Below are 115,343 nucleotides of genomic sequence, written 5' to 3' on the forward strand. Positions count from 1 at the left end.
CAAACTCTCATGTTCAATCCAAGCTTGTCATTCGACAAACTCATAAAAACCGACGTCTGCACATTTTGGTGGTTACCACAAACCAATCAATCAAACTCAAAGCCTAAACTTCAAGCCAACCAACCGGTCCGTCGTCTCCAGGATGCACAGACTTAAACGCCATAACGCCGCCCGCGCATCCCTTCCTACTTATCTACAATGTCAAAGAACTTAATCAATTCAAGGACCGAAGCCCCCTACCGCTCAGTCCGCGTCGCCCTAGTCTTCAGCGCCGCACCCCGTCGNTTTTTTAGGGAACTTTTCTCGAAATCGTTGAAAAACAACAACTTAACCTGCTCCCCAAATACCGGCCGACTGCAAGGAAAACATCATTTCACCGTAAGTTGAGAAGCATGTAAACCGGCACACCCCTGAGCATAAAACAGCCCATAACGCCTTCTGAAGGGTGCCTTGCACAAGATATCTTGGAAAAAGACCGGAATTGATGATTGTGAACCTTTATTTTACCGGACAACTTGATTATGCAGGATATTAGAATATGCCGATCAAGATGAGGAACAGGAAAACATGATCACGTTACGACATGGCCTATATGGTGTGGCACTGGCAGCTTCGCTGGTTTTAGGCGGATGCGAAAACCTATCCCAGATGGCGACTGGTTCCTCGGGCACGACTGCGACGAGCAGCCAGGGTGCAAAGGGCAGTGCATCGGTGCCGTCCTTTAATAAATTCACCGATATTCCCATGCCATCCAATTCAACACTGGATATGGATCGCAGCATCATCTTTGGCGCATCGGACGCCTGGACCGGCCGACTGGTCCTCAATTCCGGCGCATCAACCGCGCAAATGTATGACTTTTATGAGCGCGAAATGCCCAATTTCGGCTGGAGCAAGGTAACAGTGGTCCGCGCCGATGTCAGTGTGTTGGTATATGACCGGGAAAGCCGTGTTGCCACTATCAAACTGACCGGCGGATCTTTTGGCGGGTCTACGGTGGATATTACCGTGTCGCCGAAGGGCTGATCGGTCAATTCTCATCTCGGCACGAAAAAGGCTGCATTCCGGTTTATCGGAATGCAGCCTTTTATTTACGATAATCTTAAAAATCCGAATAATCAGCGGGTACCGAACAGACGATCCCCGGCATCACCCAGGCCCGGAACGATATAGGCCTTTTCATTAAGCTTTTCATCGAGGCCAGCGGTATAGACCGGCACATCGGGATGGGCTTCCTGGAATACACGCACACCTTCGGGGGCGGCAACCAGTGCCATAAAGCGAATGTCCTGGTCTTTGACCCCGTGCTTATTGAGCACATCAATCGCGGCAACGGCGGAATTGCCGGTGGCCAGCATCGGGTCAACCAGAATAAAGGTGCGCCCTTCGACTTCGGGCAATTTGACCAGATATTCAACAGGTAAATGGGTTTTCGGGTCCCGATACATACCAATATGACCGATACGGGCAGAAGGCATTAATTCAATCAAACCATCGGCCATGCCAAGACCTGCCCGCAGGATCGGCACCACCGCCAATTTACGCCCCTGAATAAGCGGGGCGTTCATTTTGCAAATCGGCGTTTCGATCTCTTCAAAACTGACCGGCAGTTCGCGGGTAATTTCATAGCCCATTAACAGGGCAATTTCGCGCAGAAGCTGACGAAACGTCTTGGTTGAAGTATCGACCTTGCGCATATGCGTCAGCTTATGCTGGATCAGCGGATGGTCAAGAATATGAAGATTGGGAAATTCGGTTTGAATACTCATGATGCTGCCAGCCATCCTCAATTACACTGCGCCGGAAAGTTTGGGAGTGACCTAACGGGTTTACCTTAATAAGGCAAGCCCCTGCCCCACCAAGATTGCAGAATGCCGCAGTTCCCCCCCAAAAAGCAAACGCCGATGTAAAAAACACCGGCGCCTGAGATTCAGGATCAAGATTGTCCTGCCCCTAACGGGCTAACGCATGGATCAATCGATTTTCTTGTCATTTGGTTCGGCGCGAACCGGGAAACCGTCAATCCCGGTATCCTTTTTCACCTTTTCCGCCCCCGAACGCGCCGAAGCCGCATCGGGATAGGCCCCAACACGGACATAATACCAAGCTGCGCCATTATTACCGCGTTCGACCACAGCAACCTCCAGGCCTTTTTTGCGCAATTCACCCGCACGCTGGCGGGCATTGGTATCGACTTTGAAGGCCCCGACCTGAATGGAATAGGGCATGTTCTTGCTGCCTGGCTCCCGATGCAGCGCAGCAGATGCAGCGGTTTCTGAAGCACCGCTTTTTTCTGCGACGGGTTTGGGTGGTTTGCTGTCTTTGCGGATTTCCGGTGCTGCTGGCTTGGAAGACGGGGTAACTGCCGGTGCCTTATCGCCATCCTCTAAAGATTTATCACTGCCGGCATCAGCATTATCTTTACCTTGGGCGGTTTCGGAAATCTCGGGAGCGTTTGGCGCATCTGACACCTCTGGCGGATTGGGTGCCATGACATTATCGGCAGAATCCGGCGTTACGGCTTCATCTTCAACCGTTTTTTTGGCAATCAAATCTCCAACCGGGTCGTTCCCCGCAGAGGTTTCAGCATCCGGCGCATCTGTCGCCGACATATCACCCGTACCAGCGGGAATATCGGTCGCATCGGTGGGATCAGTCACATCTGGCGCAGAGATATCAGACTGACGCGGGGTAATTTCGGTTTGCACACGCGGGGCCTTATTTTGCGCCAGCAATTCCATATCACCGTCAGTGGCGATGGAAGATGTATTTTGCGGGGCATCGGGCCCCATAAACAACCCGGCGCCAACCAGCATACCACCGAAAAACAAGACCAGGCCGAGCATGCAGGCCCCGGTAATAAGCCCTAATAATGTTTTACGATCCATGTCTGCGAATGTCCTGTTTGTGGTCGAAAAAGGGTGCGACGGTTGATCATCGCGCGTAACCGAAAACGAAGAACCCGACCGCGGCGATTGCCCTGGTCGCCCCTGCCCATAAAAAAAGGCCGGCAAAGGTGCCTTTGACGCACCTTGCTGGGAATCATCACTGGCATTTTTCGGGTCGTTATCGGCCAATTTAAGGCGCCCTGTTAAAAATAAACGGCAAATTGCGCACGAGAATGCACGCCAGCGTTATTTCTAACCGCAAGGCCGTTTAAAAAACACTTAAATGCCGACAATTTAACGGCAGATTGATCTGATATGGAAAAATGGCAAAAAATAAGGGCTGGCATTGAGCCCGGTTTTGTCCCGCACAAATACCGGATGCCAGCCCCTCAAGTGAGAGAGATCGACCTTCGGGGAGAGAGTCCCGAAGAAAAACTTCCGAATACGCCATGTCTTTCGGAAGCCGTATTGCCAACAGAAGTTCCGTTGGCCAGTGACAAAAACAGTCATAACGAAGCCTCTCACAAATTGCAAACGATTATCACACACATTCGCAATTATTTTTTCCGAAATCCCAGAAACTTCTTAATTCGGGGAAAAATCATTGTGAATAGAGACCTTTCCCAGATAACAAAACCGCCCCAAAAGCCTTCACAACCGCCATACTTCATTGCCTCCCGGAAAAACGACGCAAATTGCGTCAGAACTGTTGTCTTTATATTGAACCTCTGATTGGATTGTTGTCTTGCGCCTAAAAGAGCGCAACGGGAGGTCACACTCAATACAGACATAAAAATTCAGGTGACTTAGGAGGGTGTTGAATGAAGGGAGAAAAAGCCGTGAATACGGCTGTGGGAGCAAAGAGCGCAAGCATATTGACATTGCGCCGTATCCTTTTGGTAATCGGGCTTTTACTGACGGGAACTGTCACATGGATGCTGCTTTGGACAGGGGAAAGATACCGCGATTTTGCAGTAGAAACGCTAAACAGTTCGGTTAGCAGCACAGTGAACTTTTTTGTCAGATCGCGGATCATTAATGACTATGCGAACCGAATCATCCCCGTGATGAATGACTGGTCCCGAACGGTAAGACTGGTAAAGGCCCTACAGGAGAAAAATGTAGATAACACAAAAACCGAACTGAACTTTTTCTCGAATGCGAGCCAGGTTACACAGGGTGAGATTAACCTGATCCAGACCATTGCCTATGACAGCGATTTTAACAAAGTCGCGGCATCGGACGGCAGTAATGGTGAAAGCGCTATTGATGACCCTGCCCTATTTGACATGTTGAGATCGCGTGACAAAGGCGAAGCCCGCAAAACGGTTTCCTATATCTGGCAAATGAAAAACGGACGCCCGGTTTTTAGCATGATTTTACCGATTGGCGGCTTTCGGGCCGTGGGTTTTCTTGAAGTCGTGACAGATCCACTGCCTATCTTGCAGGGTATGGGCAATGTGCTTGGCGGGGATTTCCGCATCATCGGAAATGACGGCCAGCTATTGTTTGAAAGCCTGGAAGATGAAGCCGAAACCCAGAACGCCCCGTCGACAGATGCCACCACAGACATTTCAACAAATAACAAGAATACGTCGACCCGGCGGGCGTCCGTCGAGGTGGGTATCGATAACGGGCGTGGTGGGCAATGGGCTCAGGCTACCTTTACCCGGGATATCACCGATTTTTACAACCGGACTGACGAGCTTCGGACCCTGTCGATTGAACTGCTGGTGGGTGTTTTGGGCATTGGCTGGATTGTGGGCTGGTTATTGCTGAAATTTACCGTTTTTCACAATCTGCGCGGCTTTGCCCGTGCCATGACATCCATTGCCGATGGTGATACCGGCGTGCGCCTGCCCAAAGTCGGCAATGATGAAATTGGCGAAATGCGCAAGGCGCTGGTTCAGTTGCGCGAATCTGTTCGCCACGCCATGATTCTGCAAAATATGGTGGAGAACACCCCCACCATGACAGCACTTATATCCCCCGAGGGCAAACTGACCTACCTTAATGCCAGTGCAAAACGCTATCTGGGTGCGGCAGCAAGTGATGTTGCGGAAGATTTTCTGAAACTTGGGCCGGACTTCCTTGAAAAGCTCAGGAACCCGGAGAACCTTCCGTTTGAAGAAGTCCGCCAAAGTGAGAGTGATTATCTGGATATCCTGGCGGCCCCAGTGCGGGACAAAGACAACAAACTGGTTGGTACCATGCTGGCCTGGAGCAATGTTAGCGAACGCGAAGAAAGCCGCCTAGCCATGCAGGAACTGGTGGTGGAGGTGGAAAATGTCGCCCGATCAGTAACTGCACAATCGGAAATGCTGCTCGAACTGGCCAATAACCTGACAAATCAGTCAGAAGAAACCATTACACAATCAGGCACGGCGCTGGATGTTTCGCGTGATGCAGCATCAAACACGCAAAATGTTGCCACCGCCGTTGAGCAGCTTTCATCCTCGATTGCGGAAATCAACCGCCAGGCGGGGGATGCGAGCACTGTTACAGAGCGAGCACGATCAGAGGCGGAGGAATCACAGCGCAACATTGTGTCACTGGAAAATGCAAGTTCAGAGATCGGATCGATCATTGATCTGATTAACGATATTGCACATCGTACCAAACTTCTGTCGCTGAATGCCACCATCGAGGCGGAACGTGCGGGCGAACTTGGCAAGGGCTTTGCTGTTGTTGCAGAAGAGGTCAAATCACTTGCCGATCAGACGGCAAATGCCACTGGCAAAATTGGCGATCTGACCGGCGCAATCCAGACCGAAGTGCAAAAAGCAGCAAAATCGATCAGCACGGTGGGGGATGTGATTCACCAGGTTAATGACATTCAGAATACCATTACCAGTTCGGTCGAAGAGCAACGCCGCGCCACCAGTGAAATTTCGGACAATGTTCAGCGTATCGCCCAGGGGGCGGGAACGATGGATGAAATGATCCGGTTTGTGAATAGTGGCGCACAAAACACGGGTAAAACCGCCTATAACCTGAATAGTGCCAGTCACGAGCTTTCGCAAATGGCAAAAAACCTGTCAGATCGCATGGCGATTTTCAGTTCCAGAGTCAAAATCGGAAATTGATCTGACATATGCCCTGGTCAAAAAAGAAGCGGCGCCGTTATTAAGGTGCCGCTTCTTTCCGCTATTAGTCCAAGATCATCCCCTGCCCGCCATCACAGCAGGGACGAAGACTTATTCGGCAATGGATTTGCTGGCGATTTCATAGAGATCGCGCGAGAGATTTTCCTTGGCAAGAATACGCTTCAATTCGGCCTTCATCTTGCTGGCACGGTCGTCATCAAACTTGCGCCATTTACCCAACGGTGCGGCAAGGCGTGCCGCGACCTGCGGGTTCAGGTTATCAAGTTCCATCAAACGATCTGCATAGAAGGCATAGCCACTGCCATCGGCAGCATGGAAATTACGCTGGTTGGCCATTGCAAAGGTACCTACCAACGCGCGCACCTTGTTGGGATTGCGCATGGTGAAGGCCGGATGTTCCATCAGCTTTTTGATTTGTGCCAGTGTATCGGTCCGCGATGACATGGCCTGAAGCGAGAACCACTTATCAATAACAACCGTGTCATTGGCAAAGCGGCTTTCAAAATCGGCCAGGGCTTCGTCACGACCAGGATGATCCTGGTTATTCAGGACTGTCAGGGCCGCCATACGGTCTGTCATGTTGTCAGCGGTGCGATATTGCTCCAGTGCCAGATCAATAAACACCCCTTCCCCGGTTGCCGCCAAATAGGACAAGGCAACAGCACGCAAGGCCCGCTGGCCTGCCGACGCGGCATCGGGTGAATAGGCATCGTTTGACGCATTATGGCGATAGGCGGCCTCAAATTCATCCTGAAGGGCAATGGCAACCTTTTGGCGCAAGGCCTGGCGGACCTGATAAATGGCTTCCGGGTCGGCTGGTCGCAACTGCTCGGCCAACATGGATTCACCGGGCAGGATCATGGCCTGTGCGCGAAATGCCTTATCCAAATCATCATTGGTCAGGGTTGCCCGCAAGGCATCACAAAACGCATCGACATTACCCAGGGCAGTACCCGCATCGCCGGATTTATCATAGGCCCGCACGGCCGCAATCAATAGATCGGACGCATATTTCTGCCCTGCTTCCCAGCGGTTGAAGGCATCGGTGTCGTTGCCCATCAAAAAGGCAAGGTCATCATGCGACGGTATTGTGCCGACATTCACTGGGGCTGAAAAATCACGATTGAAGGATACCACCGGCTCTTCGGAGATGTCTTCAAACAGGAAGTCCTGTTTTGCCTGTGTCAGATCAACCGTTTCAACGTGCAATTCACGGCCATCGCGGGCCAAGAGACCAATTTTAACTGGCATTTGCAGGTCGGACTTCATCGCCTGCCCCGGTGTCGGTTCGGTTTTTTGCTCAATTGTCAGGCGGAAGACCTTTTTATCGGCATCGTAATTCCCTTCCCAGACAAGATTGGGTGTGCCAGCCTGCGAATACCACAAACGGAACTGGTCAAAATTAACGCCGTTGGCATCTTCCATTGCCCGGACAAAATCGTCACAGGTCACGGCCTGGCCATCATGGCGTTCAAAATACAGGTCAATGCCCTTGCGATAGCCTGCCGCCCCCAACAGGGTGTGCATCATGCGAATGACTTCCGCCCCCTTCTGGTAAACTGTGGCGGTATAGAAATTGTTGATTTCAATATAGCTGTCCGGCCGCACGGGATGGGCCAATGGCCCGCCATCTTCGGGGAACTGACCGGCACGCAGACGCTGAACATCATTGATACGTTGAACCGGGCGCGACCGTTCGTCAGATGAAAATTCCTGATCACGGAAAACGGTCAGCCCTTCCTTGAGCGAGAGCTGGAACCAGTCCCGACAGGTCACACGGTTGCCCGACCAGTTATGGAAATATTCATGCGCAACAATGGATTCGATCAGTTCATAATCGGTATCGGTTGCGGTATCGGATTTGGCGAGGATGTATTTGGCGTTGAAAACATTAAGGCTTTTGTTTTCCATTGCGCCCATATTAAAGTCCGACACGGCCACAATGTTAAACAGGTCCAGATCATATTCCAGACCATAAACATCTTCGTCCCACTTCATCGCGCGTTTAAGCGAATCCATTGCGTAGGCGCAGCGATCCTCGTTGCCATGTTCGACAAAAATGCGCAGGGCGACATCCCGGCCCGACATGGTTTTAAAGCTGTCTTCAACACAGGCCAAATCCCCCGCCACGAGAGCAAACAGGTAACAGGGTTTGGGGAACGGATCGTCCCAAACGGCCTGATGACGGCCATCTTCCAAATCGGTTGTCGAAACCAGATTGCCATTAGAGAGCAAGACCGGGCAGCTATCCTTGGGCGCATTAATGGTGACACGATAGGTCGCCATCACATCGGGACGGTCCATAAAATAGGTAATACGCCGGAAACCTTCGGCCTCGCACTGGGTGCAATAGGCACTTTGCGAAACATACAAACCTTCCAGGCGGGTATTGTTAACCGGCGAAATACGGGTTTCGATTTCAACCACAAACCGCTCAGAGGGGGCCTTAAAGCGTAAACCTGTGCCATCCACCTCGTAAGCATCCGCGCCCAGGGTAACGCCATCGACCTTCAGCGAAAGCAGTTTCATATCTTCGCCATCCAGGCTGACCATATCGCCTGCCCCGGTTCCACGTTCCGGATTCGCAACCAAAGACAGCCTCGAAGCAACGGTTGTCGCCTCTCGATCAAGGTCAAAAACAAGTTCGACGGTATCGATCAAGAATGCCGGTGCGGTATAATCTTCGCGGCGAATGACTTGGGGCTGTTCCGACATGAAATGGTCCTTTTCCTTGTTCTGTCGCACTTTTATGACAGTTCGCACGGTGTGGTGGCGGTTTGTAGAGAAGTACGAGATCGGCAATTTCTCCCCCACAAATAGCGCGGAATGCAGATAGCTACAAATGCAGAGTTTACGTGACGACATTTACACGGCATAATCATCAATGGTGGCGCGAGGGGGGCCGAAGTTTCACATTCGTGGGGCGAAGGTGTTCTTTGGTTTCCCTCACTTCCTTATCCGGCTTGCGCCCAAAAATAAAATCCCGCAGGACAGAAAGTGGCGCGCAAGCGCAATGAACCGATTGTGGGTTTCCCGCGATCCGGATTAACTTTACTGTTACAAGGGGAATAACGGCTAATGACAGCAGCTTTCCACGTATTAATTGCCGATGATCATCCTTTAATGCGTGGTGCATTATCACATGCCGTTCGTTCTGAACTCAGTAATATTACCCTTCATGAAGCTGGCAGCCTTGGCGACGCCATTGATGTGATCGAGACCTGCCACAGCCAGGGGCAGGATATCGACCTTGTCCTGCTGGACCTGCATATGCCGGGTATGAACGGCTTTACCGGATTATTCACCTTACGCGCCTCCTATCCTGATATTCCCGTTACCATTGTGTCTGCCAGCCAGGATTTGCCGGTTGTACGCCGCGCGATCGAATATGGGGCGGCGGCCTTTGTGCCCAAATCAGCCCCGGTTGATCAGATTGGTGATGCCATGCGCGCCGTGCTGGATGGCAATATGTGGATGCCGGACTGGGCGCGCGAAGCCATCGAAAATGCACCGGCAGAAACGGAAAACAGCGACATTGCCCAAAAAATCGGGCAACTGACCCCGCAACAGTTACGGGTTCTGAACATGCTGACCGAAGGGAAGCTCAACAAGCAAATCGCCTATGAACTTGATGTAACCGAAGCCACCATCAAGGCCCATGTTTCGGCGATTCTGCGCAAGCTCTCAGTGCATAGCCGCACGCAAGCCGTCATTGTCGCCCGCGAACTGCAAATTCAGGAACCCGCTGTCGAGGTTTGAAAAACAGGATGTATCAGAGACCTGTTCCATGTCTCGATGTCCCTATCCGCAAAAGGCCAATGTAATACTGATATGGGATGGTCCTGTTTATAGGATAAAATACAGGTCGTATTAAAAAGTCGATTGGCCCATGAACACCGAAAACATTGCCCTTTTACCCACGTCTCGACCGGGAACCGAGGCCGTTGCCGCCTGTTCGGCGCATCATTTTGCGCGCCACAGCCATGATGTCTACGGCATTGGCATGATTGACCGGGGTGGCCAAAAATCAGCCAGCGGACGGGGGATGGTCGAAGCAGGCCCCGGCACCATCATTACCGTTAATCCCGGTGAAATTCACGACGGAACACCAATTGCCGGTGAACCACGCCAATGGCGTATTGTCTATTTCCAGCCAGATATCATCAGGGCTGCCATCAATTCATTGTTTGACGGCACAGCCCCCGAACATGAATTTACCAGCCCGGTTTTTCAGCGCACCCATCTGGCGCAATACTTCAATGAAATATTCCACCACATTACCAGTCTGGATTCCGGTTATGATGAAACCAAATCCCGTATGGAATATGATGAGCTGTTGATCATGCTGGCCCGCGCAAGCCTGGAAAAAACACAGCAGCCCCATGAAAGCACGTTAATCGCGCCAGGCATCTTCAAAGCCAAACAGCAGATCGATGATGCCCCTGGCGCGCCCCTGCAACTTGATGATCTGGCACACACAAGTGGCCTGGGAAAATATCAACTGATCCGCAATTTCAGCCGTGCGACCGGATATACGCCGCATGCTTATCTTGTGCAGAGGCGCGCACTTTTGGCCCGCCAGCTTATTTTGCAAAAAACGCCCCTGGCGGAAGCCGCAATCACAGCAGGCTTTTCCGATCAAAGCCATATGACCCGGCAATTCATGCGTTTTTATGGCTACAGCCCGGGAAAACTGGCCAGATCCATTGGCAAAGGCTGATGAGACGGCATGCAATTTTCTTCAAGATTGAGCACTTTCTCACCGGCATAGTGACGGCACTTATTTAGCAATTGCGATCAGGAGCCATCATGTCGATCGAATTTTTCATCACATCGCTGATACTGGTTTTGTTACCGGGAACCGGCGTGATCTATACCCTTGGCACCGGCCTGACACGGGGCTGGAAGGCGGGCACATGGGCGGCACTGGGTTGCACATTTGGAATTGTCCCCGCCCTGATCGCAAGTGTTACCGGCCTTGCAGCCCTGCTACATACCAGCGCACTGATCTTCGAGGGATTGCGCTATCTTGGTGTGGCTTACTTGCTATATATGGCACTCATGATCTGGCGCGATCATTCAACAATGGATGTTGACGAAACCCAAATACAGAAAAGCCATGTCAAAATTGCGATAAATGGCTGCCTGATCAATATCCTCAATCCGAAACTGACATTGTTTTTTCTGGCATTTTTGCCCCAGTTCATTCCGGCAACGGCAACCGACGGCACTGCTCGCATGATCATGCTGGGCATCATTTTCATGATCATGACTTTTGTAGTGTTCACGGGGTATGGGCTGTTTGCAGCACTTGCCCGGCGCCATGTTTTGACACGGCCCCGGGTGATGTTGTGGCTAAGGCGCAGTATTGCCGGCATATTTGTCTTGCTGAGCGCAAAGCTGGCCTTTTCCAATCGCTAAGTCCGAAGCCTAAAAGCGATTGCGCGACACTAGCCAGAACAGCAGGACCCACGCCGCCCCCAATGTCCAGCCTGCCAGCACATCGGTCGGCCAGTGAACGCCAAGATAAAGGCGGCTTGAACCGATCAGAAGCGTCATGAACACGCCGACCGATACCACAAAAACGCGCACCCTTAGTCGCTTTTCCGTCCGGGCGACAAGGGTGCCCAATGTAAGATAGGTGATGGCCGATAACATCGCGTGTGCGCTGGGAAAACTCAGTGAATGCACCGGAACAAGATGCGGGACAATATCGGGCCGGGCGCGATCAAAGAGAATTTTGAGGGCTTCTTCAAACACGGCCCCAAGACCGATTGACGCAACCACCCAAAATGCCGCCCGGCGGTATCCCGCGACCAGCAAATAGGCTGTAACGATAAATGTTAACAATGCCAACACGGCAACACCACCCAAGGCGGTAATGTCGCGCACAACACCCAGCAACCACGCTGGCCCTATAGGCTGTGATAAATCATTTCCGTGGCGCATCAATAGCAAAATGGCTTTATCAAAGGCGCCACTTTCCTGCTCGAACACGTCTTCGGCAACTTTGCCAAATAACAACAAAAATCCGGCAATTGCTGTGATAACGGCCAGAACTTTTGGCTCGAACGGCGATTTCTGACGGATTTTATCAATGACGGAGCGGGACATTTCGCGCAAGGGCACACCTGTATGATTGCAAAACCACGATCACCGCAAAATGGCGATGTAACAGGTAACGTCGATAATGCAGCTTTGTGCCGAAATAAGGCAGAAAAGACCAATGGCCCCAACACAAATGCGTTACCAAAAGCAAGATTATGACGCGCGCATCAAAGACTTTGTCATCAATGCCCGCAGCTTTGCCGGTTTAAGGGGCTTGTTTAACAAACCAAATGACTGGGCGGATATTTTTTCGGCTGTTTCCGGGCTACGATCCGCCGTGATGATAATTCCCGGTGTTACAAAACCCAAGACATCGCGCAAATGACACAAAACATCCAGCCCGGTTTGCCCCGAACTTAAATGATAATCGGCCAGGATAATGTCGGGGACAAAAGCCGTCGTCTCCTGGGCGGTTGGCACCATCAGGGATTCGGCCTCGGCGCCAGAACGGGCGGTTGCCACCACACAATCCCAATTTTCCAGCATGGCACGCATTCCAGCCAGAATATCGGGTTCGTTATCGATGCACAAAACCCGCAATCCCCCCAATTCCCCCCCGAGCCGACGACGTGGAGCTGTGACAAGCGTTTCAGGGGCCGCAACCCCCAAAGGAACATCAACCGAAAACACTGTGCCACGCCCCGGCCGGGAGCGTACTGATACCTTATGATCAAGACGCCGGCCCAGGCGCTCCACAATGGCAAGCCCCAGCCCCAAGCCTTTGACATCAACGTTTTCCGGGCTTTCAAGGCGATGAAATTCACGGAAAATGACTTTAAGCTTATCTTCGGGGATGCCGGGGCCACTGTCCCATACCTCGATGCGCAAAACATCACCCCGCAAACGGCATCCCACCACCGTGCCGCCCTTGCGGGTATAGCGCAGGGCATTTGAAATGAAGTTCTGCAAAATACGGCGCAGCAACCGGCTGTCACTGCGTACCCAAATATCACGCGAAAGCACGCTAAACCGAAGACCCGCCTGTTCGGCAATTGGGGTAAATTCGGTTTTCAAGGCATCCAGAACTCTGGATACCGGGAAATCCTGCAAACTTGGCTGCATCGCCCCGGCATCAAGTTTACAAATATCCAGAAGCTCGTTCAAAAGCTCCTCGACCCCTTTGAGCGAAACATCCACCTTCCCCACCAGGTCTGCCGCATCATCGGGCAGGGACCGACCGCCCAGCGCAACGGTAAACAGCCGGGCGGCATTTAATGGCTGAAGCAGATCGTGGCTGGCGGCAGCAAAAAACCGGGTTTTGGTATCGTTGGCGGTTTCGGCCTGTTCCTTGGCAACGGAAAGTTCGCTATTTAAGGTCTCAAGGGCGCGGGTCCGGTCTATAACGCGCTGTTCCAGTCCCTCATTGGCCTCCTTTAGGGCCTGTTCTGCCTGGCGGCGTTCGGTAATGTCGTGGTAAATACAAAAATATCCCAAAACCTCGCCGGTTTCATCAAAATGCGGGATATAGGTGCCTTCGGCAAAGCGTTCCTCGGTGAAGCCTTCCATGGGTGGAAAATCGATTTCAAAACTTTGCCGATAGCCTTTCAAAACCTCGGCAATCATCGGGGCAAGGCGTTTATAGCGGGTTGCACCAACAGCCTCGGCAACACTCAACCCATGCGCAGCAGCACGGCGCAGGCCAAACATCCGTTCATAGGGGCGGTTGGTAAAGCGCAAACGCTGATTTTTATCGGCATAGGCAATCATGACCGGAATGTTATCGGTATAAATGCGAATGTTGCGTTCGCTTTCGCGCAGGGCATCCTCGGTACGGACACGGGCGGTAATATCGGCAATTGTGGCAACAAAGCCGCCATCGGGCATCGGGTTGGTGCGAATTTCCAGCACCATCCCGTCACTGCGTTTGCGTTCATAGGTGTGGGGCAAGCGGCGCATTTGCGGGGCCGCATTGCGCCCCAGCAATATATCAAGGTCCACCGCACGCGCCCCGGTATGACGGCAGGTTTCCACCAGTTGTGCTAACGGCATTGTCACCTGAATATCGGCAGCGGCAATTCCCAGCAAATCAATGAAACGATGGTTCCAGGTGGCCAGGCGCAAATCATGGTCAAACACGCCGACACCTTGCGAAATATTCTCCAGGGTATTGAGCAACAGGTCGCGATTGAACTTGATGGCTTCGGAGGCTTCATCCAGCAACTCCATCGCGTCACGCCGGGAAACCGCCCGATCCGGCAGCAAAAGCGCCATCACCACCCGCGAGGACGCAGCACCTACAGCACCACTCAGCAGATGTTCGGTAAAATTGCTGGCATCAATATCGGCCAGATCGCCACGACCGACATCGCCGCCCCGCCTTACCAGATAGGCGTCAAAGGCCCGTTCGGCCCATTGTGCGCCCAAAAACCGCGCGGCAAGTTTTTCAAGCTCGCCAATGGTGACGCGGCCAGGCCAAATGTCGGTTCGGGTTTGTGCAGGGCTGCGGCCGACATCGACAAACAACTGAGCCTGGCGACGTTGTGTAACCCCCTGAATGCCCATTGCAGAGCCGAGTAACAGCAATATGATATTCACGCAAAGGCTCCAGATCACCCCATGCGTCAAGGGTTCCAGATCCAGACCGAACAGGGCCTGAGGTCGTAAAAAGCCGATATTAAGCGGCCCGTTTGTCAAAATATCAGACGGCAGAAAGCCGCTTTGAACAAAGGATGGCATCAGCAAGGTATAGCACCACATGGCAAACCCGCCGATCAGCCCCCAACGCACCCCGGTTCGATTTATGGCCTTCACATACAAGGCCGCCAGCACCGCCGGGGCAAATTGTGCAACGGCGGCAAAAGACAGCAAACCAATATCAGCCAGCGCATATTTTTCGCTTAGAAACCGGTAAAAGCCATAGGCCAGGAACATCAGAACCAGTACCGCGATCCGGCGTATTTTCAAAACAAGCTGGCTGACATCGCCCGTGGCCTGATCACGCAGGCGCGGCAATCGCAGCAGTACCGGCATGATCAGGTCGTTACATACCATCGTCGAAACCGCGACACAGGACACAATCACCATACCGGTACTGGCCGATAACCCGCCGACAAAAGCCATAAGCGCCAGATTGTTTTGCCCACCCAGCAAAGGCAGGGTGAGAACAAATGTATCGGGATTTACCGCACCCTGCCCGCTAAACAGCAACAATCCTGCAACCGCAATCGGCACCACAAACAGGTTGATCGCCACCAGATAGGCAGGAAACAGCCAACGCGCCGTTTTAAGGTTTCGACTGTCATCATTTTCAACAAAGGTAACGTGAAACTGCCGTGGCAGGCAGATGATGGCAAACATACCAATCAGGGATGCCACAAAAAAATGCGGGGTCAGCCAGTTCTCTGTGGCAAACAGGGCGGTGATATCCGGATATTGACGCACCTTTTGCGCAAGATCGCCAACGCCTCCAAACAAACCGAACACCACAAACAGGCCAACCGCCAGAAACGCCAGCAGCTTGACCAGACTTTCAAAAGCAATAGCAAGAATAAGACCGTCATGATGTTCGGAGGCATGAATATAGCGCACGCCAAACAACACCCCGAAAACCGCCATCATGATGGTCACGTAAAAGGCGGTATCCTTGGTGAAGTTGGCTGCACTATGGCGCACAACGTCCTCGCCCACCGGCCCCAAAAGCACATCAAACGAGGTTGAAACTGCCTTAAGCTGAAGGGCGATATAGGCCAGGATACCGACCATCGCGATCACCGCGACAAGAGCAGCCAAGCTTTGGCTTTTGCCATAACGCGAGCCCAGAAAATCGGCAATCGAGGTAATGTTTTGTGCCCGGCATACCGTGGCAATTTTCACCATTACCGGATAGCCCGCCAGCATCATAACCACCGGCCCGATATAGATCGGCAAAAATGCAAACCCATGCAGGGCAGCCGTCCCCACCGAGCCAAAAAACGTCCAGCTTGTGCAGTAAACCGCCATCGAAAGGGCATAAATTACCGGCTTTAACCGGGAGGTGCGCCACAGGCGGGCATATTTATCGCCATAATGGGCAATGGCAAATAACAGGCCGATATAGGTCATCGCGACGATAAATATCAAACCACCCTGAAGCATCTTCCCCGCGCATTCCCTTTTTGCCTGCCATCATGGGCACGGCCCATTCAATCCCAGTTTGCACTATACCATGCCGGTATCATCGACTAAAACGACGGACATCAACCCTAAGACCAATTGTTAAGCACCAGGTGATTATGTCTTCGCAATATGCCTTTTTTGCCGGAATTTTACGTTTCGTCGCCAAGAAAACCGCCGCCGAAGACCCCGAAATTCGCGTCATGATGGGGCATTTGTCCGGCATTGCCGATGCGGTTGAAAAAACCGGCCGGTTTATGATCCTGCGGGAGAATTGCGAAAGCGCCGCCCGCGCCTTTGCCGGTGTGGCAAAGTTCCTTCAGGAACGCATCCTGCCCGAGGCCCTGGCCGACGGCAACAAAGGCGCGGTTGAACAGCTGAAATGGACCATCGAAACATCGCTGGCACTGGCGGCAGAACTGGTCAAACGCATTGCCCATGAGGACTATGCCGGGCAGGAAAGCTTTACTTTCGACCTGCCCCAGCCCCCCAGTGCGGCCAAACCTCACTAACCGGCAAAAGACAGCCACGCTGGCCTACATCCCATAACAAAAAAGGGCGACCCAAGCGGATCACCCTTTCTTTTTGTTTGTCTGTCAAATCCGCGTCAGGATTTAAGGATCAGGATTCCTCCCAAACCTTTGCACGCTGCATGAGGCAGGTCGCCTCGAATGCCTTGCCATAAGGTGCGGCAATTTTGGTAAACGCCATATAGGAATCGTAAATACGCTGATTGAGTTCTTTTTTCGCCGCGATTTCCTTCACCGCATCCATCGACTGTTTGGCCAGAGCCTTAATCACTTCGTCAGGGAAGTGGCGAATCTCGATATTCTTTTTCAGAACGGCCTGATAGGATTCGATATTATTATAAGTGAAATCTGCCAGGGTTTGTTCCGTATTCGCCTGGGCCGCAACCCGCACGATTTCCTGCAGATCTTCGGGCAGCGAATTGAACTTGTCCTTGTTGATAAAGACTTCAATGCCTGTACCCGGCTCGGCAAATGCCGGGGTGTAATAATATTTGGCAACCTGGGTCAGGCCAAAGGCATAATCGTTCCAGGGACCAACCCATTCGGCGGCATCAATCGCGCCTGACTGCAAAGCAGGCAGAATTTCGGCGGCAGGCAGCATGGTGACAATCGCACCCAAACGGCGCATCGCTTCGCCACCAATCCCGGCATAACGCATCTTGATACCCTTGATGTCATCAACGGTATTGATTTCCTTGTTAAACCAGCCACCGGCCTGCAGGCCGGTATTACCGGCGAGAAACGGCACAACGTTGAACTGCGAATACAGTTCTTCCCACAGGGCCTGACCGCCGCCAAAACGCATCCAGCCTGACAATTCCCAGCCGGTTAAGCCAAACGGAATAGTCGAAAAGAAGTTTACGGCATCATCCTTGCCTGCCCAGTAATACGGGGTCCCATGCGCCATTTCGGCCACACCCTGCTCGACCGCATCCATACATTCAAAGGCAGGAACAAGTTCGCCCGGGCCGTAAACCTTGATGTTCAGACGACCGCCCGACATTTTCTTGACACGTTCGGCGAATTTTTCGCCATTGGCACCCAGTCCGGGCGAACCCTTTGGCCAGGGCATAACCATGCGCCAGTTAAATGTATCATCGGCCTTGGCAATCGCAGGCGCGGCAAAGCCACCAGCAACTGCGCCAGCCGCAAGGCCCGCACCCTTAAGAAATTTACGACGTTCCATCACGAGCTCCAGTAGTCTTATTTTGATAATTTTTTGCGCAAAAACGACAAATCTATGCCATTCAATACGTTGCAAGGGGGCAGAGTCTTTGGTTTTGCCAATAGCAACAATGCGCGTTTTCGGGATGCAGGTATGCGTAAAACGCATGGGTTGCATTATTCGCAACGCAATATTGAACCTTAAATAGGTGTTTACCGTTACGTCTGTCTGCCTGCAACCAAGCACAACATCGCCGTCCCCTATTGCCGCCCTTCGCATATGCAATGCTGTTAAAACAAAACCGCCCTGTCGATGAACAGAGCGGTTTTGCACTTAAATGTCCCTTAAAGTCCTGATTTCCGCTGTGAAAATCAGAATCCCCAGACTTTTGCACGTTGCAGCAGACCGGTTGCCTCAAACTCCTTGCCGTAGCGCGCCGCTTTCTTCACAAAATCCATGTAAGAATCGTTGATCTTTCTGTTGAGATCACTTTTGTTTGCGATTTCTTCAACAGCGGCCTTGCTGGCATCGGCCAGCGCCATGATCACGTCATCCGGGAACTGACGCACCTCGACACCCTTGTCGATTAGCGGCTGATAGGATTCAATATTGTTAAAGGTGAAATCAGCCCAGGTGTTTTCGGCAATTGCCTGTGCTGCATAGCGGATAATGGCCTGCAAATCGGGGCTGAGGCTGTCGAATTTCTCCTTGGAAACAAAAATTTCCAAGCCCGGCCCGGGTTCATGGAAAGCCGGAACATAATAATATTTGGCAACCTGGTACAAACCAAAGGCAAGGTCATTCCACGGCCCGACCCATTCGGCTGCATCAATGGCACCGCTTTGCATGGCCGGCAGAATTTCACCGGGTGGCAGCATGGTGATATTGGCACCAATGCGGCGCATTGCCTCGCCACCCAAACCGGCGTAACGCATTTTTACGCCTTTAATGTCGTCGACCGAGTTGATTTCCTTGTTAAACCATCCACCGGCCTGCATGCCGGAGTTGCCAGCGTAAAACGGAACAACACCAAAATCAGCGTAAACCTGTTCCCAGAGCTGCTGACCGCCGCCAAAGCGCAGCCATGCCGTCAATTCCCACGCGGTCAGACCAAAAGGAATGGTCGTAAAAAAGTTCAGAGCCGGATTTTTACCCTGCCAATAATAAGGTGTGCCATGCGCCATTTCGACAACACCCTGCTCGACGGCATCCATGCACTCAAACGGCGGGACCAATTCACCCGCGCCATACACTGTGATGGAAAGGCGATTGTTGCTCATTTCCTTGACAATGGCGGCAAACTTCTCGGCGTTGGTACCAAGGCCCGGTGTACCTTTGGGCCACGGCATGACCATCCGCCATTTCAGGTTCTCTTGCGCTGAAGCAATGGACGGCGCAGCAGCCGTCGCGGCAAGCGCCCCTGCCCCCAAGCTGGCACCTTTTAGAAATTGACGACGTTTCATCTTAAACTTCCCCTAACCTGTTCTTATTTTAGCAATTTGTTTCAAAACGCTACACACGAAGGCTGGATTTTGGCGAATTTCGTCAACAAATACCACCTTTTTCAAATGCCCCTCAAAAACACAAAAAAGACCACTCCGCAACGTGCCAGAAGAAAGAATCACAAGCTGAAGATGCAAAATCCACCGGCGCACACGAGCTATCAAAGGTTTATATCAATTATCCTATTGTATAAATTTATAGATATTCTTTAAATGTTTTCAACTTTGAGGAAAGTATGAAAATATATGACGCAAAATCAAAACCATATCGATAATCATTGAATATATCTACATTCTTAAAAGATAAAAAATTCATCTTGACAATAGAACAAGAAGCACAAAACCACCTTGGAATTTCCTTTGAGCCCTGAATTCATACAATTCAAATCCAAAAAAAACGCCAGAACTCTACCAAAGTATAGTTAAAATTTACCCTCACAAAACCAACCTCACATTGTACGAATGTATGCCAGCCTGATCCGCAGGCATAACTGTTGCTAAAATGTGGGGTCCATAATGTCGGCAGAACTAGATCGTCGTATTGCATTCGTTGAGTTCAACGATAAAAAGCGCAGTTTTCTGCGGGAACTTTGGCCGGTAATTGAGAAAAACCTGCCAAGTATGCTTGATGATTTTTACAAGAAAGTTATGAGTCGCGCAGATCTTGCCAAAATTATTGGCGATCCCAGCCGCATCGAAGGATTGAAACGGGCCCAGACCAATCACTGGAGAACTCTTTTCAAAGGCGACTTTGACGATCACTATTATGAAGAAGTCCGCCGCATCGGCATGGCACACGAAAAAATCGGCCTCACGCCCGAAGCCTATGTATCAGGCTACAACTACATCCTGGGCATGATGACGTCACTTCTGTACCAAACCTTTCGCAAACGCCGTGAAGTTGGCGAGATGCTTGCTGCGGCTTCCTCCGCCGTCATCGTCGATATGGAACTTGCAATCACCATTTATTACGAAGAAACACGCAACACCTATAGCCGACGTCTCAATGTAATGTCGGATGACTTTCAGACCACCATCTCCAAGGTTGTTTCCTCGCTTGCCGGAAGTGCAAACGATATGTCAAACGCGGCTGAAGCCCTGGTCGACAGTGTTCAAAAAACCCGCACGCAAACCACTGATGCACAGGACGCTGCCAAGACATCAGCGGAAAATGCGTCAACCGTCGCCGGTGCAGCCGAAGAACTTGACGGGTCCATTCGCGAAATTTCATCCCAGGTCAGCCGTGCATCGAACATTTCACAGGATGTCGAAGGGGCGGTGAAATCAACCTCCGACACCATCAGCATTCTCGATGCGACAGCGCAGGAAATTGGCACGGTTGTTGACCTGATTGATAAAATCGCCAGCCAGACCAACCTTTTGGCCCTAAACGCAACGATCGAAGCCGCGCGTGCAGGTGATGCGGGCAAGGGTTTTGCCGTAGTAGCAAGCGAAGTTAAAAACCTTGCCAACCAGACAGCAAAGGCAACAGGCGACATTACCGCCCAGATCAACGCGGTGCAGGAAACCACACATCGTGCGGTTGATGCCATTCAGGGTGTTACCGGGCAAATCGCCAAAATTGTCGAAGCTGTTGCGGCCATTGCCGCAGCTGTCGAGCAGCAAGCCGCTGCAACCGGCGAAATCAGCAAAAACATCTACACCGTTTCGAGCGCCAACAAAAACGTCAATACCAGCCTTGATAGTGTTGGGGTGACAGCCGACCACACGGGATCGGTTGCAGGCGAAGTACTGTCGGTTTCGCGGGCCTTGCAAAGCCATGCCGACGCCCTGCAACAGGATGTGGACAGCTTCCTGCAACGACTTTCCGCAGGCTAAAACGCTTCTGCGTCCAGCCGACATATTTGCCTTACCCCAATATCAGCCCATACAGTTAATCCTGTATGGGCTTTTATTTCCGGTGCCGTACCAAACGCTATGCCAAAAACGAACATAGTGGTGCGAATTAAAGACAAACCGTTTTAGCGCAAATCATAAATCAGTGGCACCTGGAACGAAACGCGCGGCGCATCCATGTCATCGGGGAATGGCGGGAATCGCTTGATACGTTCAATCAGTTTTTCCGTTGCCCGATCCAGCAAACGATTGCCACTTCCTTCCACCAGTTTGATGGTCGACACCGTACCGTCACGTTCAATCACCAACATCACGGTATTTCGGCCCTCAATCCCGCGACGGCGGGCAGCAGACGGATATTCCTGGTACCGCATGATCGTTTGCACAACCGAGGACTGGTAATCAATAAATTTGGCCTGGCTAAGGGCCGCTCCGCCCCCGCTACCAGACGCGGCACTGGCCGCCTGACTATGGGTTTTGGTGCCCGTCGTCCCGTCAGACTTTTGCGCGTTAAACGCCGTTCCCTGTGTCGGCGGATTGGCCGCAACCGGCTTTGTCGGGCTTTTGGGTTTGACCGGCGCAGGCTTGGCTTTTGGCTCTACCTTTGGTTCAGGCTTCGGTTTAGGTTTAACCGGTGGCTTGGGTTTTACCTTGGGCGGAACAATTTTTGCCAATTCCGGTTTGGGTTCCGGCTTTATCTCCGGCTCCTTGACGGGTTCCGGTTCTGGTACCGGCTCAGGTTTCACTTCGACAACCGGTTCCGGTTCTGGCTCCGGCGCAACTTCGGGCTCAGGTTCTGGCTCTACTACCGGCTCAGGAACAATCTCGGGTTCTGGTTCTGGTTCGGGTTCCGCTACGGGTTCGGGTTCACTTTCAGGCTCGCTTGTTTCCGCCGGCTCCGGTTTGGCTTCTTCAATACCCTGACGGCTATCAACATCGGAGCTGGCACTTTCCTCGGGCTCGCTATCTTCGCCGCTGGTGGCCTGGCCAGCCCCCAGTGAAATGCTGACACTTTGCACAGCCCCCATGCCACCCCACCCGGATGGCTGCGGTGCCGGGGTTGCCAAGACAACCCCCCCTGCCAAAACCGCACCAGTCAGTGCCGTGGCAATAAGAAAGTCTGTTCGCTTCGACATCTGAATTCCGTTAATTCTGCGCTTCTACAGCCGTCATCAGCTGCACTTTATCCACATGCAGTTCCTGCAACCGCTTTAGCAAAGCCACGATCATCTGACCATCCGCATCCCGATCGGCGCGAATTTCGATCGGATGTTTCGCAAACCCTTCGGGCAGCAAACCGGATATATCACTTAACGGACCTCGCTTATCGTCAACCCCCAACTGCCCGGCTTTATCGACCCACAGAACAACCGTTTCATCGTCTCGCTCTGTGGCATCCGCACTTGAGGGCGGGTCAACATCAAACGGCCCCAATTTTTGCAAACTGCCCGCAATCATGAAAAAAATCAGCAGCAGGAAAACGATATTGATCAAGGGCAACATCGGCTCCTGGGCCATCGTGTCATCGGTGATTTGAATGCGACGTTTCATTCTTCAATCAAATCCACATTTTTGATGCCATCACGCCCCAACACATCCATCACATGCACCAGGCTTTGTAGCTTGGCACCGTTAACCGGCTGCAAATGCACAGGGGCACCTGCGTGATCGCGGGTAATGTGGGCTGCCAGCTTGTCCAGTGATATGCCCTCGCCATTCAGGGTAATCGCGCCATTACCATCAATGCGGACAATTGCGGGGCGCGTGTCGGATGCGCGGACGGATGATTTATCCTGAACCGTAACGGACATTTCATAACCGCGCCAATCCAGAAAGCTTGATGCCAGCATGAAAAACACCAGTAAGATAAACACCACGTCAATCAGCGGCGTCAGACCAATAACCGGCGACGAATTGCGATAACGGGAACGAAGCTGCATGGGTCTTATTCCGCTGCGTGACGCAGGCGGGTAATATTGGCTTCCGCATGGGCATCGCGACCGGAAAGTTCGGCACGATTAACAATCAGGGTACAGACTTCCTCGGTCACGGCAGCTGCGCGGTTCACAATACCCTGCATCCACATGTGAAGGGCCGTCGCAGGGATGGCAACCACCAGGCCAATGGCCGTTGTCAGCAAGGCAAGCCAGATACCACCTGAAAGAACAGACGGATCAATCCGGCTACCTGCTCCCTCCATTTGCTGGAAGGCATTGATCATGCCCATAACCGTGCCCAGCAGGCCCAGAAGCGGGCTTAGAACCGCAATGGCCGACATCAGGCGCAATCCACCATTCAGGCCGTCAATTTCCTTGTGTGCGCGCGATGCAATCAGATCCGAGGCCGATTCACGGCTTTCACCATTCCCAACCGGCAGCGACATGCCCAAGCGGCCAATCTCGGCCGCTGGGTGGCGGCGACGCTCCAGCAGGCTCAGTGCCTGTTGCTCGTCCCCGGCGACAAGGTGATGTTCCAGTTCTGGCACAAAACCATCGGCAAACAGACCTCGGCGAATAAAACCAACCATCTTGTAAAAGAACAGGACCAGACCAATCACGGCCATTGCCGCCAAAATCCAGCCCACTGCCCCTGCGCGGTCCACGAGGTCAAACACCGGCAAGGTCGCAATGGCGTCAGGTACCCAACCGGAATGGGCCACGGTTGTGCCTGTTTGCATCGCGCCATCCACCATATGGCCTGCACCAGCAGTACCATCGATCACCCCTTGAGCCGCCCCCTCGGCCGCTCCAGGGTCCATACCGGCGGCGGCCTGGGCGACGGCATCCGAGGTTCCGGCAACACTGGGCGTGGCAGATTGCGCACTGTCGGTGGCGGCGGGAACTATATTGTCTGGCATGGGACTTCCAATCCTGATCAAAACGTGCAATAGCAGCATTGCGCCTTCGCTATTGAAAATGATTTGCACTATTTACTGCAAATGATTCTGCGATGCAATCTTAACTATTGAAGTTCTTGATCGGACGCCGTTTTTTATCGTCCTACCCGTGCGAAAACAATGTAGTGACAGGCCCGCCCGCACCATTAATCCTGAACGAAAATTAAAGACAATGTGGAGCCTCACATCGCGCGCCGAGCGCCCCTCAGGCTTAATCGCGCACAGCAAATCGAATTATCATTGGCTGATCATGAAATCGGCAATATGCCTGCCTTGCAGCAGGGCGGGGATAGGGCAAAAAATAAACCCCCGAAACCATGTGGTTTCAGGGGTTTATTGGTGAGCCCGACAGGATTCGAACCTGTGGCCAACTGATTAAAAGTCAGTTGCTCTACCAACTGAGCTACGGGCCCAACGTCTCGGTGAGCGGCGTTTTATAGCGGGATTACCGATGGGTCAAGCCCTGATTTCGAGAAATTTTCACTTTGGCAAAATAACATTCGCTGACATCAGCTAAACCCATCTGAAACGGATGGAATTTGGGCAAAAATAAACCCCCGAAACCGGATGGTTTCAGGGGTTTATTGGTGAGCCCGACAGGATTCGAACCTGTGGCCAACTGATTAAAAGTCAGTTGCTCTACCAACTGAGCTACGGGCCCAACGTCTCGGTGAGCGGCGTTTTATAGCGGGATTACCGATGGGTCAAGCCCTGATTTCGAGAAATTTTCACTTTGGCAAAATAACATTCGCTGACATCAGCTAAACCCATCTGAAACGGATGGAATTTGGGCAAAAATAAACCCCCGAAACCGGATGGTTTCAGGGGTTTATTGGTGAGCCCGACAGGATTCGAACCTGTGGCCAACTGATTAAAAGTCAGTTGCTCTACCAACTGAGCTACGGGCCCTCAACGTGTTGACGGCGTTTTAAAGGCATGCCCCTACCCGGTCAACCATTGATTTGCCGATTTTGACAGTTTTTTCACAATATCCGAATTTTTCGCCCAAAAAGCAGAAAACCGCCCTAAAAAGAGCGGTTTCCGATTGAATTTGCACAAACAAATTCGCCTTTATTGTGCGTCAGCAGCAACCTGCATTTTCACAATATGATCGGGGTCTGCCACGCGGCCATTGGCCCAGGGCGCACCCTTTTTAATATTGTCGACATATTCCATGCCCGAAACCACCTGGCCCCAAATGGTATATTGACCATCAAGGTGCGGTGCATCCGCAAAACAGATAAAGAACTGCGAATCAGCACTGTTCGGGTCAGCCGCACGGGCCATTGAAACAGTACCGCGCACATGATGAGCATCGGAAAACTCGGCTGGCAACTTGGTGCCCGAGCCGCCGGTGCCATCCCCTTTGGGATCACCGGTCTGGGCCATAAAGCCATCAATCACGCGATGAAACACCAGCCCATCGTAAAAACCACTACGGACCAGTTCCTTGATTCGCGCAACCGTTTTTGGTGCCAGGTCAGGACGCATCTGAATGACGACACGGCCATCCTTCAGATCAAGATAAAGGGTGTTTTCTGGGTCAAGCGCAGCGGCATCCGTTGTTTGTGCCTGTGCCGCGCCGATTCCACCGTTCGACATTGTAAAGATTCCCAAAGCAATAATAACAAGAGAAAGAAACCGAAGCAGACGCATAGCCCTTGCAACCTATTCCTTTTCCTGTGCCAGTTTCTGCTGCAAAGCCTGCAACACAGGGGCTGGCACAAATTCGGTGACGGAACCACCCAACCGGGCGATTTCCTTAACAAAACGCGACGACACAAACTGCTGCTTGTCCGACGCCATCAAAAACACAGTCTCGATTTTGGGGGCCAAACGCGCATTCATCCCCGCCATCTGGAATTCATACTCAAAATCCGAAACGGCACGCAAACCACGAATGATTATGGAGGACTGATTTTCTGCAGCAAAGTGCATCAGAAGCGACCCAAAAGGCTTGACCTCGGTCCGGACGGCAACTTCGCCGCCCGCAGCCTTCAGGGATTCGCGGACCAGTTCACACCGTTCCTCGACCGAAAACATCGGCCCCTTGCCCGCATTGATCGCCACACCGACAATCAGATGATCCACAATGCGGGTTGCCCGGCGAATGATATCCATATGCCCCTGGGTCACAGGGTCAAAGGTTCCCGGATAAATTCCGATACGGTCAGGATCGACTGTTTTTTCCACCATCGTCCCTGATTCCGTTATTCCGTCACGGACGGATCGGTTTCACCCTCGTCGCCGTTGCCATCGTCCGGCGCATCCACTACTGCATCGTCTTCCGGCTTTGCAGCGGCTTCACCCGCACCTTCGACACCGTCTTCAGCCTCATCGTCATCCTCGGCACTGTCACCAAGATTGTTAAGGCGTTCAACAGCCACAACCTGTTCGTCTTCGGCCGTGCGGAACAGGGTCACACCCTGTGTCTTGCGACCGGCAATACGAATATCATGGGTCGGCATACGAATGACCTTGCCACCATTGGTGACCATCATCAACTCGTCGCCTTCTTCGATCACGAAGGAGGCCGCCACCAGACCGTTACGTTCAGACATATCGATATTGGCAAAGCCCTGCCCGCCACGACCGGTGACACGATATTCATAGGCCGAGGTCCGTTTGCCATAGCCGTTTTCGGTGACCGACAGAATAAGCTGATCCCCCGAAAGCAGTTCGTCATAACGTTCCTGGGTCAGAATCTCGAGCGGCAGGCCATCTTCGGCAAGAATTTCCTCACGGCGCAGTTTGGAGGCGATGGACAGATATTCGCTGCGTTCTTCCATCGTCGCATGAGAGCCCCACAGAACCGACATGGCGATAACCTCGTCACCATCGGCCAGGCGAATGCCCCGCACCCCCACCGAGTTACGGCCAGTAAAGACACGCACATCCGCCACCCGGAAACGAATACATTTGCCCTGACGGGTGGTCAGGAAAATGTCGTCATCATCCGTACAGGTCTGAACCGCAATCAGGCTATCGCCCCGGTCCTCTTCCAGCTTCATCGCAATCTTGCCGTTGGCTTTGACATTGACAAAGTCGGCAAGGCTGTTACGGCGGACATTACCCGTCGATGTCGCAAACATGATGTGCAGGTTTGGCCATTCTTCCTCGTCGGGAAGCGGCAGAACGGTGGTGATATGTTCACCCTCGGACAACGGCAAAAGGTTGACCAGGGCCTTGCCGCGCGATTGCGGCGTCCCCAGCGGCAGGCGCCACACCTTCATTTTATACACCATGCCCAGCGAGCTAAAGAACAGCACCGGCGTATGGGTATTGGCAACAAACAGCTTGGAGACAAAATCCTCGTCGCGGGTTGCCATGCCCGAACGGCCCTTGCCGCCGCGGCGCTGTGCACGATAGGTCGATAACGGCACACGCTGAATATAACCGGAATGCGAGACAGTAACGACCATGTCTTCGCGGGCAATCAGGTCTTCGATGTCATGCTCGAATTCGGCTTCAACGATTTCCGTCCGGCGCTCGTTGGCAAATTCGTTGCGCATTTCCGTCAATTCATCTTTCAGAATTGTCAGTTTACGCTCGCGCGAGGCCAGAATATCCAGGAAGTCCTTGATTTTCTCGCCCAATTCGGTCAATTCGGCGGCAATTTTGTCGCGTTCCAAACCGGTCAGGCGATGCAGACGCAGCTCCAGAATAGCACGGGCCTGCGCTTCGGACAGACGATAATTACCGTCATCCGACCCCACCTGCTGCGGATCGGCAATCAGCTCGATCAAGGGCACAATGTCGCCCGCAGGCCAACTTTTGGACATCAACTGTTCGCGGGCAATCGTCGGGTCGGCCGCATTGCGAATCAGACGAATGACTTCGTCAATATTGGCAACGGCAATCCCCAGACCCACCACCACATGGGCACGATCACGCGCCTTTTTCAGCAGGTGAATGGTCCGGCGCGTAATCACCTCTTCGCGGAACTCGACAAAGGCCTGAATGATTTCTTTCAGGTTCATCAGTTCCGGCTTGCCCCGGTTCAGGGCCAGCATGTTCACACCAAACGATGTTTGCAGGGCGGTAAAGCGGAAAAGCTGGTTGAGCACAACATCGGCAACGGCATCGCGCTTAAGCTCGATCACCATGCGCACACCGGAACGGTCCGATTCATCACGCAGGTCGGAAATACCCTCAAGCTTTTTATCGCGCACCAGATCCGCAATTTTTTCCAGCAAGGTCGCCTTGTTCACCTGATAGGGAACTTCGGTAACGATAATGGCTTCGCGATTGGCGCGGATTTCCTCGACATGGGTGCGGGCCCGCATCACAACCGAGCCACGGCCGGTTTTAAATGCCGAATGAATGCCCGAACGGCCCAAAATAAGCGCGCCGGTCGGAAAATCCGGCCCGCTGACATATTCCATCAGGCCTTCAACCGAAATATCGGGATTATCGATAACCGCCATGCAGCCATCAATCACTTCGCCCAAATTGTGGGGCGGAATGTTGGTGGCCATACCCACGGCAATACCACCGGCACCATTGACCAGCATATTGGGATAGCGCGCCGGCAGAACCGATGGTTCCTTGGTGGTTTCGTCATAGTTGGCGCGAAAATCGATGGTATCCTTATCGATATCATCAAGCAGATAATGCGCGGCCTTGGCCAGGCGGGCTTCGGTGTAACGCATGGCGGCAGCCTTGTCGCCATCCATCGAGCCAAAGTTCCCCTGCCCGTCAATTTGCGGCAGACGCATGGAAAAATGCTGCGCCATGCGGACCATGGCATCGTAGATCGCGCTATCGCCATGCGGGTGATATTTACCCATGACGTCACCAACGACACGCGCCGATTTACGGAAGGGCTTGTTCCAGTCAAAGCCGTTTTCGTGCATGGAATACAGAATACGACGATGAACAGGCTTCAGCCCGTCACGGACATCGGGCAGCGCGCGGCTGACAATCACGCTCATCGCGTAATCGAGATAGCTGCGGCGCATTTCGTTTTCGATGGATACCGGGAAAATATCGCGGCTGGCAGTGTTTGACACTTCGGAGGACAAAGGCCGTAACCTCTTAAACGCTTAATCAAAAAGGAATCAATGCAGCCCGCCCTGCTTTCGCATAACAAGCTATTGAGGGCGGAAAGTATCAGGTTTGACCGCCACAAACAACATATGACGGAGGCCCATTTCAGGCAAATCTCACAGGTTGTATATTGTCAGTTCTTTTTTACACTATCTGACGCAGCAGCAACAGCCCGGGCACGCGCGCCAAAGCGAATATTGGCAACCGCAATTCCGGCCAAAATAATAACCATCGCCATAAGGGTGCTGGGTGCCGGAACCTCGCCTAGCACAGCAAGGCTGACGACAATCCCCACCGCAGGCACCAGATAGTTATTAAAGGCCAAAAATCCTGCGCCGGTGCGGGCGACCATCACCAGCAACACAAACATGGCAAGCCCCGTTGGCACCGCGCCCAGATAGGCAATCGCCAGCGCGCCCTGCGCCGACCATGTCATGGTCCAGGGCTGATCAACCAGCAGGGCAACCGGCGAAATGGTCAGTGCGGCAAAGGTCAGGATCAAAGCCGCCGACCCGGCGCGGGGCTGATCACGCAAATGACGTGCGACCAGGGACGACACTGCGTAACACACCGCCGCTGTTAAAACCGCCAGTTGGTAGGGCAAGTCCCCACCCAAGCCCGACAGAGTTTCGGGGCCAACCAGCACCACAACCCCGCATGTTCCCAAAACAAGCCCCAGGGCCTTGCCAAAGGTCAGCTTTTCATCATGGGTGAAAAGATGCCCCAGGATCACCGTGGTTAACGGCACGACCGACATCAAGACAGCCGCCAGACCGGCGTTAATGCGGGTTTCGCCCATACTGATTAGAAAAAACGGAATGGCATTGCCCAAAAGACCACACATAAAGGCAGCCGCCCATGCCCGTCGCCCCTTGGGCAAGGCACCGCGTCGCAACAGCACAATGCCCCATAAGACAAAGGCTCCCAGCGTGATACGACCAGCCGCAACCACCAGCGACGAATAGGCGTGAACGCCCAGCTTGATAAAGGCAAAAGAGCTGCCCCACATCAGCGCCAGCAATATCAATAAAAAGTAATCAATCATTCCCGGACGTGACATGTTTCCCGCCTATTGTCGCCATAATTTCTGGTACATATGGCTTTGGTTTTCCCGTCAGTTTGGCGGGAACATCCTCAAGGTCTTTGCGTTAGCGATTATCTTGAGAAAGATCAACTAAATAGATGCCTCTTATGTGATACACAACTTCAAGTACGAGCATACCCTGCGGGTGAAATGTCATATCGCACCAGAAGGTTCGGAATAACCCTGGCAAATAATCAGGGACAGCGGCGCAAACGAGTTATTGATAATGATTTGCAATTGCGTTACGCTGCCTCCACGACAAAAAAACGAAGCGAGCAACAAGATGAGTTATGTCGATCACGAACTGAGCATTGACGAAATGTTGGCCGATCCGATCGTTCGGACATTAATGGCCTACGACCGAATCACTGAAAAAGACATTCGCAAAACGCTGGCTCGGGTCGCCTCTGCCCGCGAAACAAGTGCGCCACGACTCGCACGGCATCACCCAAAGCAGTCGCCCAAAAACTGGGCACAGCAGTCGGTTCATATCAACGCCCCCAAAACGGCGGCGTAACCAACGGCTCGTAACGCATTAAACATAAAACCAGATTTTACCTGTTGCGACCCTCGCCATCCCGGTTTGAAGGGTCGCAACTGCGTTTAACCCATTTTTTGTTTCAACTTCGCCGATATGGACGGGCTTTCTGACACGCTATTCAATCTGAAATTTTGATCTTTGGCCCCTCAATTCCGTCCAAGTAGCCTGCATCATCATCCCCAAAAACCAGCCCACAAAAGCGTCCCCCGGCGAAACTGGAATAATTTCAGCCAATTTGACGTCATTCAACGACAAATGCTGGCATCAACCCGCGATTTTGCTATACTGTTGGCATCATGACAGCGATTGGCAGTATACAAACCATACCAGGTAGCGGCGGTCGGCTTGGCGAAGTTATCGCCATGAACGGCCTTGCCAGCGCCAGCAAAGCGGGAGCCTCCAACGGGGGATCGTCTGCAGCTGCCTTCATGGAACGCCAAATGGCTGCGATATCGCTGGTCCCACTTGATACTCCAGCAAACAAATCTGCGTCTTCGTCCCCGACAAAGGGCCTGGGTGCAGCACCTGCTACCAATTCAGTGCGCGGCTCAGCCCCCGATCAAGCAGCAACGCCCGCCCTACCGGCATCACGCCCGGCAGCACCGATTTCTGCAGCATCGGTAACGGTTATACAGCAGGTTGACCCCAGAAGCCTTCCAGGTAGTGGCGGATCAACGGTGGAAATTAACCTGCCCGGCAGCACCAAAAACAAAGATGCCAGCACGAATGCAAAAACGTCCGCTTCGCCGGATGGTGCGCCCCACACCCTAAGCAGCGGCGCCCAGGACCATGTTCGTCGCCTGCAGGACCGCGATGCCGCCGTGCGCGCCGAAGAAAACAGCCACAAGGCCCTGGCCGGGGCCAATGCCGGCATGATCAGCTATGATTATTCAGTCGGCCCCGATGGGCGGCTTTATGCCACTGGCGGCCATGTATCAATCATGCCACTACAGGGTCTTGACGGCATTCAGGCGATTGCCAACCAGGCCGCGATTGGGCGTGCAGCTTCTGTTGGCACATCCACGGCCGATTTCGCCGCCCACAAAGGGGCGTCTGGCAATATCAGTCACATTCTCAGCCAGCAGCAACAGGCTGCCAGTCGTTCTTATAATCAGACAACGGCAATGATGTTCAGTCAGCAACAGCCGAAATCTGCCGGGCTGGTTGCTTAAACCCTTTTCCTTGTCTCCTGCCCCCCTGCCTCTACCCATCCACGAAAAAAGCGCCTGTCGAAATAGTACCGCCAGAGGCAGCTTACTCCGCGTAATGCCAGTAAACATCAAAGCCGGGGTTAAACACCGTGACCAGACCGTCTTTGGTGTTAATCTTGTCAGCGAAACTTGCCGGAACATCGCGCTTTTCCAGCGTGATTTTGGCGTCATTCACTGGCAAACCATAAAAGGCCGGACCATTCAGCGAGGCAAAGGCCTCCAGCTTATCAAGCGCGCTTTCTTCTTCAAAAACATGCGCCAGCAACTGGACTGTATTATTGGCTGTGAAAATACCGGCACAGCCGCACGCACTTTCTTTACGGTCATCGGTATGCGGGGCAGAATCGGTGCCCAAAAAGAACCGCGCATCGCCCGATGTGGCGGCTTCCCGCAATGCCAAACGATGCTTTTCCCGCTTTGCCACCGGCAGGCAATACATATGCGGGTGAATACCGCCCACCAGAATGGCATTGCGGTTAATAATAAGGTGATGGGTCGTAATCGTGGCCCCCACATTGGTGTCGTTCGACTTTACAAATTCAACACCGTCCTGGGTGGTGATGTGCTCCATAATCAACCGCAATTCCGGCAGGCGTTTGCGCAGCGGGGCCAGAATGCGGTCAATAAACACCGCTTCACGGTCGAAAATATCAATATCTGGGTCGGTGACCTCACCATGCACACACAGCGGAATACCCAGTGCTGCCATGCGTTCGAGCACCGGCATCGCCCTGTCAAAGTCGCGCACCCCGCTGGCGGAATTTGTCGTCGCCCCGGCGGGATACAGTTTTAAGGCGCTGATCACACCTTCCTTATAGGCGGCCTCCACATCGTCCGGGTCGGTCCCTTCGGTCAGATACAGGGTCATAAGCGGGCTAAAATCATGCTCTGCAGGAAGGGCAGCGACAATGCGATTGCGATAGGCAAGGGCATCGGCCTTGGTCAGAACCGGCGGCACCAGGTTGGGCATGATAATAGCACGAGCAAAATGGGCGCTGGTTTCGGGCAAAACAGCGCGCAGCATGTCGCCATCGCGCAAATGCAGGTGCCAGTCATCAGGGCGATGGATGGTAATGCGATTGGACGACATAAAAAACCTCCTCGGACAGGCAAATACAGGCGCAACCGGCGATGCCAGCATGCAATGCGTGGTTGCTCAGTACCAGATGACGTTTTTTTTGGGAATTATAAACATGAGCCAGCAGGCATTTTAACCGCCATATGCTGCAAAAGACAAAAGGCCAGGCTGTTAAGCCTGACCTTTTCACAATGGGGCGAGTGATGGGATTTGAACCCACGGCCCCCAGAGCCACAATCTGGTGCTCTAACCGACTGAGCTACACCCGCCATCATTTAGCGTTACCGCCATCGTGTGGCGCGGTTTTTATCGCCGCGGGCATGGTACGTCAAGCGGAGATTTCGACTTTTTTTCATATATTGTCCTCCCCTGCCCCTGAACCCGCCAATCACTGCGATTTTCCGATACCATTCATCACCTTTTTACCCCTACCAAGCCGAACCGAAGATTTTTCATTCGCATATTTCTCTTGCGTCAGGACAAAATGGGAACAATTAAATCAGCGCGATATCATGAATCCGGCACATTCTGATTTCACAATCAAATGCCGACCGAAAGAAGAAAACGGAGAATCCGATGAAGTGGGGCGTGATCAGCACAGCCAATATTGGAACGGCAAAAGTCATTCCGGCAATGCAGCAAAGCGACAAGCTGGAAATTCTGGCCATTGCTGGCCGCGACCTTGAAAAAACCCGCGAGGTCGCCGAAAATTTGCGCATTCCACGCGCCTATGGATCTTATGAAGAATTACTGGCCGATCCCTCGATCGAAGCTGTTTACAATCCACTGCCCAACCATTTGCATGTTGAATGGACCATCAAGGCACTGGAAGCCGGAAAACATGTTCTGTGTGAAAAACCAATTGGCTTGAACACCGAAGATGCCGAACGTCTGATTGAAGCGCGTGAGAAAAGCGGCAAACAGGTACTGGAAGCCTTTATGGTGCGCCACCACCCGCAATGGCAGCACGCCCGGGAACTGGTCAGCAGCGGACAAATTGGCGAACTCACCGCCATTCAAAGCATTTTCACCTATCACAACACCAATCCGGCCGATGTGCGCAATAAAAAGGACATTGGCGGCGGCGGATTGCTTGATATTGGCTGTTACTGCGTTATCGGCCCGCGCTATATCACCGGGCGCGACCCGGTGCGCGTTGTCTCGCTAATGGACAAAGACCCGAAATTTGGCACCGACCGCCTGGTGTCCGGTTTGCTGGATTTTGGCAGCGGCGTACAGGCAAGCTTTGTCTGCGGCACCCAGTCTGCCGCCGTACAGCGTGTGCATATCCTGGGTACAGAAGGCCGAATTGAAATTGTCATGCCCTATAACCCTGTACCGGAGAACCCGGCCGTCATTCGTGTTGGCACCCAAAAACAGCCCGGCTTTGACGAAGCACGCGAAATTTCCTTCCCGATTTGCAACCACTATACCCTGCAAGGTGAAAACGCGACGGCGATTTTCGAGGGCAGCATCACAGCCGATTATCCGATTGAGGATGCCATCCAAAATATGAAAATCCTCGACAGCATTGCCCGATCTGCCAGGACCGGAAGCTGGGAAATGGTTGACCACCAATAAGGCTCTCCACCCGCCGTCTTTGACGGAACGGGATCGGACCTTAAAGACGGACACAAAAAAGGACATCGCCCAGCACGCGATGTCCTTTTCTTTTGCCTGTCGTGCGCAGACCGGAACGATCAGGCGGCAAAAACCTTTTTCATCCGCTCAATCGCCTCTTCCATAATGGCTTCACGCTTGCAGAAGCAAAAACGAACAAAGTGGCGCACGTCACCCTGCTGATAAAAAGCTGACACCGGAATCGCGACAACCCCGACCTTTTCGATCAAATATTGGCAAAAGGCCTCGTCGTCGCCCTCAAACCCCAGCGGGCGGAAATCGCAGGTAATAAAGTATGTGCCCTGGGAATCGAGCACATCAAACCCCACCTCGCGCAATCCCTTCATCAGGTAATCGCGCTTGTTTTCCATAACGGCAGTAAAACCGTTAAAATAGCTGTCATCCTGATTAAGACCATAAGCCACGCCATATTGCAGGTTCGGTGCCGTTGTAAAAACCAGATATTGATGCGCCTTGGAAATCGGCTCCAATAATTTTGCACAGGCCGTGATATACCCCACCTTCCAGCCGGTCAGCGAAAAGGTTTTTCCCGCCGAGCCAATACGCACACAGCGATCCCGCATACCGGGAAAGGTCATCAGCGGACGATGCTTGCGACCGTCAAACACCAGATGTTCATAGACCTCGTCACACAGAGCATAGGCATCATGACGGGTCACAAGCTCTGCCAGGAACGCCAGTTCATCATCTGTAAAAACCTTGGAGCAGGGATTCATCGGCGAATTGATCAACACCAGCTTGGTTTTGTCCGAAAAGGCTGCGGCCAGTTCTTCACGGGGCAATTCCCAATGGGGCGGAGTAACCCGCACCAGCTTGGGAATACCGCCCGCCAGCTTCACAATCGGCAGGTAACTGTCATAAAGCGGCTCGATCAGGACAACCTCGTCCCCCGGTGCGACCAGCCCGAGAATGGCATTTGCCAGGGCCTCCGTCGCGCCTGCCGTCACCATGACTTCGCTATCAGCATCAATATCGAGATCATAAAACCGTTTATTATGGCGGGCTACGGCTTCACGCAGTTCGGGAATGCCCATCATCGACGGGTACTGGTTGGACATGTTCATTGTCGCATCGGCCGCTGCCTGGCGAATATCTGCCGGGCCGTCGGTATCGGGCGCGCCCTGCCCCAGATTGATGGCATTATGTTTGCGCGCCAGGCCACTCATGACCTCAAAAATCGTAATGCCGCCCGATGCAAACAGTGGATTGCCAATGAAATCCGACATCTTGAACCGTCCTTTTTATCTGATTCTGGTCTGTATGCGCCCCGGCTGACTTTCTGTTCAGCTTAAACGCATATCTCTGTTTATTCTTACGTTTCTGCCACGATGACACGCCAATGACCAGCGCCGCGCGCCATCACCGGCAATAAATCACCCCAGGCCCTTATCGCACACCCGCACAAATAGAATCGGCCTGACAAATACGGACGCATCTTTACGTGATTTGCACACGAAAATGACAATTCGGCGAGTGCAGGTTTTATAAATTTCGCGACGGCCTGCCACAACATCATAAAATTGCATATTATTTACGCAACCTGCACAAAATATAGCCACGTCGCCGTAAAAATTCTCGGTTAACCGATGGGTTTTACTAGGTTTTATTCATAAGACTCCCTAGAATATCGCCACTCGGCAGCGGGAGCTTAAAACTGGCACGCGCCGTGCTAACCATATTGACCGAGTTCATCGCAACTCTCGCAAAAAGCAGAGGGCGCTTAATGAAAAAGATTGAAGCCATCATCAAGCCATTCAAGCTTGACGAGGTTAAGGAGGCCCTTCAGGAGATCGGCCTTAAAGGGATTACCGTTACCGAAGCCAAGGGCTTTGGCCGTCAAAAAGGCCACACGGAACTTTACCGTGGCGCCGAATATGTGGTCGATTTCCTGCCGAAGGTGAAGCTTGAGATTGTTGTCGAAGACACGCTGGTCGAGCGTGCAATCGAGGCGATCCAGCAGGCCGCCCATACCGGTCGGATCGGCGATGGTAAAATTTTCGTATCCTCGCTTGAGGACGCGATCCGTATCCGTACCGGCGAACGGGGTAACGACGCGATCTGATCGGTCGTTTACGTCTTTATTCGCCATACGGTCACTAATTATTGAGTTTTAAAGGGTTGCATCATGTCTGACGCTGCTTCAGTACTTAATTTGATCAAAGAAAAAGGCATCCAGTTCGTGGATCTGCGTTTTACCGATTCCAAAGGTAAATGGCAGCACACCGCGCAGGACATCTGCTCGATCGATGAAGACGTCTTTACCGACGGCATCATGTTCGACGGTTCGTCAATCGCGGGCTGGAAAGAAATCAATGAATCCGACATGGTTCTGATGCCCGATCCCTCGACCGCCGTTGTTGACCCGTTCACCGCGCAGCCGACCCTGATCGTTGTTTGCGACGTTATCGAACCGGCCACCGGCCAGGGTTACGAACGTTGCCCGCGTTCGACCGCAAAACGCGCACTTGCCTACATGAAATCGGCTGGTATTGGCGACACCGCATATTTCGGCGCCGAACCCGAATTCTTCATGTTCGACGACGTCCGCTGGACCACCGCTGGCGAAGGCATGGGCTACCAGCTTGACTCCGAAGAAGGTCCGTATAACACCGGCACCGAATTCGAAGGCGGCAACCGTGGCCACCGCCCGGGTCCGAAGGGCGGTTACTTCCCGGTACAGCCGGTTGACTCGGCCAACGACATCCGTGCCGAAATGGTCAACTACATCAACGAAATGGGCGTGCGTTGCGAAAAGCACCACCATGAAGTTGCGCCGTCACAGCACGAACTGGGTATCGGTTTTGGCACCCTGATCGATCATGCAGACGCGATCCAGATCTACAAATATTGCATCCACATGGTTGCACACCAGTATGGCAAAACCGCAACCTTCATGCCAAAACCGGTTTGGGGCGATAACGGTTCTGGCATGCATGTGCACCAGTCGATCTGGAATGAAGGCAAGCCGCTGTTTGCTGGTAATGGTTATGCTGACCTGTCTGACACCGCCCTTTACTATATTGGCGGTATCATCAAGCATGCCAAGGCGCTGAACGCGTTTACCAACCCGACAACCAACAGCTACAAGCGTCTGGTTCCGGGTTTTGAAGCACCGGTTCTGCTGGCATATTCTGCCCGTAACCGTTCGGCTTCCTGCCGTATTCCCTACACCGCTTCGCCGAAGGGCAAGCGCGTTGAAATCCGCTTCCCCGATGCCCTTGCCAACCCGTATCTGGCATTCTCTGCCATGCTGATGGCTGGTCTTGACGGTATCGAAAACAAGATCCATCCGGGCGAAGCCATGGACAAGAACCTCTATGATCTTCCGCCGGAAGAACTCAAAGAAGTTCCGACCGTTTGCGCCTCCCTGCGTGAAGCACTGGCAAGCCTGGACAAGGACCGCGAGTTCCTGAAGAAGGGCGACGTGATGAGCGACGATTTGATCGATGCTTACATCGGTCTGAAAATGGAAGAAGTTATCCGTTTCGAACAGTCGCCGCACCCGGTCGAATTCGATATGTATTACAGCGGCTAATTGGTTCGCCAATTACCCCGTCTTTGGGAAACGCCCGGCATTTTGCCGGGCGTTTTCATTTTGCCGATCCATTCAGCACACCACAGAGTCAAAGCCCAATAGCGCACAACAGCCAAATGTCTCACCTGCCTGCTTATTCATCAGGCAACAAAAACCCCGCCTGCAGCCTTCTGCAAACGGGGTTGATATCGCAAGCCAAGGGCGGTTTAATCTCGGCTTGGCTGTTTATTCCTCGATCAAATCGGTATCCTTGGCGGCATCGTAAATGGCATAATTTCCTTTGCCTGCCAGTTTAACCTGATACATCGCCTTGTCGGCACGGCGAAGCTGTTCGTTCATGTCACAAAACCCGCCATCAAAAACCGAAATACCGATAGACGCCCCAATCGGGCACGGTTTGCCCTGCCAGACATAGGGTTCTGCAAGCGCCTTGAGAATTTCCTCGGCCATTTTTGCCATTTCCGGGCCACGACCCTTATTGACAAAAACCAGCGTGAATTCATCGCCGCCCAAACGGGCGATCTCGTCTGCCCGGCGCCCAACCCGCACCAGGCGGCGTGCAGTTTCCACCAGCACATAATCACCTGCCGCATGGCCCAGCGTATCGTTAACCTGCTTAAACCCGTCCAAATCCAGCAAAAACACGGCAGCCGGGGTTTCCGTACCGCGCAGCACGGATTCACAATGGTTCAGCTTCTGCATAAAGCGGGCACGGTTGGCAAGGCCGGTCAATTCATCATTGTTAGCCTTGTTCTGCAATTCGCGCGCCGCCATTTTTTGTTTGGTAATGTCAGCAACCCACCACAAAACGGCTTCACGCCCCTCAAAGGGAACAGGCTCTAACGATGTTTTGAGCCAGCGGGCCTCTTTTGCGCCCTGGGGGCGAATGCGCAATTCCACATCGTGCAACTCGCCCATTGCATCCATTTCAAACAGACTTTTTTCACGATAGCGTTCAGATAGCAAAATGCTGTCCGTTGCATCGGTCAGAAGCGTTTTTTTCATTGAATCCGGGGTATCGGCGTTTTTTGTCCCTTCCCCGTCAGCTTCTACTTTCAGGCCAAGCAGCTCGATGAAGGTGCGGTTAAAAAACAGGAACTTGCCGGTTTCCCGGTCCGAAATCCCGACCCCGATCGGTGCCTTTTGCAAAATATCGGTCAAGCGTGCGGCAGCACCAGCCACTTCCGCCTCGGCCTTTTTCAGCGATGTAATATCAATCAGCGAACCAATGGTGCCGCCAATGACGCCGCTGGGCGTTTTTAAGGTCGATGCCGCAAAAATAGCCGTCTTTTCAGTGCCGTCATGGTTTTCAAAGGTAATCTCTTCGCTGATGTTACCTTCGCTTGTCAAAAGGGGCTTTTCCTTTGACTGCATGGTTTTATCAAGCTGTGCTGGCGCAACATCAGCCGACTTGCGCCCCAGAACCGCGTCCAGCTTGCTGCCAATCAGTGCGGAAAAGGCGGTATTGCAACGATTGATAACACCTTCCAAGTTTTTCACATAAATCGGAATGGGCAAAACATCGATCAGATGCTGGATAAAGAACTTGTGATCGGTCAGCGCACGGGTCATGGCTTCGGCGCGCGTGATGTCACGCAACATCAAAACAGGCATCCCCGAAGGACCGTCAACCTTGCGCCAGGATACGCGCACGTCCCCGACACTAAAGCCGGGTAATTCCTGTTCGCCCTTCTTGCCGATTTGAGACAATGCCTTGCGGACCGCTTCAACCCCGTCGCTATCGACAAACGTTACCTCTCGCGACAGCAGGGCCAAAAACTGCTTTAATGCCGTTCCCGACTTAAGACCAACCGAGACCTTCGACAGCATATCAAGCGTAAGCTGGTTTGCATGCTGAATGGACAAATCGGATGCGGAAAGAAAAATGATGCCGTCACGCGCCAAGGCCGCCGTCGCAACAATATCAGAGCTGATCGCCAATGCACCTATACGCGCCGACTACCGGCGCTCCCCCTGGTTAATTCAAAGATAAATTTACAAACACATTTTGCCCGCACGGGATCACCGTTGGAAAGTATGCTGTCGTCTCTATAGCGCACGAAGCCGGGATGTAACCGGTCAACTGGCAGGCTTTTTGGCCGTCGGATTATCCGCCAGGTCGATATACCCCCGATCAACGCAATGTTCGAGTTCCTGGCTGGCAGCCTTCATTTCCTCGTATGCCTCGCGTAGCTGGCGCAATTTAAGTACTTCCGCCTCGGTTGGATGATTGGTTTTGCCATCCCCCGCCAGCTTGAAGGCATAGTGCAAATATTCGGCACGGGAACGGGCAACAGACACCATCAACGGCAAGATTTCTTCGACCGTAAGATCGGGAATGGCCGGGCTAATCACCTCATGGTTGATCTCCCGGATGACATGTTCAAGTGCCATACGAAAACGGCTTTTTGTGCGGCCAGCATCTTCGGTCATTTCGAGGTGCCCCCTATGGTTAACAACCTAGCAAACCATATTGTACATAAGGTTATATTAACGCATTCATTATCATCACAAAATGCCTAAAGCTGGCATTTTTTATGATATTTGCATGATTTAGGTATTCATCGTCATCTTAAACACCCCTGCCTCCACCAATTGCGGGCTTGATAGCAACCTTTTGTCCGGCTAGAGGTAAATCCATACAGATTTTCTCCTCGTCCCGCCGGGACGACATGCAAAGGAACAGACAAAATGCAAGCACGGGTAAAATGGCTGGATAAACTGACTTTCACGGGTACCAGCGGATCTGGTCATGGCGTTGTCATGGATGGGGATCGCGAAAATGGCTACGGCCCCAGCCCAATGGAAATGCTGCTGTTGGGGGTTGCCGGTTGTTCGTCAATTGACGTGGTTCACATCCTGCAAAAGGGACGTGAAAACGTACAGGATGTCGAAACCGACATCACTGCCGAACGCGCCGAAACCGATCCCAAGGTTTTCACCAAAATCCATCTGCATTTCAAAGTCCGTGGTGAAAACCTTAACGAAGCCAAAATTGAACGGGCGGTTCATCTTTCGGCTGAAAAATACTGCTCTGCTTCGATCATGCTGTCCAAGGCTGCGGAACTGACCCACAGCTGGGAATTGCTGGATTAAGCCGGTATTTGATACAGGGTGACCGGATGTTGAATGGCAACGGCAGCAACAAGAATGCCGTTGCCATTTTTTATGCCACCGCCATGTGATATGAAGAAATACCCTGCCCGATTGCAGTTACACCTGCGACAAAATGTTATCGCCACCACAGGATCCCGATCCATGCCGTTTCCAAGGTTTACTGCCCGTGCGCAAATTTGGTTTGTTCTGGCCGGTCTTTGCCTTGTTACCGCCTGCGATAAAGGGCCTGAACGTTACGAGGCCTCAGGACACGCCATTACCACGCCCCAACCTGGCACACCTTATGACAAATATGTCAGCGAAAGCCGGGACAAAGTACGTGCCGCCCTCTCGGACATCCGCTTTAAGCAGGAAAAGCAGCCTTTTGGCCCCTATTCGATCGAAGACGCTGTCGATATCCGTTCCCCCTATGCAATTAAGCCCGACAGTGCCGCCTGCAGCCAAAAAGGCAAAAATGTTGCCAATGGCCATGGTGTTGGCTTTTTGATGGTACATGGCCTGTCTGATGGCCCCTACCTGCTTCGAGATGTTGCGACCTCTCTGCATGAGGCGTTTCCCTGTGCGACTTTGCATGGCCTTTTGTTACCCGGACATGGCACAGTACCAGGCGACCTGCGCGACATAAGCCGCGATGACTGGCAAAATATGGTCACATACGGTTTTGAAAGTTTTGATGCCAATATTCGCCATATCATCCCGGTTGGTTATTCAATGGGCGCGGCACTGCTGGTTCGCGCAGCAGAAGACCATAGGAACGACCCGGAACTTTCCGGGATGGTATTGCTATCCCCCGGTTTCAAAGCCTATAGCGACCTTGCCTGGCTTAGCCCCTATATGCGCTATGTGATGCCTTGGGTGGAAAAGCACGGCGACCACGATGTTGCCAAATATGAAACGCTTGCCATGAATGCTGCGGCGGAATTTCAACTTCTTACTGTTCCGTTTAACGAATATACGCTGCCCCCGCTGACTGTCCCGGTTTTTATGGCCGTCACATCGGATGATCGCTCGGTACGCTCCGAGGTTGCCCTGCATTTCTTTTGTGGCAAGGTCGAATCAGATGACCGTTACATGATCTGGTATCAGGGCGAGGAAAAAGCTGTCGAAGACCGGATACAGCCAATTTGCGACGATGTTGATATTGTCAAATCAGCCAACCCGGACTACCGAACACTTAATATGGCCCATATCGCCCTGACAATGAGCCCCGATAACCCGCATTATGGCCTGACAGGCGATTTTCGCCGGTGCGACCATTACACCGAACCTGCCGATTATAAAGCCTGCAAGGCCGATAATAATGACGCCATCTATGGCGAAACCAACCTTGTGGAATCGGCGACACCCGGCACATTGCGGCGCGGAACCTTTAACCCCGATTTCGGACGCATGATGATAAAAATGACAGATTTCGTCCATAAGGCGCTGGAACATTGATCTTTTCCAATCGTTACCCCATCTAATCATTAACCTCTCAGCATTTAGGTTAACCCCCGCCCGATATCGCGGGTTTGCTTTACCCCCTTTCCTTTTCCTTTATGATGCCGCCAGGACGAGACCATTCGCATGCCATTTGAAATTCAGCATTGCCTGTCCTCGAACGGGACGAAACTGCGTTATGGCATTTCGTCGCCCAAAAACGCACGCGGCCATATTTTCATTCTTCAGGGCCGGGCCGAATTTATTGAACGTTACAGCGAAACCGCCCGCGACCTGGCAGCGCGGCAAATTGGCTGTGTGACCTTTGATTTTCGCGGGCAAGGTGGCTCGCTTCGCGAAACCCCGCTTTCAGAAATGGGCTATGTCGGCGATATCGCCCATTATGTCGAAGATGCCCATACCGTCGCCGATTATGTCAAGGCGCGTCATGACATTGATTTTCCGATGCTGATGACCCATTCAACGGGTGGTCTGGTCGGCATTAACCTGTTGCTTGCCGCACCAGAGAAGTTTTCATCGGCCTTGATGATCGCGCCTTTTTTTGGACTGGCAGGACCGGACTGGATGGTAAGCTTGGCCAAGATGGTCTCAAGCAGCCTGTGCAAGGCTGGCATGGATAAAAAATACCTGCCGGGTCAAAAGATGCTGTCGCCCCTGCAGCCCTTTAACCCCGATAACCTGCTAACCTCGGATCAGGGGCGCTATGAACGCAGCTTTGCGTTACTGCATAAACAGCCGGAACTGATTGTAGGTGGTGTATCGGCAGGCTGGCTGGATGCCTGCTTCCGTGCCCAGGCATTGCTGGATTTTCAACTGGCCGAAGCCTCAGGCAAGGCTGCACAGAAAAACGCCGCCTCCCTGCCGCCAACAACCATGATTATTTCCGGCAATGACCGGGTTGTCAGCAATGCTGCAACCAAACGCCTGTTTGCCCGGCATCCCGACGTATCACTTCACGAAGTGGCAAAGGCACGGCACGAAATCCTGCAGGAACGTGACGAATTGCGGAATCAGTTTTGGGATATCTTTGAAAAACACATAAAGCAGCATCATCCTGACTGGCAGGACGTTTCAACACCGCACACCCTACCTGAGACACAGGCGGCGGGCTGACGATACGTCAGTCCCGCCCGTAAAACCTGTCATCATTCACACTTTTTAAGAAGCAATGCCTTGGTCTCAGCATCGACATAGGCGGCGTGAATCGCCGTGCGGGTAATGCCGCGCAATTCATCCTCGCCAAAGCCAAAAAGGTCGCTGGCACGCTGATATTCATCGGCCAGGGTCGTATGGAAGAACGGTGGATCATCCGACCCCAGCGTCACCTTCACCCCGGCATCATAAAGCCTGCGCAAAGGGTGGCTTTGATAATCAGGATAAACCGAAAGGGCAATATTGGACCCGGGGCAAACCTCCAGCACAACGCCACGTTTTGCCAGTTCACTAACAAGTTTTTCATCTTCGATCGCGCGCACACCATGACCAATTCGGTCCACAGGCAAATGATCAATCGCATCCCACACACTTTCCGGGCCTAAAACCTCGCCAGCATGGGTGGTGCAGCCCAGACCGGCGTCTGCCGCCAATTTATAAGCCGGATAAAAATCCTTTTGGGTAAACAGGGTTTCATTGCCCCCCATACCAAAACCAACAACATGAGGGTGGGCACAGGCAACCGTCTGGCGGGCAACATCAACCGCCTGATCAGGCCCTAGATGGCGCACACAGGTCATGACGATACGGCCAATAATGCCACTTTGCTTATAGGCCCGGTCAATGCCATCCGCCACCGCCAGCAAATGATCGTCAAAGGACAGGCCCTGCATTGCAGCATGAGACGGCGAACAAAACAGTTCGACATATAACGCACCGATTTTTGCCTGTTCGACAAGATAATGGCAGGTCAGGTCGCTATAATCCTGGCGCGTGCGAATAACGCTGCTGGCATGATCATAACTATCAAGAAACTGTGGAAAATCGGCCCAAATATACCGGTCATTTTCGTCATAAAGGCCATCGTCAACGGCAAGACCATTACGTGCGGCAAACAACCGGACCAGATCAGGCGTCATCGCCCCTTCCAGATGCAAATGCAGTTCCGCCTTCGGAAGGGTCAATGTCATGGTGCCCTCATGGTTTGAATGACTGTTTTACTTCTTCACAGGTAATGGCTTTGCACCGGAAAATGAAGCCTGTTTTTACCCTATAACAAAAAACAGCCGCCCCGACATGGGAACGGCCGTTTTAAGACAGGCAAACTCTGTCAAAGCCATCAGGCAGCTTGTGTTTTATCATCACGGCCTGATTTGCCGACGGTCTCTTCCGGCCCGGCCAATTCGGCAAGAGGGCCGATATAGGGTTTAAATCGCTGCCATTTATCAACTGCTTCAGCATTGATTGGTCGGCGCACCTGCATCAGGCTGGCGGTACGGGCTGCCTGGCGGCTACGATAAAATTCAAGACACTCAGCCTGCCATTCCAGCCCGCAATGAGCCAGCAATTTCGGCGCGACCGTTTCCGGGTCACCCACCAGTTCTTCATAGGACAAATCAAAAATCTGCCCATCCGCATCAACCGCTGAAAAAGCCGCCATGATTTTTTCATAACCACGGTAATAATCCGCAAGATCCTGAAGGCTATCGGCAAAGCGCATGGGATTGGCAAAAGGCGTTGTATAAATTGAAAGCGTGGTTGCCAAAGGATGCCGCTGGCAATGAATGACCGGCGCATCGGGGAAGACACGGCGGATCTGCCCCAGTCGCAAAAAGTTTGCCGGTGTTTTGTTGGCAACCATTTTTGCGTTCGGGGCATAGCCCTTCATTGCGGCAAGGTATTTTTTGCGAATGGCACGCGCAGCCTTATCGTCAATGCGCTCCATTTGCGCCGAAATGGCACCCGGCCCCACAGTTTCGGTTACTGCACGGGCGAAATCACCTGCTTCACCCGCAGGATAAACATCGCTATGCGCGCCGATTATACGCTCTGTCAGCGTAGTGCCCGACCGCGGCATTCCGACAATGAAAATCGGCCTAGGTGCGGCCTTATCATCTTCAGCGGCAAGCTGTGCCGTAACATCCCTACGTTCAACAGCACGGACAGCATCCTGCCGGGTTAGGGCGATAATACGCTCAATCTCGGCTAGTTCCCGTTCACCATCATAGGCAACAGTCGAACGATGTGCCGCATGGCCCTTTTGGTACCATTCAAAGGCAGTATCAAATTGCTGTCGCACCTCGGCGGTGCGGGCAAGGGCAAAGGCCGCATTAAACCGGTGCTGCGGGTGTTGCTTTGTATCGGCGAACACCTCTTCCAGAAAGGGTATTGCATGATCTGGCATAACATGTGGCCGCAAAAACGACACGACCAGATAGGGCTGGGTATCAGTTTCCTTGTGATTTTCAATCAAATCAAGGCTATTACACACCGCCGGATCCACCTGACCACTTAAGGCCTGGGCTGAAATTTGCAAAAGGCGCAAGTACCTGTCATCTGGCCTGTCGGCCACCAGTTTGTCATACAACGACAGGCCTTTATCGGTCATTTCGACACGAATATAAAGCTGCGCAAGCGCCTTCTGGCTTTCATAATAGCGCGAAAAAGTCGCCGGGATGTTTTCCAGCAACTTAACTGCCCGCATGATTTCGGGTGAATAGGTTGGTGCTGCCGAAATATACTTGTCATGTTCAATAATGACATTTGCCAGATATTCAGCAAAAAGCGGCTCTTCCCGTTTTTGACGGTACTGTTTGTCTGCCAGCGCCATTACTGAATGATAGTCACCTGTTGCACGTGCGAAAACCAGCAGGTTTTGCAATACCATACCAATATGACGCCCCGTCGCGGGTACAATTGATAATAGCCTCGACAAACAGGGAAAAGCGCGGCGTGGCTGCGAACCCTGAAGTTCGGCGACGCTCGTCATCAAAAGCAGCTCCACCCCTTTGGGATGGGTTTTAAGCAGTTTAGCGCCAATGGCCGCTGCCCTGTCAAACTCTCGTGCCGCCATCGCTTCCTTCATTAAGGATAGCGATTCTTTTTTTTGCGTTTGCTTCATAACAATATCCCGAAGCATTTTTCAACCGTGGTGACATTTCCCCCGAAATTCCCCAGCGTTGCAATGACCTTAAGTCATTTATACCGCAATGCACAGTCTAAAAATATTTCAATGTCACAAATAATCCACAAAAAATAAATCCGGCTGTTAAAAGCCGGATTTATCAACGGATAATAGATAACAATCTTCAAGTCACTTTTTGTGGCCGTCGCCGCAACATGTTTTTGGACGCCAAAAGCGCCCCACCAACAATTAGCAAACACCCCCAGATAACCGCCGGACTGGCGGGCGCACGGCCAACGGCGATTAAAATCAGGGTTGATAACAACGGGGCAGCATAGGCCGACACGCCAAGCACCTGAATATCGCCATGTTTGGTGCCGTAATCCCAAACGAAAAATGCCACCCCAACCGGTCCGAGACCCAACCCGGCAATCGCAAGCCACTGTGTGGCATCGGGTGTCACCCAGGTTTCAAGCAAACCGTGCGTGATAAAACCCAATATCGCCGCCCCGGCACAAAACCCGCAAACGGCCTCGACCGGGACAGCGCGATAGCGACGGTTCAAAACCGAATAACCGGACCACAAAATTGAACATACCAATGCCGCGCCATAGCCAATGGCAAATGCGGGATCAAACCGAACCCCCTGCCCCTTGCTGACAAGCACCGCAGCCCCGCCCAAACCACATATGGCCCCGGCAATATGAAACCATCGCAACCTTTCACCCGGCAGCAGGGCAGAAAGCAAAACAATAAACAAAGGCCATAAATAGGCGATAAGGCTGGCATCAACAGCAGGTGCATTGGCCAGGGCGACAAAATAGAAAAAATGATACCCAAACAACCCGCCAACCGACAAAACCCACGCCCCTACCGGCTGCCGCAGCGCCCGAAAAGCCGACAGGCCCTTACGGGAAATCCACAGGCCACTAAAAATGGCGGCAATCGCAAAGCACAGGCTGACCAGTTGAAACGGCGGAATGGATTTTACCTGTGTGGTAAACAGGGCCAGCAAGGCCCACAACAAAACAGCAATCGTCCCAATCAGGGTTGCCCGGGTTTTAGACTCAAGCAAAGACATCGTCGTTTTCCATCAGATGCGTCACATATATGGCTGGGCATCCTAAAAGCAGGTTTAAGATGTGTCTTTGCTCAAACTCCTGTTTTACAGGGTTATCATGTGCCGCACACCCGGCATTGTTTGCGATATTGCGCAGGTGAAAGCCCAAAACGGCGCGAAAAGGCCCGTGAAAAGGCTGCCTGATCCTGGAAGCCAGCCTGCCGTGCAATCTCGCCGATGGTGTCGGTATTGTTGTGATCCGTCAGCAGATCACGCCCGCAATCCAGCCGCAACGCCGCCAGCCAGCGCATGGGAGAGCAGCCGATATGCCGTTCAAACGCAGCAAAAAGCGCACTTTCAGACAAGGCGGCAATCCGGGCCATCCCGGCGATGCTAACAGGTTCACCCAAGCGTGCACTGGCCCATTCCATTGCCCGCGCCACCCGTGGCGGAATGCCACCTTCCTGTTCTTGCTGCTTATCATGCCTGACGCTTCTGACCTGCGGCCCCATATGGGCAGCGCGCAAAAGATCCGTTAGAAAAGGCAGCATATTATACTGGCCGGTCATACTCCGCGCGTTTGCATACCCATCCAGGGCCATATCAACATTCGCCGCCGACACAAGGGGAAAACCCGCCCCTATTTGGCACGAAGACCCCAAACCGGTATCACCAAAAGACGATTTCGCCGCTAGTAAATTTTCAAGATCACCAAAACGGATATCGCGTGCCACCGAAAGGTAGGCCCCGCCACCTGCCTTGCGCCAAAGCTGCTCTAGCCCCGCATTTTCGGCCAGCTGGGCATCCAGATCGATCACCAGAAACCGGTTCATGCCCTGGGCACGATAAGCATGCTTCGCCCCCGCCGGAACAAAGGCAATTTGCCGCCCCCGAACCTCGCCCCCTGCCCCATCAACATCCAAATCCAAAACACCATGATGCGAAATGATGATCTGATGAAAATCATCATGACTATGCGTCAAGGTTTCGGACCGATAATTGCGAAAACTAAGCAAGATTTCTTTCCTGTTTCGGCATCTCTGAACGCTTTGAACCAAATAGTCCGGGGACAAGGCGGATTTTGCGACACATTATCGTGATTAATCAAGCGGGCAAATTGCCACGTATAAAATCCAAATGTTCAAATTTGGCGAAATAAGCAGCCATCACAAATTTCTATCTGCTTATAGACCCCAACAAGAAAACAATTATGCAGGCAAAGCACGAGCACCGCAGCGAATTACGCCGCTATGTCATCGCAATGGCGGGCATGGCAACCATCGATTTTTGTTTTACCGGTGCCTATGCCCTGATTTCAGGGCATAGCAGCGTTCTATTACGTGCAGTAACGCTGAATATCGTCATTCTAATCGGCATCAATGCACTTGGTGCAACCCTGTTGTTCCGACCCATCAACCGGGCGATTAAAGGCCTGCAATACGGCCATCAAACCAATCTTTTAGCCGCAAAAAAACGGTTAAACAGCCTGCATGTCCATTCCACATTATGGGCGTTCTGCGTTGGGCTGATTTATTGTAGTGCAGCCTTTGGCAGTGGTGTTTTTCTTATTCATGATCCCGCACTTGCCAGCACCGTACCGCTGGCAACACGCATAACAGCGGGTTTATGGTTCAGCTTTGCCTATGCCGCACATTTTGCCATTTACGCCTACTTTGCCGCCCTGGACCGGGCCGAAACCGTGCGCCGCAATATGTTCGAAAACTGGCAAGTAACGTTTGACCCCGGCCAGGCCCGCATCGGGCCACGTTTGGCCATTGTCTTTCTACTGTTAACCCTGATCTCATCACTCGCCATTTTGCTGGACCTGACCCTGTTTCCCGAAATCAGGGCATTGCAAGGACTGTCGATACAGCAGGCCGTGATGCTGGATGTGATTGCAACCGAAACGGCAGCCATTCTGTGCCTGTTCTTTATTAACCGCACGCTTACCCGCCCCATCCGCTATCTGCGCGATGCGGTACAAAAAATTGCCCAGGCTGATTTCACGGCCCGCAGCCCGATTGCCAGTGACGACGAAATCGGCCAGCTTGCCGCTGAATTCAACCACATGGCTGCAGGTCTTGCCGAACGCGAAAATATGCGCCGCGCCTTTGAACGCTATGTCAGCCGTGACGTTGTGGAACTGGCCCTGAAACGCGAACAAAACGGCGACCCGCGTGCAGCAGGCGAACTCAGATTTGCCACAGTGATGTTTTGCGACATCAGCGATTTTACCGCCATGTCGGAAAAACTGGCACCACAACAGGTTATCAGCCTGTTGAATGACTATTTTGACCAGGTCAATGCGCCCATTCGCCATCACGGTGGCGTTGTCATGAATTATGTCGGTGATGCCCTGCATGCCGCCTTCAATGTGCTGCATGATGACCCCGATCACGCAATACATGCCCTAAATGCCGCCTTGGTCATTCGCCAAATTACCCAAAATTCCCGTTTTGGGGACAACAATCTGATCATGAAAACCAGAATTGGCATTCATTCGGGACCAGTTGTGGCGGGGCCGGTTGGCTCCAATGATCGCATCGATTTCACCATACAGGGCGATACGGCCAATCTGGCGTCCCGGCTGGAAAATTATAACAAGGAAACTGGGACCGAAATTCTAATCAGCAAAACAACCCACGATTTGATTATCGCCAATACCGGCCTACAGAAGGATGTAAGCTTTATTGATTTGGGCGAACACGCCATGCGCGGCCGCCAGAAACATATCGGGCTTTTCACAGTGGCAGATGCCGATATGCCCGCCCGACCAGCGCAAAGCTAGCATCACATAACAGCCCGGCTCAATTGGCATCATGGCAGAAATCGCTACAAGGCGTTTGTCATCCTGTCATGACCCAGGATGTTATCGCGCACGATCTGACGATAGCGGGCGGGTGAAACACCAACTATATAACCAAAACGGGTGGTAAAATGCGCCTGACTGGAAAAACCACACGCCACGGCAATTTCAGCCAACCCCAATTGACCGTCCTGCAACATATGGCGAGACTGTTCGACCCGTTTGCGCAACACAAACTGGTGCGGGGCCTCGCCAAGCGAGACACGAAACATGCGCGAAAAATGAAAAACCGATAAACCCGCCACCCTTGCAAGGTCATCTAGCGTAATGGCACGTTCCAGATGTGCGGCAATATAATCGGTCACCCGCCGACGCACCACCGCACTTAACCCGCCGCGAATATTGATGATGCCGGGTTTCTGTGCAGTATAATGCGACAATAAATGCCCCACCAGGCCATATCCCGCCGTCGACATAACAAGACGATCCGCCGGCGCACTCCAGTCAAGCGGCACAATAACCCGGCGCACCATTTTTTCGACTGCCGGATCAATCCAGAAAACCTTTTCGGTTAATTCTATTCGGGCGGGGTCTTTGTCCAGTGTTTCAATCACGGCGCGGTTCCAAGCCGCTACTGGAATATAAAGATGAAACAGCTCCACCTCGCCCCGCACCATCCAGTCTGACGACACATGGGCGGGCATCACACACACGCGCCCGGGCCCGTCCCCCGATAATGGCACCGCGCCCTGTTCGCGCAAAATGCCCGTTCCACCATCAAGATACAGGCTGAGTGTGTGGTGATCCGGGTTGTCATAACGGCTTTGCGCATAAGAATTTCGCCGCCAGCGAACTGCGGAAATTTCGTCACCAAAATCCCCTGCAGATACAATGTCGGCATTGTTTTTCAGTTCATTAAAAACGGTATAATTCTGATAGCGGGGCGTTGTCATTTAATCAGAAATTCCAAAGGCGGGGCAGACAAACCATGTCCTTATACTGCCCCGCCAAGCCGGATTTGACCAGCCTCGCCCTGATTATTGGGCATTTTTGCGCAAGATTATAAAAAAAACCGCAATATCGTGAAAGCCATGCAACAAATTTCAGCCTATATCTACCATCAATAATATGATGAGTAAGAGTGCCCCATGACCGCTGCCCTGTTCGCCATTGTCACCCTGTGCTGGGGATTTACCTGGTACGCCATCAAACTGCAACTTGGTGCGATACCGATTGAAATATCGATATTCTACCGATTTGCACTTGCCGCAGCGGTTCTTGCGGCCTTTATGGCCCTAACCGGTCGCCTGCGACCTGTGCCGTGGCGGGCCCATCCGTGGATATTTCTGTTGGGCTGCGGGCTTTTCGCCATCAACTTCATTTTGATGTATACCGCCTCGTCCTATATCGCCAGCGGCATTATCGCCGTATTATTTACCACATCGACCATCTTTAATGCCCTGGGCAACTGGGTGTTTTACGGCCAGCGCCCCGGTATGCGCTTTGTCGGCGGTGCCATACTGGGTTTGGGCGGTATCGTTTGCCTGTTTGCCAACCAGCTGGCAACGCTGTCGCACAATGCAGCGGCCATTACCGGCATGGCCTGTGCCCTCGGTGGCACGGCGGTTTTCGCGGCTGGCAATATGGTATCGGTAAAATTGCACAAAATGGGCATCCCCACCCGCGATGCCGTCGTGCGCGGCATGGCCTATGGTGCAGCGTTGTTGCTGGTATTTAGTTTGTTGCGCGGTGAAGTGCCGGTTTTACCGATGGATCCCTATTACATTGCCGGGTTGCTTTATCTGGCTATTCCAGGCTCGATCATTGCGTTTTTGGCCTATCTGGCGCTGGTTAACCGGGTTGGCGCGGGCAAGGCGGCCTATGTCACGGTCCTGTTTCCTGTCGTGGCGCTTACGGTTTCAACCTTTCTTGAAGGCTATATCTGGACGCCAACAGGGGCTGCGGGGCTTGCGTTAATTTTACTGGGTAACATCACCATTTTTGCCCGTATACCGACGCGCAAACGCAAAATACCGGCACCAGAGATCGCACAATGAAAAGGTGATCTCCCGTCACAACACCCGCCTTTTCTGAATAAAACCTCAGGTCCGAAAACGGCGAGCACGGGCTAGAAACCCGAACTACCCTTCTGGAATTGCACCCACAACCTTTGCTCAGGTTTGCAGTTCCAGGAGGACAAAAATGCCCAAAAGCCCCATCAGCACCAAAGCCACCCCTATCAACTTTCCACACGAATCATCGCCTGGCCTTGAACCAGCCCCACAATGGCCCAACTGGTTTGACCGTATTCTTAATGGCGTAAACGATTTGATAAAAAACTGGGCCCTGTGCCAAATCCGCCGAAGAAACACATTGCGCATCGAAGACATGACAGACAGTCAGCGGGCCGATATTGGCCTGGCACCGCACAAATATGGTCGGGATATGCGAAACCATCGCTATCTCGCACGATTTTAAAGCCGCCTTTTGCCGCGATGACAGAGTCCGAAGATGGCGAGCGACAAAAACAAAGTTCTCCTAGCCTGCTATCCCCGACATACCCAGGCATGGAGCCATCATGGCGCACTCAACATCCTCAAAGACAGCGGCACGCATATCGTCCACCATTTCACCATCACCTGCCAATATGCAAACAAAGGTAACCGGCACCACATCGCAAAATATGGATGGCCTTAGCTGGTTTCTTTTAATCACACTTTCCATTTTATGGGGCGGGTCGTTTTTCTTTACCGAAATTGCCCTGCGCGAATTACCACCCTTCAGCCTGGTGCTTGCCCGGGTGTCACTTGCGGCTGTCATCCTGTGGCTGGTCATCGGGATGCGAAAAATATCAATCCCGCGCACCGCATTGTTATGGCCCAGTTTTCTAATCATGGGGATTTTAAATAATATGATCCCCTTTTCCCTGATCGTCTGGAGCCAAACCTACATCGCAAGCGGCCTTGCCGCCATTTTAAACGCCACAACACCGCTTTTCACCCTGATCATCGCCCAAATCGCCACCGATAGCGAAAAGCTTACCCTGCGAAAAATCATCGGTGTGATGACAGGCTTTATCGGTGTTGTCATTGTCATGGGACTGCCCGCCACAAGCGTCTTGTTCGATATCTCCAATTTTGGCAACAGCGCAACCGGGCTGTCCCTTGGCGCCATTGCACCGCTGGCCGTGCTCGGTGCCGCCATTTCCTATGGCTGTGCGGGTGTTTTTGGCCGTCGTTTCAAATCCGTTTCGCCTATTGTCACCGCTGCCGGGCAAACCACGGGCAGCAGCATCATGCTTGCCCCGATTGCCTTGCTGGTGGACAAGCCCTGGCAGTTGCCAGTGCCGGGTCTAACAACAGGCCTGGCGGTATTGGGCATCGCCGCGATCTCGACAGCACTTGCCTATATCCTGTATTTCAAGCTGCTTAACCGTGCCGGTGCCAGCAATCTTTTATTGGTGACGTTTCTGATCCCGGTAAGCGCCATTTTATTAGGCGTTGGCTTTTTGGGCGAACAACTGCATGTCACGGATATAACCGGAATGATGGTGATCGGGCTGGGCCTCGCGATTATTGATGGCCGGCCACTGGCGTGGCTGTTTAACAGCACCGGTAAATCGTAAAAATCACCCTCGGAAAGGGAAGAAACTCAACATTCTTCACTTAAAAAAGGTGCATGATGCCCCGATAACCAAATGACAATGCACAAAATCACACTTGTGCGGCGTCACGAGTTGATAAACATCACCCGCCACATTGTATTTTCAATATTGTAAACAAGATAACGGATGAACCATGTGACCTGATAACCATTTTGAAATACCGCATCCCAAAGGAAGCTGACCGTGCCTGACTGCAAGAAATGCGAGACCATGCCCCTACCGCTCCCCCGGCATGGACGACTTTATATTTGGCCGCCTGTTGCCCATACAGGCGGAAAAATCATCGCGGAAATACGCAAAAGCGGCCATCAGGTCGTGAATAATCTGGCAGTCTCCACCCTATATACCGATTTCGATATCGCAACATTGCCCAGTGTGATGCAAACCCTGAGTGACACGCTGTCACCTGAAGAAATGGCCGATACCAAGGCACTGATCATGGACAGCACCACGGAACCGGCTGTGGATGACATCGCGCGCGTTACGTCACTATACGCCATTCATGCCCGCCTCGGTGCAAGCTGGCTGGTTGATGTTTTGGCCGAAAGCAGGCTTCGTTCCGTTTTTCAGCCAATTTTTGCCGCCTCGGACCTGACAACACCCTTTTCCCACGAATGCCTGATTCGCGCCGTTGACAGCCAGGGCAACATCATTGCCCCTAACCGGCTTTTTGGGGCGGCAACCTCGGCGGACCTTGTTTTTCAACTGGATCGAGCGGCACGGGCGGCAAATGTGCGTAATGCCCACGCCGCCGGGATCGACAATATTTTTATCAATTTCACCCCGTCATCCATTTACGACCCCAATTCCTGTCTGCGCTCCACCCTTCAGATCATTGATGAATGCGGGTTTGACCGCAGCAAGGTGGTGTTCGAGGTAATTGAAACCGAAAAAATCCACAGCACGGATCATCTTCGCGCCATTTTGAAATCCTATCGGGATTCCGGTTTTCGCGTGGCGCTGGATGATGTTGGTTCGGGCTATTCGACCCTGAACATGCTCTCGCAATTGCAACCCGACATCATCAAAATCGACCGGGAGCTGATCGATTATGTCGATAACGACATCTATAAGCAGGCCATTGTCAGCAAGCTGATCGATCTTGCCAAACAAATCGGCATTGAAGTGGTCGCCGAAGGTGTAGAACGCCAGGCAGAGCTTGATTTCCTGCTCTATCACGGGGTGGATTATATTCAGGGCTTTTTGCTCGGCAGGCCCTCGCCCACCCGTTTTAGCGCAAGCAACGCCTAAAAAACAAACAGTACAGCCTGCAAACAATAGCGACGGACCGCTCCATTTGCTGGTCCGTTTTGTTTTAGAACCAATCAACAAAAGCCATATGTAGATATAAATGGTTGCCAGACCGTTCTCACCCGTTACAAGAACGACCGAACCCTCTCGCGGCATGACCGCCAATCCATAGACGAGGCCCCAATGAGCGACGTTAAAGACAGCAACGGCACCGAATTGAATGACGGTGATTCCGTCACCCTGATCAAGGACCTGAAAGTTAAGGGAACCTCGACCACCCTGAAACGCGGCACTCTGATGAAAAACGTCCGCCTGACCAACAAGGACAGCGAAGTGGAATGCCGCAACGGCAAAACCACCATCGTGCTGAAAACCGAATTTCTGAAAAAAGCCTGATCCTGGCACCTTCAAAAACAGGGACGATCAAAGACAGAATGCTCTGTCCATGATCGTCCCTGTTTTATTTGCAACGGCAGAATTTACCGACGGCTCATATGCCGGGCAATTTCGCGGCGGGCGATGCTTTCGGGCAGACGAAACGCCACTTCCAACTGCGCCCGCGACAGCCCGGTCACATCTCGCAAAATCATGTCATCCAGTTTTTCCAGCGCACGGATATGGTTGCGATCCTCGCGCCGCATTTGCCAGGCTTTATACAGGCGGCGCAATAAACCAACATTCGGTCGCGCAATGGTCTTTTCCGCCGAATGACGGCTGCGGGTTAGCGACGAAGGTGCATTCATTGTCTGGGTCATCATTAGTACCTCCTGTGTTGAGACAACCCTGCCGCACCGATATTGATTAATCAAACGAGAAGATTTAACCTTATCTATGAGGAAAACTCAAAAGAGAGAAACATGAATCCGATTTCCATCCCCCTTCCCAATCTGGACCTTGATCTGGCCCGCACCTTTGTTGCCATTTGCGAAAGCGGCAATTTCTCCCGCGCGGCAGCGCAAGTCCACCGCAGTGCCTCTGCCATCAGCCTGCAGGTCAAGAAACTGGAGGAAATGGTGGGGCGGGAGCTTTTTTATCGCGAAACCCGCAAAGTGCGCCTCACCCCGGATGGGGAAGTATTGCTGGGCTATGCGCGACGGTTGCTGAAACTAAATGACGAGGCCTTTTCCAAATTCCTGCACCCGCAATTTAGCGGTCGTGTTCGCTTGGGTGCGCCCAATGATAACGGCATCGTCGCAATGCCGGAAATTTTGCACCGCTTTGCCACCACCCACCCGCATGTCGAGGTGGATGTGTATCTGGGCCCAACCCTTAATTTGCGCCGCCGCATCTCCGAGGGCGAGCTTGATATTGCCATCTTCAGCTATAACCCGGAACTGGACCCGCAACCGCCCATTCATGCCGAACCGCTGGTGTGGCTGGCGGCACGCAATGGCACAGCACAGGAAAAACGCCCGCTCCCCATGGCGCTGGCAGAACCGGGATGTTACTGGCGGGCAATGGCGCTCAAGGCACTGGACGATGCCGGGCTTAATTACCGCATTGCCTATACCAGCGAGTTCTGCCAGGCCCAAATCGCCGCCGTCCGGGCCGACCTTGCCATTGCCCCACTGCCCATCAGCGTCATTTCCCCGGATCTGGTGCATCTGGGCTCAGCCCACGGCCTGCCCGATTTGGGCGAATACCGCATGACCCTGGCGAAGCGCGAAGGGACCGGCGAAATAGAAGATGTTCTGGCCGAGCACATGGTGGCGGGTTTTAAAACCATCGCCGAACGCGGCATGCGCCTATTTGCGTAAAACCCAAAAGCCGGAGCCAGCAAGGTGGCCCCGGCATTCTGCGTCACGAAAACAACCGCTTAACCAGCAAAATAGTCAGTATTGCGCATATCCTCCAGCAGCGCCGGCCCGGTGGGTTTCCAGCCCAGATTGGCTCTGGTTTTGGCGGCGGAAGCACGCACATTCATCTGGGCGAAATGGATGAACCAGGTAAAATAATCTGCCGCTTCCTCTCGCGTCAGGGCTTTTACTGGCAAATTCAACCCCACACCAATTGCGCTGGCAATATCCTTAAACGCTATGCCTTCTTCACCCACCGCGTGATAAACCGGCAATGGGTCCTGCGCTTCTATCGCATCACAAAAGGCCTTTGCCGCATCGACCCGATGCACCGCAGGCCACAAATTTTGCCCGTCTTCAATATAGGCCGCCATGCCCTTTTGCCGGGCAAGGCCAATCAGGATCGGTACAAACCCGTGATCCCCCGCCCCATGAACGGATGGTGGCAAACGCATTAACGATGCCCGCACCCCTTGTTCCCGCAAGGCCAGTGTTGCCTGTTCCGATGCCACACGCGGGATTTTGCTGCTGACCTGATGGTCTTCGGTGGCAATGCCATCCGTTGCGATTAAACCAATCCCCGATGTCACGATCAAAGGCCGGGACGACCCCGCCAGCACCGCCCCCATTTCCGCAATCACCTGTCGGTCATGTTCGCAATTTTCGGCATATTTGGAAAAATCATGATTAAAGGCCGTATGGATCACCGCGTCACACCCGGCCGCCCCCTTGCGCAGGCTTTCCAGGTCGGTCAGATCCCCGCGATGCACCTCTGCCCCGCTTTGTGCCAGCGCGCGAGCGGATGTGCTTGAACGCACCAGGCCCAAAACCTTATGCCCCCGTGCGATTAATTCCTGCACCACTGCGCTGCCCACAAACCCCGTAGCTCCTGTTACGAAAACACGCATTGCCGTCTCCTGCTTGCTATCAATTACATCTTCCAGGCCATATGAGCCGTTTGAATATGCGCAAGATAGGTGATAGCGATTGGACGAACTATGCGCTAAACTCCGCAATAATTTCGCATTCGTCCAAAAGGAAGCTTCATGGACCCGTTATCTGATGTGCTGTCATTGCTCAAGCCGCGCGCCTATATGTCGGCGGGCATGGATATTGCCGGGCCGTGGGGCATTGATTTTCCTTCTTTGGGCCGGGGGATCAAAACCGGGGCCGTGGTGAAGGGTGACTGCTGGCTAGCGGTTCAGGGCGTAAAAGACCCGGTTCACCTTAAAACCGGGGACTGCTTTTTGCTGCCACATGGACCGGCCTTTTTTCTTGGCAGCAGCCTGGATGCCGATGCTGTTAAGGCAAAGGATTTTTTTGCCGCGAACACCGGGTTCGGCCATATTCGCACGGTAAAGGACGGCGGCGACTATCTGATTGCCAGCAGCCGCTTTATCCTCGATGGCACACAGGCTGATATGCTTCTGGCCCTGCTGCCGCCCATCGTGCATATTCGGGAACAGGGCGACTCTGTTGCGCTACGCCATTCCATTGAACGGATGATGGAAGAAATGCGCTGCAACGAACCAGGCAGCACCCTTGTGTTGCAAAACCTCGCCCATATGATGCTGGTTCAAGCGCTGCGCCAGCATCTGGATAACGCAAAGGATGGCATTGGCTGGTTCTTTGCCCTGTCGGACCGACAATTGTCGGCGGCCATTAATGCCATTCACAATGACCCGGCCCATCCCTGGAGTGTCGCCCTTCTGGCGAACCTTGCCGGTATGTCCCGCTCCGCCTTTGCCGCCAAATTCAGGGACCGTGTTGGCAAAAGCCCGATGGCATACCTGACCCATTGGCGAATGTTACTGGCAGGGGAAAGGCTGAAGGCTGCCCGAGAACCGGTTTACGTAATCGCACTGGATCTGGGATACGAATCCGAAAGTGCGTTTAGCACCGCGTTCAAACGCGAAATGGGCGTCTCACCCCGGCAATATGGACAGCTCAGCAAGACTCGTGCCGCATAACGTGGGATCGTCAAAGCCAACAAACCCCGCCAGATGAATTAACTGGCGGGTGCTTCCTCGTCGGAATAAGGCGCATATACGCTTTCAATCACGGCGTCAGTCCAGCCGATGCGACGCATGCAATCGAGCACGACGGGCGCAATCGCCACTTTCTTTTCCTTGCCCTTCACGGCCTCGTACTGGGCCTCGAATTTCTTGGGAATTTCAATCTCGCTGCCCTTGGCCACAATCGCCTCAAGCTCCCGCCGCCCCTCGGCCTCCAGGCTTTCCCAAAGCACACAGCGCGCAGGTGTCCAGGCCGTCGGACTGAAATTCTGGTTTTCTTCGCTCATGTGTTTACCCTGAATGACGTGATAACAGCCTAGTGATAGGTAGACGGCCGGGGAATGTCCAGAGCATATAGACCTGCAAGAGGTCCCCGTCCCCACACTTCACCGTATAGGGTGACAACTTCGACAAGGAGGTCAGCAGCGGTTTTAAAACCATCCTATACGGTTTTGGTGCCTGCAATCACGCTCCATTCCAGGCCGAACTTCGATAGATATTTTCGCAGTCGGTCAGCATCGTTCTGGATACGACGTTTATCGCGGGACTTTGCGTAAAGCATGCGACCGGCCTCGCTAAGACTGGAGGCTTGGCGACATGTGCGGAGTACCAGGGCCAATTGCACCATATCGAATGGGTCAATGTCGTTTGCTTCCTCCCCCATCAGCGCCTCCACGAGCTTAAAATCGCTATTGGAGCTGGCGCTGCTCCAGTCGTGCTGAAGGGTTTCGATTTCCGCTTCCACCATCGCCTTGGTGATGCGCCCACGCGGCGAGAGAATGCACAGTCGGCGCACGGAACCCCGGAAATCGCGGAAATTTCCCGGCCAAGTTGTTGCCGGACTAGTCGCAAATTTCAGATATTTGTCACGGGCGTCCGCGTTGAAGCCCACCTGGTTCCCCAGTTCCTTTTCCGAGCGGGCCAATTCATAGAGCAAGTTTGACTCGATATCCTCGCGCCGCTCGCGCAGCGGCGGAAGTTCAAAACGCCACATGTTGAGACGCGACAAAAGATCGGGCCGAAAACGACCTTGGGAAACAAGTGTCCGCAAATCTCGATTGGCACCTGCAATAATCTGGAAACGGCTGGAAACCTCGTGGTCTGAACCCAAAGGATAAAACCGTCCAGTCTCGATCGCGTGCAGAATGATTGATTGTTCGCTCAAGCCCAGCTCATCGACCTCGTCTAGAAACAGGATACCGCCATCTGCCTCCCGTAAAAGGCCGCGACGCTCCGAGCCAGCATGTCCGGTATAACCGCGCTGCTGACCGAAAAGCATAGCCACCGCATCACCTCCGTTCAGCGTCGCGCAATTCACATGCACGAGCCTGCCCTTCACGCGGCGGCGATCGAGTTTCAGATTATAGATGCGTTCAGCCAGTTGGCTCTTGCCCGTGCCGGTTTCGCCAAGAAGCAGGATCGGCTCGTCCGAGTTGCTCGCGACCAGTTCTATCCGGTCGATCAGGGCATTATATGTGTCGTTGCGGGTTTCGATACCGCCCTTCAGTTGGTCACCATATTCACGCGCCAGCTTATCGAAACGCTGCTGCAGCGCATTGTAGCGGCTGAGATCGAGATCAATGATGTCAAGTTTTGGTTGACCGTCATCCTCTCGCGGCGGCCCGGTCTGGATCAGGCGTGCCGGCACGTGACGGCTTTCTGTGAGGAGAAACCAGCATATCTGCGCCACATGAGAGCCAGTGGTCAGGTGCACATGATACCGCTCCCGGTGTTCATCAAACCCGTATGCACGCGCGAAATCGAAGAGCTTTCCGTAAACCTCCTGAAAGTCCCAAGGGTCCTTCAGGTCGAGATTGCGCAGCAAGACCTCGGTCTGCGGAGAAACCTTCTCTATCGACCGCTTCACCTGCTGGGCCAGGCGATTAAAATTCATGTCGTACAGGATTTCCAGCCGCTCGATCGGGAAGTCTTCATGCTCCACCAGACTTACGGTGGGCCGCCACCGCCGTTTCTTACCCATATCGAGCTGCGTTCCGAGAAAACCTATGACAACATTTTTCATGACCGTATCCAAATAGATATATGGCTATAATAAATTATATTATATGGAAAAGACGAAATCCGAAAATACTTATTTTATATATTAATATCAATAACTTATGAGATTTTTTCTTTTTTCTTTTTTCTGTGCATCCGTCGTGGCAAAACTTGGACATCAAAACAGAAGGAAGAAGCAAATGGCGAACAAATCCGTGTTTGCGACAATCGTGGGAAAGCTGCTCCCAAAGGCAACAGACACCAATATGCATGGCGCAAAGGCCTATGCCTATGAAGATGAGCACAAGCTGGCGCAGTTGGCTGTTACGGGTACTTTTGGGGATCTGTTCTATCAGGATGCACAGACTGAACTGGACAAGGTTCTCGAACTTGCCGAACGCGTCGACCCCTATTTTCTGGCGCAGACCGCAATCTACGCTCGTAAAAAGGGTCACATGAAGGACATGCCAGCCGTGCTGTTGGCGGTTCTTGCCCGCCGTGACCCCGTGCTCTTTCGTGCCGTCTTTGGCCGCGTCGTCGATAATGGCAAGATGTTGCGCAACTTTGTGCAAGTGGTTCGTTCTGGTCAGACCGGGCGCAAATCTCTGGGAAGTGCGCCCAAGAGCATGGTGCAGAACTGGCTCAATGGCGCATCAGACCGCGCATTGCTGCAGGCCAATATCGGGAATGCGCCATCGCTGGCTGATGTGCTGAAGATGGTTCACCCGAAGCCGGTTAGCCGCGAACGCGAAGCCCTGTTTGCCTGGATCATCGGACGCCCTTGCGACGTCGCACTTCTGCCGGAAGCCGTTCGTGAATGGCTGGCCTTCAAGGAAACTGGCGAAGGCAAAGTGCCAGATGTGCCGTTCCAGATGTTGACCCAGCTTAATCTGTCGACCGAGCATTGGGCCACCATCGCCCGCAAGAGCTCGTGGCAGATGGTGCGACAGAACCTGAATACGTTTGAACGCCACGGCGTTTTCAACGATCAGGCAAATGTGAAACATGTGGCCGAGCTACTTGCCAACCAGCAGGCGATCGCCAAGGCACGTGCGTTTCCCTATCAGTTGATGGTCGCAGCGCAGAACGTCATCGGCAAGGTGCCGCGCGAAATCGTGGACGCACTGCATGATGCGATGGAAATCGCAGTGCAGAACGTGCCGCAGGTCGAAGGCTCGGTTGTTGTTTGCCCTGACGTGTCAGGCTCGATGACCTTTCCGGTCACGGGATATCGCCGCGGCGCGACTTCGACCGTGCGTCATGTGGATGTCGCCGCCCTTGTTGCGGCCGCGTTCCTGCGGACAAACCGGCACTGCGAGGTACTGCCGTTCGACTTTGACGTGCGAAACGCACGTCTGGAGCCGCGCGACACGATCCTGACGAATGCCGGACGGTTGGCAAAACTTGGGGGTGGCGGAACGGACTGCTCCGCACCGCTGAAGTGGCTGAACAAGCGCAAAAAGACGCCGGATCTTGTTGTATTCGTCTCGGACAATCAGTCCTGGATGGACGACTTGAACGGTTCGCGCTCAACGGGCATGGCCCAGGAATGGGCTGTTTTAAAACAGCGCAACCCGAAGGCAAAGCTGGTGTGCATCGACATCGCGCCTTACGGCACAACGCAGGTGAAAAACCGTGAAGATGTGTTGAACATCGGCGGATTTTCCGACGCGGTATTCGATCAGATCGCCACCTTCTCCAACGGCCAAAATGGCCCGGAGCATTGGGTGGAACAGATTAAAAGGATCGAGATTTGAAAACAGGTCTGGCGGAATGCTCATGGGACTACATCCTGTCCTTTAGCACATGATCTCATGGACACCTTGTCCGCCAGACCTGACCAGACATCTTGAGGAGATGCGGCGAATGCCAGTGGAACTACATCAACTGTAATGCCCATGTCGCGGGTTCGAGTCCCGCCGTGGTCACGGCCACGTAGCTCAGTCGGTAGAGCAAAGCACTTACGTTTCACAACACACTTGTCGCCGCAGCTTTTCCAAGGAAAGCGGAAACACATAGGAGGAATGCCCGTGGGACTACATTGGCAACCAGCCTGTTTGAAACAGGCAATGTCTCACAATCCCTTGTCCTCCATCTGAATATGTAAAAGGAAGATCCTGGCGAATGCTAAAGGAACTACATGGCACAATCGGGAAGGTGTGTGGGTTCAACTCCCCTCCAGGCCAGCGCCCAGACGGCAAACGTACAAGCCAAAAGCTTGTGCGGGGCGGCCTCCCAACGTTTCTTCTCCTTTGTCGCCGGGAACTGAAAACGAAAATCCGCAATTCGCACTGACAGAAGGAATGATGCGGCGAATACCAGTGGAACTACATCAACTGTAATGCCCAGGTCGCGGGTTCGACTCCCGCCGTGGTCACGACCACGTAGCTCAGTCGGTAGAGCAGAGCACATACGTTTCACAACACACTTGTCGCCGCAGCTTTCTCAAGGAAGGCGAAAACACACAGGAGGAATACCTGTGGGACTACATTGGAAACCAGCCTGTTCGAATCAGGCAACGTCTCACAATCCATTGTCCTCCGTCTGAATGTAAAAGGAATATCCTGGCGAATGCCGAAGGAACTACATGGCACAATCGGGAAGGTGTGTGGGTTCAACTCCCCTCCAGGCCTGCGCCCAGACGGCAAACGTGCAAGCCAAAAGCTTGTGCGGGGCGGCCTCCCAAATGTTTCTTCTCTTTTGTCGCCCGGACTCCCTTCAAGAAGGCTTGAAGCCTCTATTAATTGGATTCATGAAACGATGAAAGTTGCAAGCGGGGGTGGCCGCAGGACCACAGATAGACGCACTCGTCAAAAGTAGCAGGGGACCTGCCGTGTTGGCTTACCCCGACCCGGAACACCCCGGCGGCTGAATATTTGTCTTGCAAATACTCTAGCCCCCAATGCAGAGGAAAAGATAATGACGGAAGAAAACGGGCTTGAAACCATCACCGGAAATCACTTGAAACAGTGGGGACATGAGCCGGGCAAGCACTTTCCGAAACTGATTGAACGCGCCAATACCCTGCAAGCCGAGGGCGTGGTCATTGATCAGATTCGCGAAGCGCTTGAAAGCGAGAAAGTTGTTCCTCTCAATCTTCGTGCCAGGGGTGAACTGACGTTTCACGAAAATATTCAGATCGCTCACCCCGACGAAGAGAACAATCTCTCCAAGGTTCGTGAAACCATGGTTGAGCTGATGCGCACGCCGACGATTGTTGCCGGTGCGATCATGCCCGATGCCTGTCCCGCGGGACCGACAGGTACGATCCCGGTTGGCGGCGTGGTTGCAGCACGCAATGCTATTCACCCTGGCATGCATTCAGCCGATATCTGTTGCTCGGTTATGATGACCGACCTGGGATATGCAGACCCGAAGACCGTGTTGAATGCTGCACAATCGGTAACGCATTTCGGTCCGGGCGGTCGCCCGCAGGGCCAGCGTTTCACCGTTTCACTCGCCCTGATGGATGCGTTTCGCGAGAACCCGTTTCTGAACCACCCCAAAGCCTTGCGCATGGCGCAAGAGCATATGGGCACACAAGGAGACGGGAACCACTTCCTGTTTGTAGGCCGTTCACGCAAAACGGGACGAACGGCGATGATAACCCATCACGGTTCGCGCGGTCCGGGTGCGCTTCTCTACAAGCATGGCATGACGGTTGCTGAACGTTTCCGCAAGCAGCTTTCACCGCAGACCCTGAAGCAAAATGCCTGGATTCCGGTCGATACACGGGAGGGACAGGACTATTGGGACGCCTTGCAACTGATCCGCAAATGGACAAAGGCCAACCATAATGCCATCCATCAAGCCACCGTTGAGACGGCCGGGGTGCAGGACATGGGCGAGCGTTTCTGGAACGAACATAATTTCGTCTTCAAACGTGGCGATCTCTTCTATCACGGCAAAGGTGCCACGCCTGCCTGGGACGGTTATGCAAGTGATGCAACGGGTCTGACCCTCATCCCTCTCAACATGTCCGAGCCTGTGCTGGTGGTGCGTGGCAAGGATGCCGAAACGGGCCTTGGCTTCAGCCCGCATGGCGCGGGGCGCAATTTTTCCCGCTCCGAGCATCGCCGCCGTTCAGAAAACACGACGCCGGAAGCCATGCTGAAGGCGGAAACGGACGGGCTGGATATCCGCTTCCACGCCGGTGGAATTGACATTTCCGAACTGCCGTCCGGCTACAAGAGCGCCGAAAACGTGGTGTCTCAGATCGAGTCCTACGGTCTCGCAGATATTGACGACTATATCGACCCGTATGGCTGCATCATGGCCGGCAATGTTCCGCCTGTCTGGCGGCTACGCAAAGCGGGCAGACGATGAGAGGATTGTCAGTTCGAGCAGCCGAACCTTGCCGGCACTGCCAAATAACGTTGTTGCCGAGAAAAAGGACTGCATTGCATCTTCCAGCCGCAATCAGCAGGATGCCCGGCCACAAGACAAACGTAACCGCGCCGAGACCCCGGAGTTTTCGGCTCATCCCCGTCCATTGCAAGCACATTTTGCATAAAGCAAAAGCCCGGCTCGTGAGAACCGGGCTTTTGAATTGGTAGCGGAGGAGGGACTTGAACCCCCGACACGCGGATTATGATTCCGCTGCTCTAACCAGCTGAGCTACTCCGCCATATGGCTTTGTCTTTGGTGTTCCGTGTTGTCCGGAACGGGGCGGTTTTTACGTCAGGGAACCGCCCCCGTCAAGCGCCTTTTTGACGTTTTTGTCAAAAAAGATTCCGACAAAATCGCAAGTGGCACAAAGCCTTGAAAAAACGCCCTCTGGCACAGGCCAAAGGGCGCATCCTGCCCGATATGGCGGGTTAAATTGCAAAGGGATGTCTGATAGCCCCTTATTTGGGCCTACAGGCTTGCATCAGACGAAAACACCGATGGATAAGTCGGTAACCGTCCGATGCCTTCCTGGCGCGTTTTAGGCGGCGTGGGCGCCATCTGTGGCGGTGTTATGTTCCTGGCTGCTGATCCAGCCGCCGCCCAGCACACGGTCGCCCTGATAGATCACACCGGCCTGCCCCGGCGCGATGCCAAATTGCGGCGCATGCAAATCAATCCGCGCCTGACCGGGGGCATCGGCCACCGGATAGATGGTTGCCGTGGCCGGAGCCATTGCGGAACGCAGTTTGACTTCGACCTCAACACCTTCGGGATCGATGGAAGCTGCACCGAGCCAGTTCAGTTCCTTGATATAGATGCTGTGCTTTGCCAGTGCTGATTTGGGGCCAACAATGACCTGCCGGGTTTCGGGCACCAGTTTGACCACATAAAGCGGTTCCGCCGTGCCACCGATATTAAGGCCGCGACGCTGGCCGACCGTGTAATGGATCAGCCCGCGATGATCGCCCATCACAGTGCCATTCACATCGACAATCTGGCCCGGTTCGCCTGCTTCGGGGCGCAGTTTTTCGACCAGACGGGCATATTTGCCATCGGGCACAAAGCAAATATCCTGGCTGTCGGGCTTATCGGCCACTTCAAGGCCAAACCGGGCGGCAAGTGCGCGGGTTTCGGCCTTGGACGTTAAATGACCCAACGGGAATCGCAGGAAATCCAGCTGGTCCTGGGTGGTAGTGAACAGGAAATAGCTTTGATCGCGGTTGGCATCGGCAGCGCGGTGCAGTTCCGCCTGCCCGTTTGCGCCCAGTTTACGCTGCACATAATGGCCGGTTGCCATGCAATCCGCGCCCAGATCATGGGCGGTTTCCAGTAAATCGCGGAATTTGACGGTCTGATTGCATTTGACACAGGGAATCGGCGTTTCGCCGCGCAGATAGCTATCGGCAAAATCGTCGATCACTTCTTCGCGAAAGCGGCTTTCGTAATCAAGGACATAATAAGGAATATCAATATCCTCGGCCACCTTGCGGGCATCGTAAATATCGCGCCCGGCACAGCAGGATTTCGCCCGCGACGGTGCGTTTGCGCCCATATCATAAAGCTGCAGGGTAATCCCCACCACGTCATACCCTTCGGATTTCAAAAGGGCGGCGGCGGCCGAGCTATCCACCCCGCCCGACATGGCAACAACCACGCGGGTATCTTCGGGGGCTTTGTCTATTCCAAGACTGTTCATCGTCAAATTCCCTTGGCCCACCATCGGTCAAGGCGATGGCGACCAGATTGTCGATCTCTGATCAGATATCTGTTTTAATGCGTTTGGTGCTTGTGCACCTTCATACGTATTCCGTTATGCCCATATAGGCGTTGCCGCCTATTTTGCCAGATCAAGGCCCATTTGCCAAAAATCGGCTTCAAGGCGGCTTGCCATCGCGAAGGTTTGCGTCAAATCGGCAATGCGGCCTTCGCCACCGCGTTTTTGCGCCAGGGCATCGAGCAAGGTAATTTCCGCCTTGGCAACATTCTGGAAATCCTCCGACGCATACATTTCAATCCATGCGCGGTAAGGATTGCCGTCCAGTTTTGTATCAGAACTTGCCATCAACCGGTTTGCGATTTCGGCATAGCCCACCATACAGGGCATCACAGCCACCTGCAGGTCAATCACATCGCCCTGATGGCCCTTTTCCAGCACATAGCGCGTATAACCCACCGTTGCACGCGCTTCCGGCTGGCTGACAATATCGCCTTCGGAAAGGCCCCAGCCTTTGCAAAATTCAAGATGCAGGCTCATTTCCATATCGAGAATCGCCGACACCGTTTGTGAGAACTGGCGCATGGCGGCCAGATCATCGGCCTTATAGACCGCAAGGGCATAGGCACGGGCAAACTGGATCAGAAACAGGTAATCCTGGATCAGGTAATGGCGGAAACATTCCTGCGGCAGGGTACCATCGCCCAGCTTGCGGACAAATTCATGATCCACATAGCTTTGCCAGACATCCGGCGCATTGGCACGCAGGCGGCCAAACAGACTGCTTTGCGGGATAATGTCGGTAAAGGGGCTGGTCATGGCATCTGATCCTGTTTTGCAAAAACATTACGGTTCAAAAACAGATCAGACCAGCCCGCGTTGGCGGGACTGGTCCATCTTTTAAATCGGCAAAGACCCGGCTACTGGCCTTAATCTTCGCGTTCCTCGATCCATGCCATCTGGATGGCCTCAAGGATTTTTTCGTTCGATGCTTCGGGATCGTCATCAAAGCCGGGCAATTCGCAAACCCATTTGTGCAAATCGGTAAAGCGAAGATGCAGGTTATCTACATCCGGATGGGCTTCTTCAAGTTCGATCGCGATATCGTAAGTATCTGTCCAGCGCATCGTCGTCCCCTTTTGCGGGTGAAAAGGCAAGGCGGCAAACAGGCCTGCTGATTACTTGTCGACCATCATGTTACGAGTGGCCGAAGGCAGCTTCACGCGCAGGCCGTCCAGCTCGTCGCTCATGATGATCTGGCAGCCAAGACGCGACGTTTCTGTCAGGCCAAAAGCCAGGTCCAGCATGTCTTCTTCGTCTTCACTGGGTTCTTCCAGTTTGTCGAACCAGTCGCCATCCACAACAACGTGGCAGGTCGAACATGCCAGCGAGCCTTCGCAGGCACCTTCCAGATCGATGCCGTTTTTATGCGCGGCTTCAAGAACGGACAACCCGTCGGCGACCTCGAATTCCTTTTCCGTACCGTCAGGTTCTACAAAAACGATCTTGGGCATCTGCGCCTTTCTCCTCGAATTTAATTCTGTTTCGATCTCTGTTTATCAACCCGCTATGGCGATGTGCGGGACAATCGCCGTAGCGGCACCATTTGTCAATTCATCTGCGCCCGATTAAGGGCTGACATTGTTCACATTCTGGCCAGCAAGTGCGCGGCGAATGCCGCGATCCATGCGTTTTTCGGCAAACGGGCGCGATGCCGCGTCCAGTGCCTCGGCCAGATCATTAATCACCTGGCGGTCATCGCCCTGCATGGCGGCCTCAAGTTCGCCGACCGCCGCATCAATGGCTGTCTTATCCTGATCATCGAGCAATTCGGCATCGGCCTTCATGGCCGCCTGAACAGCCAGAATATTACGTCGCGCCTCTACCCGGGCTTCGGTCAGCAGGCGCAGTTCCATATCGTCGCGGGCATGCACCATGCTGTCGCGCAGCATATTCGCCATGTCCGCTTCGTTAATGCCATAGGTGGGCTTCACGGCCACTTCCTGCTCGACCCCCGTGGTTTCTTCGCGGGCGGAAACGGTTAACAGACCATCGGCATCCACCTGGAAGGTTACACGAATGCGCGCCGCCCCCGCCGCCATTGGCGGAATGCCGCTGAGCACAAAGCGTGCAAGCGAGCGGCATTGATCGACCATTTCGCGTTCGCCCTGCACCACATGGATCATCATGGCACTCTGACCATCCTGATAAGTGGTAAATTCCTGGCCCTTGGCAACCGGGATCGGCGTGTTGCGGTCAATGACCTTTTCAACAATCCCGCCCATTGTTTCCAGTCCCAGCGACAGCGGAATAACATCCAAAAGCAGGTTATCCGACCCGCCCGTCAGCGCCTCGGCCTGCAGGGCAGCACCGACGGCCACCACTTCGTCCGGATCGATATTGGAAAGAGGCTCCTGTTCAAACAGGGCGGCAACAGCAGCACGCACCGCAGGCACACGGGTGGAACCACCCACCAGCACCACACCCTTGACGTCTTCGGGCAGCACATCGGCATCATCAAGCACCTGTTCGGTGATTGAAACCGTGCGTGCCACCATCGGTGCGATCATGGCATCAAAATCGGCGCGGGTGATGCTATGCGTGGTTTCGCTGTCATTAATATCCACGGCCACATCAATCTGGTCCTGATCGGTCAGGGCTTCCTTGATGGCACGGGCGATTTTCAGCAGGCGCTTGGCTGCCGAAGAATCGATATTATCGGCAATGCCCTGCCCCTTGCGGTCAGCCAAAATGGCCTCGACAATCGCATGGTCAAAATCATCGCCGCCCAGGGCCGCATCACCTCCGGTGGATTTCACCTGAAAAACGCCCTTTTGCATTTTCAGAAGCGAAATATCAAAGGTGCCCCCACCCAGATCATAAACAGCGTAAAGCCCCTCTGCCCCGTTATCGAGGCCATAGGCAAGGGCTGCTGCGGTTGGTTCGTTAACCAGGCGCAAAACCTCGATCCCGGCCAGTTTGGCGGCATCCTTGGTCGCGGTGCGCGCCGCATCGTCAAAATAGGCAGGCACCGTAATCACGGCCTGTTCCACATCCTGCTCCAGCGCCTGTTCGGCCCGGGTTTTCAGGGTGCGTAAAATATCGGCCGACACCTCGACCGGGGTTAACACCCGGTTGCCAACATTCAGGCGCACCATTTGTGGTTCGGCATTATCGGCATCGGTTGGCGCTTCGGGAATTTCAACATGATACGGCAGCGTTCCCGCCACCGATTTGACATCCTCAAGGCCCCTGCCCATCAGCCGCTTGACCGAGGAAACCACCTGACTGGCCTGGCTGTCGATCAGATCACGGGCATCCTCGCCAACGGTGACGGTGCCATCCGTGGCATAATGTACCACCGACGGCACAATGGCGGATCCGCCATCGGCATTGCGCAGCACTTCGGATTTTTCGTTGCGCGACATCGCCACGACCGAGTTGGTTGTGCCCAAATCAATCCCGACCGCCAGTTTACGTTCTTCCTCGTGGGGAAGCGGGGTTTGTCCGGGTTCGTGGATGGTCAGCAAAGCCATAAATTCAATCCGTTTATTGTATCAGGCCGCAGCCAAGCGCGCCTTTTTGGCACGCGCTTCCTGCGCCATTTTTAACAGATAACGCAACCGCGTCGTCAATTTGCGGGCCGCATCATAGGCCCCGCTATTGATCGCCGTTGCCACTTCCTTTTCGCAATCGCGCGCCATTTTACGCACGTCACGCACAATTGCATCAATTGCCGCACGGTCCCCGGCATCATCCAGGGCCTCGCGCATTTCCATTGCCTCCATCAGCAGGGCGGGGTCATTTACGGTTTGTCCCTCGCCGCCTTCGGGCTCCACCCCGTTCATGCGCATCATATATTCCGCACGCGAAACCGGGTTTTTCAGGGTTTCAAAGGCATCATTCAGGCTGGCGGCCTGTTGCTGCGACAGGGACTTCTCGCGTGCCGATTTGGTGGCGAAACGGTCCGGGTGCAGGGTTTGCTGCTGCTTGAGGTACTGGGCCTCAACGGCATCAATATCGACATTGAAATCACGCGGGATTTCAAAACGGGCAAAATGATCCAGCTGGCCGGGAGCCTGAATGGCCCCGCAGGTATCACAAAACAGCGCCACCGCCGCCACCGGCCCCTTACAGGACCAGCAGGTCTTATCGCCACCGGTGTTGGATTTGCTCTGTTCTGACGCAGCAGTCATAATATTTTGGCCTGTATCGTGTTTTTGTCATGCAAACGGCAATGCAACATTGCCGGTCACGCCACTTTTCCGCCATATGCAACCCGCTTGGCCCTTTGGGTGGCCTTTTTCCCGGGTTGCAAATGCCGACTGTGAACCGACTGTAAATTTGCGGCTATCAAGGGATGGCCCCGGCGCAAGCACCGGGGCCATCCTCCAGATCAGGGCCGGAAACCCGGCGACATTAAACGTGGAAGGATTCCCCACAACCGCAACGCCCTTTTTCGTTGGGATTACGAAAGACGAAACCTTCTTCCATTTTATCGACCGAATAATCCATTTCGGTACCCAGCACAAACATGATTGCCTTGGGGTCGATCATCAGCTTCACGCCGTCATCAAGCTGTACGACTTCGTCGAACCCGCTTTCATCATCGGCGTATTCCAGCGTGTATGACAGACCCGAACAACCCTTGCTGCGCACACCCAAACGGATACCCGCAGACGGTTTGCCGCGGCTTGCCAGCAATGCCTTGATATGATCAAGCGCACTGGGTGTTACATTGATAGGGGCCGGTAATGCCATCCTGGTCTCCTTGTCTCCAGATCGTCAGCTGGTTGGTAAAGCGGCTTATTCAGCCGCTTCAACCTCGGCTTTGCCGTTTTTGGTATTGTAATCACTGATCGCGGCCTTGATCGCGTCTTCCGCAAGGATCGAGCAGTGAATTTTAACCGGCGGCAATGCCAGTTCTTCGGCAATCTGCGAGTTCTTGATCGCACCGGCTTCGGCAATCGTCTTGCCCTTGACCCATTCGGTGATCAGCGAGCTTGACGCAATCGCGGAACCACAGCCAAAGGTTTTGAATTTCGCATCTTCAATGATGCCTTCTGCCGAAACCTTGATCTGCAATTTCATCACGTCGCCGCAAGCCGGAGCGCCAACAAGGCCGGTACCAACCGAAGATTCGTTTTTGTCAAACGAACCAACATTGCGCGGGTTTTCGTAATGATCGATGAGTTTTTCACTGTAAGCCATTTTTAGAACCCTCCTAGAAGTCCTGTGTCTCTCTTGATTTTAATATAGTACGCCAGGCGATTAATGCTCGGCCCACTCGATAGATTTTATGTCGATGCCTTCCTGCGCCATTTCCCAAAGCGGGCTCATTTCACGCAGGCGTTCCACTTCGTTGCAGATCGCATCAACAGCCTGGTCAAGTTCTTCGCGGGTGGTAAAGCGACCAATGCCGATACGAAGCGAGGTGTGGGCCAGTTCTTCGTCAACACCTAGGGCACGCAGCACATAGGACGGCTCCAGCGACGCAGAGGTGCAGGCGGAACCCGACGATACCGCAATATTCTTGATGCCCATCAGAAGGCTTTCACCCTCGACATAGGCAAAAGAGATATTGAGGTTGCCAGCGACGCGGTTTTCCTCGTCGCCATTTAGGTAAATGTCGGCCAGACGTTCGCGGAAACGGTTCAGCGTATAATTACGCAGTTCCATAATGCGGGCGTTTTCTTCGGCCATTTCGTTCTGGGCAATGTCACATGCCTTGCCAAGGCCCACGATCAGCGGGGTCGGCAACGTGCCCGAACGCATGCCGCGTTCCTGACCACCACCGGTGATCTGGGCAACAACACGCACCCGCGGACGACGGCGGACAAACAGGGCGCCAACGCCTTTAGGGCCATAAATCTTGTGACCCGAAATCGACATCAGGTCGATTTTCATATCGTTGACATCCAGCGGAATTTTGCCAACCGCCTGGGCGGCATCACAATGGAAGAACACACCGCGTTCGCGGCAAATTTCACCAATTTCCTTCAGCGGCTGGATCACACCGATTTCATTGTGAACCGCCATGATCGAAACCAGGGCCGTTTCATCGGTAATCGCTTCTTTCAGTTGCTCAAGGTCAACCAGGCCATTCTGCTGAACCGGAAGATAGGTAACTTTATACCCTTCCTGTTCCAGATGGCGGGCACTGTCGAGAACGCATTTGTGTTCCGTTACGGTGGTGATGAGATGCGGCTTTTTCTTGCCGTAAAACTTCATCACGCCCTTAAGCGCCAGGTTGTTGGATTCCGTCGCACCCGAGGTAAAAATAATTTCCTTGGATGATGCACCGATAATCGAGGCAACCTGCCCACGGGCAAGCTCGATCGCGTCTTCGGCTTCCCAGCCGAACGAATGGTTCCGCGAGTGGGCATTACCGAATTTCTCATAGAAATAAGGCAGCATTGCATCAACGACACGCGGGTCGGTCGGCGTTGTCGCCTGATAGTCCAGATAGATCGGCTTTGCTTTAAGCTCGTTCATTTTAAGGCATCCTCACTCATTTTCTCAGGCTGCATTACGCGCAAGTTTCTTGCGCTCTGCATTGTCCCGCATCCGGCTCCAAACACGGATAAACAGATCGATCTCTTCGTTAGTTGTTTCAGGCCCTAGACTGACCCGAATGGCCGAGCCCGGTTCTGCAACACCCATTTCCTTCAAGACGTGGCTTTCACGAACCTTGCCTGACGAACAGGCAGACCCCGAACTGATTGCCACACCGGCCAAATCCATTGCCATTACCTGGGTTTCACCGGGCATGCCAGGCAGGATCAGGCAAGTTGTATTGCCAAGGCGTTCGGCATTTCGGCCCGCAATCACCACTTCTGGCGCATGTACCAGAATTTCGTTTTCCAAACGGTCCCGTTTGGCCTTGATCTCATCAGCAGCAGCATAACGGTTTTGGACCTGCAGGGCAGCGGCACCCAGGCCCGCAATACCAGCCACATTTTCCGTCCCGCCCCGGCGGTATTTTTCCTGCCCGCCACCGCGAATTTGCGGCACCAGCATCACGCCAGGCGCAATTGCCAGGGCACCAACCCCTTTGGGGCCGCCAAATTTGTGCGCGGAAACAGACACCATATCAACCAGCAACTGGCCCATATCCACCGGCATCCGGCCGATGGCCTGCACCGCATCACAATGGATTTTGGCACCATATTCGCGGGCCAACAGGGCAGCCTTTGCCACAGGCTGGATAACGCCGGTTTCATTATTCGCCAGCATCACCGACACCAGCACCTTTTCGCCAGCTTCCTGACATGCCCTTAACATGTCTTCCAAAGCGTTCAGGTCAATGACCCCGTTGCCATCCACCGGAATGCGCCGGGCATCGTGCCGCGCTTCGATCACGGCGGGATGTTCAACCGCACTGGTCAGGACCACAACATCTTCCAGGCCATTCAGCGCCAAATTGTTGGCTTCGGTGCCGCCACTGGTAAAAATGATGCGTTCGGCGTCGCCGCCAACCATGTCGGCAACACTGCGCCGCGCATGATCAATAATCTTGCGGGCCTCCCGCCCGGCCCCATGCACGGATGACGGGTTTCCCGCAACGTCAAGGGCTGCCACCACTGCATCCTTTGCGGCGGCAATCATCGGCGCGCTTGCGTTGTAATCAAGGTAAACCTGCTTTTTCATCACGTCGTATGCTGTCTTTACGTTACGGTGTTAAACCAAAATGCCATTGCCCTTAAACCGGGGCGACCACCTTATTGCGCGGCCACCTGCGGCTCGTGAATTTGGGTGGTCCGGCTATCGAACATCCGGCCGACACCGGCAATCTTGCGATCCACCACGTCGGCCAGGCTGACCGAGGAAAGATAAAGATAAATCTGGTTGCCCAATTCTTCCCACAATTCATGGGTCAGGCAGCGGCCCTTGTCCGCCTTGCAGCCCTTTGGCGAACCAGACTTGCACCGCGTTGCACGAATGGGTTCGTCCACCGCCAAAATAACATCGGCAATACGGGTTTCCTGCGCGGAACGCGCCAGCATGTAACCGCCACCCGGCCCACGCACCGAACGGACCAACCCGCCCTTGCGCAGCTTGCCAAACAGTTGTTCCAGATAGGACAGCGAAATTTCCTGACGCTCGGCAATGTCGGCAAGAGCAACGGGGCGTTCCCGGCCACTATCTGCCAGATCCACCATTGCCATCACCGCATAGCGGCCTTTCGTACTTAACTTCACAGCGTGTCCTCCTGCCTGTGCATCGCATTATCAAACAATGTCCAGGCTTTCGATTTCAATTTGCCGCAAAACGGCTTTCGAACAGACGATGAGCCCTATTCCGAAGCAGCCACAATCCGTGGCTTTTCCGGGGTTGAAGCAGGGACATAACCGTCCTCTTGCTTATGCTCGCTTTCAAGTTCCACCACGCGCTGGCGCAATCCCTGAACTTCGCGCGAAAGTTCATCAAGGGCGCGCGCCACCGGGTCCGGCAGATCGCCCACCGGTGTACCATAGGCACAAAACCGGTCATCTTTTTCACGGCGAACAATCTTCGCCGGAATACCCACCACGGTTGCCCCTTCGGGAACCTCCGCCAGAACGACGGCATTACCACCGATCCGGGCATTCTTGCGCACCGTAAAGGGCCCCAGAATTTGCGCCCCGGAACCAACGATCACGCCATCTTCCAGTGTCGGGTGGCGTTTAAGGCCGCGCTGCCCGTCACTATCAACACTTGGCGCTGTCCCGCCCAGCGTAACACCCTGATACAGGGTCACGTCATCGCCGATTTCGGCGGTTTCACCAATCACAACACCCATGCCGTGATCGATAAAAAAGCGTTTACCAATCGTGGCACCCGGATGAATTTCGATCCCGGTCAGCCAGCGCATAATCTGCGAAAAAAACCGTGCTGTTATCCGGAAACCGCGCTTCCACAGCCAGTTCGTGCAGCGATATCCCATGATCGCATGAAACGCCGGATAGCTTAACACGACCTCCCAGCGGGAACGTGCCGCGGGATCACGCGCGATCATCGCGTCTATTTCCTGGCGAATTATCTTGAACATGGGGCTGTCCCCTGTGTAATAAGTAGCTTCGATTCCCGGCAACCGGCCGCATCGAAACTGCGCCGCGTTTTACGCAACACGTATCGTTTTGGCTGTCCGGTTGACCGAAATATAGGATAACCGAGTAACGTGGTCAAGTATTTGCCCCAAGCAATTTATGGCAGCAGAACAAAAAACCTCACAAAACTACTCGGGTATATTCTTCCTACTGCACACCCACTTGCGGACAGGAGCTGTCTGATCCATGCCTGAGGTCATTTTTAACGGCCCCGAAGGGCGCCTAGACGGACGTTATCATCATAACGGTGCTGACGATTCGCCCATCGCCCTTATCCTACACCCGCACCCCCAGCAGGGCGGGACAATGAACAACAAGCTGTGCTTTAACATGTTTAACATGTTTAAGGATCGCGGCTATTCGGTCATGCGGTTCAATTTCCGCGGTGTTGGCCGCTCGCAGGGCGTTTATGACCACGGCATCGGCGAATTGTCGGATGCGGCGTCGGCGCTGGACTGGATGCAAACGTATAACACCAATTCCCGGTCAACCTGGGTTGCCGGATATTCCTTTGGTGCCTGGATTGGCATGCAGCTTTTGATGCGCCGCCCGGAAATTGACGGTTTCATCTCGGTTGCCGCACCGGCCAGCGATTATGATTTCACCTTCCTTGCCCCCTGCCCGTCGTCGGGCATCCTGATTCACGGAAAACGCGATGAAAACATCCCAGTCAATTCCGTGACCAAGCTGGGCGACAAGCTGAATGCGCAAAAAGGTATTGAAGTTGATATGTGCCTTATCGAAGGTGCCGATCACTATTTTGCCAAACAGCAGGAAGAAGTGATCCGTCACGCGTCGGCCTATCTTGACAAACGCGGCGCCTGACAGGCCCGCAAGCCAGCCCGAAAAATGAAAAAAGGTCGCCCCGTCAGGCGGCCTTTTTCTTTGTATACAACCTGCCACCACAGCAGGGTTCGGAAACCCCGGTCGTCCCCGGAAAACTCAGCGGCAAATTGCGCAAGTGCCGCACGGCCAGATAGCCAAAACATTCTGCCTCGACCGCATCGCCATCCCAATCCAGTTCATCGACCGATCGCACCGGCACGCCAAGGCGCGCGCCAAGTTTCGCCATCACATAATCATTGTGCCGCCCACCGCCGCAAACAAACCAGCTTTTGGGGGCGACGGGCAAATGATTCACACCGGCAACGATAGCCGCCACCGTGCAATTGGCAAGTGTTGCCGCACCATCCGCCACATTCAGCTTTGCCTCTGCCACCAGCGCATCGATATGCGCTGCCATATCCTCGCGATCCAGCGATTTTGGGGGTATCCGGTCAAAATACGGATCTTTCAGGAAATTAACCTCCACCATCGGGTCGGCCTTGCCCGATGCCGCCGTCGCCCCGTTCAAATCGACCGGATTACCGGTATGGCGCAACATCCAGTCATCAATGCGCGCATTACCCGGCCCACAATCAAAGGCCAGCAAATCGTCATCCGCACCAATCCAGGTTACGTTGGAGACGCCACCGATATTCAGCACCGCGACGGGAACCGCCACACCGGCACTTTTCATCAATGCCGCATGATAAACCGGCGCCAAAGGTGCGCCCTCCCCGCCCGCAGCAACATCGGCCAATCGGAAATCGGCAACAACCGGGATACCGGTTTTTTCGGCCAACATGTCCGGTGTTCCGATTTGCCGCGTCAGGCGGGATGCCGGTTCATGAAACACGGTTTGCCCATGAAAACCAATCACGCCAATATCCCCGGATGACAAGCCTGCCTTGGCAAGCAACATCTCGACAGCATCAATATGTACCCGGGTCAGATCATCGGCCACGACATGTTCTGAATTGGTGGCATTGCGATTGCCAAAACAACCCCGCATGCGTTCACGCAGTTCCGGGACATAAGGCACAAAAACCGACTGCCCGAGACGACGAACGTCAACACCATCGGTTTCGATCAGAGCCGCATCCACACCATCCAGTGACGTCCCGCTCATCATGCCGATTGCCGTGATCCAGTCGTTTTTCATCTCGTCCCTCAAGCGTCAATAAGACCGGCAGCTTATCGTCAAATATCGAAACCGAACAAGGCAGAATCCATCTGATATTTGAGACGCAGTTCAATCGTCTTTTCAGCCAAAAGTTCGCAATAAAACGAGACAAAGTGAAGATCAGCCCCCAAACACGGTTGCATCATTGCCCCTTTTGCCATGAATGTGCTAGATCATCGCCTCCGCAGAAATTAGCGGCTCGAATTTTCAATCACAACCAACATAGCGCAAAAACCATGACTGATATCAAGTCTGACTTTCTCCGCGTCATGAACGACCGCGGTTATATCCACCAATGCACTGATATTGAAGGCCTTGATGCCTATGCATCAGAAAAGAAGGTGGTGTGCTATGTGGGTTATGATTGCACCGCAGACAGCCTGCATGTGGGCTCGCTGGTATCGATCATGATGCTGCGCTGGCTGCAGAAAACCGGCCACAAGCCGATTGTTCTGATGGGCGGCGGCACCACCCGTATCGGCGATCCAACTGGCCGTGACGATGCCCGTCCGGTACTGACCGATGAAATCATCGCCAATAACATGGCTGGCATCAAACGGGTTTTCCAGCAGTTCCTGACTTTTGGCGATGGCCCGACCGATGCGGTCATGGTCAACAATGCCGATTGGCTCGATAAAATCAATTACATCGAATTTCTGCGTGATTTTGGCCGTCATTTCTCGGTCAACCGCATGCTCAGCTTTGATTCCGTCAAGCTGCGTCTGGACCGGGAACAGTCGCTGAGTTTTCTGGAATTCAACTATATGATTCTGCAGGCCTACGACTTCGTCGAACTGCAACGCAAATATGGTTGCGTCCTGCAAATGGGTGGTTCGGACCAGTGGGGCAATATCGTTAACGGTGTTGAACTGGGCCGTCGTGTCGATGACAGTGCGCTGTTTGGCCTGACCACGCCACTGATCACCACCGCATCGGGTGCGAAAATGGGCAAAACCGCATCGGGTGCGGTATGGCTGAACGAAGAACGCCTGTCGGCCTATGATTACTACCAGTTCTGGCGCAACACTGAAGATGCCGACGTTATCAAATTCATGAGGCTGTTCACCGAGCTTTCGCTAGAACAGATCGACGAATATGCCAAACTTGAAGGGGCAGCGATTAATGATGCCAAAAAAGTGCTGGCATTCGAGGCGGTAAAACTTTGCCGGGGCGAAGAAGCCGCCCTTGCCGCTGCCGAAACCGCGCGCAAAACCTTTGAAGAAGGTGTTTTGGCCGACAGTCTGCCGACCGTTGAAATTGCCAAAGCCGATCTGGATGCCGGCATTCCGGCATTTGATCTGTTCCGCCGGGCCGACCTTGCCAAATCGGGCGGTGAAGCCCGCCGTCTGGTCAAGGGTGGTGGTGCCAAGATCAATGATGAAAAGGTTGACGATGAAAACCAGATCATCAGTGCCGATGCGATTGATGCAACGGGCGTGATCAAACTTTCGGCCGGTAAAAAACGCCATGTTCTGGTGCGTCCGGTCTGATATTTCGCACCGGCACGAACAACAAACGAAAAAACGCCCGGCTGGCATGAACCGGGCGTTTTTTTTATGCTTTTGCACTGCTCAAAATTTAACCGGGCTTGGCACCGGTGATCAGGTTCCGGAACACTCCGGGTACGATGGTTGAGAGCGGGTTAACCGATATATCCGGGTTTTCAAACGGCCCGTCGACCGTATAGGTGGGCGCAAACACGCCGCCACCTTCCTCGCCAACCAGCAAATCGCCAATCAGCGGAATTTTACCCAAAACGGAATTCACGGCATAAAATGGCACAATCGACCCGGCCAGTTTGATTCTGTCCTGTGCCAAGTCAATATTCCCGTTGGCGGTAACACCAATGGCAGAACCATTCGCCGCGACCTTGGAGAGGGTCAACACATTGCTGGCATAGGTGAAATCGCCATCCATGGCATCAAACACAACTCCCTTTCCCTGAAGGGAATCCACCAAACCAAACAAAGAAGCGGCATTTAACACACGCGCGGCAAGCGGCGCATTCACAATACGGAAATTTTCAATATGGGCAGTTCCGGTAAAGGGTTGTGAATAGGCATGATCATCCACCGTGCCCTGCACTTTCATTTTCCCGTCTCGCATATCGCCATAGAGATCAATAGCCGCCAGAAAACGGCCAGCATCTTCCGATGTCAGTTGCACCTTCCGCTTACCATCGGCAAGTGGTTCGACCTGGGCAAACACATTGGCAGTGCCATTCAGCTTGCCATTCAGAACAATCGACCGCCATTCTTCGCCTTCGACATGAATGGAACCTTTAAGTTTTTGAACAACCTGATCACGCGCAGCAAGCAACTCGCCGAAATCAAGATAGATTTCCATCTTCCCGCCCTTGCGGGTAGTTTCCTGCCCTATCCCGCCACTATCCGGGCCTTTATTGGCCGGTTTGGTATTTTCTTTTGCGCTGGCGGGTTGGGGCGATGTTTGCGAAGACTTGGAAATCAGCCACGGACGTGCATCAAATCGCGCAGCTTTAACATCAATTTCAGAATCGTTATTTTTACGACGATAGGCAAGATGACCCTCTTCAATCACCGGGCTATCGCCCTTGGCATAAAAGCGGCTGGCTTCAAGGTTTATGTTAATCGCCGAGAATTCAGTGCTCATGCTGGTGTTATTGGCCTTACCATCTGTCGTACTGCCCGACGAATTGGCATTCGGTTCCTTTGCCACACCCTTGGGGGTCAGGAAAGGCCGTAAATCAATCTGATCACCTTGCAGATCGACCTTCAAAACACCCGCATTATTGATCACAAAGGTACCGTTCACGCCGCTATTTTCGCGGAAATGACCATTCGTAATATCGAAATGTAATTTGTCATCCAGGGTATTCTCACCACGCCAGCGGCCACTTGCCAAAATGGCGACATCCGGCGCGGTCAAATCGACATTGCGGACCGTCCCGCCGCCATTTGCACCAAACAGAATGTCAAATGCCAGCTTTGACGGTTGCCCCGCATCTTTGTGGTAATCTGCTTCTTTCAGGTCAATCACACTCTTGGCAAGGTCGCCTTTGGCAATAACCTCAACGCCTCCGGCACGGATCACCCTGATTTCAACATCACCACTCGCCTGCCCAGAAAGAAACGCAGACACATCAATGCCAATATCATTCAGGGCGGCCAAATCAAATGTGCCCCCAATCTGATAATGGCTGGTCAACGGCGTTTGACCATCAAAACTTTCAACCCAGTTAATGGTATTGTGCCCGGTCCCAATTGCGGCATCGCCCGAAAGCTCCAGGCCCTTGGTATTCACCTGAAGTTCAAAATTACCGTCCTTAAGGCTGAGATTACGAAACGCCTTTTTGACAGAAACCTTTTCAAGGCGAGATGCCGCAGCAACTTTAACATCATCAAAGGACAAATCAGATAGCAACGGAAAAGAAAGCTCTACCCGGGTTGCCTGCTGACCGGACAATTGACCGGGATCGATCTGAAGTTTTTTTGCAAAACCCAGCGGTTCATGGTCAATCAGCTTAAGGGCATCGCGCACACCACCATGTGCGACAAACTCGATATCGGCCCATTCATTATCCGTATCGAGTTGCGAGAAAACCAGCTTGGCGCTATCAACGGTGATGCCATCGACAGCCCCTTTATCAACAAAAATACTAAAGCTGTTGGCATTAAACTCCGCTCGACCAGCGGCCTTTTGCACCTTGGGCATACCGGGCAGATACTGCACATCAATATCCGACATCGTCATATCACCTTTGATATGATCAATCGCCGCTGCGCCGTCATCGCCCCGGTGCATTGCCAAATCAATCGTGGCAACCTGAACCCCGCCCCCCGACAGGTTTTTGGTCACCCATTCGCGCGGATTATCGCCCAGTGTCTCGGGCCACAAATTGCTTAAATCGTCCGTCGCAACGTCAGTCGCCTCGGCCGTCAGTTTTACGGCCCAGTTGCCCAGTGGATGATCAATTTCGGAATTCACCTTAATGCCGGTTTTCCCCGTGGTCACACTGACATCCCGAAACGCCAGCTTACCGGGCTGGTATTGAACCGTCGCCTTGCCCCCATCAATATCATAAACCGCGTTAAGGGGTGTTGGCAGTTGTATCCGGCCCGCCCCAACATCCAGATTGGCAACAATATCAAAAATGCTGCCATCCGCGCCAAGATTGGCATCAAACGTGCCCGATACCGGCAAATCAAAACGGTCCAGGCCAATAAATTCAGACGAAATCGTCGAAAGCGAGGCCGGAATAACCTTGCCAACACGCGCTTTCAAGGCAATGCGTTCATCATGGGTAGAATAGCTGGCTGTTGCCGTTACATCTGTTGTCAAGGCACCGGCATTAATCGACAGCTTCATGTCCGCATCAATCCCGCCGGGGCGGCGTGCCAGACGAATTTGCGATTTCGGGGCCGACCAGGTCACACCCAACAGGCGATCCTCAACCCTGAGATCGGCATCATAAATACCAAAGCTTTCAAAATAGGCCGCTGCCGGAAAATCCGCCGCCTCGCCTGACAGAATAGCGACAACGCGTCGCATCAACGCACTGCCTGAAACCAGTTCCTGTTCGGTTTTGTCGCCCGCATCCCCTGCATTTTTGGCGTCAGTGACAGTCCCCGCATCTGGTTTGCCGGGCGCTGCCTTTTGATCTGGTCCATTTTCAATATTGTCCTGTCCGGCTTCTGTCACAGGTGGCGTGGCTGCATCAGCACTGGTTTTGCCATCCTCCGGCGCAGCGGCGGGCGCAGGTTTTGTCTGCGCTTCTGTCGCCAGGTCATTTTCGCTATCTTTTTCCGTGCCGGTTTTCGGCACAGTTGCCGCGTGTGGCTCCAACGCGGTGTTTTTGTCGGCATCGGGAATGGGTGTTGACATTACCGGTGTATTTGCAGGTTCGGTCGGTTCCTGCATATCGGGGACCCGCGCCGTTGTCTGATCAGCACCCTGTTTATTGCCATCCGCCTCTTTATTCTGATCGGGGCTGATATCGGAGAGATCAGCCGACAATCCAAAATCAAGCTGCCCGTCACGATGGCGGATCAGGCGCAAGCGCGGTGCAATCAGATCGACCTCGCGCAGGGCAAAAATGCCTTTAAAAAGGGCACGACTGGAAAACACGACATCCGCCGCGGGCATGCGTAATAATTCATGCCCGTCAGTCTGGCGCACCGAAATCTGGCGCATCCGAACGTCAAATTTCTCTTCCCAGCCACGCCAAACCAGCACCATATCCTGAACATCGAATTTCAGGTCGCCAGAGCTTTTGTTTAGTTCCTCAAGGATATAGGGCGCAATAAAGTTAAGAGATACAGGCCCTTGCGATACGCGCCAGATCAGCACGCCGGAAAATACACCCACAAACAGTGCGCAAAATGCGAACAGGGCGGCGACAATTCCGGAAAGTTTTTTAACGTGCCTCAATGACCTGTCTTCTCCAAACCCGCATATCGGGCAATAGTTTGATCACAATAACAACGCCCCACAAGACAAAGGGTTTCCATAATTTTGTCCTGAGTTAAATTTGATATTGTTTACAGGGCCTTTTTGTCATCTCCAAGAGCGGTTATGACTAAACTGTGATTTAACTATGAAAAAGACGCTGCCAAAGTGCCTTTCGGCAACGACATTGTCGAACCACATATGCCAAAACCAAAGGAACGCCCATCGTGACCCTTGCCTGGACCCAAAACACCCTGCCTGCCCCCTTTGATGCAGAACGTTGCAAGACCGGGTTTGAAAGATGGGCCGAACTGGCCCGCAAACCCATGTGGGAAAGCCAGGCCGAACATTTTGCCAGGCTCGCAGAAGACCCGGCACATCATGCAGTATTGGCAGCACTGTTTGGCAACAGCCCGTACCTGACCAGTCTGGCCCTGCGCGACCCCGACATGATCGTCGATGCGTTTGAAAATGGCCTTGATCATGCCTTTGCCACCGCCCTTGAGGATGTCAGCATATCGGCAAACGCCGCGGGAACGGACCAGGCAAATGCCATGATGAAAGTGCGCAGGGCAAAGCGCCGCGCAGCCCTCGTCATTGCACTGGCCGATATCAGCAACAGTTGGGACCTGGTGAAAATTACCGCTGCCATCAGCACAACAGCGGAAACCACCCTGAATTACGCGCTGGCGCATTGTCTGTCGGCAACAGCACGTCAGCGTAACCTTGACCTTCCCCACCCCGATGATCCGTTGCGTGATTGCGGCATATTTACCATTGGCATGGGAAAACTTGGCGCAAACGAGCTAAATTATTCATCCGATATTGATCTGATCTTTTTATTTGATGGCAGCAAAATCAGTTGGATCGAACGGGACCGGATACAGCAAATTCTGGTACGGATGGTGCGAGATATCACCCGCATCATGGAAGAACGCACCGGCGATGGGTATGTGTTTCGTACCGACTTGCGCCTGCGCCCTGACCCGGCATCTACCCCGCCCATTATGTCGGCCTTGGCGGCGGAAACCTATTATGAAACCGTTGGCCAGAACTGGGAACGGGCCGCCATGATCAAGGCGCGCATCGTCGCGGGCGATTACGAGGCGGGGCAGGATTTCCTCGATATTTTGCGCCCCTTTGTCTGGCGCAAACACTTGGATTTCCTTGCCATCCAGGACATTCATTCCATCAAACGGCAAATCAATGCGCATCGCGGGGGCAGCAAGGTAACGATCCCCGGACACAATATCAAACTGGGCCGGGGCGGCATTCGCGAAATAGAATTTTTCGCCCAAACCCAGCAATTGATCTGGGGCGGGCGGGAACTGTCCCTTCGGTGTCGCAGCACCTGTGAGGCCCTGCGCGAATTATGCAAATTCAAGCAGATTTCCGAAAAGGTGCGCGACGAATTGATCGAAGCGTACCAGTTTTTGCGTAATGTCGAACATCGCCTGCAAATGACGAACGATCAGCAAACCCAAACCCTGCCGGAAAGCGAGGAAGGCCTCGCCGCCCTGGCCTGTTTCCTGGGATATGAGGATTGCGAGACCTTTAAGAATGACCTTCTGGGCTATTTGCGCCGGGTTGAATCGCATTATGCCGAACTGTTCGAGGAGGATTCTCCCCTGGGCGGCACCGAAGGCAGCCTTGTTTTCACCGGCAGCGAAGACGACCCGGAAACCATCCGCCAGCTTCAGCAAATGGGGTTTGAAAACCCCAGTATGATCTCCAGCACCGTGCGGGGCTGGCATCATGGTCGCTATCGCGCCACCCGGTCGCGCCGGGCCCGCGAGATTTTGACCGAACTTATGCCAACACTGTTAACATCCCTTTCGGAAACCACAAATCCCGACATGGCCTTTCGTGCCTTTGACGAGTTTTTAAAGGGCTTGCCCGCCGGGGTGCAATTATTTTCGTTGCTCACCGCGAACCCGGAACTGTTGCGCCTGCTCGCCAAAATTGCCGGCACAGCCCCGCGCATGGCGAAATATCTGGGCCGTAATGCCAGTGTGCTGGATTATGTTTTGATGTCCGGCTTTAATGATGAATTGCCCGATGCGAAAACCATGCTGGAACAACTAAACGAGCAACTGTCCCAGCCCGGTGCCGAAATGGTGGAGCAATGGCTCGATATTGCCCGACGCTGGGCCAATGACCAGAAATTCCGCATCGATGTGCAAACCATCCATAACCGCCACACCCCGCACCAGGCCGGGCGGGCACTGGCCGATGTGGCCGACGTTTCCATTCGCGGGCTATTCCCACGCATTGCCGATGATTTTGCCCAAAAACATGGCGGATTTGACGAGGGTGGTCTGGCGGTTTTTGCCCTGGGCAAACATGGCGGGCAGGAACTTTCGCCCGGGTCGGACCTGGATATGGTGTTTGTCTATGACGTGCCGGAAGGATGCGAGGAATCCGATGGGGAAAAGCCCCTCTCACCCGGGCATTATTTTATCCGCCTAAGTCAGCGTTACATCAATGCCCTGTCCGCCCCAACCGCCGAAGGCGTTTTGTTTGAAACCGATTTGCGCCTGCGCCCCAGTGGCAGCAAAGGCCCCCTAGCCTGCCATTTCAACAGTTTTGACGGCTATCAAACCAACGAGGCCTGGACCTGGGAACATATGGCACTGACACGTTTGCGCCCGGTGTTTGGCCCGGAAAAGCTGCAACAAAAGGTTATGGAAAGCACCCGGCGGGTTTTGTGCAAAAAACGCGATTTTCACAAACTGGTGCGCGATGTTTATGACATGCGCAACCGTATGGCTGCCAATAAGGGCAGTGACCAGGCATGGGATATCAAACTTCGCCGGGGCGGCCTTGTGGACCTGGAATTCATTGCCCAGTTCCTGCAGCTTAACCATGCGCATGACCATCCGGAAATATTATCCTCGACCACGCGCAAGGTGTTTAAACGACTGGGAAAGGCCGGCATCCTGCCGGCGGAGGAAGCAGCATGGCTGGCAAACGCATCCTCGTTCTGGCTGGCCTTGCAGGCAATGCTGCGCCTGACGACGGAGGGCCGCTTTTCGCCGGAAAATGCCAGCGCGGATTTGCGTGAAATGCTGACCGCCGCCGGACAATGCGAGGATTTTGCCGAGCTTGAAAAGAAAATGTCCGACACCGCCGAAGGGATCAAACAGGTTTATGACCGCCTGATCACCGCCCCCGCCGAGGAACTTGGCCCTGTCCCACAGGCAAACTGAACCAGACAGACAAAACCACCCTATAAAGCGATAGCGATAAACCCTGAAACAAGGATGATTAAAATGAGCATTGCCGTTGGTGACAAAGCCCCGGATTTTAACCTGCCAACCGATGGCGGCGGACATGTCAAACTTTCTGATCTGCAAGGCCAGCCGGTGGTTGTTTACTTTTATCCCAAGGACATGACACCTGGCTGCACCACGGAATCCTGCGATTTCCGGGACCAACACCCCAATTTCGCCGCCGTAAATGCCAAAATCATCGGCATTTCCAAAGACAGTGCAGCGCGCCACGACAAGTTCAAGGAAAAGCACGACCTGAACTTTACCCTGGCATCCGATGAAGAAAGCGATGTTTGTGAACGTTACGGCGTTTGGAAAGAAAAAAGCATGTATGGCAAAAAATTCATGGGGATCGAACGGACGACCGTGATTGTCGATGCTGAGGGCGTCATTCGCCATATCTGGCCGAAAGTGAAAGTCAAAGGCCATGTAGACGAGGTTCTGGCGGCGGTTCAGGCACTTTAACTCTACCTGCCTCTCTTCTGCCAGCCGGTCACGGGATCATTGCCCGTGGCCGGTTTTTATTTGCGCCTAACTCTTTGACTGATTTTAGAATTTTTATCCTCACGTATGTATCCATCTTGCAAGGACGCATCATAAATATGATATTCTGAAATTGGGAGCCTGGAGCCTGCCAATTGGGCGACGGGGACAGGGAATTTGAACGCATCTATGGCGGAACCAGTAAATGAACAAGAATGTCGTTGATCTTGACGATCAAATGTTAGCCGACTTCAAGGATGAAGCCCGCGACATCATCAGCAGCCTGGATGTGCATTTGCAAAACGCGCATTCACAGGCCAACCGCGACACATTGCTGACCGCAATCCAGCGCGAGGTTTTTAACCTGCGATACAAGGGAAAATCGGTCAATGCCCCGCTGATCAACCTGACCAGCCACCGCCTGGCCGATTATGTCACCAGTTGCCGCGAACTCAATGCCGATTCCATTGCCGACATTCAGGCCTTCGTCGATAAAATCGAAGGCATTCTGGATGGTGACTTTTCAGGAACCAGCACCGATTCCGCCGAATTTGTTCGTGAGCTGCCCTCCAAACGCGCGCCTGACATTGACCCGGCCTGGCTAAGCAAAGCCAATGTCGAAGCCCTGCTGGTTATTCCGCAGCGGTCGATGGCGGCCATTGTCGAACGTGAACTGGCCGCCTGCGGCTATCGCAGTTCGGCAACGCATTCATCGTTTGAGGCCCTTGAACTTGCTGTGCGCACCCGACCGGATTTTATCATTGTTGCCAAAACCATTGATGACCTTGACGGGGTCGATGTGGTGAACGCGCTTCAGGCCATGCCCAAAACACGCGATATTCCGACCGCTGTTTTAACTTCGGATGCCCCCAACCACCCATCATTGCGCGATTTGCCGTTTCGTACTGCCATCATTCGCAAAGGCGGTGCCTTTGGCGATGACCTCGCCGAAGCCCTGGCACGATTTAACATCACCTAAAAAACGCCCGGCATTGCTTGCCGCATCACAAAATTAACCGTAAAAACGGACCGTGTAAGACAAACCGGTCCGTTTTTATTTTCCAACCGTGTGAACCAAGCAATGCCCCAAACCCTTGCCGACGCCGCCAAACAGGCCCTGCTGACTGTTGACCCAACAGAAAAAGCCCACCTGACCATCGATCTGGCCCGGCAATGGCGGGAGGGTGCGATAACGGAAGTTGGCGAAACCAACCTGCCGGACCGCCCCGCGCGCCCGTCAAAACCTGAAACCCTGCCGCCCAATAAAATGCCCAAACGCAGCAAAGGCGGCCTGAAGGGGCGCATCGGCCTGTTACACGCGCTGGCTCATATTGAGCTAAATGCCATTGATCTGGCGTGGGATATTGCCGTGCGCTTTCCCAACGAAAACATGCCGCGCGATTTCCACGATGCCTGGGTGCAGGTGGCCGCCGATGAAGCCAAACATTTCCTGATGCTGAATAAACGGCTGGGCGAATTGGGCGCCACCTATGGCGATTTGCCCGCCCATGACGGCCTGTGGCAAAGCAGCATGGAAACCGCCTATGACCTGCTGGCCCGCCTGGCCGTGGTACCAATGGTGTTTGAAGCCCGCGGGCTGGATGCCACCCCGCCCACGGTTGAGCGCCTGATTGCCAATGGCGACGTTGAAAGTGCGGAAATTCTTAAAATCATTGCGGCCGAAGAAGTGGCGCATGTCAGTGCCGGGCGCAAATATTATGAAATGATGTGTGATAAACGCGGCCTGCCCTATTACACCACATGGCATGCGCTGCTGCGCAAACATCTGCGCGGCCCGCTTAAGCCGCCCTTCAATGACGAAGCGCGCTATGATGCCGGCATGCCGCCCGATTATTATCAGGATTATGTCCTGGAATTACCAGGTGAGGGTGACGATGATTAAAATCTGTCAGCAGGATACCAACTGCACAAACAGCCATTAATCCAGGCAGGAGAACTCAAGACAGCAAGAGGTAAAAATGCCGTTTTTCTATCTTGGCCTGACATTGGTGGTCAGCTTGTTCTTGGCCGCAACAATCTTTGACTGGATTTGGCGGACCACCTTCTTACACGGCACACATGAGACCGCTTCGACACAGTTGTGGGTCGTAGAAGGGTTTTTGACAATCTTTCTGGTCACTGCCATCGCAAGCTTTCTCGCCATCATTATTAAAATTGTGCGGGCCATTTCCAAACGAGGTCATCGCCCGCCGCAAGATGGCGAAAGCTGATCATGGCGCGGTTCCGAAGCACTGAAAATTACTTTATCAATGCTCTATTACCCCGGTTTCCTCGGTGAAAAACGGCAATATACAACCCAAAGCCAATTAATACCGCGCCAAACACCTGCACCAGTGACACATCGCTGCCCAAAATCACCGCCGATAAAACCAAACCCGAAAGCGGATTGATCAAATGGGCCGCTGCGGCCTTGCTGGCCCCAAATCGACCAATCAGATAAAGCCATAAGAACATCGCGCCCAGCGTGATGACGACAGCAAGATAAAGAATTGACAACAAAACCGGCCCGTCAAACGTGACGGCCCACTGCCCGACATCCGGCACGCGAAACAGGGCCAGTGGCAGCAAAACCAGCCCCCCGACCAAAGACTGCCAGAAATTGACATCCACCGGTGATGCCCCCATCACCCGCGACTTTAAAAACACCGTGCCAAACGCAAAGGCCACCGTACCGCCAATTGCCATTGCATAGCCTGGCAGGGCGCCAGAAGAAAACATCGCGGCATGGTCAAGGCCCGTTCCGGCCGCAGGTTGCCATGCGGCAACACAGGCCACTCCGGCAATACAAATGGTAAAACCAACAAAGCGTGCGGCGTTTAAAGGTTCCTGTCCGCTGGCTACGGCAAAGGCGCTGGTCAGCAGGGGCGCGCAGCTAATGATCACCACCAGTAGTGACGCTGGCACGGTTTGCAGGGCCAAAAAGCTCAAACCCAAATAAAGGGCGTTGTTCAACACACCGGCAATCGCCCCAAAACGAATAGTCGGCCATTGCCAGAATTTCCTGCCCTGCCATAGAACAAAAGGCAGCAAACAGACACTGCCCAGCAAAAAACGCACTGCCAGCAATACAAGCGGGTCAAGATGGGCAATCGCAACCTTGCCGACGATAAATGCCGACGACCAGATCAAGCTGAAACCGACAAACAATAGGAGGACACACACCATCCTGAAACAATCCTGAAGACGGTAAATAATTGGAATGCAGCCTGCCTGATTTTGTCTGTGATGAGAAATTAATTATAAGAAGCATCAAATAAGATATACTAATTTGGTGCATAAATTTCACGCAGATATCGCACAATGACAAAACCGCAACCTGGCAATCAGCCACCGAATATCCCGACCTTTGACGCAGCACCCGACATACACACGCTCCGTGGCCCACAGCTTGATGACCGTCGCATTACACTGGAACAGCTTCGGGCCTTTGTCGCCGTTGCTGGGGAACTGGATTTTCAGCGTGCAAGCAGCCAGTTACGGCGCAGTCAATCGGCCCTTACGCAAAGCCTGCAAAAACTGGAAGATATTTTGGAATGTCGCCTGATTGCCCGGCGCCGGGGCCAGGTTGAGGATTTGACCGAAAATGGCAAACGCCTGTTGCCACTGGCCGAAGAAATTCTGTCCCGGCTATCCGCCGCCGTAGAAAGTTTTCGCCAACCGGCCTTGCAGGGACGCATCCGGTTGGGCGTGCCAGACGATTTTCCCTTGGGAAACATTGCTGGCGCGGTGCGTCGCTGTATGGAAGCCAATCCCGCCTTGCGTGTCGAGGTCACATCGGCCCTATCATCCGTACTACAGGACCTGTATCGCAACCGGAATATCGACATGATCATTTACAAACGTATTGGTGATGAAAACACAGGCGTGCCCCGGCCAGACGCTAATAGCGAATGGCAAAATGACATGGATACTTCACTGTTACACCGTCAGCCTTTGCACTGGGCCTGTGCGGCGTCATTTGCATCGCCGATCAAAGGCGAAATACCACTTATCACCTTTCCCGAGGGGTGTGCGTATCGTGCAGCGGCGATCCAGGCCTTGAAACAGCAGAGTATCGGCTATTTTAATGCCTATCGCAGTGCATCCTACCAAAATATCCGTGCCGCAATTTCAAACGGCCTCGGGGTCGGTATCCTGCCGCAAAGTGCGCTTGCCGATGATCATGCATCACTTAACGGGAAACCCGTGCTTCCTGCCCTGCCCGACATCGAACTTGTCACGACTTATAACCGGCAAAATCCCCTGCTGGGTCAATTCAGCCAGCAGCTTTTGCGCAATGTCGATTTTGGCGCCTTAAAAGCCGCCTGACGACAAACGCTTATGATCGTTGGTAAATGCTGCCCGCCCCCAACACAGGAGCAATACTGATATCACCTAATTTAGTCATGTTTGATATAACGCAATGCTGCATATTTGCGAACCGCTATCATTTCGACCTGTAATGAAACACTTATCGCCTGAACAAAATCATATCAGGAGGGACGAAATGCCAGCGACGATGAAAGCAGCCGTTGCGCGCGAGTTTGGCAAGCCGCTATCGATTGAAGAAGTGACAATCCCCAAAGTAACCCCCGGCAAAATTCTGGTTAAAATCGAAGCATCCGGCGTTTGCCACACGGATTTGCATGCCGTCGAAGGCGACTGGCCGGTTAAGCCGAACCCGCCCTTTATTCCTGGTCATGAAGGCGTTGGCGTTGTTACCGAAGTGGGTGAAGGTGTCAAATCAGTCAAGGAAGGCGACCGTGTGGGCGTGCCGTGGCTGCATTCCGCCTGCGGGCATTGCCATCACTGCATTACCGGCTGGGAAACCCTGTGTGGGGAACAGCTTAATACCGGCTATTCCGTGAATGGCGGCTTTGCTGAATATGTGCTGGCCGACCCCAATTATGTTGGCCACCTGCCCGATGCCCTTGAATATGGCAATGCCGCGCCGGTTTTGTGTGCCGGTGTGACGGTTTACAAGGGCCTGAAGGAAACCGAATGCAAGCCGGGTGAAACGGTTGTTATTTCCGGGGTTGGCGGGCTGGGCCATATGGCCGTGCAATATGCCAAGGCGATGGGCATGAAAGTTATCGCCGTTGACATTACCAATGAAAAATTGAAACTCGCCAAAGATTTGGGTGCAGACTGGACGTTGAATGCCGCCGAAAACGATGTGGTGGCCGAGGTCCAAAAGCAAATGGGTGGTGCCAATGGTGTTTTGATCACCGCCGTTTCCAATGCTGCCTTCAAACAGGGGGTTGGCATGCTGGGGCGTCATGGCACAATGGCGTTGTGTGGCCTGCCACCGGGAACGTTCGAGCTCGATATTTTTGATACCGTCCTGTCTCGCAAAACCATTCGCGGTTCCATCGTTGGCACCCGTGCCGACCTTCAGGAAGCCCTTGAATTTGCGGGCGACGGCAAGGTGCATTCGCATTTCACCACCGAACCGCTGGAAAACATCAATTCCATCTTTGATCGCATGCGTGGCGGCAAAATTGATGGCCGTATCGTGATGTCGATCTGACCGGTTGGCTATATATATCCAATCATAAAACATGCCGTGCCCACAACAGTTGGCACGGCATGTTTGTTTAACCCGACAAGATAAACCGTGCCCGTTACAAATCCCGCCCGGAAAAGGGATCTTCGCTGTAATACCGGACCGGAACAGCCGTGCCGACAATCTTGGAAACCCGCTCAATCCAGCCAAGTAACGCTTTATAATCCGCCATTTCCAGGCCTGCCTCATGCGCCAGATGGACATAGGCATAAACCGCAATATCGGCGATGGAATAACACTCATTAGCGAGAAAATGCTGTCCCTGCAAATGACGATCCAGCAGTTCCAGCACATGACTTGCACTGGCACGCCGGCGGGGAAGTTGTGCGGCATTCCGTTCATTCTTGCCCGTCAGGTTCCAATGACGCAATGTCGCGACGGTGGATTGCACATAATCGGTCTCGAAAAACAGCCACTGGCAAACCCTGGCCCTTTGCCAGGCATCATCCGGCAAATAGGGACTGCCCTGCGCCAGATAGAGCAATATCGCATGTGATTCCGCCAGACACCGGCCATCGTCAAGCTCCAGAACAGGCACGGCACCGGCGGGATTTTTGCGCAGGAAATCGGGTGTATGACTTTCACCCTCAAAAATAGACACCCAAACCGTTTCATACTCCAAATGCAAATGGTGGCAAAGCTGGCGCACCTTCCAGGCATTTTGCGAACCGGCATAATCATATAACTTCATGGCAAACCTCGTTTCAGGCACAAAAAAAGCGTTCCGGCATTGGGTAATGCAGGTGGCGGAATTGAAGAATTTTGTGGTTTTAAGATTTAGGCGAACACAGGCATCATTTGGGCTTCATGGTCCAAAAGCCATCTTTTGCGCACCAGCCCACCGGCATAGCCCGTCAGTGTGCCGTCGGAGCCAATCACCCGATGGCAGGGTACAATAATAGACACCGGGTTTAGGGCATTGGCGCGGGCCACGGCACGCACAGCCTTCGGATTATTCAGTTTTTCGGCCAGCCCGGCATAGGAAATATGGGTACCCAATGGAATGTCGATTAAGGCCTGCCAGACGGACTTTTGAAAATCCGTGCCACGCATATCAATATCCTCCATCGGCAAAGGGATATTTCTGCCCGCAAAATAGGCATCCAGCCATGCCAGAACCGATGCCGGGGCCATCCCGTTTTCCAGCCAATCGATATTTTTAAAACGACGCGACTGGATAAGAACCATGCGGTCGTCATTATCTTCAAAATCAAGATGCACCAGCCGCCCCTGAACCGAAGCCAGACCTAGCCTGCCAATCGGGCTGTCATAGCGCATAATATTAATGATCGTGCTCATGGTCCTTTTCCTTTGTTATCACATCATTCCCATCCCGATCCGGGATCAGGGCCGACCACAAATATTGCGCGGCATACGCCCGCCAGGGCCGCCAAGCGACAGAATGCTTTTCAAGTTCTTTAGCGGTTGCCGGGCCGCCGCCCATTTGCGAACCCTTTAAAATCCCAAGGTCTGCTGCCGGGAAGGCATCCGGGTCACCCAGCCCGCGCAGGGCAAAATAATTGAGTGTCCAGGGGCCAATACCCTTGATCTTTGCCATTTGTGCCAAAATCTCGCTGCCGGTTTGATCCTTGAAATCGTTTGTGGCGAACAAGTCGATGACATTCGAAAGCGTCTGTGCCCGGCGGCGTGTCAGACCAATCGGGATCAAATCATGGCCTTGCAGGGTGCCGGGTGCGGGGCACAAGTGGGTAATGCCGGTTCCCGCAACCAGCGTATCGGGCAAAGGCTGCCCATAGCGCGCAACAATGCGCCAGGCCAGTGTGCGCGCGGCTGCCACCGAAACCTGCTGGCCCAAAACGGCCCGCATAGCGAGTTCAAACCGGTCCCAACAGCCCGGAACACGCAAGCCGGGCCGTTTTTGCACCAGTGGCGCCAATAAGGGATCATTGGCAAAAACCGCCGTAATCGCCACCATATCGGCATCAAGATCAAACAAACGTCGCACCCTTGCGCCAATTTCGAGCAAACTGCCCCGGTCCTCGCCGCGCAGGCAAATTTCAATGCTGCCTTTTTTGGTGAAACGGCAAATCATCAGGCCCGGCGCATCGGCAATCAAAAAGCCCCGGGCGTAATAATCCGGTCCGACCGCCTCAAGCCCCGGAATGGCCCGATCACGAAAGAAGCCCAAAATAAAATCGCGATCAAAAGGTTGCCGGGGTTTAAGCCGCAGGATCATGTCGTCCCTTTTAAAGACAAAGGCCAATTCGGCCTGACCAGGTTTTACCAATGCCCCTTCTGCCGCCCGAACCCCACGCCGGAATGCTGTCGGCGCATGACCATAGGCCTCTTTCATCGCATCATTAAAACGGCGCAAACTGCCAAACCCGGCAATATCAGCGATTTCCGTCATGGTCAGGTTACTATCCACAATAAGCTGGCGGGCGCGCAGCAAACGCCGGGCCCGGGCATGTTCCTGCGGGGCAACCCCGGTATGATCCTTGAATATGCGTCGTAAATGCCGCGCCCCGACACCCAGCCGGTCAGCCAGATCCTCGACTGAACCTTCGGTTAAGGCTCCCTCCTCTATCAGGCGAACAGCGCGACGCACGGTTGCATGAACACCGGCGGCAGCGGCACTGCCCGGTGCGGCTTCGGGGCGGCACCGCAGGCACGGGCGATAGCCATGTGCCATTGCCGCCTCGGCCGTAGGATAAAATTCCACATTCTGCCGCTTGGGCGTTATCGCCGGGCAGATAGGCCGACAAAAAATGCCGGTGGTTTTAACGGCCGTATAAAACCGCCCGTCAAACCGGTTATCACGCGCCAAAAGGGCGGTATAACAAATGTCATCATTGATCTGTTCCATGCGCCCATTCTAACAGAGCACAGATGAAATACTCGCCAGTTTCGGACTCTGACATTGGCAAAAATACCGCCCACAAAACAAGAACCGCGCCAATATTATTGGCGCGGTTCACAGCGATTGATTTTTACTGGCCCGTCAGGCCCCTGCCAAATGTCAGAACCGGGGTGGTTCGGCATCGTAAACCCGCTGAAAGAAATTGGGGTTTAGCAGGGTGGATACAGCAATCAGGGACGGCGACCGCCTTTCACTGACCTTGACGATCAGGGCATGCGGTGCTGGTGTGATGTCGCGGATTTCAAGAACCTCAAAAACCGAACTTTGGGCGTTTGTCACCCGGAACTGGTCGCCAACGGCAATATTCTGGTCCGCTTTCCGCGCCATTCTTTTGGACCTCCGTTATCTTAAGGAAACAAAAACCAGCCCGGCACGACATGTCCACGGTCACTGGCTATGATAACGGGTTTATTATGCTTCAAAGTCACGGCAAAACTATGACAGCGTTATGACTGAAAATGGCAAATAACGAGAATTCTTCCGGAAATCCGGTGATATTCTGAAATTATTTCGAAAAAAATTTCAGATAATTAAAAATATCCCTCCAATCATAGAAAAAGCAGGCGTTTTTCCTTTTCCACGATGCGGACATAGACAGTTTTCCCCAACCATTCATTCGCTATGTCATCCGGGCTTAAAGCGAAATGGCGGCACGACCAAGGTCGTGCCGCCATTCGTTCCGTCATCCATGCGGGGAAAAGGGGGGGAAGAACATGGACAACGAAAATCGCTATTTTAAAATAACCGGGACCTTTGCAAGCTTGCTAATCCATAACTTCCATATGCTGTTCCTCACCCGATTTTGGTTTTTTCGGCCCCTGCATCACCAGCAAAAGTGGAATAACAGCCAGCACAATCCACATCATCGCCTTAAAATCATCTAGATAAGCGATGGTCTGCGCCTGCAGCGTGATCATCCGATTGAGTCCAACCGCACCAGCAGTTGTGGTCCAATCCCAGGCATCGGGCAACCACGGGGCCTGCATGGCGTGACGGAACGGCGTCAACATCGCTGCAAAGCTTGAATGAATGATCTGGGTATTTTGCGTCAGCATGGTTGTCATCACCGAAATACCGATACTTGAGCCGATATTCCGCATCAGACTGAACATGGCCGTGCCCTCGGTGCGATATTTGGGGTTCAGCGTGGCAAAGGTAATCGTGCTCAGGGGAACAAAGATAAAACCAAGCCCGACCCCTTGGGTAATACCGGTTGTGATCAGAGTCATCGAACTGACTTCGGCAGTAAAACACGACATTTCATAAAGAGACAATGCCGTCATCCCCAAGCCAAACAGGATCAGGAACCGAATGTCGAACTTACCAACCAGTCGCCCGACCAGCATCATCGCAATCATCGATCCGACACCGCGCGGAGCGAGCAAAACGCCCGCCGTCACCACGGGATAACCCATCAGGTTCTGCAAAAAGGGCGGCAACAGCGCCAAGGTTGCCAACAAAACCACCCCGACAATAAAGATAAAGATCAAACCGATAGCAAAGTTGCGATCCTTGAACAAACCCGGTTCCAGGAACGGGTTTCTGGCGGTGAACATGTGAACGAGAAACATGTAAAAACACAGAATACACAACACCGTTTCGATCAGGATTTCATAGGATGAAAACCAGTTTTGCGATTCCCCCCGGTCCAGCATCATTTGCAGCGCACCGATCGAAAGGCTTAACAACGCAAATCCAAACCAGTCAAAGGGAAGCCCCGACCTTTTTTCCGTTTCTGGCACAAAGGCCATAATGCCAAGCAGCGCCATAATCCCGATAGGGAGATTGATGTAAAACACCCAGCGCCAGTTATAATATTCCGTCAGATAGCCGCCCAGCGTTGGCCCCAAAATGGGTCCCAACATCACGCCCATCCCCCACATGGCCATTGCAGAACCATGTTTTTCCTTAGGATAGGTATCAAGCAAAACCGCCTGGGACAACGGCACCAGCCCGGCGCCAAACGCCCCTTGCAACAAACGAAAAATCACAATTTCGGGCAAGGAAGTCGCAGCACCACACAACATGGAAGCAATGGTAAAACCGGCAACCGAGCAGATGAACAACTTGCGCCGACCAAAACGGGACGCCAAAAAACCTGTAGGCGGGGTCATGATGGCTGCAGCAACGATATAAGACGTCAGCACCCAGGAAATCTGATCCTGGGTGGCAGACATGCTACCCTGCATATGTGGCAGGGCCACATTGGCAATGGTTGTATCCAGCGCCTGCATGATCGTCGCCAGCATGATGGAACCGGTAATCAGTCCCCGTTCCAGTGGCGTGGTTTCCATGCCGGATGTTGCTGCGGCAGAGCTCATTGTCCGTTTTCTCCGCCCTTTGTACCTGCTTCGGCCTCGTTAACGCCAATCCAGGACAAAGCTGTTCTTGCAAAAACCGGCATTTCGCGTTTGTGATGGGTATCGACTTCGACAACCGTGCTCATACCGGCACGCAAAACGGGCTGACCATTGGTCATTTCCAGGGCAATACGAACGGGAATACGCTGCACAACCTTCACCCAGTTACCCGTGGCATTCTGTGCTGGCAACACCGAAAATTCTGCCCCGGTGGCCGGCGACACACTTTGCACCACACCTTTCCATTCATGGTCGGGATAGGCATCCACCGTGACATCAACCGATTGTCCCGGCTGCAAATATGTCAGGTCAACTTCCTTGAAATTGGCATCCACCCACATCGACTTGGTGGAAACAAGGCTGGCAACGGCCCTGCCCGGCGTAATATAGGCACCCGGTTCGGGCTTGTTGGCAACAATACCGTCAAACGGGGCCTTGATAACCGTATGTGCCAGGTCCAGTTCGGCCTGGTCCAACGCCGCCTTGGCCTGCTGAAATTGCGGTAACTGTTCTACCGGTGTGTCAAGCGCCCCGCCAAGTTTGGCAAGAGTTGTCTTCATAGCCTGACGATCCAGGGCAATTTCCTGCTTTGCGCTGGCAACCGCATTTTGGGCATCGTCAAAGGCCGCCTTAGACACAACATTGCGCTTGCTCAGTTGCGACTGGCGAGCATAGGTTTTTTCCGCATATTCCAGTTTGATTTTTGCCAGTTCCAGGTTGCCCTGTTGCTCGGCATAGCTTTGTTTCAGGGCATTCATGTCCTGGCGAACAGAACCCAGATTTGCCTGGGCCTGTTCGACGGCAATTTTGAACGGGTCCTGATCAAGGCGCAAGATAACGTCGCCCTTCTTCACCGGCTGGTTTTCTTGCACCAGCACTTCGGCTATCTGGCCGCTGACCTGCGGGCTGATGGCAACCATATCAGCATGGACATAGGCATTTTCCGTTTCGATATACCGTCCACCCGAATAATACCAATAGGCACCACCAACAATCACGGCAACCGGCCCCAATACAAGCAAGACCGGGCGCAGCCAGCGCCGTTTGCGTTTTGGTGCGGCCCCGCTTCGTTGGCCCTGTTCTGCATTATCCTCTTTTTCAACAGGTTCGCTCATTCTTCGTCGCCTTTTAAATCTTGTTTGGGGACCTGCGGGGCTTTGTCCGAAAGTTCCTGCTCGCAGGAAATCAGGTTCATACGCATATGTTGCAAATGCTCGATCACGACGTCCTGGTCCGCTTCCGATAAACCCGCCAGGGCATCGCGCCGGGTTTCAGCAGCAAATTCCCACATTTTGTCAATCAACGGAGAGGCATTCTTGCCAATATAAAGGTTCACCGCCCGCCGGTCTGCCGGGTCAGGCCGGCGCTCAACCAGGCCGGCTTCTTCCAACCGGTCAATCAAACGGGCCAGGGTAATGGGCTGGATGTCCATCAAATCGGCCAAAGCGGCCTGATTGATCCCTTCGCGTGGCACCAGAAACGCAAGTGCCTGCAATTGCGACTGTGTCAGCCCCAAATCGCGAGCACGGCGGTTAAACCGACGCATCATCAACCGTGATACGTCTTTCAGCAAAAAACCAATGCTTCTTTGTGGGTCACGCGAGGACGTCAAGAACAAACTCCTACTTATTATACGCAGTGCATATTGTAAGCAATGTATATGAAATTTCTGCGGAGATTTTCAAGTGTGATTTCATTCACACCTTTGTGTATTAAGGAGATTTCATTCAACTATCTGTTTTAAAAAGATTTAATCACCAGATAGCCCCCATGCACAAAACGCAAATCTTTTAAATAAAGGCCTCAATCGCCCTCAAACTCATAAAAAAACGACCCTGCAGCAGTTACCGCAGGGCCGTTTTACCGGAGTCACTCTATCAATTCGGCGGGTTATCCCTAGCTGCCAATAAGCATCGCTGCCGGAATTGCCAGAAGCAGACTAAGCGCAACCCGCAAGAACCAGACAATGACCAGCCGCCCCACGCCAATCGGAATTTCCGTTGACAAAATACAGGGGATGGAAGCCGAGAAAAACAGAACACCCGAGACACTGACCACACCGGCAGCAAAGCGCACAACAAAGCTGGCATCCCCCAGGATCAAAGCAGGCAGGAACATTTCGGCAAGCCCGGTGGCAGATGCTTTGGCAAGTTCGGCGGCTCCATCGATGCCAAAAATGGCCGTAAACGGATAAAAGACATAACCCAGCCAATCAAACACCGGCGTGTATTTCGCCAGCAGCAAGCCAATCAACCCAACCGACATAATCGATGGCAGGATCGAAATGGTCATCAGCAGACCTTCACGCAGGTTCAGTTTGATGTTTTCCAAAAGGCCCGGTGCATTATGCGCAACCTCAAGGCCGCTTTGCCACGCCGTGCGCACCCGTTCGCCAGAGGGAACATCGGGTTCCGGGTCACGGGCATGGTCATCCATGCCAACCAGCGGCGGAATACGGACCGTAATGGCGGTGACAACAAAGGTAATCACCAGTGTCAGCCAAAAATACTGGTTCCAGATATCCATCAGGTTCAAAGTTTTGGCAACGATGATCATGAAGGTTGCCGAAACCGTGGAAAAACCGGTGGCAATAACGGCTGCCTCGCGGGCCGAATACTGCCCGGCCTTATAAACGCGGTTGGTAATCAGAAGACCAATGCTGTAACTGCCAACAAAGGACGCAACCGCATCAATCGCCGACCGGCCGGGTGTTTTCCAGATCGGGCGCATAACGGGCTGTAAAAACACGCCGATAAATTCCAGCAGACCATAACTGACCAAAAGCGCCAAAAACACCGCCCCGATTGGCACGATCAACCCAACCGAAATCACCAGTTTGTTAAACAGAAACGGCAACATATCCTTGCTTTGCAAGGCTTCTGGCCCCCAACCGGTCAATGCCAAAACAGCCGTCACCGCCCCCAAAAGCTTCAATACCGAAAAAACCTTGTCGGTGGTGGTGTTTTTCCAGGTGCCCTTCACAAAAGGATAGGCCGCCCCAACCCAAATCATGGCAAGCGCATAATAGCCAGCTGCTGGCCCCATAATGCCCCGCAAAAAACCGACCATATGGTCCAGCGGGATCGAGCTTTTGCCGTCAATTGTGATCGGAATAAAGAAAATGAAAATGCCAATGGCACTTAGGCCCAACAGTCGCCCCATATTGGCCGCACTGGGCCCCGCCACAGCAGAATTATCGTTCGATGACATGATTGCTTCCCTGAAAGTCATGTTCGTGGACATCTATTATGTATAGACATTTTATTATGACTATACATTTGAGCCCATTCTGCAACAAAGAAATTTCGACAACTTCGCCAGGGAAGAGGCTAAAGGCAAAATGTCTGCGCCATTTTTTGGCGGAAAACATTACAGTCCAGCCCTGTTGATTAAAAATTGCACAGAGATACAAAAGTCAAAACATTCTGGGCACAATGCAACCCAAAATAAAAAAGCCCCCGCCACAATGCAGCGGGAGCTTTGAAACCGGTATCAGGACTCCGGTTAATTGATGTCTTCAATCTCGCCAGCGGAACCCGTCACACGGGCTGCCAGGGCGGCAGCCATGAACTGGTCCAGATCACCGTTCAAAACACCCTGGGTATCGGATGTTTCCACCCCGGTGCGCAAATCCTTGATCATCTGATAAGGCTGCAGAACATAAGACCGGATCTGATGGCCCCAGCCAATATCGGACTTGGTGTCTTCAACGGCCTGGGCTTCGGCTTCGCGACGCTGCAATTCGGCTTCGTATAAACGGGCCTTCAGCATCTTCATCGCCGTATCACGGTTTTTATGCTGTGATCTGTCATTTTGGCACTGGGCAACGATCCCGGTCGGAATATGGGTGATACGCACCGCAGAATCCGTCCGGTTAACGTGCTGCCCACCGGCACCCGACGCACGATAGGTATCAACCCGCAAATCCTTGTCGAGGATTTCGATATTGATGTCGTCATCGACCACCGGATACACCCAGCAGGATGAAAAACTGGTATGGCGGCGTGCCGCACTGTCATAGGGCGAAATACGCACCAGACGATGCACACCCACCTCGTTTTTCAGCCAGCCATAGGCATTGTGCCCCGATACCTTATAGGTCACAGACTTGATACCGGCTTCTTCGCCGTCGCTTTCTTCAAGCATTTCAAGTTTGTACCCCTTGGATTCGCACCAGCGCACATACATGCGGGCCAACATGCTTGCCCAATCCTGGGCCTCGGTCCCGCCGGCACCGGCATGAATTTCCAAATAGGCATCATTGGCGTCCGCCTCACCCGAAAGCAGGCTTTCAAGCTCCCGCTTGGCGGCAATGTCGCGAATGGCACGCAGGCCATCTTCGGCTTCCTTGACGGTATCGTCATCGCCCTCGGCTTCGCCAAGTTCGATCAGTTCGATATTGTCATCAAGTTCCTGGGCCAGGGCCTTGTAGCCATTGATGGAGTCATCAAGCTGGGTGCGTTCCCGCATGATTTTCTGCGCGTTTTCCGGCTTATCCCACAAGGTCGGGTCTTCGGCCAGGGCGTTTAATTCGTCGAGACGTCTAAGGGCATTATCCCAGTCAAAGATGCCTCCTCAGCAGTGCCATTGACTGCTTGATCTCATCTACCAATGCCTGTGCTTCAGCGCGCATTGATGTCTCCGTTACATTCGTGAATTTTGTCGGGCAACGTCATGATAACGTTATTGCCAATCGTGGCGCGGGTTATATCAGCTTTTGCCCGTCTTGAAACCCCCGCAGCCACATAAAAACCCCGGCACCAATCTGGCACCGGGGTCCTGTCAGTCCAAAAACAGGTTAAACCGTGTTTAACTATACACTGGGTCCAGCGTGACAGTGTAAAGCTCGGTATCGGCGACATCGCGCAATGAAACGCGCAACTGTTCGCTATCGCCATCAATATCGATCAGGCCAAAAAACTGCATCCCGGCCGATGGCGGCAGGTTAACGCCCTGCTCCTTGCTGGGATATTTGGCAAATTTGACCTCCGGCCCAAAGGTGTTGTCCATATCATTGGGACCAAATGTTCCGGCATGCAGGGGACCGGAAACAAACTCCCAAAACGGATCAAAATCGGTAAATTGTGCCTTTGCCGGATCATAATAATGCGCGGCAGTATAGTGCACATCGGCGGTCAGCCATACCGTGTTGCGAATTTTGGCTGATTTGATGAAACGCAGCAAATCGACAATTTCCAGTTCACGCCCCGCCGGAGCCCCATCGCCATTGGCGAGGTTTTCAAAGGTGCTTTTGTTTTTCCAGTCATCGTAAACAATCATGCCAATCGGCATGTCGGCAGCAATGACTTTCCAGGTTGCCTTTGAATTCAGCAGGGCACGTTTAAGCCACTCAATTTGCTGTTTGCCCATAAAGGCGGTTTTGTCAGTCTCGACCGGGCTGTTATTGCTGTCATTGGGGCCGCGATAGGACCGCATATCCAGCACAAAAATTTCCAGCGACGGACCATAGGAAATGGTGCGGTAAACCCGGCCTGGCTCCTGTGCCTGTTCGCGCACCGGCAGCATTTCGCGAAACGCGCGATTGGCACGCGCGGCCAGCAAAGATACCGATTTTTCCGTATAGCGATCATCATGCGTCAGCATCTCGCCTGGATACCAGTTATTCAAAACCTCATGATCATCCCATTGATAATAAACAGGGATCATGCGGTTGAACTCGCGCACATGTTTATCGAGCATATTGTATTTATAGTTCGCCCGAAATTCATCCAGCGTCTCGGCAACCTTGCCGGTGCCCTCAGTGGTCAGGTTCTTCCAAATCTGGCCATCTGGCATCTTTTGCTCGGCCATAAAGGGGCCATCGGCATAAATCGTATCACCGGAATGAATAAAAAAATCCGGCTGATGGGCCGTGATGGTGGCATAGGTTTTCATCCCGCCACGATCTTCATCAATGCCCCAGCCCTGCCCGGCAGTATCACCGGACCAGCCAAAGCGGATATTGCGCCGCTTCATCGGATTGGTGCGGAAATGACCGATAATCGGTTCCGATGTGGCGCGAACGTTATCAAGATTCTCGAAATGGATTTTATAAAAAATGTCCTGCCCGGCAGGTAAGTCGGTCAAGGCAAGCTTGCCTGCCAAATCACCTTCGCTCAAAACATCGACATAGGGCACCTTGATGGATTTGGAAAAACCCTCGATCGTGGCGATTTCGGCAATCATGCGCGACGGGCGGTCTGCCCGCGCCCAGATGCGGGCCGAATTTGCCGTTACATCACCACTTTGCACACCGTGCGTTATCACAGGGCGATCCGCGGCACGCGAAATGGATGGCATAAAGAAACCACCCAAAACAGAGGCGGCACCCGCCGTCCCTGTTGATTTCAAAAAATTGCGTCGGGTAAGTCGAATGGACATTTTCCAATTCCCAGCAAAAGCCAAAGCAAAACTGCGGGGATCATAACCCGATGATGTAACAGACATGTTTCCAAGTCTTGACGGTTTTATCAACACCCGATCATGACCAGCCTTTCCATGAGGGCTGGTATAAAACCGCTTCTATCGTGCGCATAAAAAAGGGCCGGAGAACATTTCTCCAGCCCTTAACGGATCATTCACAGGTTCATTATAGCGAGCTTGCAGACTTAATAAATACCGCTGGGGCTGGAAACTCCGCCATCGCTGCTGCCTCCCATGCTGCCAGCAATACCGCCATTCGATGAACTGCCATCAATCACCCGATCATTCCGTTCGGGAATGGTACCGGGCTTGAAAGCCTCCCAAATAACATTGCCATCACCTGCCTGTGCGGGAAGGCCGCTACGCGCATCGATACGCACCATGCGGATACCCGGCGGGGTCCGGAACGGTACCGGTGTAACGCCCTCCATCGCCTTGCCCATAAATTCGTGGAAAATCGGCGCTGCCGCCGAGGCCCCCTGTTCACGATCCCCAAGTGAGCGGTTATCGTCAAAGCCAACATAAACGCCAAGGGCCAGGTCAGGCGTAAAGCCAACAAACCACGCATCGCGGGAATCGTTAGTGGTGCCGGTTTTACCCGCCAGCGGGAACGGCAAATTACGCATGCGACGTCCGGTACCGCGCTGAATAACACCTTCAAGCATTGAAACAATCTGGAAGGCACTGGCCGGATCGGTCAGCTGTTCGCGGTTATCGGGCAGTTCGGGCGGCAATTGGCCATTATAAACCACATCCTGACAATCCAGGCACTGACGGTCATCACGGCGGTAAATCACCTTGCCTCGACGGTCCTGAATACGGTCAATCAGGGTCGGAGTTACCTTTTTGCCGCCATTCACCAGTTCGGAATAGGCGTTGGTCAACCGCAGAACGGTTGTTTCTGCGGCCCCCAACGACATGGAAAGGACCGCCGGCATGCTATCTACCACACCAAATTTTTCAGCATAATTTACGACCTTTTCCATCCCGATGGTTTGCGCCAGGCGCACGGTCATCAGGTTTCGAGAAAGCTCGATCCCCAAACGCAGGGTCGAGGGGCCGTAAAACTTGCCACTATAGTTACCCGGCTTCCATTTGCCCTGCCCCGGCCCCTGATCGATCACAAAGGGCGCATCAAGAACCAGCGAGGACGGCGTAAAACCGGAATCCATTGCCGCCAGATAAACAAACGGCTTAAAGGCAGAACCGGGCTGACGGTGGGCCTGGGTAGCACGGTTGAATTTTGACATATCGTGGGAAAAGCCGCCCGACATTGCCAAAACACGCCCGGTATGCGGGTCCATCGCCACAAGGCCACCATTCACATCGGGAATCTGCTGCAGCGAATAGGTGCCATCAACAACATTGCCATTATCATCTTTCAGGCTAGCAACCATCACAACATCGCCGGGATTAACCACGTCCGATGCCTTGCTTACGGCACCACCAACCCTTTGGCCCTTCAGCCAGGGGCGTGCCCATTTCATTTCCGCAAACGGAATTTTGCCCTGCTTGCCATTTTCCACGCCAATAATGGCGTCATTACCATCCAGACGCAAAACAACCGCCTTCAACCACGGAACATCATGCGGTGCCTTAACCTGTTCCAGCGGTTTTTGCCAATCGCCCGAAATATCAATTTTTTCAAGCGGGCCGCGCCAGCCATGCCGGCGATCATAATCTACCAGACCATCAAACATGACCTTGTTGGCAATGGTCTGCAATTTCGGATCAACCGACGTGCGCACAGAAAGGCCACCATTATAAAGGGCATTTTCACCATAACGATCAACCAGTTCGCGGCGGACTTCCTCGGCAAAATAATCGGCATGGGCATAATAATCGACCGATTCACGATCCTTGCCAATCAAGGGCGCGGCCAGGGCCTCATTTGCTTGGTCTGCTGTGATGTAACCCTCATCAAGCATACGCCCGATCACCCAGTCGCGACGGCCTTTTGCCGCGTCATGGTCTCGAACCGGGTCGTAATTTGACGGTGCCTTGGGCAAGGCCCCCAAATAGGCAGCCTCGGCAACTGTCAGTTCATCAAGAGATTTGTCAAAATAGCGCAACGCGGCTGCGGCAACACCATAGCTGCCCCGTCCCAGATAAATTTCATTCAGATACAATTCCAGAATATGCTTTTTGGAAAAGGCCTGTTCGATCCGGAAAGACAGGATGGCTTCCTTGATTTTACGGTCATAGGAAACCTCGTTGGTCAGCAAAAAGTTTTTCGCCACCTGCTGGGTGATGGTCGATGCCCCAACAGGGCGGCGCCCGGAACCGATATTGGCGATATTGGTAATCGCGGCACGAAACACACTGGGAAAATCAATCCCCGGATGGGTCCAGAAATTCTGGTCCTCGGCAGCGACAAAGGCATTAATCACCTTGCGCGGGATCTGTTCGATCGGCACAAAAACACGTTTTTCCTTGGCATATTCCGCGATCAGGGCACCGTCACCGGCGTGAACACGGGTCATGACCTCCGGCTCATAATCGGCCAGTTGAGTATAATCAGGCAGGTCCCGGCCAAAATGCCAGAAAACACCAAGAACGCACGCTCCACCTGCTACTGCCAGCAGGAAAAGCACACCGGTAATTGTCAGAAAAATACGCATTAAACGGATCTTTATCGTTTCGCTGTTGTTGCCGCCTGGGCGGATGTATGCTCGGACGAATATCACAAAGCCCTATCATCGCGGCAAAAAAGTGGCCCCGTTGCACTAGAACGCGCATCCCGGCTTACTGATCCCCGAATTTAAGACGATTTAAATTACAATCTACGCCCGCACAGAAGCACCCTATACTTTTGTCAGAGACAACTGTAGGGACAAAACCGGGCAAAACAACGGCAAAATTTAATGACATCTTAAAATCAGGTGCTTCTTGCCAATCCCGAAGCTGTCAAAATTTATGGGTTTTAAAATAGTCATCCAGGGCACGTAAAATTGCCTTGGCCATTTTTTCCCGATGTGCCGGTGATTGCAGCAATTTCGCATCGGTCGGGTTGGACAAATATCCCATTTCAAACAACGCAGAGGGAATATCGGGTGCCTTCAAAACGGCAAACCCGGCAAAACGGTGGGTTCGCTGCTGCAATTTCACATCGCTTGCCAGTTCACGCACCATATCGGTGGCAAAATTGGACGACAGATTCATGGTTTCACGCTGGGCCAAATCGATCAGAATGCTTTGTACCAGCGAATTTTCCTCGGAAAGGTCGATCCCCGCAATAACGTCGGCCTTGTTTTCCTTGCTTGCCAGGGCCGATGCTTCCTTGTCCGATGCGTTTTCAGACAAAGTATAAACCGACGCCCCGCGATGATTGCGGTCCGAAATAGAATCGGCATGAAGGGACAAAAACAGGTCCGCGTGGTTTTTACGCGCAATCTCGGTACGCTGACGCAGCTTCAGGAACACATCCTTGTCACGGGTCAACAGGGCGCGATAACGCCCCGAATCCGTTAGCACCTTTGCCAGTTCCCGCGCCGCTGCCAGAGTAACATCTTTTTCATAAACACCCCCAACACCGATGGTTCCGGGGTCCACCCCGCCATGCCCGGCATCAATGGCGATCAGCGGCTTGCGCGGCCCGGTGGTTTTGCCGGTTTCAACCGCGACATCCTCGCTTTTTTCCGTGACCGAGGTATCGTTACGCTGGCGCGCCGAATAGGCCGCCATGCTTTCGCGCGATGCCGCCATAAAGGTATCGCGCGATGTGGGGGCAATATCGATCACCAACCGGTTTGGCTTAGCCCCGCTGGCTGGCAGGGTAAAAATTTTGGAAATCAGGGCGGGCTGGCTTACATCAAGCACGACACGGAACGTGCCCGGTTTAAACAGGCCATAGCGCAAACCCGAAATAATCCCGCCGCCCGATGTTACCTTGCCCGGGGGGGCGCTCCAGTCAATTTCAGGCATATCAATGATAATGCGGAACGGATCAGGCAACAGGAAATAGGTGTAGTCAACCTCGCGGTCCAGATCGATCACAAAGCGTGTTTTATCGGGATAAACGCCTAGGCGTGCGCCCAGAACCTTTGCCGTTTTGGCCTCGGCCACGGTGCTTAGGGACAATGCAAAAAAGCAGTATAAAAAGACCAGAACAAGCGCGCGCATGCCCTGACCACCCAATAATCCGCCTTGCGTGATTTTTTGCCTGCCTTGCAAAAGCACCACCGACCCCATTTTGCTTTGCCATTTTTCCGGATATGTCGACACACCATATGCCGTTTGTGCTTATAGCAACCAGAAAGTTAACGGGTAATTGACCCGCCCTGCCTATCCGCGACTTGCCGCATCCTTTTACAGGCGCGCCAGATACACCATCCCATAATACTGAACAAGGCACACAGCCATTTTACCCCGGCGATTCCCTATTCATATGGGTCTGAACTGTGCAGCGCAAAGGCACTGCAATTTGCAAATCACGCCAATAATTGAAAAATCGTTATGATCGCAATTATTTGCGGCAAATTTTCTTTTCCACCTATTGAAAGCCGGAAAAAGCAGGGTTTTTGATGCGCAAGCCGAACAAACCTTGATCTGAACGCAACAAAATTGTTTGTGGCCTGAGAATAAAAGAGATATGTTGTCGCCGAGATTCCTATGCTTTACGGGACAAAATATTCTCCGTCAGGCTGAGGACGCGACGTGGCAGTTCCTCGGGTCGGTGTCTCGGTGACGCGGCAATCCCCGCTCCCGATAGAGCCCTCCCATATCAGGCTGTCGTGGCGCGCTCGATACAGACATAAGCAATTCTTATTTTTAACACCAAAACCAGGTCCATACCGAAAGAGCAGCCGAAACGCGATGAACCAAACATATCACGGACATATCGCGACCTTTGTGGGCGGCGCCTTCGGTAACGCCGGTTTGTTTGCATATCAGCACACTTTAGCGAGACGCATTAAACTGGCGGGACCTTTAGGAACAGGTTCCGAATGGTCAAACGTATGCTCATCGACGCAACGCACGCGGAAGAAAGCCGTGTCGTTGTTATTAACGGAAATCGCCTAGAAGAATACGACGTCGAAACATCGACCAAGAAACAGATTAAAGGTAATATATACCTTGCCAAGGTAACGCGGGTTGAACCCTCGTTGCAGGCGGCCTTTGTCGACTATGGTGGAAACCGTCACGGGTTTCTGGCGTTTAGCGAAATCCATTCTGACTATTACCAAATCCCCGTTGCCGACCGCGAAGCAATTACACGGGCCCAGACCAGCGCTCAATCCGTTCGTGATGCCGAAATTGTCGAAGACAATATCGGTGGCAATGACGATGACACCCCGAAAAAAGAGAAAAAGCCGACCCGGTCGCGTTCTCGGCGCAAGCCGCGCAAGGATGATGTCAACACAGATACCGGCGACTCATCCGACAAAACCGAAGAAGCAACCGATGCCGCAGATAATGCAGCGGCACCGGAAAACAATGATACCGTCAGCTCCGACAACAACGACGACGATGCCAAACCGCGCCGTCGCCGGGTGCGTAACCGTCGCAAAAACGTCGACGAAAATGATACCAGCGACAGCAACGACGCATCATTAGACGCATCCTCACAGGGCGATGATGATAACGGTGACGATGGCAATAATGGTGGCTCAAACACCGTTGCCACGATGGCTGCCGAAATTGCCGAAATTTCTGTCGATATTGACGAAAACGACACTGAAACCGTCAATGACGAAGAAAATATCGAAGACATGGGTGGCGACGACACCGATGATTTCTCCGATAATGTGCGCCCGCAGCTGCAAAAACGTTACAAGATTCAGGAAGTTATCAAACGCCGCCAGATTCTGCTGGTGCAGGTCGTCAAGGAAGAACGTGGCAACAAGGGTGCGGCCCTGTCCACTTTCCTGTCGCTGGCAGGCCGTTATTGCGTTCTGATGCCCAACACCCCGCGTGGGGGTGGCATTTCGCGTAAAATTACCAATGCCCAGGACCGCAAGCGTCTGAAATCCATTTTGGCAGAGCTGGAAATTCCGGGCGGCATGGCGGTTATTGTCCGGACGGCCGGTGCCGAACGGACCAAAGCCGAAATCAAACGCGACTTTGATTACCTGATGCGCCTGTGGGACCGCATTCGCGAAACCACCCTGCAGAGCCAGGCCCCCTGCCTGATTTATGAAGAAGCCGACCTGATCAAACGGTCCATCCGTGACCTTTATGCACGCGATGTTGATGAAGTTCTGGTCGAAGGCGACGATGGCTACCGCGTTGCCAAAGACTTCATGAAGATGCTGATGCCATCGCATGCCAAGCGTGTTCAGCCCTACAAAGACCAGGGCGTGCCGCTGTTCCACCGTTTCCAGGTGGAAAGCCAGCTTGATGCCATGCTCAATCCGGTTGTTCAGCTTAAATCGGGCGGTTACATCGTGATTAACCCGACCGAAGCCCTGGTTGCGATTGACGTCAACTCTGGCCGGTCAACCCGTGAACGCAATATTGAAGAAACGGCATACAAGACCAACCTTGAAGCCGCCGAAGAACTGGCCCGCCAGCTTCGCCTGCGTGACCTTGCCGGTCTGATCGTTGTCGACTTTATCGACATGGAAGACCACCGCAACCAGAGTGCGGTTGAACGCAAGCTCAAAGAAGCCATGCGCAATGACCGGGCACGCCTACAAATTGGCCGCATCAGCCCGTTTGGTCTGCTTGAAATGTCGCGTCAGCGCCTGCGCCCGTCGCTGGTGGAAAGCGCGTTCGAGGTCTGCACCCATTGCCGTGGCGTTGGCCTGGTTCGGTCAATCGAAAGCTCGGCCCTGCACCTGCTACGCGTGATCGAGGAAGAAGGCATGCGCCGCCGTGCGGGTGCCCTGACCGTTCACGTCGCCAGCGAAGTCGCCCTGTATATCCTGAACCGCAAGCGCGATTCCCTGGCCGAAATTGAACAGCGTTATGGCTTCACCGTCATGATTTTCGGCGACGACAGCCTGATTTCCCCGGATCACCGGATAGAGCGCACCCGTGCGCCGAAAGCCGGTGATGAGGACCATCAGCATAGTATGGTTCTCAATACCGACAGTGTCTCGCTGACTGCCATCGAAGCCCCGATCGAAAAGGTCGAGGAAGAGCTGGTTGAAAATACCAGCCGCGATGACGATAACGAGCAGACCAGCGACAATGACGACCAGAACAAACGTCGCCGCCGCCGTCGCCGCCGTCGGGGTCGTCAGGATGACCGCGATGATAACGCAGCATCCGACACTGACGACAGTGATGCCGCGAATGACAGCAACCAGGATGCCGCTTCGGCATCGGATAATGGCGATGACAATGACGATGATGACGAATCATCACGCAAACGCCGCCGTCGTGGCAAACGGGGGGGACGCCGTCGCTCGCGCCGTCAGGATTTTGAAACGACACCGCGCGTCGTTTCCCCTGCCGATGATGCAGAGGCCACCGAAAAGCGCCGTTCACGTAGCCATACCGCCCCGGATGGCAGCGAGACCGACCTTGTGATTGACGGAGATAGCGAAGGCCAGGACGCCGACAGCTTTGCACCGGAAGATGGCGAAGAAGGCGGCATTCGTGCAGCACGCGAACGCAGCACAACGGCCCCTGCCCCGGCACGTCAGCGTCGTGACCGTCGCGACCGTAACAAGGATAACCGCCGCAACCGCGATAACCGTGACCGTAATGATCGTGGCGAAGTGCGCAATATCCCGATCCAGAACGGTCCGGCGCCGGAAGCCGCCAGCGAAGATGTCGCAACCGAAACGGCATCCGCTGTTTCTGCACCTGCGACACCGGCTGCACCAGCACCGGCAGCATCCGCCCCTGAGACAACCTTTGAACCTGCGGCAACGCCGAAACCGGAACCCACAGTCTCAAAGCCGGAAGCCAGCAGCAAACCAGTTGAACTGGAAGCAGACAAACCCGGCGCAGACAAACCGGCAGCGGAAACGGTAACTGCCCCCACAAGCAGTGAACCAGAACCGACCGAAGCAGCGGCCACCGAAAAACCGGCCGAGGTAGAAAAAACCGAAACCGCGCCCGCAGCCCCGGCGAAACCAAAACCCAAGCGCAAAGGCTGGTGGAGCAACTAACCCGCCAATTACCGCTTGAAACACACAAACCCCGCCATATTCTGGCGGGGTTTGTTGTATCTGCATACACCACTGGCCTTCTTGGGGCGCCTTGTTGGGGCATCGTGCGCCAATAGGGTTACCCTGCCGAGCAATCCGGCCTGTTGCACATTCAAACGGTTAGTCTTTACGGACAACAATCACGGCATATGTGCAGGATTGTGAACTTTCATTTTTAAAAACACAGTCGCACGGCGGCCCCAGTTCCAGGCAGTCACCCGGTTTCATTTCGTGGCGCACCCCACCTTCGATGAAAACAAGCTCGCCCTCCTGCAGCCATATCAGTTGCCGTAAAAATGAATAGGCAGCAGCGGGCATCGGAATTGCAGCCCCCGCAGGCAAATCAACACACACAAGATCAAGCGGGAAGTCCGATGTCGGAGAGACATGGCGACGCACATATCCACTCTGCGGGTCCACCCACACCGGCTGATCCGCCGCCCGCACGAGGCGCTCGTCGTGCTTTTCCGCCAGCAACAACAAGGCTGACATACTTAGGTTAAACGCCCCGGAAAGCTTCGCCAAAAGCGTCGCCGTCGGGCTGCTTTCACCACGTTCAACCTTATAAACCATTGCCCGCGACACCCCGGATTTCTCGGCAAGGTCGGTTAGGGACCACCCGCGTTTTTCCCGTTCCGTGCGGATGCGCGCGCCAATTCGTTGATCAATATTGTTTAATATAGTAGACATATGTATTCTTATAATGAACAAACAGCGAGAACAACATGAAAATCCGCAACGCCACCCAGGATGACGCCGAGGCGATCATGACAATTTACAATGATGCCGTAACGAATACGACAGCCATCTGGAACGATACCACCGTTGATGTCGTCAATCGCCAACATTGGATGACAGAGCGGCAAAAAGCGGGCTACCCGGTGCATGTTGCTGTTGATGATGCCGAAACCGTGTTGGGTTATGCCACGTTTGGTGACTGGCGCGCCTGGGATGGCTATCGTCATACTGTCGAACATTCGGTTTATGTTCAGGCGGACCGCCGTGGGGGTGGTATTGGCAAGGCCCTGCTGCAAAGCCTGATCAAAAGCGCCAGCGACATGGGAAAACATGTCATGGTCGCCGGGATTGAGGCCCAAAACACCGGGTCAATCCGCCTTCATGAAAAGCTGGGGTTTACCCCTGCCGGCCATCTCAGGGAAGTGGGGTGCAAATTTGGACGCTGGCTTGATCTCGTCTTTTTGCAGCTTGTGCTTGACACCCGTCTTACCCCCCAGGATCACCTCAAGGATCACTAAGAGCATGACGTTTCTGCCAATCTTGGGGCTCTTGGTTGCTGCCGGGGCAGCACTTGTCATTCAGAACAGCCTGATGGTCCGCATGAGCGAAACCGTCTCGACCACCCTGATCATTCTGGTGACAAATTCCGCCGTCGGGCTGGTGGCCCTGATGCTGATGCTGGTCAGCCGAAATGGCTTCTCGGGCTTTGTCGAAGTCATTACCCAGTTCCGGGCCTGGAGTGTTCTTCCCGGTCTTCTTGGCTCGTTCTTTGTCTTTGCCAGCATTGTCGGCTATCAGCGGTTAGGCGCGGCCTCGACAATTGCCATTCTTATTACCAGCCAGCTTGTTTTCGGGCTGGCGGCAGACATGATCAAGGCAAACAGCCCGCCACAAAACTCGGCCTTCGCCATTGCAGGGGCTGTTTTATTGATCATCGGGGCTGTTCTGGTCGTCTTTCGACGGATATGAACTTAACAGCCCATTTATGCCAGAATGCACCTACATGCAGTGGCAGATCATTTTTGCCAGTCACGCAGGGCCTTTACTGCCCCCAGCATGGTTTGTTCGCTGTGCGCAAAGGAAAACCGCACATAGGATTTGCCGCGAAACGGATCAAAATCGGTGCCCGGTGTTACGGCAACACCTGTTTCATCCAACATGCGTTTGCAGAAAGCCTCGCTATCATCTGTATGACGCGAGACGTCGGCATATAAATAAAACGCCCCATCCGCCGGGGCGAACTGGTCAAACCCGGCCTTGGGCAATTCATTGAGTAAAATCTCGCGATTCCGGGCGTAAGCAGCAATATTGCCCTGCAATTCCTCTTCGCAGTCAAAGGCGGCAACGGCGGCCAATTGCGACAGGGTTGGGGCCGAAATAAACAGGTTTTGCTGCAAACATTCCAC

At 53.3% G+C, this 115,343-nt stretch carries 94 protein-coding genes and 5 tRNA genes (1 of these 99 running past the window's edge); 37 read left to right on the top strand and 62 right to left on the bottom strand.

Annotated elements, in window-relative coordinates; genetic code table 11:
- Nucleotides 1-567: 567 nt before the first annotated feature.
- Nucleotides 568-1,026 carry a hypothetical protein gene (locus LF95_RS16910; protein WP_073956370.1) on the top strand — a complete coding sequence of 153 codons (459 nt, stop codon included), beginning with the start codon at nt 568-570 and terminating at the stop codon, nt 1,024-1,026.
- Between the two features lie 92 nt (nt 1,027-1,118).
- Here the strand turns inward: LF95_RS16910 and upp are convergent, their stop codons facing one another.
- Both upp and LF95_RS16920 read right to left on the bottom strand, forming a co-directional pair.
- The gene (gene upp, locus LF95_RS16915; protein WP_073956674.1) at nt 1,119-1,769 is read right to left on the bottom strand and encodes a uracil phosphoribosyltransferase; all 651 of its coding nucleotides are present in this window, start codon (nt 1,767-1,769) and stop codon (nt 1,119-1,121) included.
- Between the two features lie 204 nt (nt 1,770-1,973).
- Nucleotides 1,974-2,888: an SPOR domain-containing protein gene (locus LF95_RS16920; RefSeq protein WP_143182088.1), complete on the bottom strand. Its 915-nt coding sequence runs from the start codon at nt 2,886-2,888 to the stop codon at nt 1,974-1,976.
- A 1,067-nt stretch (nt 2,889-3,955) separates the two neighbouring features.
- Here LF95_RS16920 and LF95_RS16930 point away from each other — a divergent pair.
- The gene (locus LF95_RS16930; protein ID WP_252509809.1) at nt 3,956-5,974 is read left to right on the top strand and encodes a methyl-accepting chemotaxis protein; all 2,019 of its coding nucleotides are present in this window, start codon (nt 3,956-3,958) and stop codon (nt 5,972-5,974) included.
- Between the two features lie 111 nt (nt 5,975-6,085).
- Here the strand turns inward: LF95_RS16930 and pepN are convergent, their stop codons facing one another.
- The gene (gene pepN / locus LF95_RS16935) at nt 6,086-8,710 is read right to left on the bottom strand and encodes an aminopeptidase N (protein ID WP_073956374.1); all 2,625 of its coding nucleotides are present in this window, start codon (nt 8,708-8,710) and stop codon (nt 6,086-6,088) included.
- 363 nt (nt 8,711-9,073) lie between these two features.
- Here pepN and LF95_RS16940 point away from each other — a divergent pair, with 363 nt between their 5' ends.
- From LF95_RS16940 to LF95_RS16950, 3 genes are all read left to right on the top strand, one after another.
- The gene (locus tag LF95_RS16940; protein WP_073956375.1) at nt 9,074-9,754 is read left to right on the top strand and encodes a response regulator; all 681 of its coding nucleotides are present in this window, start codon (nt 9,074-9,076) and stop codon (nt 9,752-9,754) included.
- 130 nt (nt 9,755-9,884) lie between these two features.
- Nucleotides 9,885-10,715, top strand: a complete 831-nt coding sequence (locus tag LF95_RS16945) for an AraC family transcriptional regulator (RefSeq protein ID WP_073956376.1) — start codon at nt 9,885-9,887, stop codon at nt 10,713-10,715.
- Nucleotides 10,716-10,804: 89 nt separating this feature from the next.
- The gene (locus LF95_RS16950; protein WP_073956377.1) at nt 10,805-11,416 is read left to right on the top strand and encodes a LysE family translocator; all 612 of its coding nucleotides are present in this window, start codon (nt 10,805-10,807) and stop codon (nt 11,414-11,416) included.
- A gap of 9 nt (nt 11,417-11,425) precedes the next feature.
- On the opposite strand, the gene LF95_RS16955 is transcribed toward LF95_RS16950, so the two are convergent.
- Nucleotides 11,426-12,109, bottom strand: coding sequence for a phosphatase PAP2 family protein (locus LF95_RS16955; protein ID WP_073956675.1), 684 nt, complete (start codon nt 12,107-12,109; stop codon nt 11,426-11,428).
- 147 nt (nt 12,110-12,256) lie between these two features.
- A complete protein-coding gene (locus tag LF95_RS16960) occupies nt 12,257-16,177 on the bottom strand; it encodes a hybrid sensor histidine kinase/response regulator (protein WP_073956378.1) in 3,921 nt (1,306 codons plus the stop codon).
- A 137-nt stretch (nt 16,178-16,314) separates the two neighbouring features.
- Between LF95_RS16960 and LF95_RS16965 the strand changes: the two genes are divergently transcribed.
- A complete protein-coding gene (locus LF95_RS16965; protein WP_073956379.1) occupies nt 16,315-16,707 on the top strand; it encodes a hypothetical protein in 393 nt (130 codons plus the stop codon).
- 109 nt (nt 16,708-16,816) lie between these two features.
- Here the strand turns inward: LF95_RS16965 and LF95_RS16970 are convergent, their stop codons facing one another.
- Both LF95_RS16970 and LF95_RS16975 read right to left on the bottom strand, forming a co-directional pair.
- Nucleotides 16,817-17,911: a TRAP transporter substrate-binding protein gene (locus LF95_RS16970; RefSeq protein WP_073956676.1), complete on the bottom strand. Its 1,095-nt coding sequence runs from the start codon at nt 17,909-17,911 to the stop codon at nt 16,817-16,819.
- A 350-nt stretch (nt 17,912-18,261) separates the two neighbouring features.
- Complete coding sequence (locus LF95_RS16975) at nt 18,262-19,353, bottom strand: TRAP transporter substrate-binding protein (RefSeq protein WP_073956380.1); 1,092 nt, start codon at nt 19,351-19,353, stop codon at nt 18,262-18,264.
- Between the two features lie 555 nt (nt 19,354-19,908).
- Between LF95_RS16975 and LF95_RS16980 the strand changes: the two genes are divergently transcribed.
- Nucleotides 19,909-21,231 (top strand): globin-coupled sensor protein, encoded by a 1,323-nt coding sequence (locus tag LF95_RS16980; RefSeq protein ID WP_073956381.1) that lies wholly within the window; start codon nt 19,909-19,911, stop codon nt 21,229-21,231.
- A gap of 143 nt (nt 21,232-21,374) precedes the next feature.
- On the opposite strand, the gene LF95_RS16985 is transcribed toward LF95_RS16980, so the two are convergent.
- From LF95_RS16985 to LF95_RS17035, 11 genes are all read right to left on the bottom strand, one after another.
- Nucleotides 21,375-22,385, bottom strand: coding sequence for an energy transducer TonB (locus LF95_RS16985; protein WP_073956382.1), 1,011 nt, complete (start codon nt 22,383-22,385; stop codon nt 21,375-21,377).
- Nucleotides 22,386-22,395: 10 nt separating this feature from the next.
- Complete coding sequence (locus LF95_RS16990) at nt 22,396-22,800, bottom strand: ExbD/TolR family protein (RefSeq protein WP_073956383.1); 405 nt, start codon at nt 22,798-22,800, stop codon at nt 22,396-22,398.
- Nucleotides 22,797-23,189: an ExbD/TolR family protein gene (locus LF95_RS16995; RefSeq protein ID WP_073956384.1), complete on the bottom strand. Its 393-nt coding sequence runs from the start codon at nt 23,187-23,189 to the stop codon at nt 22,797-22,799. Before LF95_RS16995 ends, LF95_RS16990 begins: the two co-directional genes overlap by 4 nt.
- A 5-nt stretch (nt 23,190-23,194) precedes the next feature.
- Complete coding sequence (locus tag LF95_RS17000) at nt 23,195-24,106, bottom strand: MotA/TolQ/ExbB proton channel family protein (RefSeq protein ID WP_252509810.1); 912 nt, start codon at nt 24,104-24,106, stop codon at nt 23,195-23,197.
- A 376-nt stretch (nt 24,107-24,482) separates the two neighbouring features.
- Nucleotides 24,483-24,558 (bottom strand) — tRNA-Lys (locus tag LF95_RS17005).
- Between the two features lie 172 nt (nt 24,559-24,730).
- Nucleotides 24,731-24,806, bottom strand: a tRNA-Lys gene (locus LF95_RS17010).
- 172 nt (nt 24,807-24,978) lie between these two features.
- Nucleotides 24,979-25,054 (bottom strand) — tRNA-Lys (locus LF95_RS17015).
- A 162-nt stretch (nt 25,055-25,216) separates the two neighbouring features.
- Complete coding sequence (locus LF95_RS17020; protein WP_073956678.1) at nt 25,217-25,747, bottom strand: peptidylprolyl isomerase; 531 nt, start codon at nt 25,745-25,747, stop codon at nt 25,217-25,219.
- Between the two features lie 66 nt (nt 25,748-25,813).
- Nucleotides 25,814-26,341: a pantetheine-phosphate adenylyltransferase gene (gene coaD, locus LF95_RS17025; RefSeq protein WP_073956385.1), complete on the bottom strand. Its 528-nt coding sequence runs from the start codon at nt 26,339-26,341 to the stop codon at nt 25,814-25,816.
- Between the two features lie 14 nt (nt 26,342-26,355).
- A complete protein-coding gene (gyrA, locus tag LF95_RS17030) occupies nt 26,356-29,169 on the bottom strand; it encodes a DNA gyrase subunit A (protein WP_073956386.1) in 2,814 nt (937 codons plus the stop codon).
- Between the two features lie 158 nt (nt 29,170-29,327).
- Complete coding sequence (locus LF95_RS17035; protein WP_073956387.1) at nt 29,328-30,254, bottom strand: DMT family transporter; 927 nt, start codon at nt 30,252-30,254, stop codon at nt 29,328-29,330.
- 307 nt (nt 30,255-30,561) lie between these two features.
- Between LF95_RS17035 and LF95_RS17040 the strand changes: the two genes are divergently transcribed.
- The gene (locus LF95_RS17040) at nt 30,562-30,795 is read left to right on the top strand and encodes a hypothetical protein (protein WP_073956388.1); all 234 of its coding nucleotides are present in this window, start codon (nt 30,562-30,564) and stop codon (nt 30,793-30,795) included.
- Nucleotides 30,796-31,115: 320 nt separating this feature from the next.
- The gene (locus LF95_RS17045; protein WP_083607794.1) at nt 31,116-31,991 is read left to right on the top strand and encodes a putative metalloprotease CJM1_0395 family protein; all 876 of its coding nucleotides are present in this window, start codon (nt 31,116-31,118) and stop codon (nt 31,989-31,991) included.
- Nucleotides 31,992-32,073: 82 nt separating this feature from the next.
- Here the strand turns inward: LF95_RS17045 and pyrC are convergent, their stop codons facing one another.
- Entirely contained in the window at nt 32,074-33,120 is a 1,047-nt protein-coding gene (gene pyrC / locus LF95_RS17050; protein ID WP_073956390.1) for a dihydroorotase, read from the bottom strand.
- A 180-nt stretch (nt 33,121-33,300) separates the two neighbouring features.
- Nucleotides 33,301-33,377: transfer RNA gene (locus LF95_RS17055), tRNA-His, on the bottom strand.
- Between the two features lie 307 nt (nt 33,378-33,684).
- Between LF95_RS17055 and LF95_RS17060 the strand changes: the two genes are divergently transcribed.
- Entirely contained in the window at nt 33,685-34,689 is a 1,005-nt protein-coding gene (locus LF95_RS17060) for a Gfo/Idh/MocA family protein (RefSeq protein ID WP_073956391.1), read from the top strand.
- Nucleotides 34,690-34,808: 119 nt separating this feature from the next.
- Here LF95_RS17060 and LF95_RS17065 read toward each other — a convergent pair whose 3' ends face one another.
- Entirely contained in the window at nt 34,809-35,975 is a 1,167-nt protein-coding gene (locus LF95_RS17065; protein ID WP_073956392.1) for an aminotransferase, read from the bottom strand.
- A 497-nt stretch (nt 35,976-36,472) separates the two neighbouring features.
- Between LF95_RS17065 and LF95_RS17070 the strand changes: the two genes are divergently transcribed.
- Nucleotides 36,473-36,811, top strand: coding sequence for a P-II family nitrogen regulator (locus LF95_RS17070; RefSeq protein WP_007091888.1), 339 nt, complete (start codon nt 36,473-36,475; stop codon nt 36,809-36,811).
- A 63-nt stretch (nt 36,812-36,874) separates the two neighbouring features.
- Complete coding sequence (gene glnA, locus LF95_RS17075) at nt 36,875-38,284, top strand: type I glutamate--ammonia ligase (RefSeq protein WP_073956393.1); 1,410 nt, start codon at nt 36,875-36,877, stop codon at nt 38,282-38,284.
- 225 nt (nt 38,285-38,509) lie between these two features.
- Here the strand turns inward: glnA and LF95_RS17080 are convergent, their stop codons facing one another.
- Nucleotides 38,510-40,225, bottom strand: a complete 1,716-nt coding sequence (locus LF95_RS17080; protein ID WP_252509811.1) for a sensor domain-containing protein — start codon at nt 40,223-40,225, stop codon at nt 38,510-38,512.
- Nucleotides 40,226-40,363: 138 nt separating this feature from the next.
- Nucleotides 40,364-40,717, bottom strand: a complete 354-nt coding sequence (locus LF95_RS17085; protein WP_073956395.1) for a hypothetical protein — start codon at nt 40,715-40,717, stop codon at nt 40,364-40,366.
- A 258-nt stretch (nt 40,718-40,975) separates the two neighbouring features.
- On the opposite strand from LF95_RS17085, the gene LF95_RS17090 reads away from it, so the two are divergent.
- The 3 genes from LF95_RS17090 to LF95_RS17100 all read left to right on the top strand — a co-directional run bounded on the left by LF95_RS17090 (nt 40,976) and on the right by LF95_RS17100 (nt 43,954).
- Complete coding sequence (locus tag LF95_RS17090) at nt 40,976-41,380, top strand: OsmC family protein (RefSeq protein ID WP_073956396.1); 405 nt, start codon at nt 40,976-40,978, stop codon at nt 41,378-41,380.
- Between the two features lie 162 nt (nt 41,381-41,542).
- Entirely contained in the window at nt 41,543-42,838 is a 1,296-nt protein-coding gene (locus tag LF95_RS17095) for an alpha/beta hydrolase (protein ID WP_073956397.1), read from the top strand.
- Between the two features lie 129 nt (nt 42,839-42,967).
- Complete coding sequence (locus LF95_RS17100; protein ID WP_073956398.1) at nt 42,968-43,954, top strand: alpha/beta fold hydrolase; 987 nt, start codon at nt 42,968-42,970, stop codon at nt 43,952-43,954.
- 32 nt (nt 43,955-43,986) lie between these two features.
- Here the strand turns inward: LF95_RS17100 and LF95_RS17105 are convergent, their stop codons facing one another.
- The 4 genes from LF95_RS17105 to LF95_RS17120 form a co-directional block, all read right to left on the bottom strand.
- Entirely contained in the window at nt 43,987-44,964 is a 978-nt protein-coding gene (locus LF95_RS17105; RefSeq protein WP_073956399.1) for an adenosine deaminase, read from the bottom strand.
- Between the two features lie 149 nt (nt 44,965-45,113).
- Nucleotides 45,114-46,895: a tetratricopeptide repeat-containing sulfotransferase family protein gene (locus tag LF95_RS17110; RefSeq protein ID WP_073956400.1), complete on the bottom strand. Its 1,782-nt coding sequence runs from the start codon at nt 46,893-46,895 to the stop codon at nt 45,114-45,116.
- A gap of 187 nt (nt 46,896-47,082) precedes the next feature.
- The gene (locus LF95_RS17115; protein WP_073956401.1) at nt 47,083-47,979 is read right to left on the bottom strand and encodes an aromatic amino acid exporter YddG; all 897 of its coding nucleotides are present in this window, start codon (nt 47,977-47,979) and stop codon (nt 47,083-47,085) included.
- A 95-nt stretch (nt 47,980-48,074) separates the two neighbouring features.
- Entirely contained in the window at nt 48,075-48,974 is a 900-nt protein-coding gene (locus LF95_RS17120) for a helix-turn-helix domain-containing protein (protein WP_083607796.1), read from the bottom strand.
- Between the two features lie 194 nt (nt 48,975-49,168).
- Here LF95_RS17120 and LF95_RS17125 point away from each other — a divergent pair, with 194 nt between their 5' ends.
- The gene (locus LF95_RS17125; protein WP_073956402.1) at nt 49,169-50,746 is read left to right on the top strand and encodes an adenylate/guanylate cyclase domain-containing protein; all 1,578 of its coding nucleotides are present in this window, start codon (nt 49,169-49,171) and stop codon (nt 50,744-50,746) included.
- A 44-nt stretch (nt 50,747-50,790) separates the two neighbouring features.
- On the opposite strand, the gene LF95_RS17130 is transcribed toward LF95_RS17125, so the two are convergent.
- Nucleotides 50,791-51,717 (bottom strand): AraC family transcriptional regulator, encoded by a 927-nt coding sequence (locus tag LF95_RS17130; RefSeq protein WP_073956403.1) that lies wholly within the window; start codon nt 51,715-51,717, stop codon nt 50,791-50,793.
- A 195-nt stretch (nt 51,718-51,912) separates the two neighbouring features.
- Here LF95_RS17130 and LF95_RS17135 point away from each other — a divergent pair, with 195 nt between their 5' ends.
- From LF95_RS17135 to LF95_RS17155, 5 genes are all read left to right on the top strand, one after another.
- Entirely contained in the window at nt 51,913-52,821 is a 909-nt protein-coding gene (locus LF95_RS17135; RefSeq protein ID WP_073956404.1) for a DMT family transporter, read from the top strand.
- Nucleotides 52,822-52,966: 145 nt separating this feature from the next.
- The gene (locus tag LF95_RS17140; RefSeq protein WP_073956405.1) at nt 52,967-53,242 is read left to right on the top strand and encodes a hypothetical protein; all 276 of its coding nucleotides are present in this window, start codon (nt 52,967-52,969) and stop codon (nt 53,240-53,242) included.
- A 100-nt stretch (nt 53,243-53,342) separates the two neighbouring features.
- A complete protein-coding gene (locus LF95_RS17145) occupies nt 53,343-54,389 on the top strand; it encodes a DMT family transporter (protein ID WP_215905701.1) in 1,047 nt (348 codons plus the stop codon).
- A 354-nt stretch (nt 54,390-54,743) separates the two neighbouring features.
- The gene (locus LF95_RS17150) at nt 54,744-55,679 is read left to right on the top strand and encodes an EAL domain-containing protein (RefSeq protein WP_252509812.1); all 936 of its coding nucleotides are present in this window, start codon (nt 54,744-54,746) and stop codon (nt 55,677-55,679) included.
- A gap of 183 nt (nt 55,680-55,862) precedes the next feature.
- Complete coding sequence (locus LF95_RS17155; protein ID WP_073956407.1) at nt 55,863-56,075, top strand: alkylphosphonate utilization protein; 213 nt, start codon at nt 55,863-55,865, stop codon at nt 56,073-56,075.
- A gap of 83 nt (nt 56,076-56,158) precedes the next feature.
- Here the strand turns inward: LF95_RS17155 and LF95_RS17160 are convergent, their stop codons facing one another.
- Nucleotides 56,159-56,437: a hypothetical protein gene (locus LF95_RS17160; protein ID WP_073956408.1), complete on the bottom strand. Its 279-nt coding sequence runs from the start codon at nt 56,435-56,437 to the stop codon at nt 56,159-56,161.
- A 99-nt stretch (nt 56,438-56,536) separates the two neighbouring features.
- On the opposite strand from LF95_RS17160, the gene LF95_RS17165 reads away from it, so the two are divergent.
- A complete protein-coding gene (locus LF95_RS17165) occupies nt 56,537-57,436 on the top strand; it encodes a LysR substrate-binding domain-containing protein (protein ID WP_073956409.1) in 900 nt (299 codons plus the stop codon).
- Nucleotides 57,437-57,495: 59 nt separating this feature from the next.
- Here the strand turns inward: LF95_RS17165 and LF95_RS17170 are convergent, their stop codons facing one another.
- Entirely contained in the window at nt 57,496-58,383 is an 888-nt protein-coding gene (locus LF95_RS17170; RefSeq protein WP_073956410.1) for an SDR family oxidoreductase, read from the bottom strand.
- A gap of 138 nt (nt 58,384-58,521) precedes the next feature.
- On the opposite strand from LF95_RS17170, the gene LF95_RS17175 reads away from it, so the two are divergent.
- Nucleotides 58,522-59,445, top strand: coding sequence for an AraC family transcriptional regulator (locus LF95_RS17175; protein WP_073956411.1), 924 nt, complete (start codon nt 58,522-58,524; stop codon nt 59,443-59,445).
- Nucleotides 59,446-59,483: 38 nt separating this feature from the next.
- Here the strand turns inward: LF95_RS17175 and LF95_RS17180 are convergent, their stop codons facing one another.
- Together LF95_RS17180 and rtcR are read right to left on the bottom strand one after the other, a co-directional pair.
- Entirely contained in the window at nt 59,484-59,777 is a 294-nt protein-coding gene (locus LF95_RS17180) for a hypothetical protein (protein ID WP_073956412.1), read from the bottom strand.
- A 155-nt stretch (nt 59,778-59,932) separates the two neighbouring features.
- A complete protein-coding gene (gene rtcR, locus LF95_RS17185) occupies nt 59,933-61,513 on the bottom strand; it encodes an RNA repair transcriptional activator RtcR (RefSeq protein WP_073956413.1) in 1,581 nt (526 codons plus the stop codon).
- A 175-nt stretch (nt 61,514-61,688) separates the two neighbouring features.
- Here rtcR and LF95_RS17190 point away from each other — a divergent pair, with 175 nt between their 5' ends.
- Entirely contained in the window at nt 61,689-63,245 is a 1,557-nt protein-coding gene (locus LF95_RS17190) for a TROVE domain-containing protein (RefSeq protein ID WP_073956414.1), read from the top strand.
- 1,162 nt (nt 63,246-64,407) lie between these two features.
- Nucleotides 64,408-65,814, top strand: a complete 1,407-nt coding sequence (locus LF95_RS17195) for an RtcB family protein (protein ID WP_073956415.1) — start codon at nt 64,408-64,410, stop codon at nt 65,812-65,814.
- 224 nt (nt 65,815-66,038) lie between these two features.
- On the opposite strand, the gene LF95_RS17200 is transcribed toward LF95_RS17195, so the two are convergent.
- The 13 genes from LF95_RS17200 to cysE form a co-directional block, all read right to left on the bottom strand.
- A tRNA-Met gene (locus tag LF95_RS17200) sits at nt 66,039-66,115 on the bottom strand.
- A 300-nt stretch (nt 66,116-66,415) separates the two neighbouring features.
- Entirely contained in the window at nt 66,416-67,573 is a 1,158-nt protein-coding gene (gene mnmA / locus LF95_RS17205; RefSeq protein WP_073956417.1) for a tRNA 2-thiouridine(34) synthase MnmA, read from the bottom strand.
- Nucleotides 67,574-67,711: 138 nt separating this feature from the next.
- Nucleotides 67,712-68,410 (bottom strand): thiaminase II, encoded by a 699-nt coding sequence (tenA, locus tag LF95_RS17210; RefSeq protein WP_073956418.1) that lies wholly within the window; start codon nt 68,408-68,410, stop codon nt 67,712-67,714.
- 110 nt (nt 68,411-68,520) lie between these two features.
- Nucleotides 68,521-68,718 carry a Fe-S cluster assembly protein IscX gene (gene iscX, locus LF95_RS17215; RefSeq protein ID WP_073956419.1) on the bottom strand — a complete coding sequence of 66 codons (198 nt, stop codon included), beginning with the start codon at nt 68,716-68,718 and terminating at the stop codon, nt 68,521-68,523.
- Nucleotides 68,719-68,769: 51 nt separating this feature from the next.
- Entirely contained in the window at nt 68,770-69,105 is a 336-nt protein-coding gene (locus tag LF95_RS17220; RefSeq protein ID WP_073956420.1) for a ferredoxin family 2Fe-2S iron-sulfur cluster binding protein, read from the bottom strand.
- 114 nt (nt 69,106-69,219) lie between these two features.
- A complete protein-coding gene (gene hscA, locus LF95_RS17225; protein ID WP_073956421.1) occupies nt 69,220-71,127 on the bottom strand; it encodes a Fe-S protein assembly chaperone HscA in 1,908 nt (635 codons plus the stop codon).
- Between the two features lie 21 nt (nt 71,128-71,148).
- On the bottom strand, nt 71,149-71,787 hold the full coding sequence (hscB, locus tag LF95_RS17230; protein ID WP_073956422.1) for a Fe-S protein assembly co-chaperone HscB: 639 nt from the start codon (nt 71,785-71,787) through the stop codon (nt 71,149-71,151).
- A 223-nt stretch (nt 71,788-72,010) separates the two neighbouring features.
- Nucleotides 72,011-72,352, bottom strand: a complete 342-nt coding sequence (locus LF95_RS17235; RefSeq protein ID WP_073956423.1) for a HesB/IscA family protein — start codon at nt 72,350-72,352, stop codon at nt 72,011-72,013.
- A 45-nt stretch (nt 72,353-72,397) separates the two neighbouring features.
- A complete protein-coding gene (gene iscU / locus LF95_RS17240; protein ID WP_073956424.1) occupies nt 72,398-72,802 on the bottom strand; it encodes a Fe-S cluster assembly scaffold IscU in 405 nt (134 codons plus the stop codon).
- 60 nt (nt 72,803-72,862) lie between these two features.
- Nucleotides 72,863-74,086 (bottom strand): IscS subfamily cysteine desulfurase, encoded by a 1,224-nt coding sequence (locus tag LF95_RS17245; protein WP_073956425.1) that lies wholly within the window; start codon nt 74,084-74,086, stop codon nt 72,863-72,865.
- Between the two features lie 24 nt (nt 74,087-74,110).
- On the bottom strand, nt 74,111-75,241 hold the full coding sequence (locus tag LF95_RS17250) for a cysteine desulfurase family protein (RefSeq protein WP_073956426.1): 1,131 nt from the start codon (nt 75,239-75,241) through the stop codon (nt 74,111-74,113).
- A 71-nt stretch (nt 75,242-75,312) separates the two neighbouring features.
- Nucleotides 75,313-75,792, bottom strand: a complete 480-nt coding sequence (locus LF95_RS17255) for an Rrf2 family transcriptional regulator (protein ID WP_073956427.1) — start codon at nt 75,790-75,792, stop codon at nt 75,313-75,315.
- Between the two features lie 95 nt (nt 75,793-75,887).
- On the bottom strand, nt 75,888-76,622 hold the full coding sequence (cysE, locus tag LF95_RS17260; RefSeq protein ID WP_073956428.1) for a serine O-acetyltransferase: 735 nt from the start codon (nt 76,620-76,622) through the stop codon (nt 75,888-75,890).
- Nucleotides 76,623-76,866: 244 nt separating this feature from the next.
- On the opposite strand from cysE, the gene LF95_RS17265 reads away from it, so the two are divergent.
- Nucleotides 76,867-77,505 (top strand): alpha/beta hydrolase, encoded by a 639-nt coding sequence (locus tag LF95_RS17265; protein WP_073956429.1) that lies wholly within the window; start codon nt 76,867-76,869, stop codon nt 77,503-77,505.
- A gap of 43 nt (nt 77,506-77,548) precedes the next feature.
- On the opposite strand, the gene LF95_RS17270 is transcribed toward LF95_RS17265, so the two are convergent.
- Nucleotides 77,549-78,664 carry an anhydro-N-acetylmuramic acid kinase gene (locus tag LF95_RS17270; RefSeq protein WP_073956430.1) on the bottom strand — a complete coding sequence of 372 codons (1,116 nt, stop codon included), beginning with the start codon at nt 78,662-78,664 and terminating at the stop codon, nt 77,549-77,551.
- Between the two features lie 257 nt (nt 78,665-78,921).
- Here LF95_RS17270 and tyrS point away from each other — a divergent pair, with 257 nt between their 5' ends.
- On the top strand, nt 78,922-80,175 hold the full coding sequence (gene tyrS / locus LF95_RS17275) for a tyrosine--tRNA ligase (protein ID WP_073956431.1): 1,254 nt from the start codon (nt 78,922-78,924) through the stop codon (nt 80,173-80,175).
- 88 nt (nt 80,176-80,263) lie between these two features.
- On the opposite strand, the gene LF95_RS17280 is transcribed toward tyrS, so the two are convergent.
- The gene (locus LF95_RS17280; protein WP_073956432.1) at nt 80,264-84,094 is read right to left on the bottom strand and encodes a YhdP family protein; all 3,831 of its coding nucleotides are present in this window, start codon (nt 84,092-84,094) and stop codon (nt 80,264-80,266) included.
- Nucleotides 84,095-84,339: 245 nt separating this feature from the next.
- On the opposite strand from LF95_RS17280, the gene LF95_RS17285 reads away from it, so the two are divergent.
- The 5 genes from LF95_RS17285 (at nt 84,340) to LF95_RS17305 (ending at nt 90,098) form a co-directional block, all read left to right on the top strand.
- Nucleotides 84,340-87,321 (top strand): bifunctional [glutamine synthetase] adenylyltransferase/[glutamine synthetase]-adenylyl-L-tyrosine phosphorylase, encoded by a 2,982-nt coding sequence (locus LF95_RS17285; RefSeq protein WP_073956433.1) that lies wholly within the window; start codon nt 84,340-84,342, stop codon nt 87,319-87,321.
- 63 nt (nt 87,322-87,384) lie between these two features.
- A complete protein-coding gene (bcp, locus tag LF95_RS17290; RefSeq protein WP_073956434.1) occupies nt 87,385-87,849 on the top strand; it encodes a thioredoxin-dependent thiol peroxidase in 465 nt (154 codons plus the stop codon).
- A gap of 223 nt (nt 87,850-88,072) precedes the next feature.
- Entirely contained in the window at nt 88,073-88,846 is a 774-nt protein-coding gene (locus LF95_RS17295) for a response regulator (protein ID WP_073956435.1), read from the top strand.
- Nucleotides 88,847-88,948: 102 nt separating this feature from the next.
- Nucleotides 88,949-89,770: a ferritin-like domain-containing protein gene (locus tag LF95_RS17300; protein WP_073956436.1), complete on the top strand. Its 822-nt coding sequence runs from the start codon at nt 88,949-88,951 to the stop codon at nt 89,768-89,770.
- 76 nt (nt 89,771-89,846) lie between these two features.
- A complete protein-coding gene (locus LF95_RS17305) occupies nt 89,847-90,098 on the top strand; it encodes a hypothetical protein (protein WP_073956437.1) in 252 nt (83 codons plus the stop codon).
- 28 nt (nt 90,099-90,126) lie between these two features.
- Here the strand turns inward: LF95_RS17305 and LF95_RS17310 are convergent, their stop codons facing one another.
- Complete coding sequence (locus tag LF95_RS17310; RefSeq protein ID WP_073956438.1) at nt 90,127-91,053, bottom strand: DMT family transporter; 927 nt, start codon at nt 91,051-91,053, stop codon at nt 90,127-90,129.
- A gap of 135 nt (nt 91,054-91,188) precedes the next feature.
- Between LF95_RS17310 and LF95_RS17315 the strand changes: the two genes are divergently transcribed.
- Together LF95_RS17315 and adhP are read left to right on the top strand one after the other, a co-directional pair.
- A complete protein-coding gene (locus LF95_RS17315; protein WP_083607797.1) occupies nt 91,189-92,196 on the top strand; it encodes a LysR family transcriptional regulator in 1,008 nt (335 codons plus the stop codon).
- Between the two features lie 178 nt (nt 92,197-92,374).
- Nucleotides 92,375-93,397, top strand: coding sequence for an alcohol dehydrogenase AdhP (gene adhP, locus LF95_RS17320; RefSeq protein ID WP_073956439.1), 1,023 nt, complete (start codon nt 92,375-92,377; stop codon nt 93,395-93,397).
- A gap of 94 nt (nt 93,398-93,491) precedes the next feature.
- Here adhP and LF95_RS17325 read toward each other — a convergent pair whose 3' ends face one another.
- The 12 genes from LF95_RS17325 to LF95_RS17380 form a co-directional block, all read right to left on the bottom strand.
- Nucleotides 93,492-94,124 carry a glutathione S-transferase family protein gene (locus LF95_RS17325; protein ID WP_073956440.1) on the bottom strand — a complete coding sequence of 211 codons (633 nt, stop codon included), beginning with the start codon at nt 94,122-94,124 and terminating at the stop codon, nt 93,492-93,494.
- Nucleotides 94,125-94,210: 86 nt separating this feature from the next.
- Complete coding sequence (locus tag LF95_RS17330) at nt 94,211-94,732, bottom strand: methylated-DNA--[protein]-cysteine S-methyltransferase (RefSeq protein ID WP_083607798.1); 522 nt, start codon at nt 94,730-94,732, stop codon at nt 94,211-94,213.
- A complete protein-coding gene (locus LF95_RS17335) occupies nt 94,716-96,260 on the bottom strand; it encodes a DNA-3-methyladenine glycosylase 2 family protein (RefSeq protein WP_073956441.1) in 1,545 nt (514 codons plus the stop codon). The genes LF95_RS17330 and LF95_RS17335 overlap by 17 nt, the downstream gene beginning before the upstream one ends.
- A gap of 153 nt (nt 96,261-96,413) precedes the next feature.
- Entirely contained in the window at nt 96,414-96,641 is a 228-nt protein-coding gene (locus LF95_RS17340; protein WP_073956442.1) for a hypothetical protein, read from the bottom strand.
- Nucleotides 96,642-97,078: 437 nt separating this feature from the next.
- Nucleotides 97,079-98,635: a DHA2 family efflux MFS transporter permease subunit gene (locus LF95_RS17345; RefSeq protein ID WP_073956443.1), complete on the bottom strand. Its 1,557-nt coding sequence runs from the start codon at nt 98,633-98,635 to the stop codon at nt 97,079-97,081.
- On the bottom strand, nt 98,632-99,789 hold the full coding sequence (locus LF95_RS17350) for an HlyD family secretion protein (protein WP_073956445.1): 1,158 nt from the start codon (nt 99,787-99,789) through the stop codon (nt 98,632-98,634). The genes LF95_RS17345 and LF95_RS17350 overlap by 4 nt, the downstream gene beginning before the upstream one ends.
- Nucleotides 99,786-100,286, bottom strand: a complete 501-nt coding sequence (locus tag LF95_RS17355) for a MarR family winged helix-turn-helix transcriptional regulator (protein WP_215905702.1) — start codon at nt 100,284-100,286, stop codon at nt 99,786-99,788. The genes LF95_RS17350 and LF95_RS17355 overlap by 4 nt, the downstream gene beginning before the upstream one ends.
- A gap of 284 nt (nt 100,287-100,570) precedes the next feature.
- On the bottom strand, nt 100,571-101,884 hold the full coding sequence (locus tag LF95_RS17360) for a YjiH family protein (protein ID WP_073956447.1): 1,314 nt from the start codon (nt 101,882-101,884) through the stop codon (nt 100,571-100,573).
- 294 nt (nt 101,885-102,178) lie between these two features.
- A protein-coding gene (prfB, locus tag LF95_RS17365; protein WP_143182091.1) for a peptide chain release factor 2 occupies nt 102,179-103,307 on the bottom strand; the annotation gives its coding sequence in 2 pieces (ribosomal slippage) (nt 102,179-103,237 and nt 103,239-103,307; 1,128 coding nt in all).
- Between the two features lie 176 nt (nt 103,308-103,483).
- Nucleotides 103,484-105,055: an alkaline phosphatase D family protein gene (locus tag LF95_RS17370; protein ID WP_073956683.1), complete on the bottom strand. Its 1,572-nt coding sequence runs from the start codon at nt 105,053-105,055 to the stop codon at nt 103,484-103,486.
- Nucleotides 105,056-105,282: 227 nt separating this feature from the next.
- Entirely contained in the window at nt 105,283-107,718 is a 2,436-nt protein-coding gene (locus LF95_RS17375) for a penicillin-binding protein 1A (RefSeq protein WP_073956448.1), read from the bottom strand.
- A 286-nt stretch (nt 107,719-108,004) separates the two neighbouring features.
- Complete coding sequence (locus tag LF95_RS17380; protein WP_252509813.1) at nt 108,005-109,321, bottom strand: N-acetylmuramoyl-L-alanine amidase; 1,317 nt, start codon at nt 109,319-109,321, stop codon at nt 108,005-108,007.
- Nucleotides 109,322-110,043: 722 nt separating this feature from the next.
- Between LF95_RS17380 and LF95_RS17385 the strand changes: the two genes are divergently transcribed.
- Nucleotides 110,044-113,160, top strand: coding sequence for an Rne/Rng family ribonuclease (locus tag LF95_RS17385; protein WP_073956449.1), 3,117 nt, complete (start codon nt 110,044-110,046; stop codon nt 113,158-113,160).
- Between the two features lie 159 nt (nt 113,161-113,319).
- On the opposite strand, the gene LF95_RS17390 is transcribed toward LF95_RS17385, so the two are convergent.
- Complete coding sequence (locus LF95_RS17390; RefSeq protein WP_073956450.1) at nt 113,320-113,889, bottom strand: helix-turn-helix domain-containing protein; 570 nt, start codon at nt 113,887-113,889, stop codon at nt 113,320-113,322.
- A gap of 35 nt (nt 113,890-113,924) precedes the next feature.
- On the opposite strand from LF95_RS17390, the gene LF95_RS17395 reads away from it, so the two are divergent.
- Together LF95_RS17395 and LF95_RS17400 are read left to right on the top strand one after the other, a co-directional pair.
- Nucleotides 113,925-114,455 carry a GNAT family N-acetyltransferase gene (locus LF95_RS17395; protein ID WP_073956451.1) on the top strand — a complete coding sequence of 177 codons (531 nt, stop codon included), beginning with the start codon at nt 113,925-113,927 and terminating at the stop codon, nt 114,453-114,455.
- A gap of 4 nt (nt 114,456-114,459) precedes the next feature.
- Complete coding sequence (locus LF95_RS17400) at nt 114,460-114,906, top strand: DMT family transporter (RefSeq protein WP_073956452.1); 447 nt, start codon at nt 114,460-114,462, stop codon at nt 114,904-114,906.
- 47 nt (nt 114,907-114,953) lie between these two features.
- On the opposite strand, the gene LF95_RS17405 is transcribed toward LF95_RS17400, so the two are convergent.
- Nucleotides 114,954-115,343, bottom strand: partial view of a pyridoxal phosphate-dependent aminotransferase gene (locus LF95_RS17405; protein WP_073956453.1) — the 3' portion only. It continues 762 nt past the right edge of the window; 390 of the gene's 1,152 nt are visible here — the last part of the coding sequence; its start codon lies off the right edge, out of view; it ends in the stop codon at nt 114,954-114,956.

Origin of the sequence: Thalassospira sp. TSL5-1, from assembly GCF_001907695.1 — a bacterium.
In the GTDB taxonomy this organism is placed as follows: domain Bacteria; phylum Pseudomonadota; class Alphaproteobacteria; order Rhodospirillales; family Thalassospiraceae; genus Thalassospira.

Excerpts from the sequence above, each read along its gene's own strand:
- LF95_RS17095 (WP_073956397.1), top strand. The coding sequence starts at position 41,543 with ATGCCGTTTCCAAGGTTTACTGCCCGTGCGCAAATTTGGTTTGTTCTG.
- cysE (WP_073956428.1), bottom strand. The coding sequence starts at position 76,622 with ATGTTCAAGATAATTCGCCAGGAAATAGACGCGATGATCGCGCGTGAT.
- LF95_RS16975 (WP_073956380.1), bottom strand. The coding sequence starts at position 19,353 with ATGAAACGTCGTCAATTTCTAAAAGGTGCCAGCTTGGGGGCAGGGGCG.
- LF95_RS16940 (WP_073956375.1), top strand. The coding sequence starts at position 9,074 with ATGACAGCAGCTTTCCACGTATTAATTGCCGATGATCATCCTTTAATG.
- tenA (WP_073956418.1), bottom strand. The coding sequence starts at position 68,410 with ATGACCAGCCCCTTTACCGACATTATCCCGCAAAGCAGTCTGTTTGGC.
- LF95_RS16930 (WP_252509809.1), top strand. The coding sequence starts at position 3,956 with ATGAATGACTGGTCCCGAACGGTAAGACTGGTAAAGGCCCTACAGGAG.
- tyrS (WP_073956431.1), top strand. The coding sequence starts at position 78,922 with ATGACTGATATCAAGTCTGACTTTCTCCGCGTCATGAACGACCGCGGT.
- LF95_RS16955 (WP_073956675.1), bottom strand. The coding sequence starts at position 12,109 with ATGTCCCGCTCCGTCATTGATAAAATCCGTCAGAAATCGCCGTTCGAG.
- bcp (WP_073956434.1), top strand. The coding sequence starts at position 87,385 with ATGAGCATTGCCGTTGGTGACAAAGCCCCGGATTTTAACCTGCCAACC.
- LF95_RS17035 (WP_073956387.1), bottom strand. The coding sequence starts at position 30,254 with ATGTCACGTCCGGGAATGATTGATTACTTTTTATTGATATTGCTGGCG.
- upp (WP_073956674.1), bottom strand. The coding sequence starts at position 1,769 with ATGAGTATTCAAACCGAATTTCCCAATCTTCATATTCTTGACCATCCG.
- LF95_RS17390 (WP_073956450.1), bottom strand. The coding sequence starts at position 113,889 with ATGTCTACTATATTAAACAATATTGATCAACGAATTGGCGCGCGCATC.
- LF95_RS16950 (WP_073956377.1), top strand. The coding sequence starts at position 10,805 with ATGTCGATCGAATTTTTCATCACATCGCTGATACTGGTTTTGTTACCG.
- LF95_RS17115 (WP_073956401.1), bottom strand. The coding sequence starts at position 47,979 with ATGTCTTTGCTTGAGTCTAAAACCCGGGCAACCCTGATTGGGACGATT.
- LF95_RS17090 (WP_073956396.1), top strand. The coding sequence starts at position 40,976 with ATGCAAGCACGGGTAAAATGGCTGGATAAACTGACTTTCACGGGTACC.
- mnmA (WP_073956417.1), bottom strand. The coding sequence starts at position 67,573 with ATGAACAGTCTTGGAATAGACAAAGCCCCCGAAGATACCCGCGTGGTT.
- LF95_RS17065 (WP_073956392.1), bottom strand. The coding sequence starts at position 35,975 with ATGTCGGATTTCATTGGCAATCCACTGTTTGCATCGGGCGGCATTACG.
- LF95_RS17020 (WP_073956678.1), bottom strand. The coding sequence starts at position 25,747 with ATGTCGAACGGTGGAATCGGCGCGGCACAGGCACAAACAACGGATGCC.
- LF95_RS17180 (WP_073956412.1), bottom strand. The coding sequence starts at position 59,777 with ATGAGCGAAGAAAACCAGAATTTCAGTCCGACGGCCTGGACACCTGCG.
- LF95_RS16965 (WP_073956379.1), top strand. The coding sequence starts at position 16,315 with ATGTCTTCGCAATATGCCTTTTTTGCCGGAATTTTACGTTTCGTCGCC.
- LF95_RS17330 (WP_083607798.1), bottom strand. The coding sequence starts at position 94,732 with ATGAGCACGATCATTAATATTATGCGCTATGACAGCCCGATTGGCAGG.
- glnA (WP_073956393.1), top strand. The coding sequence starts at position 36,875 with ATGTCTGACGCTGCTTCAGTACTTAATTTGATCAAAGAAAAAGGCATC.
- LF95_RS16990 (WP_073956383.1), bottom strand. The coding sequence starts at position 22,800 with ATGAAACGTCGCATTCAAATCACCGATGACACGATGGCCCAGGAGCCG.
- LF95_RS17190 (WP_073956414.1), top strand. The coding sequence starts at position 61,689 with ATGGCGAACAAATCCGTGTTTGCGACAATCGTGGGAAAGCTGCTCCCA.
- LF95_RS17125 (WP_073956402.1), top strand. The coding sequence starts at position 49,169 with ATGCAGGCAAAGCACGAGCACCGCAGCGAATTACGCCGCTATGTCATC.
- LF95_RS17085 (WP_073956395.1), bottom strand. The coding sequence starts at position 40,717 with ATGACCGAAGATGCTGGCCGCACAAAAAGCCGTTTTCGTATGGCACTT.
- LF95_RS17400 (WP_073956452.1), top strand. The coding sequence starts at position 114,460 with ATGACGTTTCTGCCAATCTTGGGGCTCTTGGTTGCTGCCGGGGCAGCA.
- LF95_RS17140 (WP_073956405.1), top strand. The coding sequence starts at position 52,967 with ATGCCCAAAAGCCCCATCAGCACCAAAGCCACCCCTATCAACTTTCCA.
- iscU (WP_073956424.1), bottom strand. The coding sequence starts at position 72,802 with ATGGCTTACAGTGAAAAACTCATCGATCATTACGAAAACCCGCGCAAT.
- LF95_RS17270 (WP_073956430.1), bottom strand. The coding sequence starts at position 78,664 with ATGAAAAACGACTGGATCACGGCAATCGGCATGATGAGCGGGACGTCA.
- hscB (WP_073956422.1), bottom strand. The coding sequence starts at position 71,787 with ATGACTGCTGCGTCAGAACAGAGCAAATCCAACACCGGTGGCGATAAG.
- LF95_RS17100 (WP_073956398.1), top strand. The coding sequence starts at position 42,968 with ATGCCATTTGAAATTCAGCATTGCCTGTCCTCGAACGGGACGAAACTG.
- rtcR (WP_073956413.1), bottom strand. The coding sequence starts at position 61,513 with ATGAAAAATGTTGTCATAGGTTTTCTCGGAACGCAGCTCGATATGGGT.
- LF95_RS17375 (WP_073956448.1), bottom strand. The coding sequence starts at position 107,718 with ATGCGTATTTTTCTGACAATTACCGGTGTGCTTTTCCTGCTGGCAGTA.
- LF95_RS17220 (WP_073956420.1), bottom strand. The coding sequence starts at position 69,105 with ATGCCCAAGATCGTTTTTGTAGAACCTGACGGTACGGAAAAGGAATTC.
- LF95_RS16960 (WP_073956378.1), bottom strand. The coding sequence starts at position 16,177 with ATGCTTCAGGGTGGTTTGATATTTATCGTCGCGATGACCTATATCGGC.
- adhP (WP_073956439.1), top strand. The coding sequence starts at position 92,375 with ATGCCAGCGACGATGAAAGCAGCCGTTGCGCGCGAGTTTGGCAAGCCG.
- LF95_RS17130 (WP_073956403.1), bottom strand. The coding sequence starts at position 51,717 with ATGACAACGCCCCGCTATCAGAATTATACCGTTTTTAATGAACTGAAA.
- LF95_RS17315 (WP_083607797.1), top strand. The coding sequence starts at position 91,189 with ATGACAAAACCGCAACCTGGCAATCAGCCACCGAATATCCCGACCTTT.
- LF95_RS16970 (WP_073956676.1), bottom strand. The coding sequence starts at position 17,911 with ATGGAACGTCGTAAATTTCTTAAGGGTGCGGGCCTTGCGGCTGGCGCA.
- LF95_RS17370 (WP_073956683.1), bottom strand. The coding sequence starts at position 105,055 with ATGTCCATTCGACTTACCCGACGCAATTTTTTGAAATCAACAGGGACG.
- iscX (WP_073956419.1), bottom strand. The coding sequence starts at position 68,718 with ATGCGCTGGACAGATACTTACGATATCGCGATCGAACTTGAAGAAGCC.
- LF95_RS17160 (WP_073956408.1), bottom strand. The coding sequence starts at position 56,437 with ATGATGACCCAGACAATGAATGCACCTTCGTCGCTAACCCGCAGCCGT.
- LF95_RS17250 (WP_073956426.1), bottom strand. The coding sequence starts at position 75,241 with ATGAAAAAGCAGGTTTACCTTGATTACAACGCAAGCGCGCCGATGATT.
- LF95_RS17395 (WP_073956451.1), top strand. The coding sequence starts at position 113,925 with ATGAAAATCCGCAACGCCACCCAGGATGACGCCGAGGCGATCATGACA.
- LF95_RS16920 (WP_143182088.1), bottom strand. The coding sequence starts at position 2,888 with ATGGATCGTAAAACATTATTAGGGCTTATTACCGGGGCCTGCATGCTC.
- pyrC (WP_073956390.1), bottom strand. The coding sequence starts at position 33,120 with ATGTCGTCCAATCGCATTACCATCCATCGCCCTGATGACTGGCACCTG.
- LF95_RS17325 (WP_073956440.1), bottom strand. The coding sequence starts at position 94,124 with ATGAAGTTATATGATTATGCCGGTTCGCAAAATGCCTGGAAGGTGCGC.
- LF95_RS17385 (WP_073956449.1), top strand. The coding sequence starts at position 110,044 with ATGGTCAAACGTATGCTCATCGACGCAACGCACGCGGAAGAAAGCCGT.
- LF95_RS17310 (WP_073956438.1), bottom strand. The coding sequence starts at position 91,053 with ATGGTGTGTGTCCTCCTATTGTTTGTCGGTTTCAGCTTGATCTGGTCG.
- LF95_RS17360 (WP_073956447.1), bottom strand. The coding sequence starts at position 101,884 with ATGTCATCGAACGATAATTCTGCTGTGGCGGGGCCCAGTGCGGCCAAT.
- LF95_RS17040 (WP_073956388.1), top strand. The coding sequence starts at position 30,562 with ATGAGTTATGTCGATCACGAACTGAGCATTGACGAAATGTTGGCCGAT.
- LF95_RS17045 (WP_083607794.1), top strand. The coding sequence starts at position 31,116 with ATGACAGCGATTGGCAGTATACAAACCATACCAGGTAGCGGCGGTCGG.
- LF95_RS17305 (WP_073956437.1), top strand. The coding sequence starts at position 89,847 with ATGCCGTTTTTCTATCTTGGCCTGACATTGGTGGTCAGCTTGTTCTTG.
- LF95_RS17295 (WP_073956435.1), top strand. The coding sequence starts at position 88,073 with ATGAACAAGAATGTCGTTGATCTTGACGATCAAATGTTAGCCGACTTC.
- LF95_RS16945 (WP_073956376.1), top strand. The coding sequence starts at position 9,885 with ATGAACACCGAAAACATTGCCCTTTTACCCACGTCTCGACCGGGAACC.
- LF95_RS17245 (WP_073956425.1), bottom strand. The coding sequence starts at position 74,086 with ATGAACGAGCTTAAAGCAAAGCCGATCTATCTGGACTATCAGGCGACA.
- LF95_RS17070 (WP_007091888.1), top strand. The coding sequence starts at position 36,473 with ATGAAAAAGATTGAAGCCATCATCAAGCCATTCAAGCTTGACGAGGTT.
- LF95_RS17105 (WP_073956399.1), bottom strand. The coding sequence starts at position 44,964 with ATGACATTGACCCTTCCGAAGGCGGAACTGCATTTGCATCTGGAAGGG.
- LF95_RS17165 (WP_073956409.1), top strand. The coding sequence starts at position 56,537 with ATGAATCCGATTTCCATCCCCCTTCCCAATCTGGACCTTGATCTGGCC.
- hscA (WP_073956421.1), bottom strand. The coding sequence starts at position 71,127 with ATGGCTTTGCTGACCATCCACGAACCCGGACAAACCCCGCTTCCCCAC.
- LF95_RS17235 (WP_073956423.1), bottom strand. The coding sequence starts at position 72,352 with ATGGCATTACCGGCCCCTATCAATGTAACACCCAGTGCGCTTGATCAT.
- LF95_RS17195 (WP_073956415.1), top strand. The coding sequence starts at position 64,408 with ATGACGGAAGAAAACGGGCTTGAAACCATCACCGGAAATCACTTGAAA.
- LF95_RS17135 (WP_073956404.1), top strand. The coding sequence starts at position 51,913 with ATGACCGCTGCCCTGTTCGCCATTGTCACCCTGTGCTGGGGATTTACC.
- LF95_RS17170 (WP_073956410.1), bottom strand. The coding sequence starts at position 58,383 with ATGCGTGTTTTCGTAACAGGAGCTACGGGGTTTGTGGGCAGCGCAGTG.
- LF95_RS17300 (WP_073956436.1), top strand. The coding sequence starts at position 88,949 with ATGCCCCAAACCCTTGCCGACGCCGCCAAACAGGCCCTGCTGACTGTT.
- LF95_RS16995 (WP_073956384.1), bottom strand. The coding sequence starts at position 23,189 with ATGCAGCTTCGTTCCCGTTATCGCAATTCGTCGCCGGTTATTGGTCTG.
- LF95_RS17175 (WP_073956411.1), top strand. The coding sequence starts at position 58,522 with ATGGACCCGTTATCTGATGTGCTGTCATTGCTCAAGCCGCGCGCCTAT.
- LF95_RS16980 (WP_073956381.1), top strand. The coding sequence starts at position 19,909 with ATGTCGGCAGAACTAGATCGTCGTATTGCATTCGTTGAGTTCAACGAT.
- LF95_RS17340 (WP_073956442.1), bottom strand. The coding sequence starts at position 96,641 with ATGGCGCGGAAAGCGGACCAGAATATTGCCGTTGGCGACCAGTTCCGG.
- LF95_RS17335 (WP_073956441.1), bottom strand. The coding sequence starts at position 96,260 with ATGGAACAGATCAATGATGACATTTGTTATACCGCCCTTTTGGCGCGT.
- LF95_RS16985 (WP_073956382.1), bottom strand. The coding sequence starts at position 22,385 with ATGTCGAAGCGAACAGACTTTCTTATTGCCACGGCACTGACTGGTGCG.
- LF95_RS17145 (WP_215905701.1), top strand. The coding sequence starts at position 53,343 with ATGGCGCACTCAACATCCTCAAAGACAGCGGCACGCATATCGTCCACC.
- LF95_RS17155 (WP_073956407.1), top strand. The coding sequence starts at position 55,863 with ATGAGCGACGTTAAAGACAGCAACGGCACCGAATTGAATGACGGTGAT.
- LF95_RS17350 (WP_073956445.1), bottom strand. The coding sequence starts at position 99,789 with ATGAGCGAACCTGTTGAAAAAGAGGATAATGCAGAACAGGGCCAACGA.
- LF95_RS17265 (WP_073956429.1), top strand. The coding sequence starts at position 76,867 with ATGCCTGAGGTCATTTTTAACGGCCCCGAAGGGCGCCTAGACGGACGT.
- LF95_RS17110 (WP_073956400.1), bottom strand. The coding sequence starts at position 46,895 with ATGAAGCAAACGCAAAAAAAAGAATCGCTATCCTTAATGAAGGAAGCG.
- LF95_RS17000 (WP_252509810.1), bottom strand. The coding sequence starts at position 24,106 with ATGCCAGACAATATAGTTCCCGCCGCCACCGACAGTGCGCAATCTGCC.
- coaD (WP_073956385.1), bottom strand. The coding sequence starts at position 26,341 with ATGGTGGAAAAAACAGTCGATCCTGACCGTATCGGAATTTATCCGGGA.
- pepN (WP_073956374.1), bottom strand. The coding sequence starts at position 8,710 with ATGTCGGAACAGCCCCAAGTCATTCGCCGCGAAGATTATACCGCACCG.
- LF95_RS17060 (WP_073956391.1), top strand. The coding sequence starts at position 33,685 with ATGAAGTGGGGCGTGATCAGCACAGCCAATATTGGAACGGCAAAAGTC.
- LF95_RS17345 (WP_073956443.1), bottom strand. The coding sequence starts at position 98,635 with ATGAGCTCTGCCGCAGCAACATCCGGCATGGAAACCACGCCACTGGAA.
- LF95_RS16910 (WP_073956370.1), top strand. The coding sequence starts at position 568 with ATGATCACGTTACGACATGGCCTATATGGTGTGGCACTGGCAGCTTCG.